Origin of the sequence: Winogradskyella helgolandensis, assembly GCF_013404085.1 — a bacterium.
Classification (GTDB): domain Bacteria; phylum Bacteroidota; class Bacteroidia; order Flavobacteriales; family Flavobacteriaceae; genus Winogradskyella; species Winogradskyella helgolandensis.
This window is the reverse complement of the sequence record NZ_JABFHO010000001.1, coordinates 1326445-1441787: the sequence shown is the minus strand read 5'-3', so window position 1 is coordinate 1441787 and position 115343 is coordinate 1326445. Positions and strand designations below refer to the sequence as shown.

Annotated in this window: 86 protein-coding genes and 1 tRNA gene (2 of these 87 only partly in view); 31 read left to right on the top strand and 56 right to left on the bottom strand. The window is 34.3% G+C overall.

The genetic code is table 11. From position 1 onward, the window contains the following. Window positions 1-1426 carry the 5' portion of a tetratricopeptide repeat-containing sensor histidine kinase gene (locus HM992_RS05880; RefSeq protein WP_195806603.1) on the bottom strand. Its footprint begins 791 nt before the window's first position, so only the first 1426 of its 2217 coding nucleotides appear in the window; it begins with the start codon at window positions 1424-1426; its stop codon lies beyond the left edge, outside the window. A 165-nt stretch (window positions 1427-1591) separates the two neighbouring features. Here HM992_RS05880 and HM992_RS05875 point away from each other — a divergent pair, with 165 nt between their 5' ends. Together HM992_RS05875 and HM992_RS05870 are read left to right on the top strand one after the other, a co-directional pair. Continuing rightward, window positions 1592-2620 carry an SIMPL domain-containing protein gene (locus HM992_RS05875; protein WP_179319039.1) on the top strand — a complete coding sequence of 343 codons (1029 nt, stop codon included), beginning with the start codon at window positions 1592-1594 and terminating at the stop codon, window positions 2618-2620. A 196-nt stretch (window positions 2621-2816) separates the two neighbouring features. Next, entirely contained in the window at window positions 2817-3983 is a 1167-nt protein-coding gene (locus tag HM992_RS05870; protein ID WP_179319038.1) for a VWA domain-containing protein, read from the top strand. Window positions 3984-4048: 65 nt separating this feature from the next. Here the strand turns inward: HM992_RS05870 and HM992_RS05865 are convergent, their stop codons facing one another. The 7 genes from HM992_RS05865 to HM992_RS05840 form a co-directional block, all read right to left on the bottom strand. Continuing rightward, entirely contained in the window at window positions 4049-5062 is a 1014-nt protein-coding gene (locus HM992_RS05865; protein ID WP_178985943.1) for a PorP/SprF family type IX secretion system membrane protein, read from the bottom strand. A gap of 6 nt (window positions 5063-5068) precedes the next feature. Beyond that, window positions 5069-12238, bottom strand: a complete 7170-nt coding sequence (locus tag HM992_RS05860) for a choice-of-anchor L domain-containing protein (RefSeq protein WP_229720453.1) — start codon at window positions 12236-12238, stop codon at window positions 5069-5071. 203 nt (window positions 12239-12441) lie between these two features. Further along, the gene (locus tag HM992_RS19960; protein ID WP_394366258.1) at window positions 12442-12675 is read right to left on the bottom strand and encodes a hypothetical protein; all 234 of its coding nucleotides are present in this window, start codon (window positions 12673-12675) and stop codon (window positions 12442-12444) included. 111 nt (window positions 12676-12786) lie between these two features. Then, window positions 12787-14694: an OmpA family protein gene (locus tag HM992_RS05855; RefSeq protein WP_179319037.1), complete on the bottom strand. Its 1908-nt coding sequence runs from the start codon at window positions 14692-14694 to the stop codon at window positions 12787-12789. A 20-nt stretch (window positions 14695-14714) separates the two neighbouring features. Then, entirely contained in the window at window positions 14715-15623 is a 909-nt protein-coding gene (locus tag HM992_RS05850) for a PorP/SprF family type IX secretion system membrane protein (protein ID WP_178985945.1), read from the bottom strand. Window positions 15624-15650: 27 nt separating this feature from the next. Next, window positions 15651-19670: a choice-of-anchor L domain-containing protein gene (locus HM992_RS05845; protein ID WP_179319036.1), complete on the bottom strand. Its 4020-nt coding sequence runs from the start codon at window positions 19668-19670 to the stop codon at window positions 15651-15653. 127 nt (window positions 19671-19797) lie between these two features. Then, window positions 19798-22863 carry a T9SS-dependent choice-of-anchor J family protein gene (locus HM992_RS05840; RefSeq protein WP_179319035.1) on the bottom strand — a complete coding sequence of 1022 codons (3066 nt, stop codon included), beginning with the start codon at window positions 22861-22863 and terminating at the stop codon, window positions 19798-19800. Window positions 22864-23198: 335 nt separating this feature from the next. On the opposite strand from HM992_RS05840, the gene HM992_RS05835 reads away from it, so the two are divergent. The 5 genes from HM992_RS05835 to HM992_RS05815 all read left to right on the top strand — a co-directional run bounded on the left by HM992_RS05835 (window position 23199) and on the right by HM992_RS05815 (window position 28133). Beyond that, the gene (locus HM992_RS05835) at window positions 23199-24953 is read left to right on the top strand and encodes a hypothetical protein (RefSeq protein ID WP_179319034.1); all 1755 of its coding nucleotides are present in this window, start codon (window positions 23199-23201) and stop codon (window positions 24951-24953) included. Between the two features lie 129 nt (window positions 24954-25082). Beyond that, entirely contained in the window at window positions 25083-25985 is a 903-nt protein-coding gene (locus tag HM992_RS05830; RefSeq protein ID WP_178985949.1) for a NifU family protein, read from the top strand. 72 nt (window positions 25986-26057) lie between these two features. Then, window positions 26058-26780: a hypothetical protein gene (locus HM992_RS05825; RefSeq protein ID WP_179319033.1), complete on the top strand. Its 723-nt coding sequence runs from the start codon at window positions 26058-26060 to the stop codon at window positions 26778-26780. Window positions 26781-27035: 255 nt separating this feature from the next. Continuing rightward, the gene (locus HM992_RS05820; protein WP_020894643.1) at window positions 27036-27236 is read left to right on the top strand and encodes a dodecin family protein; all 201 of its coding nucleotides are present in this window, start codon (window positions 27036-27038) and stop codon (window positions 27234-27236) included. Window positions 27237-27320: 84 nt separating this feature from the next. After that, the gene (locus tag HM992_RS05815) at window positions 27321-28133 is read left to right on the top strand and encodes a mechanosensitive ion channel family protein (protein ID WP_178985951.1); all 813 of its coding nucleotides are present in this window, start codon (window positions 27321-27323) and stop codon (window positions 28131-28133) included. On the opposite strand, the gene tsaB is transcribed toward HM992_RS05815, so the two are convergent. The 15 genes from tsaB to cyoE form a co-directional block, all read right to left on the bottom strand. Beyond that, a complete protein-coding gene (gene tsaB / locus HM992_RS05810; RefSeq protein ID WP_178985952.1) occupies window positions 28130-28801 on the bottom strand; it encodes a tRNA (adenosine(37)-N6)-threonylcarbamoyltransferase complex dimerization subunit type 1 TsaB in 672 nt (223 codons plus the stop codon). The genes HM992_RS05815 and tsaB overlap by 4 nt on opposite strands. A gap of 15 nt (window positions 28802-28816) precedes the next feature. After that, window positions 28817-30127, bottom strand: coding sequence for an efflux RND transporter periplasmic adaptor subunit (locus HM992_RS05805; RefSeq protein WP_179319032.1), 1311 nt, complete (start codon window positions 30125-30127; stop codon window positions 28817-28819). 2 nt (window positions 30128-30129) lie between these two features. Further along, window positions 30130-31572, bottom strand: coding sequence for a TolC family protein (locus tag HM992_RS05800; protein WP_179319031.1), 1443 nt, complete (start codon window positions 31570-31572; stop codon window positions 30130-30132). A 50-nt stretch (window positions 31573-31622) separates the two neighbouring features. Beyond that, a complete protein-coding gene (locus tag HM992_RS05795; protein WP_179319030.1) occupies window positions 31623-32783 on the bottom strand; it encodes an efflux RND transporter periplasmic adaptor subunit in 1161 nt (386 codons plus the stop codon). Window positions 32784-32806: 23 nt separating this feature from the next. Next, window positions 32807-34066, bottom strand: coding sequence for an ABC transporter permease (locus HM992_RS05790; protein ID WP_179319029.1), 1260 nt, complete (start codon window positions 34064-34066; stop codon window positions 32807-32809). 1 nt (window position 34067) lies between these two features. Continuing rightward, a complete protein-coding gene (locus HM992_RS05785; protein ID WP_179319028.1) occupies window positions 34068-35312 on the bottom strand; it encodes an ABC transporter permease in 1245 nt (414 codons plus the stop codon). Further along, window positions 35305-36006, bottom strand: coding sequence for an ABC transporter ATP-binding protein (locus HM992_RS05780; RefSeq protein WP_178985958.1), 702 nt, complete (start codon window positions 36004-36006; stop codon window positions 35305-35307). The genes HM992_RS05785 and HM992_RS05780 overlap by 8 nt, the downstream gene beginning before the upstream one ends. A 156-nt stretch (window positions 36007-36162) precedes the next feature. After that, window positions 36163-36396, bottom strand: coding sequence for a hypothetical protein (locus tag HM992_RS05775; RefSeq protein WP_178985959.1), 234 nt, complete (start codon window positions 36394-36396; stop codon window positions 36163-36165). 2 nt (window positions 36397-36398) lie between these two features. Further along, a complete protein-coding gene (locus HM992_RS05770) occupies window positions 36399-36944 on the bottom strand; it encodes a DUF420 domain-containing protein (RefSeq protein WP_178985960.1) in 546 nt (181 codons plus the stop codon). A gap of 2 nt (window positions 36945-36946) precedes the next feature. Then, on the bottom strand, window positions 36947-37702 hold the full coding sequence (locus HM992_RS05765) for an SCO family protein (protein WP_179319027.1): 756 nt from the start codon (window positions 37700-37702) through the stop codon (window positions 36947-36949). Further along, window positions 37695-38414: a hypothetical protein gene (locus HM992_RS05760; RefSeq protein ID WP_179319026.1), complete on the bottom strand. Its 720-nt coding sequence runs from the start codon at window positions 38412-38414 to the stop codon at window positions 37695-37697. The genes HM992_RS05765 and HM992_RS05760 overlap by 8 nt, the downstream gene beginning before the upstream one ends. A 155-nt stretch (window positions 38415-38569) precedes the next feature. Next, a complete protein-coding gene (locus tag HM992_RS05755) occupies window positions 38570-39019 on the bottom strand; it encodes a cytochrome C oxidase subunit IV family protein (protein ID WP_178985963.1) in 450 nt (149 codons plus the stop codon). Window positions 39020-39129: 110 nt separating this feature from the next. Further along, on the bottom strand, window positions 39130-40131 hold the full coding sequence (locus tag HM992_RS05750) for a cytochrome c oxidase subunit 3 (RefSeq protein WP_179319025.1): 1002 nt from the start codon (window positions 40129-40131) through the stop codon (window positions 39130-39132). Window positions 40132-40168: 37 nt separating this feature from the next. Beyond that, window positions 40169-40768, bottom strand: coding sequence for a cytochrome c oxidase subunit 3 (locus HM992_RS05745; protein WP_179319024.1), 600 nt, complete (start codon window positions 40766-40768; stop codon window positions 40169-40171). 1 nt (window position 40769) lies between these two features. Continuing rightward, window positions 40770-41663, bottom strand: coding sequence for a heme o synthase (cyoE, locus tag HM992_RS05740; protein ID WP_178985966.1), 894 nt, complete (start codon window positions 41661-41663; stop codon window positions 40770-40772). A 260-nt stretch (window positions 41664-41923) separates the two neighbouring features. Between cyoE and HM992_RS05735 the strand changes: the two genes are divergently transcribed. The 6 genes from HM992_RS05735 to HM992_RS05710 all read left to right on the top strand — a co-directional run bounded on the left by HM992_RS05735 (window position 41924) and on the right by HM992_RS05710 (window position 46086). Continuing rightward, window positions 41924-42442, top strand: coding sequence for a hypothetical protein (locus HM992_RS05735; RefSeq protein WP_179319023.1), 519 nt, complete (start codon window positions 41924-41926; stop codon window positions 42440-42442). Window positions 42443-42587: 145 nt separating this feature from the next. Then, on the top strand, window positions 42588-42827 hold the full coding sequence (locus HM992_RS05730; protein ID WP_178985968.1) for a hypothetical protein: 240 nt from the start codon (window positions 42588-42590) through the stop codon (window positions 42825-42827). A 33-nt stretch (window positions 42828-42860) separates the two neighbouring features. Then, window positions 42861-43679: a hypothetical protein gene (locus tag HM992_RS05725; protein WP_179319022.1), complete on the top strand. Its 819-nt coding sequence runs from the start codon at window positions 42861-42863 to the stop codon at window positions 43677-43679. Window positions 43680-43751: 72 nt separating this feature from the next. Next, window positions 43752-44306, top strand: coding sequence for a hypothetical protein (locus HM992_RS05720; RefSeq protein ID WP_179319021.1), 555 nt, complete (start codon window positions 43752-43754; stop codon window positions 44304-44306). A gap of 927 nt (window positions 44307-45233) precedes the next feature. Continuing rightward, window positions 45234-45797 carry a helix-turn-helix domain-containing protein gene (locus tag HM992_RS05715; RefSeq protein WP_179319020.1) on the top strand — a complete coding sequence of 188 codons (564 nt, stop codon included), beginning with the start codon at window positions 45234-45236 and terminating at the stop codon, window positions 45795-45797. A 10-nt stretch (window positions 45798-45807) separates the two neighbouring features. Then, on the top strand, window positions 45808-46086 hold the full coding sequence (locus HM992_RS05710) for a PLDc N-terminal domain-containing protein (protein ID WP_179319019.1): 279 nt from the start codon (window positions 45808-45810) through the stop codon (window positions 46084-46086). A 70-nt stretch (window positions 46087-46156) separates the two neighbouring features. On the opposite strand, the gene HM992_RS05705 is transcribed toward HM992_RS05710, so the two are convergent. From HM992_RS05705 to HM992_RS05605, 21 genes are all read right to left on the bottom strand, one after another. Beyond that, complete coding sequence (locus HM992_RS05705; protein WP_179319018.1) at window positions 46157-48265, bottom strand: gliding motility protein RemB; 2109 nt, start codon at window positions 48263-48265, stop codon at window positions 46157-46159. Between the two features lie 126 nt (window positions 48266-48391). Continuing rightward, a complete protein-coding gene (locus tag HM992_RS05700; RefSeq protein WP_178985974.1) occupies window positions 48392-49189 on the bottom strand; it encodes an energy transducer TonB in 798 nt (265 codons plus the stop codon). A 118-nt stretch (window positions 49190-49307) separates the two neighbouring features. Continuing rightward, complete coding sequence (locus HM992_RS05695; RefSeq protein WP_178985975.1) at window positions 49308-50036, bottom strand: energy transducer TonB; 729 nt, start codon at window positions 50034-50036, stop codon at window positions 49308-49310. Window positions 50037-50102: 66 nt separating this feature from the next. After that, window positions 50103-50453, bottom strand: coding sequence for a VanZ family protein (locus HM992_RS05690; RefSeq protein ID WP_179319017.1), 351 nt, complete (start codon window positions 50451-50453; stop codon window positions 50103-50105). A gap of 4 nt (window positions 50454-50457) precedes the next feature. Continuing rightward, entirely contained in the window at window positions 50458-50838 is a 381-nt protein-coding gene (gene gcvH / locus HM992_RS05685; protein ID WP_178985977.1) for a glycine cleavage system protein GcvH, read from the bottom strand. Between the two features lie 59 nt (window positions 50839-50897). After that, window positions 50898-58211, bottom strand: coding sequence for a T9SS outer membrane translocon Sov/SprA (gene sov, locus HM992_RS05680; RefSeq protein WP_179319016.1), 7314 nt, complete (start codon window positions 58209-58211; stop codon window positions 50898-50900). Beyond that, window positions 58211-58792 (bottom strand): Holliday junction branch migration protein RuvA, encoded by a 582-nt coding sequence (gene ruvA, locus HM992_RS05675; protein WP_179319015.1) that lies wholly within the window; start codon window positions 58790-58792, stop codon window positions 58211-58213. The genes sov and ruvA overlap by 1 nt, the downstream gene beginning before the upstream one ends. 154 nt (window positions 58793-58946) lie before the next feature. Further along, entirely contained in the window at window positions 58947-61223 is a 2277-nt protein-coding gene (locus HM992_RS05670) for an NADP-dependent malic enzyme (protein ID WP_179319014.1), read from the bottom strand. A gap of 199 nt (window positions 61224-61422) precedes the next feature. Further along, a complete protein-coding gene (locus HM992_RS05665) occupies window positions 61423-62625 on the bottom strand; it encodes a sensor histidine kinase (RefSeq protein ID WP_179319013.1) in 1203 nt (400 codons plus the stop codon). 120 nt (window positions 62626-62745) lie between these two features. Beyond that, on the bottom strand, window positions 62746-63144 hold the full coding sequence (locus tag HM992_RS05660) for a TlpA family protein disulfide reductase (protein ID WP_179319012.1): 399 nt from the start codon (window positions 63142-63144) through the stop codon (window positions 62746-62748). A gap of 5 nt (window positions 63145-63149) precedes the next feature. Then, window positions 63150-64046, bottom strand: coding sequence for a tRNA epoxyqueuosine(34) reductase QueG (gene queG / locus HM992_RS05655; RefSeq protein WP_179319011.1), 897 nt, complete (start codon window positions 64044-64046; stop codon window positions 63150-63152). 32 nt (window positions 64047-64078) lie between these two features. Next, window positions 64079-65410 carry a cytochrome P450 gene (locus HM992_RS05650; protein WP_179319010.1) on the bottom strand — a complete coding sequence of 444 codons (1332 nt, stop codon included), beginning with the start codon at window positions 65408-65410 and terminating at the stop codon, window positions 64079-64081. Between the two features lie 63 nt (window positions 65411-65473). Beyond that, window positions 65474-66496, bottom strand: a complete 1023-nt coding sequence (ruvB, locus tag HM992_RS05645) for a Holliday junction branch migration DNA helicase RuvB (protein ID WP_179319009.1) — start codon at window positions 66494-66496, stop codon at window positions 65474-65476. Window positions 66497-66670: 174 nt separating this feature from the next. Then, window positions 66671-68467, bottom strand: a complete 1797-nt coding sequence (locus tag HM992_RS05640; RefSeq protein ID WP_178985985.1) for a cytochrome c oxidase subunit I — start codon at window positions 68465-68467, stop codon at window positions 66671-66673. A 30-nt stretch (window positions 68468-68497) separates the two neighbouring features. After that, window positions 68498-69556 carry a cytochrome c oxidase subunit II gene (locus tag HM992_RS05635; RefSeq protein ID WP_178985986.1) on the bottom strand — a complete coding sequence of 353 codons (1059 nt, stop codon included), beginning with the start codon at window positions 69554-69556 and terminating at the stop codon, window positions 68498-68500. A gap of 24 nt (window positions 69557-69580) precedes the next feature. Next, a complete protein-coding gene (locus HM992_RS05630) occupies window positions 69581-70936 on the bottom strand; it encodes a quinol:cytochrome C oxidoreductase (protein WP_179319008.1) in 1356 nt (451 codons plus the stop codon). Window positions 70937-70957: 21 nt separating this feature from the next. Beyond that, window positions 70958-71518, bottom strand: coding sequence for a c-type cytochrome (locus HM992_RS05625; RefSeq protein WP_229720452.1), 561 nt, complete (start codon window positions 71516-71518; stop codon window positions 70958-70960). Between the two features lies 1 nt (window position 71519). After that, entirely contained in the window at window positions 71520-72059 is a 540-nt protein-coding gene (locus HM992_RS05620) for a DUF3341 domain-containing protein (RefSeq protein WP_178985988.1), read from the bottom strand. Between the two features lie 8 nt (window positions 72060-72067). Next, window positions 72068-73816, bottom strand: a complete 1749-nt coding sequence (gene nrfD, locus HM992_RS05615) for an NrfD/PsrC family molybdoenzyme membrane anchor subunit (RefSeq protein ID WP_178985989.1) — start codon at window positions 73814-73816, stop codon at window positions 72068-72070. Between the two features lie 77 nt (window positions 73817-73893). Further along, entirely contained in the window at window positions 73894-77199 is a 3306-nt protein-coding gene (locus HM992_RS05610) for a TAT-variant-translocated molybdopterin oxidoreductase (RefSeq protein WP_179319007.1), read from the bottom strand. Window positions 77200-77351: 152 nt separating this feature from the next. Continuing rightward, complete coding sequence (locus HM992_RS05605; protein WP_179321038.1) at window positions 77352-78641, bottom strand: c-type cytochrome; 1290 nt, start codon at window positions 78639-78641, stop codon at window positions 77352-77354. A gap of 296 nt (window positions 78642-78937) precedes the next feature. On the opposite strand from HM992_RS05605, the gene HM992_RS05600 reads away from it, so the two are divergent. Beyond that, window positions 78938-79318, top strand: coding sequence for an SPOR domain-containing protein (locus tag HM992_RS05600; protein WP_178985991.1), 381 nt, complete (start codon window positions 78938-78940; stop codon window positions 79316-79318). Between the two features lie 73 nt (window positions 79319-79391). Here the strand turns inward: HM992_RS05600 and infB are convergent, their stop codons facing one another. The 3 genes from infB to rimP all read right to left on the bottom strand — a co-directional run bounded on the left by infB (window position 79392) and on the right by rimP (window position 84044). Further along, window positions 79392-82217, bottom strand: a complete 2826-nt coding sequence (gene infB, locus HM992_RS05595; protein WP_179319006.1) for a translation initiation factor IF-2 — start codon at window positions 82215-82217, stop codon at window positions 79392-79394. Window positions 82218-82333: 116 nt separating this feature from the next. Further along, window positions 82334-83566 carry a transcription termination factor NusA gene (nusA, locus tag HM992_RS05590; protein WP_178985993.1) on the bottom strand — a complete coding sequence of 411 codons (1233 nt, stop codon included), beginning with the start codon at window positions 83564-83566 and terminating at the stop codon, window positions 82334-82336. Window positions 83567-83579: 13 nt separating this feature from the next. Then, window positions 83580-84044, bottom strand: coding sequence for a ribosome assembly cofactor RimP (rimP, locus tag HM992_RS05585; protein WP_178985994.1), 465 nt, complete (start codon window positions 84042-84044; stop codon window positions 83580-83582). A 153-nt stretch (window positions 84045-84197) separates the two neighbouring features. Here rimP and HM992_RS05580 point away from each other — a divergent pair, with 153 nt between their 5' ends. Next, window positions 84198-85022, top strand: coding sequence for a universal stress protein (locus HM992_RS05580; RefSeq protein ID WP_179319005.1), 825 nt, complete (start codon window positions 84198-84200; stop codon window positions 85020-85022). A 333-nt stretch (window positions 85023-85355) separates the two neighbouring features. Here the strand turns inward: HM992_RS05580 and HM992_RS05575 are convergent. Then, a tRNA-Gln gene (locus HM992_RS05575) sits at window positions 85356-85432 on the bottom strand. A 151-nt stretch (window positions 85433-85583) separates the two neighbouring features. On the opposite strand from HM992_RS05575, the gene HM992_RS05570 reads away from it, so the two are divergent. Together HM992_RS05570 and HM992_RS05565 are read left to right on the top strand one after the other, a co-directional pair. Then, entirely contained in the window at window positions 85584-88979 is a 3396-nt protein-coding gene (locus tag HM992_RS05570; protein WP_179319004.1) for a glycosyltransferase family 117 protein, read from the top strand. A gap of 6 nt (window positions 88980-88985) precedes the next feature. After that, window positions 88986-89657, top strand: coding sequence for a polysaccharide deacetylase family protein (locus HM992_RS05565; protein ID WP_179319003.1), 672 nt, complete (start codon window positions 88986-88988; stop codon window positions 89655-89657). A gap of 122 nt (window positions 89658-89779) precedes the next feature. Here HM992_RS05565 and HM992_RS05560 read toward each other — a convergent pair whose 3' ends face one another. Next, a complete protein-coding gene (locus HM992_RS05560; protein ID WP_178985998.1) occupies window positions 89780-90076 on the bottom strand; it encodes a thioredoxin family protein in 297 nt (98 codons plus the stop codon). Window positions 90077-90186: 110 nt separating this feature from the next. After that, entirely contained in the window at window positions 90187-91416 is a 1230-nt protein-coding gene (locus HM992_RS05555; RefSeq protein ID WP_179319002.1) for a metallophosphoesterase, read from the bottom strand. A gap of 161 nt (window positions 91417-91577) precedes the next feature. Here HM992_RS05555 and HM992_RS05550 point away from each other — a divergent pair, with 161 nt between their 5' ends. Beyond that, window positions 91578-91802 (top strand): hypothetical protein, encoded by a 225-nt coding sequence (locus HM992_RS05550; protein WP_179319001.1) that lies wholly within the window; start codon window positions 91578-91580, stop codon window positions 91800-91802. A gap of 80 nt (window positions 91803-91882) precedes the next feature. Then, window positions 91883-92893 (top strand): N(4)-(beta-N-acetylglucosaminyl)-L-asparaginase, encoded by a 1011-nt coding sequence (locus HM992_RS05545; RefSeq protein ID WP_179319000.1) that lies wholly within the window; start codon window positions 91883-91885, stop codon window positions 92891-92893. On the opposite strand, the gene HM992_RS05540 is transcribed toward HM992_RS05545, so the two are convergent. Next, a complete protein-coding gene (locus tag HM992_RS05540) occupies window positions 92890-94302 on the bottom strand; it encodes an aldehyde dehydrogenase family protein (RefSeq protein ID WP_179318999.1) in 1413 nt (470 codons plus the stop codon). The genes HM992_RS05545 and HM992_RS05540 overlap by 4 nt on opposite strands. 277 nt (window positions 94303-94579) lie before the next feature. On the opposite strand from HM992_RS05540, the gene HM992_RS05535 reads away from it, so the two are divergent. Next, on the top strand, window positions 94580-94840 hold the full coding sequence (locus HM992_RS05535) for a hypothetical protein (protein WP_179318998.1): 261 nt from the start codon (window positions 94580-94582) through the stop codon (window positions 94838-94840). Window positions 94841-95517: 677 nt separating this feature from the next. After that, complete coding sequence (locus HM992_RS05530; protein ID WP_179318997.1) at window positions 95518-95778, top strand: hypothetical protein; 261 nt, start codon at window positions 95518-95520, stop codon at window positions 95776-95778. Between the two features lie 89 nt (window positions 95779-95867). Here HM992_RS05530 and cphA read toward each other — a convergent pair whose 3' ends face one another. Further along, a complete protein-coding gene (gene cphA, locus HM992_RS05525) occupies window positions 95868-98510 on the bottom strand; it encodes a cyanophycin synthetase (RefSeq protein WP_179318996.1) in 2643 nt (880 codons plus the stop codon). 97 nt (window positions 98511-98607) lie between these two features. Here cphA and HM992_RS05520 point away from each other — a divergent pair, with 97 nt between their 5' ends. After that, complete coding sequence (locus HM992_RS05520) at window positions 98608-99471, top strand: cyanophycinase (protein WP_179318995.1); 864 nt, start codon at window positions 98608-98610, stop codon at window positions 99469-99471. A gap of 279 nt (window positions 99472-99750) precedes the next feature. Here the strand turns inward: HM992_RS05520 and HM992_RS05515 are convergent, their stop codons facing one another. Then, window positions 99751-100680 (bottom strand): isoaspartyl peptidase/L-asparaginase family protein, encoded by a 930-nt coding sequence (locus HM992_RS05515; protein WP_179318994.1) that lies wholly within the window; start codon window positions 100678-100680, stop codon window positions 99751-99753. Window positions 100681-100780: 100 nt separating this feature from the next. Here HM992_RS05515 and HM992_RS05510 point away from each other — a divergent pair, with 100 nt between their 5' ends. Continuing rightward, the gene (locus tag HM992_RS05510; RefSeq protein WP_179318993.1) at window positions 100781-101395 is read left to right on the top strand and encodes a response regulator transcription factor; all 615 of its coding nucleotides are present in this window, start codon (window positions 100781-100783) and stop codon (window positions 101393-101395) included. Here HM992_RS05510 and HM992_RS05505 read toward each other — a convergent pair. Beyond that, a complete protein-coding gene (locus tag HM992_RS05505) occupies window positions 101392-103317 on the bottom strand; it encodes a histidine kinase dimerization/phosphoacceptor domain -containing protein (RefSeq protein WP_179318992.1) in 1926 nt (641 codons plus the stop codon). The genes HM992_RS05510 and HM992_RS05505 overlap by 4 nt on opposite strands. A 210-nt stretch (window positions 103318-103527) precedes the next feature. Here HM992_RS05505 and HM992_RS05500 point away from each other — a divergent pair, with 210 nt between their 5' ends. The 8 genes from HM992_RS05500 to HM992_RS05465 all read left to right on the top strand — a co-directional run bounded on the left by HM992_RS05500 (window position 103528) and on the right by HM992_RS05465 (window position 114816). Then, window positions 103528-104766, top strand: coding sequence for a T9SS type A sorting domain-containing protein (locus HM992_RS05500; RefSeq protein ID WP_179318991.1), 1239 nt, complete (start codon window positions 103528-103530; stop codon window positions 104764-104766). Between the two features lie 68 nt (window positions 104767-104834). Then, window positions 104835-106886, top strand: a complete 2052-nt coding sequence (locus tag HM992_RS05495) for a leucine-rich repeat domain-containing protein (protein ID WP_179318990.1) — start codon at window positions 104835-104837, stop codon at window positions 106884-106886. A 163-nt stretch (window positions 106887-107049) separates the two neighbouring features. Then, entirely contained in the window at window positions 107050-109593 is a 2544-nt protein-coding gene (locus HM992_RS05490) for a T9SS type A sorting domain-containing protein (protein WP_179318989.1), read from the top strand. Window positions 109594-109772: 179 nt separating this feature from the next. Continuing rightward, window positions 109773-112625: a DNA polymerase I gene (polA, locus tag HM992_RS05485; protein ID WP_179318988.1), complete on the top strand. Its 2853-nt coding sequence runs from the start codon at window positions 109773-109775 to the stop codon at window positions 112623-112625. Window positions 112626-112711: 86 nt separating this feature from the next. After that, window positions 112712-113032, top strand: a complete 321-nt coding sequence (locus HM992_RS05480; protein WP_179318987.1) for a helix-turn-helix domain-containing protein — start codon at window positions 112712-112714, stop codon at window positions 113030-113032. Between the two features lie 3 nt (window positions 113033-113035). After that, on the top strand, window positions 113036-113269 hold the full coding sequence (locus tag HM992_RS05475; protein ID WP_179318986.1) for a hypothetical protein: 234 nt from the start codon (window positions 113036-113038) through the stop codon (window positions 113267-113269). Beyond that, window positions 113266-113772, top strand: coding sequence for a hypothetical protein (locus HM992_RS05470; RefSeq protein ID WP_179318985.1), 507 nt, complete (start codon window positions 113266-113268; stop codon window positions 113770-113772). Before HM992_RS05475 ends, HM992_RS05470 begins: the two co-directional genes overlap by 4 nt. Window positions 113773-113868: 96 nt before the next feature. Then, complete coding sequence (locus HM992_RS05465; RefSeq protein ID WP_179321037.1) at window positions 113869-114816, top strand: HaeIII family restriction endonuclease; 948 nt, start codon at window positions 113869-113871, stop codon at window positions 114814-114816. Window positions 114817-115014: 198 nt separating this feature from the next. Here HM992_RS05465 and HM992_RS19925 read toward each other — a convergent pair whose 3' ends face one another. Together HM992_RS19925 and HM992_RS19920 are read right to left on the bottom strand one after the other, a co-directional pair. Next, window positions 115015-115245, bottom strand: coding sequence for an endonuclease domain-containing protein (locus HM992_RS19925; RefSeq protein WP_317167543.1), 231 nt, complete (start codon window positions 115243-115245; stop codon window positions 115015-115017). 18 nt (window positions 115246-115263) lie between these two features. Then, window positions 115264-115343 carry the 3' portion of a hypothetical protein gene (locus tag HM992_RS19920; RefSeq protein WP_317167542.1) on the bottom strand. Its footprint extends 151 nt past the window's final position, so 80 of the gene's 231 nt are visible here — the last part of the coding sequence; its start codon lies beyond the right edge, outside the window; it ends in the stop codon at window positions 115264-115266.

Below are 115343 nucleotides of genomic sequence, written 5' to 3'. Positions count from 1 at the left end.
CTAAAGTAGTTATTCTATTTTGCTGCTCTGCAATATTGCGACTAAAACGTGCCGCTTGAGAAATTTCTTGTCTTTTCCTAGCGTATAATTCATCTACAACATCCTTATATTCTTCATTATAAGCGATTGTTTTTTCTGTATTCCCTAACCGCGCATTAACTTCAGAAAGCTTCCGTGTGGCATCTAATTTTACATCTAAATCACCTCGTTCTCCTGCTTCTTCCATACTTTTCTCTAAGTACGGAATGGCATTGGTTAAATCATTACTTAATAAATAGGCATTACCAATTTTATAGTTTTGCTTTTGGGATGTAATTGGGCTATCATTACTAATTACAGAATCGGTTTCAATATCTTTAATCCCTTCAATGGCCAGTTTTCTTAATTCAATTTCACTTTCATATTCGGCATTTTCACTATTAAACTCAGCAACTTTCACTTGTTCTTCAACAGCACGTTTTTTATTTTCTTGCTTCGCTAAACTCAATGAATTGGTAAAGTAACTTTTAGCCTTAACGGTTTGCCCTTGCTTACTATAAACCTGTGCTATTTTAGAATTTAAGTCCGTAACCTTAGGCGCTATGAGATGTTGCTTTGCAACCTTCAACCCGTCTTCATAAGCTTGAATAGCTTTAGTAAAGTCTTTCGTTTTTAAATGAGCATCTCCAATACCTTCAAACCATATTGTTTTTTGATAATTAGATAAAGTCTTTTCATCAATCTGGTTGAAAGTACTAAGACTAGTTTCAAAATTTCCGTTGTTAAGGTACGCTTTGGCTAACTTCAATTTTGCAGATGCTGTTTCTGTATTTTGAAGGCTGATTCTATACGCTGAAATCGCCAAATCGAACTGTTTCCAAAACATATATATATCTCCTAATAATTCCTGGGCTTCAGCACTTTGTGTTACCGTTACATTGACATTTAAAGCATCTCCAATAAACTTGATACTTTTTTCGGCATCCTTTTTCAGATAAGCATCTGCCGAATCAATCATCTGGTTAAAACGCTCAAAATCTCCTTTACTTCTACCACGAAATTTAGATTGTTTAGCGTCAACAACCTCAATACTAATTCGTTCATTAGATTCTATAGTGTAGTAAATTGTCTCAAAATCGGGATGTTTTACAATAAGTTCATCACCAATTTTAGCCTTTATATCAAACGTTCCATCAAAACTTGTGGTTACATAGCTTCCACCATTTATTAAAATCTCAACATTCTTATAAGGTTTATGGGTTTCTTTTTCATACACAGAACCTCTAATGGTAAATACAGGTTTTTCATCTGCTCGCTTCACCTCCCTATTCTGCCCAAAGGTTACAAGACCTATAAGAAAAAATATTAGTAGTATATAATATGGTTTAGGAATTCTCACTTCACTTTTAATTAGTTGGACTAAACTACATACTTTATTTGGTTTCAAAAAATGAGGTATTCTAAATTTGACGTCTTTTCATGCCAAAAAAGGCACTTCTACTAAATTTATAGTGGACTTCACTCAGCCGAAGCAGCACTTTACTCATTGTCGATTTTAATCCCTGTTTTTATAACAGAGCTTTACGCCATAAATCAAAAAACAATTATGAAAATGAAATCAATTAATCTAACATTACTGCTATTCTTAATAAGCTGTTCATCTATAATAGCTCAACACCGAGGAAATTATAATGAAATCACCCAAGATATTTCTAGACAGAATATTTTAAGCTCTGGAAATGCACAAATCTATAATCCAACAGTTCAGCAGCAAATTCATCAAACACTCCATCCCAGTAATGTATTAACGGTAGATGTAAAAGCGCTTCAAAATGCAAGCGCTACGACTTACACAGCAATATTCAATGTCTCTCAAATGGGATCGTCTGCAGAGATGACTAGTCAATTAATGACAGCACGTATAGACAGTATTAAACAGCGTTTAAACGCTATTGGCATCTCTCAAAAAAATATGGCGATTGATGTGATTTCTTTTATTCCTATCTATGAAGTTGAAGTTACAAAGAAACTATTCAGCAAAACCTATACTGAAGTTCCTAAGGGATTTGAATTACAACAAAACATTCATATCCAATTTACAAAAACCAGTCAATTTGAAGCCATTTTATCAGCTTGTGCTCAAAGTGAAATTTATAATCTGGTAAAGGTTGATTATTATATAGACAATATTCAAGAGGTCTATAAAAATCTTCAAGATGAATTATTGAAACTTATTGATGAAAAGAAAGCGTATTACAAAGCTCTAGGGTTTGATATGTCTACTTATGATGTGTCTATTGCAGATGATAAATACTGTTATTTCCCAAAGGATTTCTACCAAAGCTATCAAGCTTATAATAGTACTTCTGTTGAAGCTTTAGATAAAAACAAAGGTGTTACAACGGTAAAAAAGCAGACCTCTTATTATTACCAACCTTTAACGTATGAAAATTATGATGTGGTGATTAATCCTTCAATTTTAGAACCCGTTGTTCAAATTGGCATGAATATAAAACTGGTTTTTACTCCGAAACCGAAAGAAGTCAAGGTAGCACCTGTAGTTGAAACAAAAATAGATCACAAATACTATGTGATTTCTCCGAATGGAACTATAGACGTAAAAGAATTAAATACTAAATAAAAAAGAATCAAGATCGCTTCGCTGTAAGAACATAAAATCAAGACTTTATTTGTTAAGCGAATATAATATAGGTTATGACTTTCAAATGATTCTTACGATAAAGCTGTCCTCTAAAAAGGACTTAAAGGGGGTCTTTTTTAAATGGATTGAGATATCAATCCTGAAAGATAAATAATAATTAAGCAAAATAAAAAACATGAAAACACAATTTAAAACCTTAATATTTGCATTATGCTTAGCATCGTTAACTGCTTGTAATGCAAATTCGAAAAATAGAACTCAAGATTTAGCCATCTCTGAAACCGTGATTAATACCACTTCAAAAGCTAAAAATCCTGAAATTAAAGTCGCGTTGCTTTTAGACACCAGTAATAGTATGGATGGCTTAATTGACCAAGCCAAAGCGCAACTTTGGAAAATTGTAAATGAATTGTCTTACGCCAAATGCGAAGACCAAAGTCCTAATCTTAAAATTGCACTTTACGAATACGGAAATGATAATCTTAATGCAGATGAAGGCTATTTAAGACAAGTCATTGCGTTTAGTGATGATTTGGATGAAATTTCAAAATCATTATTCTCACTAACCACAAATGGCGGCAATGAATATTGCGGTAAAGTAATTAACACGGCTTTAAGCCAATTAGAATGGGGAGATAGCAAAGAGGATTTAAAACTTGTTTTCATCGCAGGAAACGAACCTTACACACAAGGAAACGTCAGTTACAAAGACGCCTCTAAATTAGCACATCAAAATGACGTTACCGTGAATACTATTTTTTGTGGTGATTACAATCAAGGGATCTCAACCAAATGGAAAGATGGAGCCGATTTAACCCATGGGAATTATATGGCTATCAATCATAACGAAGCAACCGTACACGTGGCATCTCCTTACGATGACAAAATTTTAGAGCTCAATGAAAAACTAAATACCACCTATGTTGCTTATGGAAGTACAGGTAGAGCTAAAATGGAAATGCAAGCAGAACAAGATTCCAATGCTAGAAGTTATAATAAAGCCAATGCAGTAAGTAGAACAGTGAGCAAAAGTTCACGTTTATACAAAAACAGTTCTTGGGATTTGGTAGATGCAGAAAAAGAAGCTGACTTTTCTTATGATGAAATAAAAGATAGCGAATTACCTGAAGAATTAAAGGGGAAATCTAAATCTGAAATCAAATCTTATGTCGAAGAAAAAGCCCAATTGCGTAAAAAACTTCAAGATGAAATAGCCACATTAAATCTCAACCGACGCGATTATATTGCTAAGCAAACTAAAGACTCTAATAACGGCTTAGAAAGTGCGATGATTAAAGCACTAAAGTCACAAGCTGAACAGAAAAACTATAAATGGGAATAAAACGTAATTATGAAAACAAAAAAAGGCTCAATTTAAATTGAGCCTTTTTTTATGTGTTATTTATATTAGTTAATTGCAGGACAATTACACTCATATTTCTCTCGTCTACAGTTAAAGTTGAATCCAAGAGTTAATTGATGAAAACCACCAGTATTAAAATTCACTGTATTTGCTTGGTATGAATATGTATATGCAAACACAAAATTATTATAATCTACACCTAAAAATGGAGTGATGTATTGTAATTTTTGACTGCTAACACCAGATCCATCTTGGAACTCGGCACCATCTAAACTACGTCTGTAAGATAATCCACCCCAAACTTTACCAAAATCCATTTCCTTATAAACTTTAGCATTTATATCTATTGAAGATTCTGCTGTTGCATCTCTATACATATACATTATAGAAGGCTCATAACTCCATTCGCTACCATACTGACTAAACGTATAACCAGAAGACACCAAATAAGTTCTTAAGTTTTTAAATTCAAATTCACCATTTTGGTTATAATTTACACCATCATTATCTAAAATATTCTTAGCCGTGAAATGTGCATAGAAATCTACAAAATGATAAGAAAGACCAACATCGACGTTAAAATTTGTAGCACTTTGTTCAATTCCTGCAACTGCCGCATCATATTCACCAGGCGCTAACCAACTTGTCTCATCAAGTTTATACTGTAAAAAACCAGCACTTAAACCAAATGACAACATATTTAAATCAATTTCATTTCTAGAAAACATTAAATGGTAAGCGAATGTTGCATAACCACCAACTGTAGAATGATACCCATTAGAGTCATTAAAAAGAACACCACCAATGGCTACAGGAGAATCTCCTATTCTTCCATTCATACTTAAGGTTTGTAAGCTCGGAGCATCATCTACCCCAAACCATTGTTGTCTTGCTGTTAATCTAACTTTAGCACAGTTAGCAACACCTGCCATTGAAGGGTGAATTAAATAATAATTATCTGTTAAATAATCAGAATAAATAGGAATACCTTCTTGGGCAAAGCTAAAATTCGCCATAAAAGCTATAAATGCTACTAAACAATACTTTTTTAATCTCATAATTTCTTATCGTTTCAAGGTAAAATGGGCTCTAAATTCTTTACGTACTCCATTGCTCGGCTCGTCGTATTCCACTGTAAACCAGTAGTCACTCGTTGGCATTACTTCATTACTAAACGTTCCATCCCAACCATTTCCATCAGGACTCAACTGCTTTAATAATTTTCCGTACCGGTCAAATATATAAATTTTTGCATTACTTCCAACACCTTCAATGTTCCAAGTTTCATTATTTCCATCTCCGTTGGGCGTAAAATACAGCGGATAATCGATTATAAACTTCGATACCGTGATTAATCCACAGCCATTTTTATCTCTTGCCGTAATCTCATGCTCTCCTGCAGATAGGTTTATAAAGGTCCCTTCATCTTGCCATGGTCCTCCGTCTAAGCTGTATTCATAAACTCCTATTCCGGTCGCTAAGGCTTCTAAAATGTGATTATCTGCAAAGGCTTGGGTCAATAATTCTATGGTTAAACTTGGTGGTTCACTTTCTATAACGTCAGTTGTATCAACATTAGTACAATTAGTCTCTGTAGATGTGCTCATATCGGTTACTAAAACACTATAGCTACCTCCTTGGGTGGGCATTATACTTGGACCTGTAGCTCCTGGAATTACAACGGTATTATAACTCCACTCAAAACTATAGTCTAATGCCGATAAGCCTGTATCAATAACTAAAGGTTCTAAAACTTCCGTTCCATTGGTGTTTAAACATAGAATATAACTGTCTTCTAAATTAAACTCGGGTAACGGATTCACTTGTAAAGTGATTTCTGCTACAGCATAACAGATGGATGTGTCATTACCTGTGGTACCATCTGGTGTGTCATTATCAACACGTGCATATATAACTTGTGGGTTCGTTATGTTTTCATACAATGTTGGTAATGGATTGACATTTAAATCAGCATCGTCTTGCGTTTCATAATAGCTCACAATATAATTCAGTGGATCTTGACCGTCTAAAACTTCTGCGTCTCTTGTCGTTAAATCAAACTGTGCACTGTCATTGGTTGGATCTCCATCAGTTTCCATCTCATCATCACAGGTTTCATAAACTATGGCTTCCATATTTGGGTTGGCCTGTGCGGCTTCTTGCACTTCTATATTGAAGCTTTGTGTACTAATCGAACAACCTGTTATATTGTTGGTGATTGTCACAAAGATTTGCTGTGGGTTACTCAAGTTCGTGTATGAACTTACTAGGCCGTTGGTACCTGCTTCGGCATCGGCTAAACTGCTATGGTAACTTACTATAAACTGTGTTGGATCTTGACCGTTTAAAACTTCTTCGTCTTTTGTAGTCAAATCAAAACTATCAACACCATCAGTGAATAATTCACATTGTATAAAATCTGTTACAGCCACAACTTCTGGTAATGGATGCACTATGATTGTAAAATCAACTAAAGCATAACAGCCTGTAGCATCATTGGTCACACGCACATAAATCTCTTGTTCTGGTGTTTCTGTATTCGTATACTGCGTTGGGTCTACTATAGCATTACTTGCTGAATTGGCATCATCTAGACTTTCATAGTAGCTTGCCGTAACTCCTGCTTCTCCATTTAATATCAGAATTTCATTTTCCGTAAGGTCAAACACTTCGACTCCATCTCCTGTGTTTACATCATCACACAACTCTAAACTTGGTAATTGATCGCTTGGTGTTGGGGTTGGGTTTGGTAAGACACGGATTGTTAAGGTAGTAAAGTCTACACAGCCTGTATTGGTATCGGTAACCACCACATAAAGGGTTTGTGGGTTTGCATTTAAGCCGTTAACTGAAGTATTGGTATACTGTGTTGGATCTGGAATCACATTGGTTTGAGATTGTGCATCCGCATCGGTCTCATAATAATCTACGGAATAACTGCTATTCCCTCCAGTGATTTCATTGTTTTTTACCGTTAAATCAAATGTTGTAAATTCATCTCCTGGTGTTTCTCCTAAATCATCACATTCACTTAATTGTGTTGGTTGTACCACTACTGGTGGTAAATTAACCTCTAACTCAAATTCTCCGGTATCGTCACAGCCTGTTGTTGGATTGTATAAACGTACATAAATAACTTGTGGGTTTACAGTGTTGGTGTAGTTACCTACATTAATAATTGGATTATTGCCTGTTGCGGCATCTAATGCACTAACATGGTAAGTCAGTAGTACCTCTAGTGGGTCTTGTCCGTTTAAAATTTCTTCATCTTTGGTGGTCAAATCAAATTGGGTAATACCATTGTCATTGGTGTCACATATAGTGTAAGACTCTATACTTGTTGGCACTTCTGGCGAAGGCAACACAATAAGCTCCATCGTATTTGTGGTTAAACTAAAGCAGCCTGTTACCGTGTTTTCCGAACGTACAAAAATCATTTGATTGTTGGCCACAATGTTAGTGTACAGTCCTATGATTGGATTATCACCATTCTCTGCATCGGTCTGTGTCTCGTGATAAGTAATCGCTACATTAGGTTCTCCATTAATAACTTCTATAGTACGTTGTGTTAAATCGAATTCTGCAAATCCATCATTGTCATCATCACAGACTTCTATTGCTGTTGGATTCGGTTCTGGTGATGGTATTGGATCTACTCTTAGCGTTACGGTTACCGTATTGTAACAGCCTGTGACATCATTTTCTGCTCTTACAAATATCGTTTGAGCATTGCTAGTGTTTACATATGGACTTGTTATTGGATTTGTTGCATTGTCGGCATCCATTTGTGTTTCATAGTACGTTAGCGATAGGCCTGTTTGACCATTTAGGATTTCTTCGTTAGCCTCTTCTAATATAAAGCCTTCTTGCTCATCTCCTGGGTTGTTTACATCACAGAGCTCTAAGGGTGCTGGTGTAATTAAAACTGGTAACGGGTTCACTATCAGTTCTAAACTTGTGATTTTATAACAGCCTTCTACCGTGGTGCTATCCTCTACACGTATCCAAATAATTTGATTAAAATCGTCGGTGTTGGTATAAGCGAGTGGATTAGCTATAGGGTTGTTGTCCGCTTCTGCATTAGCCTCACTCTCGTAATAGCTAACGATGTACTGTAACGGATCTTGACCGTTTAGTAATTCTGCTGCTTTGCTCGTTAGATCAAACGTCGCAAAACCATCGGCTGAGATATCATCACATGCTTCTAATGGTGTTGGATCTAGCAACTGTGGTGTTGGCTCTACGATTAACCTTAACACTACAACAGTCGCACAGTCTGTCGCTATCGTTGGACTTTCTATTCTTGCATATAAAATTTGTTCACCTTGTACGATGTTGTTATAGTTCACTGTGGTGTCTATAGCATCAACTCCATTAATAGCATTGGTTTCTGTCTCATGATAGGTAACCTCTAGTCCTGAGGCGCCTCCCGTGATCTCATTATCTACATCCGTAAGCGTGAACACCCCAAAGCCGTCATTGTCTGGATCACAGTATCTCAGTGGCTGTGGTGTAAAAGCTATTGGTGCTTGTTGCACAACCAATTCTAATTCTGTGGTATCGTAACATCCGGTAGTAGTATTTTCTACGCGTACAAAAATAATTTGTCCATTACTCGTATTGGTATATAATATTGGTAAAGGATCAGTTTCTGTTTCAGCGTCTGCCAAAGTCTCATAGTAATTGATCGAATAGGCTGGATTGTTGCCTGTGATTTCCATGCTCTTTAGACTTAAATCCATTTCTGTTAAACCGTCTGGTGTACCATCATCACAAACCTCTAAGGCTGTTGGTGCAACCACTACCGGTAATGGATTAACTATTAAGTCAAATTCTAAATCTGAAGTACAACCTGTTAGTGTATTGGTCAGTACAGCTGTTATCGTTTGGGGGTTGCTAATGTTTGTATACGATCCTAATATAGGATTGGTTTCAGTACTTGCATCTGTTGGATTAGCATAGTAACTTACCGTGACATTAACCTGTGTTCCTAAAATCTCTGGAGTCTTTGTTAATAAATCGAAGGCTTCTTCTTCGTCGCCTAGTGTAGTCTCATCACACAACTCATAGTTAGAAACTTCTAGGACTAATGGTTTTGGATTGACAATCAACTGAAGTGCTGTGGTAGCATAACAGCCTGTTGCCCCATTTTCTATACGTGCTATAATCTCTTGGGCTCCCGCTTGCGTATTTGTGTAATTGGTTGATAATGGACTGCCTCCTGCTTCTGCATCGGCTTGGTTCTCATAATAGCGAACGATCATCCCTGCTTGCGTCCCTACAACTTCTGTATCTTTTATACTCAAATCAAAGACCGCTATACCATCGACATTATCATCACAAACTTCTAATGGTGTGGTGCTATTGGCTATTGGATTTTCTAAAACCTCCAAGGTAAGGCTACCAATGTTGTAACAGTTGGTTGTTGTATTTTCTAAACGTACGAATATGATTTGATTGGTCATCGATGTGTTAACATAGCCATCAAATATTTCTGAGTTATCCATTTCTGCTCCTAATAGGTTTTCATGAAATGATACAGCTACTCCACTTTGCCCGTTTAATAACTCAGCTTCTTTATCGCTTAATGGGAAGCCTACAAATCCATCTGTGTCATCATCACAAACTTGCAATGGTGTTACAGCGGTTACTACTGGTAGCGCATTTACTATTAAATTAAAACTTGTGGTACTATAACAGCTCGGATATAATGGGTCTTCGACTCTGACATAGATGGTCTCTAAATTTGCGGTAGTATTAGTGTAACTTGTTGCTAAAGCTCCTACATTATCATCTGCGTCGTCTGGGCTACTATAAAATAATACGTTATAAACGGTTGGGTCTTGTCCGTTCAAAATTACAGCTTCTTGACTGCTTAAATCGAAGGTAGCAAAACCATCGTTACTCACATCGTCACAAACTTCCATGTCATCCGGGGTTGTGGCTAATGCTCTAGGATTAACTACCAAATTGAAAAGTGCCGTCGCTGAGGCATTATAACAACTGGAATCCCCTGAACTTGCTACTCTTACAAATATTGGCTGGTTATTGACCGTATTGGTGTAATCTGAAGGTAAGGCATTATCTCCTGCGTCTGCATCTGCAAAGCTTAAATAGTAAGTTACCGTGAAATCTGTTGCCGATTGTGACCCTAAAATCGCTAAAGTTTGTGAACTTAAATCAAAGGTCTCAAATCCATCGTTACTATCATCATCACATAACTCTAAATCTGAAACTGGGTTGATGGTGGGTGCAAGTGGAGAAGATATTGAGAATGAGGTTATATCAACACAAATTTGAGAAGCATCTGCTAACCTCGCCCAAATCGTTTGAGGACTCGTTACGTTCGTATAAAGAGTAGGTAATGCGTTAACATTATCTAAAGCATCCTGTTCTGTAAGATAATAATTTATTGAAAAAACAGTTGGATCTTGGTCGCCCAATATATCATCATCGTTTACTGACAAATCAAATTCCTCAGCCCCAGAAGTACTACAAACAACTAGATTAGGAGCCAAATTAGCCGTTGCACCTGCTCTAAATTCTACTATAATAGGATCTGCAGAACCTGTACAAACACTCTCTAATTCAAAGTCTGCATAATAAACTCCTGGTTCTGTAACTGTAATTGTCGAGGACTCTTCACCTGGAATAACCACATCATCTTTATACCAAATATGGGTTGCTAGCTCAAGTCTAGTATCTAAAACAACACCTGATCCATCACATGCTGCAGTACCTGCTTCAATAGTAATATCATCACCTAAATCTCCTCCTAAATTAAAACTACCTGCTTTTATGAAAACACCAGAATCATATTGGTTATCCCTATCATCTGCAATAACCAATTTTATGGTATAAGTTTCACCCGGAACTACTGCTGATTCTGCAGTAAAAACATTTGTTCGTCCATCAAATGCTATTGGCGATCCATTATTAGGAGTGTAACCACTAAAGTAGCGTTCATTAACAGCTTCACAAGAACCATTATCGGGGTGAATATTAGTCACCAAAATAGGTGTCGTTGAACCAGGTAATACAGCTAAATTAGACACATTACCAGCTGCATCTGTTAGTAAAAAAGCAAAAGCATCCGAATAGATACATTCAAAACTACCCATATCATATTCTTCAGAAGCCATTAAAAACTCAAAACTTATACTATCAGCCCTCGGAATAAAATCAAATTGAATATATGTCGCATTATGAGAATCAACCCCTAATTCAGTATCTAATTCTTCATCTCCTGGCCAAACACTAGATCCATCGCTTAAAGTTCCATTATTATTAGGTCCTCTGGCCTCACTAGCATCTCCACTTGTGAGTAACAAGCCATCTTCAAAAGGAAAATCAATTCCATTACTAACAAAATATCCAATTCCATTTGGTTCAGTAAAAGTATAGGTACTACCAGTTACAGCGACAATATTAGAGACAGAAGCACATGGGCTATCTATTAAAACGTCTTCAATTAATTGTTCGGGAGTAAATGTATCTTGATCTATTACAACATTCTGCCCCAAAACAAAAACAGTAACTGTTGCTGTCCCTGAGCATCCTTGCGGATTCGTATCTGTAACCGTTAATGTAACCGTGTATGTTCCTGGTGCACCAAATATATTAGTAACATTGGCTCCTGTTGCTGTATTATTGTCTCCAAAATCCCATTCATAAGTAGCATCTGTTCCATCTATTGAAAACAGTGCACTAGCAGAAAAATCAACAGATTCAAAAGGTACTATTCCAATAACACCTGCGGAATTAGCCGCAGGTGTTGTACTATCTATCGATGCAATAATATCTTGACATGGCGTTGCACATAAAATTTCAGCTTCCCAACCATTAATATTTCCACTACTATTACTTGTGAACACAAAAGTTAAACATCCAGAACTATTACTATCTGATGCGGATACAAATCCTGGTGAAGAAGCACCGGAATATGTACCAATTACAGCTGCGGTTATGTCATCACCATCGTAAATAGTTAACACATCTTGACTAAGCTGTGTTGTAAATTGAGTAAAATTAATGATGATAAAATCATCATCATTTTGAGGACATATGGTAGTCGTGTAATTGTCATCGTCACCATAATTACCAAATTCCCCTCCTGAATCATAAAAAATATCTGGTGCACACCTATTGAATGTGCCGTTTTGCATAGATAAATCTTGAGCAAAACCAATTGTAGTTATTAAAAAGGAAATTATAATTGTAATTTTTCTTACCATAAGCTTATTTTAACCCAACAGTTAATTATTTAGACAATAACTACTATAATTTATTATTAAAATTGAAATTTAACCAATTCATATGAATCATCATGAAATTTTTGAACGAGAAGTTGCTTTTAACAGTTTAAATACAAAAAAATACGACATAAAGAAATCAAGACATATTTGACTTATACTTATCTTAAAGAATAAAAAGATATTTATATAACTTTCTTTATCACTCTACGTTTATTTTTAAGGGAATAACTCTTGATATTCTTTTTTGATTTTTTATTTAAAAAGTTTTCGATTCTCTCTCTTATTTTTACCTTACTTCCTTGGGTAGATAAATCATTTTCTTTACAAAATTCGATTAGTTCAAATTTTAAACAACGACGAAAATCAATATCAGAATTTAGGCTTTTTTTACTAGTCCGTTCTGAATTATAAAACATAACTTTTTAAACTTAAGAATTAATTAAATCACAGACTGAGTAACCTGTCAATTTTATCAAAATAAAAATGACTCAGATTGCTTATTAACGTGTTAAAAATTAGACACTATATCATAAGCGCATCCCACTAACAACAATAAACTCTGAGCGTCTATTTTCTGCATGTTGTGCTTTTGTACAACCACCTGAACAATCTACTTTTGGTTCTGTTTCACCTTTACCTGTTCCAGAAATACGAGCTTCATCAATACCTTTAGAAATTACATACTGAACCGTCGTTTTAGCTCTGCGATCAGAAAGTCCGTTATTATAAGTATCGGTTCCTCTATTATCTGTATGTGATGTTGCTTCAATAACCATTTCAGGATATTTATTCATTATCTGAACTAATTTGTCTAATTCAAAAGCCGCTTGTGCTGTAATATTTGACTCATCAAATTCGAAGAAAATTGGTGCTAAATTAATTGATTCATCTACGATTAACTTTTCAATAGGGTCTAAAGAAATTTGAACATTATTTTCTTCGTCATTAGAACCTTTAACTTGCACTTTTTTACTATCAAAGCCATCCATTACAACTTCAAGTTCTGAATCTTCTTCACATTCCACGATAAATTCAGCAACACCTTCTTCATTAGTTGTTTTTGAAACGACTTTGTTTCCTTCTGCATCAAATAATGAAACTGCTGCTCCACTAATAGGTTCACGTGTTTTATCATCTAAAACAGTAGCACTAATTAGTACATCACAAAGTGGTTGTAGTTTTTTAAATGCGTAAATATCGTCGCTACCTTTTCCACCAGTTCTGTTGGAAGATACAAACCCTTCATCATTCTCTTCATCAATAGAGAAAGCAAAATCATCAGCATTACTGTTAATAGGAATACCTACATTACGTACAGGCGCTATTTTACCGTCAATTACTTTTGTATAAAAGACGTCTAATCCACCAAGTCCTAAATGTCCGTTTGAAGAGAAATATAAAGTGTTGTTACTACTAATGTATGGGAACATTTCTTGACCTTCAGTATTTACTTTTTGACCTAAGTTTTCAGCTTCACCTAATGTACCATCATCGTTTATTGGTGCTTTATAAATATCAAATCCACCAAAACCTTCTGGCATATTCGAAGAAAAATATAAGGTTTTCCCATCAGTACTTACAGAAGGATTTTTAACTGAGTAATTTTCACTATTAACAGCTAATGCTTCTATAGTATCCCAATCATCACCTAATTTAGTCGCTTTAAATAAATAAAGTTGACTGAATTTTGTACTGCTTAAAGAATCCTTTTGAAAATCTTTTTCGTAATAACTTTCTCTAGAAAAATACATGGTTTTACCATCTGGAGAAAACGATACTAAACCTTCGTGGTATCTCGTATTGATTTTATTATTTGCTAAAGTTGCTTCTTGGTATGTTCCGTCAGTATTTTTAGTAATTGTATAAATATCTAAAAACGGCTGATCGTTCCATCCATAAGTTTTACGACTATCGTTACGACCCGATGTGATGTATAATTTACCTTCACTCATAGTACCACCAAAATCAGATTGTTCAGAATTGAAATCTGCATTTTGAACATTAAACTTTTTACCTTGTTCTAAAATCTTAGGAAGGTAATCAGGGTTTTTTCTATAAGCTGTAGCTCTGTCATCTGAAGGACGTAGCGTTGCAAATTTATCCATCTGTTTGTTAGATTCGTCATACTTACCATTTGCTTTTAGCATTTGTGAGTACTTGTACACCATTTCTGGGTTATCAGATGTTTCTAATGCTTTAGCATACCAACGTTCAGCTGCCTCAGTATTAAAAATGTTATAATAACTTTCAGCAAGTTGTCCGTATACATAAGCATCAGCTTTACCATTGTCTACGAGCTTGTTGTAGCTTTCTGCGGCTTTTACAAATTCGTATTGTGCAAATTGCTTGTCTGCTTTTTTAGTGTCTTTATTTTGAGCAGTTAGGCAAAAACCACTCATCAACGTAATTAATAATAATGTTTTATAGTTTTTCATAATTGATTTAGCTTAACTGATTAAAAGTATCTAGGTGAACGAGAAACACGTTTTGCAAAATTAAGATCAAATAATAACATGATCTCATGAGATGCAGGTGCATATGCTTTAATATCTGAAGAGATGGCATCATATGCATATCCTACTCTTATAGACGGTGATAAAGCAAAATTAACTAAACCAGAAAATGAATCATCTAATCGATATGACGCTCCAATTTCGAATTTTTTGTAGAATCTCGCATTGACGTTAACATCGAATGATGTTGGTGCATCAAATGCAGACTTCACCATTACTGATGGCTTCAACTCTGTATTTGGTGATAAATCGAACACGTAACCACCAGTTAAGAAATAGTGTTGCGTTTCAGATCCTATTTTATAACCATCAGCATCTAAATGTACTGATGACAATAAATTTGGTACAGATAAGGAAACATAATATTTATCAGTATAGTAAAAGAACCCTGCTCCGATATTAGGTGTTGTCGTATTAATGTCTTGTGCAAAAAATGGGTCCGTATTATCCACCACATCTACACCAGAGTTTAAACCTATATCATGAAATGTAGCTCCCGCTTTTACGCCAAATGCTAAACGGTGTTCACCACCTAATTGCAATGTGTACGACAAATCTATATAAGCATTGGTTTCTTTAACCGGACCAATTTGATCTGAAATAAGAGACACCCCTAAGCCAAGCTTATCACTAATAGGTGCATGACCGAAAAATGTTCCTGTTTCTGGTCCGCCATCAATCTTTGTCCATTGATTTCTGTATAATAATCCAAAAGAAAGATTTTCTTTTGAGCCTGCATACGCAGGATTAATGATATTCATATTATACATGTACTGCGTGTACTGTGGGTCTTGTTGCCCATGCATCTGAAATGCTAAAAGCAAAACCGCTATAATAGAGAGTTTTTTCATTATAATAAGTTAATTTTTTATAGTTGATTATTTGTTAATATAGACCCAAGCACTTTTTGTTTTTGCACCACCTTCGTAAACAACCGTATAGAAATACGTACCTACTGGTAGCTCATCACCACCATTGGTTTGTCCATGCCATTCATTGGTATAATTATTTTTTGAATACACTAGGGCTCCATATCTATTAAATATCTCTAGCTTAGTAACGCTAAAACTGCTTAAGTCAAACGTATCGTTCTGACCTGGTGAAACACCTGGTGAAATACCTTGAGGAAATACACATGAAGCCAACTCTACAACTGTAAATTCGCTATAACCTATACAACCTGTATCGTTAAACACAACTTCAATTTCATATGATCCGGCTTCTAAAACAGGTAAAGTCAAACTATTTTCACCAGCAATTATACCACCATCACGATACCAGTTAATTGAAACCTCCGACAACGCATAATTACCTGGAATGGCCTCAATATCTATTGGAGAAGAAGCGTTAGGACAAACTTCAAAATTAACATCAGAAACAAAACTCGCAACAGGCTCAATTCCAATTACTAAATTAAAATCATTGGTGACATAACAACCTGAAAAATCTACAGACTCTACTCTGACATACAAGGTTTCTCCCGAACTCTCATACAAACCAGAAAGCGCTCCTGTAGCAGACATAGCATCAGATTCAGATGTATAATAAGACACATTATATTGTGATGCATCCTGACCATTTAAAATTTCAAAATTGTGACTCTCCAAATCAAAACTAGCCACACCATCATTATCAAAATCACAACCTATTAAATCTGTGCTAAAAGCGGTATGTGACGGTGCGGATAACGTTAAAAAGAACGTAGTTGTAGCAAAACAACCTGTATTATTGTTTTCGATTCTCGCATAAATGATTTGAGGACTAGAAATATTAGAATAAATGGAAGATAACGGACTTAATCCATCAATCGCATCTTGTTCAGCACTATGATATGTAATTGTAAAATCTGCAGCGTTTTGGTCACCTAAAATAGCCTCATCATTTTCTGTAAGATCGAAGAATGCCTGATTTGTTGCTGAGCATTCTACTAAATCAGGAGCAAAATTTGCGATTGGTAATTCTAAGAATTCAACCAGAATATTACTAGTAAGTATACAATCATTTGAAAAAATAACTTGAGCAGTATAAAAATTTGGCTCAGTTACTATTAACGTAGAAGACGTTTCTCCTTCAATAACAAAACCGTCCTTATACCATACATGCTCTAGATCTGATGCTAAGGTATTTAACACAACAGGCTCATTTAAACATGTTGCTGTACCAGCTTCTATAGTAATATCATCACCTAAGTCTAACTCTCCAATATCAAAACTACCAGATTTTAGAAAAATACCAGTATCATATTGTGCATCTGAATCATCTGCAACGACCAATTTTATATGATAGGACTGTCCAACAATTACAGGAGCTTGCGCAGTAAACACAACTGTTCTACCATTGAAATTCATTGGAGGTAAATTTTCAGTTATGTATTCCCCAAAATACTCCTCATTGATTGCCGGACAAGATTCATTTTCTGGATGAATATTTGTTGTTAAAATTGGCGTTGTAGTACCAGGAATAACAGCTAAATTAGTAGTATTGTCTTCAGCATCCGTTAAGAGAAAAGCAAAAGCATCTGAATACGTACACTCATCTGTTCCTCCTGTTGCTCCTGTATACTCTTCTGAAGCCATTAAAAAGTCGAAACTTATAGATTGTGATAAGGGTATAAAATCAAATTCAATTATTGTTGCATTTCTAGATGACACTCCCAAAAGATCATCTAAATCAGAATCTCCTGGCCACGATGCCCCTCCCGAATTTATTAATTCGTCATTTGGTCCTGCTGCCTCCACAACATGCCCCGTACTTAACAATATTCCTTGTTCAAAAGGGAATCCTTCACCATCCATAGAAAAATAACCAATGCCATTTGGCTGATTATCACTAAAGTTTACCCCTGTGGAATACGTAATATTTGATACTTGTGCACATGGACTATTAAACAAGATATCTCGCACCAATTCGTCTATAGTATAGATAGTGTCGCTTACTTCTATACTATTAAAACCTTTTCTAATACATAAATCAAAAGTCACGTTTTCATCTTCTGAACCTTCTGAGAATACTCTAATATAGTACGTATCACCAATAGTCAATTGAGGTGTAACACTAGAGTTTGAATCTGAACAATACAATTCATTAAGACTTCCACAAACACCTTCATAAACAGCATGATTAAGACCTGAAGAGATGTCATTTTCTACAATATTTATAAACTCTATTATTTGAATGTCATTTATAGCGGTAAACTGAAACCACACATCATCATCAGGATCTCCTTCACAAGATGTTCCAGGTACGTTAGATGGTGTTGCAGATAATATAGTCCCATAATTTAATTGCTCACAATTATCGCCTGTATTTACTACTGCAACCTCAGCATTTAAACACTCGTCATTTTCTGGAATACAAGCTCTTACTACTATTGGCAAACTATCATATACACAATTAATATCTTGATCATTATTTAAGGTATATATTACATTAGTAAAGAAAGGGAATGGTCCAATTTGATAAGTCCCAACGGCATCTACGGTCGTCGTATCTAAATCGATGTTATTAGCTAAAGTTAATGATGTAGCACTACCTAAAGATAAAACATTAACATTGACAAAGAATTGATCTTCATTACCACAATCATCTACAATTGTATAGGTTGACTCTGAGTTTGTACATGTATCACAAGCTACTTTATAAGTAATACCTCCTCTTAAAGGATCATCACCGTTAGCACAACTCGATGGTAGAAAATCATCTGAAGCAACATAAAATGATATTCTATTGCCGGTAGATGTATAAGTTACACCTGCAAGATCTCCTTCATTACCAAAGAAATAATCAGTGTATGGAACAATAGGTGAACCATTATAGTCGAGAACGACCAATGGATCCCATCCTTCTTGAATATAACCCGATAGAAACGTTATAGTTAAAGGCGTACCATCTGTACTTGTAAAAGTAAACACTTCGGGATCAACTACTCCGTTATCACCATAGCATAAAGACCCAGTTAAAGGCCCTGCAGTACAGTCAATTGTAAATCTTGTCTGTATTGGAGTTGTAAAAGTTAAAGGTCCAGCCCAAATACTATTACCATTTGTACAATTTGCTCTGACATATACGTCATACTCCGTATCAAACAATAAATCATTTTCAATAACAGTTGTAATTGAAGATGAAGTACCCGATGATGGAATGCTAGATCCTGAAGGTAATACCACATACTCCCAAGACGTTTCGCTATCATTAGCTTGCCAAGAAAAACTAGCGAAAGCATTCGTATCATTAGAGTTTACATAATTAAGGGAAAGCGTCGGAGAAATACAAAATGTCCCACAAGTTTCTACACGCAACAAATCAATAGACATATCTGCTCTACTACTATAACCTGCTCGTGTATTCTTAAATTTTAAATATATAGATTGTCCGAGATAAGCATCTAAATTTACACCTACTGGCACCCAAGCTTCAGAACTATAAGTTTGCAATTGACCTGTCCATGTAAATAGATTTGTAAATGGTCCGGAAACTGAATTAGAAACCTCAACTTCTAATTCTCCCATATTATCACCATAGGCATGGAGATAAAAAGATAATTCAGCTCCATCTGTGGCTGTAGTCAAATCAATAACAGGACTAATTATTGAAGCTGATTGTTGATTAGCATTACCTGAAGCTTCAAAATTCATATAATGAGAACCACTAAAAGCAGAACTAGGCCCTGTTTCACTACTGTCTGAATTACCTGGTATTTCCCAATTACCGCCAATATTATTGGTTGTAATATCCCCTATCCATCCATCAGAATCATCAAATTCTTCTACAAATACAAACGTGGAGTTGTTAGAAGGACAAGACACTCCTACTGGTGGAGTTATTGTTTGAGATAAGGCTATTGAACTCCCGAGCAAACAAAAAGCTAAAAAGGTCAGTTTGAAGATATTCTTATTCATTTCAATTTTTATTTAATTTGGTAAAGAAATTAGTCCATTATTAAACAGACACCCTGTTAAATCTTACATTAGAAAACAACAAAAGCCACAAAGTAAAATTAAGTGGCTTCTGTGTTTTAAAATAAATTTATTGCTTAATTACTCGTATCGCTTGTGTAACATTTTCAATAGTTACTTTAACAAAATAAGTTCCTGTATTTAAGCTAGACATATCTAACTCATTTGCAACACTATTAGGTGCTGTTCTTAATACTTCTTGACCTAACATATTATACACAGTTACAGCTTCAATATTTTTTTGAGCATTTAATGTTAATGTGTTTTTAACTGGATTAGGATAATAAGTGAAAGCAGCTTCGTCAACCACATCATCAACACCTAAAACAGCACATGTTACTGATGCCTCCCAACCAGTTAAGCTAGTATAAGGATCAGACCTAAACTCAATAGTTAAAGCTCCTGATGGATCTGTAGATGAATAAGAATCACCAATATGAAGCTCGCTACTTGCAACTAAAGTATTATCTCCATTACTGCTGTCTTGCCCACACAATGTTTGTGCTAAAACAGGATACGTATTATCTGGCCCATTATAAATAGTTAAGTAATCGAAACAGCCATCTTGCTGCCCAGAACCAAACGTATCTACCTCTATATCAACGTATGTAAACGTAATAGTCACTGCTTCTCCAGCTGAATCTGGAAGAATCGTTGTAGTCGAAAATTCAGAAGCTGGATAATTACCGTTACTACCACCACCATCTACAAATATACCACCACAAGCCGGAGGAATAATTGCAGTTGCAAATATATATGGACCTACCCATAAAGAAACACCGTCTACATCACAATCAGCTTGCACATAAACTTCGTAATGGCTATCATCTTCTAAACCTGTAAGTGTATACGGATTTGTAGCCCCAAATACAGTTGCTAATCCTGTAGCTGTTTCACCTGCAGTTAAATTAACAACTTCAATATTCCAAGTGGTACCATTACCATTTGCTGTCCAAGCGACGTCTGCTGTAGTCAATGTAATATTTGATACAGATAGATCTGTAGGTGTCATACAAGCAGGCGCCTCATCAAAAGTAACATCATCAATAGCGATATCATCGTCAACATCACCAGGGGCAATAACTTCTGAAAATGTAAAACGCGCTTGTGCTGGTCCGGTAAACGTTAAACTACTAATATCTAAAGTCTTCAATTCCCAACCTACTGTATTTGTATTATAAGTTGCCATTAGATTCCAAGCAGCACCATCCCAAACTTCTACATCGAGTTGTGCATTTTCTGAATCCTCAGAATTACTTATTTCATAAAAACTTAATGCTGGTGCTGTTAACGTACTAACATCTACAAAAGGAGTTAACAAATATCTAGGTCCATGATCACTAGAAGCATCTGCTGCGGCATAGAAACCACCTGTAGCTGTAGTTCCTGTTATTAGGCCATGATCACCAACATGACTTAATCCTGAATCTTGAAAAAACCATTCTTCTTCTCCTGAATCACTATACATTCTCCAACAATCTGGTATGGCACCACCATTATCAAAACCTTCTGTATAGGGCGCTGTCAAAGCTTCACAATCAGTTATAATAGACACTGGTCCTATCCAAGACGAATTTCCATCGGTTGTACCACAATTTGATTGAACATAGAATTCATAAACGGTATTAGATAATAAACCTGTTACTGTATAAGGGTTAGTAACTCCAGTTAGTGTTGCAGTACCTGTTACAGTTTCTTCCGCAGTTAAATTTACAATTTCAATATTCCAAGCTGTAGCACTACCCGTTTCTGTCCATGCCAAATCTGCTGTTGTAGCAGTAACATTTGCTACTGATAAATCTGCAGGAAATATACAAGGTATAGGGTTATCAAAAATTACATCATCAATAGCAATATCATCATCACTACCACCATTAGGTTCAGAAAAGGTAAAGCGAGCTTGTGCTGGCCCTGTATATGTTAATGTACTTATATCTATTATTTTTAACTCCCAACCATCTGTATTTGTATCAAATGTAGCCATAAGATTCCAGGCTACACCATCCCAAATTTCTACATCTAATTGTGCGTTACTTGAATCTTCAGCATTACTTATTTCATAAAAACGTAGTTCAGGTGTCGCTAAAGTACTAACATCTACAAAAGGACTCATTAAATATCTTAAACCATGATCACTCGATGCATCACAAACAGCATAATAACCATCTGATAATGTACTACCTGAGAGGTCGCCACCATCGCCAACATGACTTGGACCAGAATCTCTAAAAAACCAATCTTCTTGTCCTGAATCGCTAGACATTGTCCAACAAGCAGGAATATCACCTGCATTCTCAAAATTTTGTGTGTAAGGAGCAGTAAAAGTATCACAAACCGTCGTAAACGACATTGGACCTACCCAAATAGAAGAACCATCAACTACACCACAATCGGCTTGCACATAAAATTCATATTGGGTACCAGACGCTAAACTAGTTGCCGTATAAGGATTAGTAACTCCACTAGAAGTTGGAATACCAGTTATAGTTCCACCTGCAGTGATATCTACAATTTCTATATTCCAAGCTGAAGCAGTACCATTTTCTGTCCAAGCTAAATCTGCTGTTGTAGTACTAATATTATCTACGGTTAATTCTGTAGGCTCCATACAAGCAGGAAATGTGTCATTCACAAAATTATCTACATACAACTCCCAATTATCATCTGACGTTGATCGAACAGCAACGTAAATTGATTGCCCATTATAAGTAGATAGATCTAAAGTCACTTTAGTCCATTCATCAGGAGCTTCGCTTTGTGCCTGCAGCACTACAGTAAAATCCGCAGCAGTAGCTGTGGCTGTAGACAATAATACCTCATAAGGTTCTAAATACAAACCACTTCTAGATTTCACATAAAATATCAATCTATCGTTTAAACCAGAAGTCACTGAAATTTGAGGGGTAACTAAGTAATCATCGTTAGCGTCAGGATAGCCAGATTCAATCTTTGCAACAGCAGAACCATCTTGTGCCCCATTTTCTGGTGAATCATCCCACACCCACGTAGATGAACTAGTAAGATCTAAAACAGTCCATGTCGCAGGTATTTCTGTTTCAAAGCTCTCTGTGAATTGCGCATTTGATTGCCAACAAAAAGCAATCATTAGAATAAATAGAAAAGTAATTTTTTTCATAAAGTTTGGATTAAATAGTTAGTGTTTTTTTTTTATAGTTAAAAAACTTAATCCTCTTAAAGAGCGTTAAATCTTTTAAACTTATGAAGCTCAAGTTGAACATTATGTTTTATATTTCAATTTTTTAAGGGTTATCAAAAGGTAATCACACTAAAATAAAATCACTAAAGCACTCATAATAAGCACTTAACGATATAGTTAAAATTAAATGAATTTGACCATGATTTTCTTCTAAAATTGAATTATTATCAATAGACAGCAAGAAACTTTAAGAAAAAAGAGCTGAAAATAGCTCAACTTAAAAGAATAAAACAACAACTTATAGAAAATAAAACATGTCCTTAACACAGTTAAGAAAGTTAATTACCACTTTGATCGTTTTACTATTTTGCAACCAGTATTTCGCTCAAAATAATGAGATTTTAATCGACTTACGAAAAGTAGATAGCCTAAATAATGTTTATTACGGTAAACATTCTAAAGACGCCTATTCAGCTCATCATAAAAACTTGAGAGAATCCTTAAAGATGCAATACGATAAAGGTATTGCTTATGCCTATAAATCATTAATGTGGTATCATGGTGCAAACGAAAATTCCAATTTAGATAGTGTTTTGTACTATGCTAATTTGTTTGAATCTAAAGTAGCTACATTTAATGCAAAGGATGACTCTTTATTAATTAAGTCTATTGAACTTCCTCAATATTACCTAAACAAGGGCCAACTATTATCTAATGCTTTCGGTTTGCCTGAACAAGGGTTAGAAAGTTATTTTAAAGTTTACCCATTAATCCCAGAAGGAAACATAAAGTTATCTATGGCATATAACATCGCCATCTCTGAAATCTATTATCACAAATTCCAATACGACAAAGCACTTGAAGTACTCACACCCCTATTAAAAGATACTACTGATATTGGATCTTTTACAAAAAAGAGATTATTAAAAAATATTTCGGCAAATTATGTCCAAAAAGAGATGCCAGAAAAAAGCCATCCCTTACATAAAGCAATATTAGATTTAGCGACAAAAGATAATGACATTTACGAAATCTGGTGGACCAAAAACGCCATGGCCAATGATTATTTTAGGTTAGGTGATTACCAAAAAGCCATAGACTCCGCATTAGTTGTGAGAAAATATTGCTTAGACAATAATAATTGGCATCAACTTCTTTTTAATAACACGGCTTATTTAAGCACATTTTATCATGCTGCTGGAGATCTTAATAAAGCAATTGCTTATAGAAAAGAAGCCATTAAACTATCTTCTGGCCCTGAATCTAAGAAGGATTCTTATGACAGACTAGCAGAGTATTATACAGAAAAAAAGCAATACTTAAATGCCGTAGAAATATATCAAAAGAAAGATGCGTTAGTTGATAGTTTAAGATCTAATGAAAAAAAAGCACTTTCAAATTATATTGACTCTAAAATAAAACTTCTTAAGGAAAGACAAAAAAGTCAACAAATACTCTTTGACATGGAGTTGTTAGAAATTAAAAACAAAAAACAAGAGCTCTATTATTTAAGTATTAGTGCCATACTTGCGAGTATCATTCTATTATTAGGAAGCATGCTTTTATTTAGAAAATACAAAAAAGGTGAAAAAGTTATTGAGATTTTAAAAAGTAACGAAAAAAAATTACTTGAGGAACAAATCGTTCTGCGCGAAAATGAATTAGAAGCCTCAGCCATAGCACTTTCTCAACGCCTAGAAACCTTAACTGTTATAAAAAATGAGCTCGATGAAATTAAAAAACCACAAATACCCAAATTAGACGAAGTAAAACTTAAAATAAATAACCTTATTAGATCTGCTTCGGACATGTCTATTATAACTAAAAGAATAGAATCCGAATACCCTACCATGGCCGCCAAATTATTAGAAAAATACCCCAATTTATCGGATACACAAATTCGGTATTGCTTGTTAACAAAGTTAAACTTATCCATAAAAGAAACAGCGACAATCTTAAATGTAACACCAGATACCGTAAAAGTTGCTAGAAGTCGTTTGAAAAAGAAATTAGGAATCCCAACAGAAATATCAATTAAACAGTTCTTAGATCAACTGTCTTTAGACTAGGACGCGCTCAGTTTGTTTAACGTCAAACACATAAATGACATAAAAAAGAAATTGATTACAACACATTAAAACTTAGTTAAAAGTCTGAATGTTTAACCATGATATTCCCTATTTTTGCAAATAAAAAAGATGGCCCAGACCAAGATTTCCATAGTCAATACTTCTAACGACGCTATAAAAAAGTTTGAAGCAGATCGATTTTTAACCAATCATAATAGTTTCGAATTCAACAACATAGATGACGCTAAACATTCTCCTTTAGCACAGCAATTATTCTATCTTCCTTTTGTAAAAAAAGTATATATCGCTTCAAACTTTATAGCCATTGAGCGTTATAATATAGTGGAATGGAAAGATGTAGAAAATGAAGTTGCACAACAAATTGAAGAGTATTTATCTAAAGATGGCGTTATAGTAAGTGAAGACGCTATTAAACCCAAGGCAGCCGTTACTGTTTATGCAGAAAGCACACCTAATCCAGGTGTATTAAAGTTTGTTTGCAATAAAGTTATAGCGCCTGCTATATTTGAATTTAAGTCTATTGAAGATGCTAAACCATCACCTTTAGCCACTGAACTTTTTCAATTCCCATTTATTAAAAATGTGTACATGGAAAAGAATTTTATTTCCATTACTAAGTTTGATATTGTTGAATGGGAAGAGATCACGCTTCAATTACGAGAGTTTTTAAAATCTTATATTGAAGACGGAAAAACCATATTAAATGATGATGCACCTAAACAATTAGAAAAAACTGAAGAAGCTATTGAGCAAAAATTTGAAGCCTTAGATGACACTTCAAAAAACATTATCAATATTCTTGAAGAATATATTAAACCGGCTGTAGAAAGTGATGGTGGTAATATAGAATTCAAATCTTATGACGCAGCAACTAAAAAAGTTGAAGTCTTATTACAAGGTGCTTGTAGTGGTTGCCCTTCTTCAACATTCACTTTAAAAAACGGAATTGAGAGCATGCTTAAAGAAATGTTGAAAGACAATTCTATTACTGTAAATGCTATAAATGGCTAAATAAATTATCTTTTTATGTGGCATAATAATTGAGTCTAAGTTTTAATTACTATTAATTAAAACTTATAAGATATGATACGCAGAATACACCTTTTTTCTTTGTTTTTAATTTTTTTAGGAGCCACTAAAAGTAGTTATGCACAACAGCAAAACACGTCCACAAATCAAATAAATTCCACAACAAACAATATCTCGCAAGACTATATGGATCGTATCACACGAGCTGTAAATCTTAATAAAAGTGAGTTAGATAATATAAATGGTTCTCAATATATGGATGAATCATTCAAAGGTGTTAAATTTAAAAGGTTTGGTAATAAAGTATTTTCTGGCAGATACAATGCTTTCCAAGGTGAAATGGAAGTTATATTTGATAAGGATACCATTGCCCTAAATGTGTCTGAAGAATTTGAATTAACATTCTTAGACAATAGGGTTTATAAAACCACTAATTACACAAACAAAGAAGGTATATTAAAAAGAGGGTTCCTTATCGTTTTATTTGAGTCTGATTCAATGGCAATTTTAAAACAAGAAGTCATAAAACTTCATGAAGAAACAGCAGCTACTAATGGTTATGGCAACGGCAAGCCTGCAGAGTTCAAAAAAGCTAATAGTAATTATTTCTATAGTATAGATGGTAAAGTTTCTATATTGCCTCAAAAAAGAAAAGATTTTTTAACATTATTTCCTGAGCATTCAAGTAAATTGAAGGCATTCATAAAGGAAAACAAAATCAACCTTAAAGAGGATGAGGATTTAATTACCTTATTCAAATATTTAGAAACCTTATAGCTTCTATATCTAAAACGGGTTTAGAAGATTTATCTCAATAATTAAGCGTGAATCTGCATTCATTTTAGCTTTCTGTTCTTTAATCCTAAGTTAATCTGTAAACATCTCATATTCTTATTTCAATAGCTTTACTATAGCGTGCCGAATGATAATCCCCTCGTAACTTCTATAAATGGTCAAAATTTAGTACCTTTATTAGTGACTTTTTATTTTTTTTAGTGTCTATATAATATAACCCTAAAAACATAAAATATTATGGCAGTATTAAAAGTTATTGAAGTATTATCTAACTCAGATAAAAGTTGGGAAGACGCAACAAAAAAAGCAGTTAAAGAAGCTTCCAAAACTGTAAAAAACATAAAATCTGTATATGTAAATGAACAGAGCGCTATTGTTAATGGTGACGATGTTACAGAATTCAGAGTGAATTTAAAATTGACTTTCGAAGTTAAATAAATTCTATTATCGCTAGTATTAACATCTAACTCGGTCTAAAAATTAGTCGAGTTTTTCTTTAAATTAAAAATTATAAAAATCAACATGGACACACAAAAATGGATTGACGCAGGTTACAATTTTATTATAGAGTTTGGCCCTAAAGTATTAGGTGCTATTGTTATATGGATTATTGGTAGTTGGGTAATTAAGATGCTACTTAAAGGCATTACAAAAGCAATGAACAAAGGCAACTATGACGAGAGCCTAAAAAAATTCTTATCTAATCTTCTAAATTGGATTTTAAAAATTATTTTAATCATTGTAGTATTAGGTACTGTTGGTGTAGAAACAACATCTTTTGCCGCCATTCTAGCTGCTGCTGGTTTAGCTATTGGTTTAGCTTTACAAGGCTCATTAGCTAACTTTGCCGGTGGGGTTTTAATTATGATTTTTAAACCTATTAAGATTGGAGATTTAATAGAAGCTCAAGGTGAGATTGGAGTGGTGAAAGAAATTGAAATCTTCACTACTAAATTAATTGGTCTTTCTAATAAAGAAATTATTATTCCAAATGGATCACTTTCTAACGGAAACATCGTTAACTATACGACACAAGGAACACGTCGAGTAGATTTAGTATTTGGTGTGAGCTACGATGCCGACATTAAACAAACTAAAGACGTATTCAGTAAAGTATTAGCGGCACATCCTTTAATATTAAAAGATCCTGCACCAACAATTGCATTGTCTGAACTAGCTGACAGTTCAATTAACTTTGTGGTTAGACCTTGGTGTAAAACTGAAGATTACTGGACAGTCTTTTTTGATATCACTGAACAAGTAAAAGAAGCACTAGATGTAGCTGGTATTGAAATACCTTACCCACATCAAGTAGAAATACATAAAGAAGGTTAAGCTTTCTTTTTTAAAGCTACAAAATCCTTTAAATAATAAGGTTCAAAATAAGCGACATCTTCGGTGTCGCTTTTTTTGTACTTGTTTTCTGCTAAAAGCGCCATGTTATTTGCCGAAGGTAGTTTCCCTTCTATAAAAACAGCATTAGGATGCTGAATTAAGCTTTTAGTCTTTTCAACACCATTTCCTATAAAATAAATCTTATGGTCTTTTAGAAGGTCACTGTAACTCTCTTCTGTGAGGATTTCGGCTTGGATTTCTCTATGCAATTCTAACTTAGAATTATAAATAGCCGAATACACTTCCATACGTCTAGCATCTAACATCGGAATTATAAATCCATCTCTAAATGTAACCTGATGCGCTAAACTTTCTAATGTAGACACTGCAATTAAAGGTTTGTCTAAAGCAAAACATAAGCCCTTTGCTGAAGATACTCCAATGCGTAAACCCGTATAAGAACCAGGTCCTTTACTTACGGCTATAGCATCAATTTCAGAAGGTTTAATTTTTGAAACCTTAATGACTTCATCAATAAAAAGATGTAGTGTTTCTGCATGAGAAAAACCTAAACTATTATCTTCTTTTAAAACTAAAATCTCTCCATCCTTAGACAGAGAGACTGAACAATTTGTAGTTGCTGTTTCTATATTTAGCACTAATGCCATTGGCTAGTTGTATTTTTATTCCTCGCTTTCAGTGTTAGAAGCTTCTAAGGAACTTTTATTTGTTACTTCTAATAAATCTCCAGGACTTAAGTTTTTAGAGACCATAATATACGGTCCTGTAATGATTTCGTCTTCATTAGTTAATCCCGAAATGATCTCGATATTGGTATCATCTTGAATTCCCGTTTTAACCACTCTTAATTTTGCCTTACCGTTTTCGTTGACAAATACACATTCAAATTTTTGTTCTTCAGTATTATAATCTCCTGAATCTATACGTGTCATTTTCTCGTAAGATTTCTTTGTTGAGCTCGTATCCGTTTTAATCACAATAGCACTAATAGGTACAGAAATAGCGTGTTTTCTAGTTTTTGTAATAATATCTACTGTTGCTGTCATTCCTGGTCTGAAAGGAGAATAGGTTTCAGGCCTTCCCTCTGTTAGGTCTTTATAGGAATCTTCAATAATTCTAACCTTAACTTTAAAATTGGTTACTTGATCTGCTGCTAAAGTTCCTGCTGCAGAATTTGCAATCGCAGTAACAACACCCTTAAACTGCTTCTTTAAATAGGCATCTACTTCAACAATTGTAGAATCCCCAATGTTCACTTTTACGATATCATTCTCATTCACGTCAACTTCAACTTCCATATTCTTTAGGTTAGCCACACTCAAAATTGGCGTACCTGCCATTTGCTGTGTACCTACAACACGTTCACCTAACTCTACACTTAAGAGTGAAATGGTTCCTGTCATTGGAGAATAAATCGTTGTTCTACTCAAATTGTCTTTTGCTTCGTTCACCGTTGCAGCAGCACTCTGCACACTGTAATATGCAGAGCTTTTCCCTGCAACCGCAGTTTCATAAGTTGCAATAGAACGATCCCAATCGGCCTTAGAAATAACTCCTTTATTAAAAAGAATTTGATTTCTATCGTAATCGGCTTTTGCTTGTTTTAAATTGGCTTCCGCTTGTTCTAAACCTGCTCTCACATTTTGATAAGATGCTTGGGTTCTACTCACTGCAGACTGAATTAAATCTGGATTCACACGAACCAACAAATCACCTTTTTTAACCTCTTCACCTTCCTTGAAGGGTAACTCTAAAATTTCACCTGAAACTTCTGAAGATATTTTTACCTCAATTTCTGGTTGAATTTTTCCTGTTGCAGATACGGTTTCAACAATATCTTTTAAAGTCACCTCTTTTACAGTGACTTCTTTAAAATCACCTTTTTCACCAAACCATCCCATTTTAGATCCTGCAAGTACTAATAATAGTACAGCAACAAAAAGTATGATAATAATTTTTACTGTTTTGCTCATAATTAAAACTTTAATTCTGTTGCCGGTATTCCAAAATATAATTCTAGAACCTTCAACTTAAAAATATAATCGTATTTAGCTTGATTAAGCTGAATCTTCGCATTATCAAATCGTTGCTTAGACTGACTAAAATCGAAGGCATTGGTTAACCCTACATCATAGCGTTCTTTAGCATAATCATAAGCTAATTCTTGCGATTCTAATGCTAGTTTTGCGGCTTCATAAGACTTCATGGCTCCTTTAGCATCAACATGAGCTTGATACACTGAGGATTCTAAATCTAATTCTGCTTGTTCTAATAAAAATTTTGAACGTTCTAAATTAATTTTATTTCTCTGAACATTTCCTTTGACGCTAAATCCATTTAAAATAGGAATATTTAGAGACAACCCATAAGAAATACCATCATTGAGATACAATTGATCAAAAAATGGATCTGCACCAACTACGGTGGTTAGTGTGTTTGGAAATTCACCTACGACAACCTCTCCAGTACCTTGCACAGTACCTATTTGTTGTGTTACTATAGGATTATCAGGATCTATTTCTGAAATAAAAGATTTTGTATTTGAATATCTCGTATTGTAACCAAAAAATGCTGAAAGCGTTGGAAGGTAACTCCCTTTTGCAATCTGAAGGTCTTTTTCCGCTAATTCCACATTAGATTGTGCAATCTTAATTTCGGATCTATTTTCTATGGCTCCTTCAATTATTTCATCTGCAGATTTGCTAGAAATACCATCATCAATTATATCATAACCTTCATCCTCAATATCAAAGTTTTCATAATCTTTAATCAACAATAACTGAGCTAAACTAATTAATGAAATTTGAACTGTGTTTTCAGCGTTTACTATAGACTGCTTCTCATTGGCATCTGTAGCACGTATTTCTAATAAATCACCTCTTGGTAATGAACCTGCATCAACTAATTGTTGTGTTCTTTCCATCTGTTCTTGCGTCACTGCATTCTGAGACTTTAAAACTTCGAGGTTCGCTTTGTTTAAAATAACCTGTAAATAACCATTAGCAACAAAAAGAGAAATATCATCTTTCATCTTATCTAATCGGTATAGACTAGCTAGTTTAGAAATCTCTGCACGTTGAACAGTTCTAATATTTCTAAGTCCATCAAATAGTGTATAACCAACATTAATATTTCCACTCGCAGATAAAAACGTTGTGGTTTCTGCATTATTGGTAATTGGGTTAAAACTAAGTCCGGTATTTTCAGAAAGACCTACTCCTAAGTTTACACTTGGAAGAAAATTACCCACAGCTGTTAGCTTATCTATATCTGCAGACTCTACATCTAACTCACTTTGTTTAACAGAAATATTATTTTGTAAGGCATATTCTACACACTCTTTTAGCGTCCATTTTTTATTTTGCCCTTGTACTAAAACTCCAAAAAGAAGTAATGCTACTATGATTGTTTTCTTCATGATACTTGTTTGTCTATATAAAACTTAAAGTGTTACAGTAATTTTGAAATTTATTGTTGTGCGTATTGAGGTACGCCTTGTACTTGATTCCAAACTTTAATCTTATCGGATTTTGAAATGCCATTTTTTACTTCTACAAAAATACCATCACTAATCCCTAATTCTACATCTTTTCTTTCAAATTCCTGATCTCCAATCTCAATCTCTACATAGGGCTTTTTTGTTTCCTTATCGTATTGCACTAAGGCTTCTTTAATCGCTAATACGCTTTCTACTTTTTCTAAAATAATAGACGCATTGGCACTTAAACCTGCTCTAATAAATATTGAATCCATTTTTTTCAACGATCCTTTTATTTCAAATTGAATGGCTCCATTTTCTGCAACTCCTTTTGGAGCAATGTAATCTAATACAGCATCAAATGTTTTATCTTCAATAGCACCAACTGTAATTTCTAATGGTAAGCCTTCTTTAATTTTACCCACTTCACTTTCATCTACTTTGCCTTCAAAAATCATTTGTTTTACATCTGCTAAAGACGCAATTGAAGTACCTTCATTAAAATTATTAGCTTCAATAACTTGGTTCCCTGCTTTTACAGGAACATCTAAAACCATCCCTGAAACGGTTGCTCTTACCTGTGTCTGTGCTATATTTCCTAAACCAGATGTGGTACCTGTTTTAATAATATCATAATTTTGATTGGCGGAGTTTACATTAATTTTAGCTTGTTCTACACTTTGTTTAGCTTGTAAATATGAATTATTTATACCTTCAAAATCATTGGCTGAAATAACCCCCTTATCAAACAAAGCTTTTTGTCTATCGTAGTTAGACTGTTGGGTTTGTAAATTTATTTGTGCCGTTTGCAGTGCAGTTTGATTCGTTGCTATATTATTTTTTGCACTTGTTAAACTTGACGCATTTGGTATCACTTTAATTTGAGCAATAAGATCTCCTTGCTCAACATACTCACCAGCTTCTATAAAAATCTGTTCGATAACTCCTGAAATATTTGGCTTAATTAATATTTCTTCCTTTGGCACAATACTTCCCGTGGCCACCGTTTTAACGATTATAGTTTCTTCAGTTGGTGATTCTGAAGTGTAAGTAATGGGATCTTCTTGTCCTTTTATCCAAAAGAAATAAAGAGCTCCTAAAAAGCCAAAGACGATTAATAATAAAACGATAATAGTTGTTGTTCTTTTCATTAGTTAAATTGATTATATAATACTTATTCTATCCTTAGGGCGTCAACCGGTTTCATTTTAGTTGCACTATTTGCTGGTATTAATCCTGCTAATAATCCAGATACAACTAGTATAATTAAAGCTATTACTATAACTGATATATCAACGCTGGGATTTGCAAAATTTTGAACAGGCCCCACACTATCTAATATGGCATTCATCACCCAAACTACAAATGCTGAAAAAGAAATACCAACCATTCCAGAAAGAATCGTTAAAACGAGACTTTCTTGTAAAATTTGCGATTTTATACTCCATGGACTAGCTCCTAAAGCGCGTCTTACTCCAATTTCTTTAGTTCGCTCTTTAACGACAATAAGCATAATATTACTGATACCAATAATACCAGACATTAACACTAATGCTCCAACAAAATAGCCCACTAAACTTAAAATTGAAAACAAACCATTAACGCGTCCAAATTGTTCTGATAAATCAAAATGACCAATAGCACGATCGTCCGTCGGATCTACTTTATGTCTAAATTTCATTAAATCGAAAACTTGCTGTTTTAATGATGTGATACTGACATCATCAACCGCTGTGATCGCCATCCACCCCACATTTTCACCTCTATTAAAGGCCTGACCAAAGGTTGTAAAAGGCATATAAATGGTACTTGCATCTTGCTCATCATCTCCTTGACTATTACTCATTTTAAAGGTTCCAACAACCAAAAAATTGACACCATTCACTTTAATGTAGGTTCCTAATACGGCTTCACCTTTATCGTAAAGTCCTTTTTCAACACCTGTACCGATGACACATACTTTTCGTTTGGCATCGATATCTGAATAACTTATGAAGCGACCTTGAAGAATATCCATCGGTTGCTGATTTATATATTCTGGATAATCACCATATATTTCAAAAGCACCTGTTTTTGTTCCTCTTGTTACGTTATTTGCTCCATTATAACCACCTAACTGATTTCTAGGAGACACATATTTTAAATTAGGAATCTCTGATTTAATAGCAGCAATGTCATCTATTTTATAATTAAAATAACGTCCTTTTGGCAAACCTTTATAGGGCTTTGATGTGCCTTGCGTCCACATAAACATAGAATTGGTGGCAAAATCTCCAAAATCTGCTGTCACTCCATTTTTCAGACCATTAGTTAAGGCCAATAACAAGACTAAGATTGTAATACCCCAAAAAACACCAAACGCAGTTAAAAACGTTCTAAATTTATTAGCACTTAGCGCTTCTAGTATTTCATCCCAACGGTCTCTACTAAACATATTATTCGTCTCTTAATGCGTCAATTGGTTTAATCATTGCTGCTCTATATGCAGGAATAAAACCTGCTAAAGCACCTGCAAACACTAACAAAAACACTGTAGTTAGTGCAATATTAAAATCTACTTGTGGATATTTTATAAAGTCACTCTCTATTAATGGTCCTACAAGTTCTAATAGCCCGAGCCCAAAAATTAACCCAAATAAACCAGAGAACATGGTTACAAAAACAGCTTCTTGTAAAATCATACCTACAATAGACATTGGCAGTGCGCCTAAGGCTTTCCGAATTCCGATTTCTTTAGTACGTTCTTTTACGATGATGAGCATAATATTACCTACACCTACAATACCTGCAATGATAGTTCCTATTCCTACAAACCAAAATACAGCTCTGATAGTCGCAATTAATGAATAGATTTTCTGAGCTTGTTCCAATGTATTATTTACTCTTACAGCACTTATATCGTCTGGCGCAACCGTATGAATTTCTTTAACTTTTTGTTCTATTCCTAAAGCAATGGCATTAGACATAGCTACGGCTTCATCAAAATTATCTGCCATTTTCACCGTGAATGCCATGTTTCTAATATTTTCTCCAGCATTAAACACTTTTTGAGCTGTAGTCAGCGGAATATAAACTTGACCTTCTTCACGGTCTCCACCTGGATCATAAAAAACCCCAACCACCTTAAAGTTCATTCCGAAGACTTGAATATTTTGATTTATGGGGTCTTCACCTTTAAAAAGATCTGTTTTTATTTTATTACCTATGACGGCTACTTTTTTACTTTCATTAATATCCGATTGACTAATAAAGCGACCAGAACCCATATCGGCATTCTCAATAAACTGATTATCTGGCATGGTTCCTCTAACACGATAGTTTCCAGATTCATTGTTATAAGTAACAGTTCCTCCCCAAATCATATAATCTTTGGTGCGATATTCAAAATAATCATCATATTCATTTTCAATAGCGTCGAAGCTAGAATTTTTAAGTTGAATATAGCGACCTGGATTTAATCCTTTATAGCCTTTTGTAGTGACTCCTGTCCATACTGAAATTTTATTGGCTGCATCTTGTTCAAACTGCGATTTTACACCATTAGCGATACCTTCACTAAATCCGAGAAGTATGACCAAAATAAAGATTCCTGATGCTACAGATAAACCTGTTAAAAACGTTCGCAATTTATTTTTGCTTAACGTTTCAAAGATCTCTTGCCAACGTTCTAGATCAAACATGTGCTGATGCTCTTATTTGTTCTACTGGACTATCATCTATAATTAAACCGTCTTTTAGATTAACAATACGCTTAGTCATGTGTGCAATATCATCTTCGTGAGTAACCACTAAGATCGTTTTCCCTTCATCATTAATACCCTGAATAAGTTCCATAACTTCATAAGAGGTTTTGGTATCTAAAGCTCCTGTCGGCTCATCTGCTAACAATACTTTTGGGTCACTTGCTAAGGCTCGAGCAATGGCTACACGTTGTTTTTGACCACCAGAAAGTTCACTAGGTAAATGATGTGACCATTGTGCCAAACCTACTTTTTCGAGATAATGCATGGCTCTTTCGGTACGCTCTTTTCGTTTTACACCTTTGTAGTATAAAGGCATAGACACATTATCTAAAGCACTTTTGTAATTGATTAAATTAAACGACTGAAAAATGAAACCAAGAAATTCATTTCTATATTTTGCCGCAATTTTTTCGTTAAGATTTTTAATAGGAACACCATCTAGAATATACTGACCTGAATCAGCTTCATCTAACATCCCTAAAATATTTAATAATGTAGATTTTCCGGAACCCGAAGACCCCATAATTGAGACTAACTCACCTTCTTTTACATCAAAGTTAATACCTTTTAAGACGTGTAGAGAATTGCTTCCCATGTGGTAAGATTTGTGTAAATCCTTTATATGAATCATAATGTGGTTAGTTAGGTTGTACAATTTTAAGAAAATTCGTGAGGTTTTCGTCCCAACGAATTGTTAATACCTTGTCTACCAATAATTATTAGCACGGACCAGTTCTTAAATGAGCACTATATATTAGACTCTGAAAAGACTAAAATGTTACAGCTTTTACTCTGTTTCTTTAATCTTATCTGGTTTATTAAATTTTCGGTAAATAATAAAGCCTATAGTTCCAATCAAAATATAAGGTACTGCCATTAAGAAAACAATACCATCATTAATCCCTTCAGCCATAGATTGATCGTCACCACTTTCTAAAACAGCCCTACACATAGCGCATTGTGCATTCGATTTTATAAAAAAGAGAAAAGATAAAAGAAGAAAAACGATTTTTTTATTCATAATTAAACGTAATAAGGAGAAATCATAATATAAACTATAACACCAGTTATCGCAACATACAACCACATAGGGAATGTAATTTTAGCAATCTTTTTATGACGTTCTACATCATTAGTTATTGCCCTTACGTAGGTAATTAACACAAACGGAATAATTATAACAGATAATATAATATGACTAATTAAAATAAAGTAATACACATAGGCTATCACTCCTTCACCGCCAAATTTTGTTGAATCGCTCGTCATATGATAGGCCACATAAAGTACCAAAAACACCACCGAACAATATATTGCGGTTGTCATTAAATTTTCGTGTAAAACAACATTCTTATTTTTTATCGCCATTACGGCGCCAATTAAAAGCACAGCCGTAAATCCGTTAATTGTGGCATAAACTGGAGGCAAAATGGTTAAAGGTTCTACATCAAAACCTAAACTACGGAGGTTAACACCAAACAGCGCTGCGACAGCTAAAGGGATTACAATAGATAATACAACAACCCATTTATTGTATTTTTTTGCTTTTTCGTGGTCAACTATATTCATGGTTACTCCTTTAAAAGTTTAGCAATATCCTCTTTTAGTATGGTGATTTCTTGAGACATACCTTCATCATCAACACCATCAGCCTCTGGGATTAATCCGTTATAAAAAATCTTTGGATTTCCAAAATCATCAGTTCTAGATCTAATAAAGCCTTCTTTGTCTATTAATGCAAAATTCCCGGAATGCTCAAAACCACCTTCAGCACTATCATCTTTAGCGGTATATAAATTAAAGCCTTCATTTGCTAGTTTGTAGATGGCTGTTTCATCTCCTGTCATTAAGTGCCAATTAGGATTTGTAATCCCATACTTCTCTGCATAAGCTTTTAAAACTTCTGGTGTATCAATCTCTGGAGAAATGGTGAATGAGGCAACTCCAAAATTCTCCAAACCATTAAATTGATTTTGAACCTCTACTAAATTTCTATTCATTATGGGACAAATCGTTGGGCATGTCGTAAAGAAAAACTCTACAACATAAACTTTGCCCATATAATCCTCATTTGAAATAGTTTCACCATCCTGATTTGTAAAACTAAATGCTGGAACTTTTTTAGGCTCACCATTAATTTCTAAATAGCTCAAATCACTTTTCTGTGAATTTCCTGAAGTAATCTTAGAAACACCTTCACTTCGGCTCTCATCTCTTATGATATCACCATCACTTACCCGATCTATAATTTTTGGAATGAATATAATCCCAAACACTAGAATTATAAATGTAATTCCAACATACGAATAATTTGTTTTCTTACTCATTATCTTGCTTTAATTCTCTATTTCTTCTTGCATCAGAATTCTCAAACTTACCTTCACGCTTTTGACGGTATTCTGTAAATAGGATCCTAACATCATCACTCATCATATTCTTAATTTCATCGACTTCAATAGTATTATAAGAATAGACACTAAATACTGGTTTTTGGTCTTCAACTTCTCTTTCCGTTCTTCCATCTAACCTTCCTCGTTGGCTTAAATCCTTATCGATAATATAAACATGATCTGTTGAAAGATCTTCGGCCAGACTTACCTTAGATTTTAAGGTGCTAAAGAGGGTTTTAATTTCTCCTTCAGTACCATAAACGTAATGCCAATACTTTAAGTCTTCGTAAGTGTTAATTTCTGTTTTTAGTAATTTTATGTCTTCTTCAGTGCCTTCTGGAACAACAATTACTATTTGAAACTTTTTAAAGCCTTTAAATTTATCATAGACCAATTCTTTTAAATTTAAAGCCTCAATATTTTTATCCAAAGGTGTTTTTCCTAAGAACCCTAAAACAGTAATATGATCTTTTAAAAGAATAGAATCTGTATGCTCTGAAACAAAATAGTCTAAATCAGATACATTTTCATTAACCACATTTAATGGTTCGTAATTGTGTTGAGCAGGATAAAGCATCAATAAAAAAGCAACTGGTAAAAAGAATAAAATACCGAGAACGATATAACGTTTTGTTTTGTCTGCGTTCATCTTTTCAAAAATAAAACCTGTTAGGTAGCGGCTAAAATATAAGTTTTAAAGCCTTTAACAATTGGATTGCAAAAATAGAAAAGGTGGTTTAGAAAAACCACCTTTTAATTGTATTTAACACTTTGACTAAGCGAAGTGTAAAGTATATATTTTACTTAAAAATTATGCTTAATTAAAGCATCTTTTCCGTTGTATACATTAAAAACGTAGCCACCTTCTTGAAGTAAGATAAACATCAAATAGCATATTAGAAAAACACCAGTCCATACCACCATTTTTCTCATACTACCAGTTTCATCTCTTAAGTGCATAAAATCCCATGCAATATAATAAGCCTTTATAATGGTCAATACAATAAAAATGAGGTTTAAAGGCTTCATGTAAACTATTGGTGACAATATAATATTACCTAAAGTTGAAAAGAATCCTCCTCCTTCAATCGGATCCATAAAAGTATGCATAAACACATCTGGTTTATAGATACCTAAAACAACTTCTATAACTGTTATAAACGTTAAGAAAGCTAGAACTCCCCAAATCTTTTCAGTATTGGATTTAAATTTCCAACGTCCTCTAAATATTTCTAATTTATGTTCGTGTGCCATAATCTAATCTTAATTTCATGTAAATCTATTTTTTACTTTAAATAGAACACATGGTGTTCGCTAATAACTATTTTCTTGAGCGACAAAATTTTATATATGCTCGTTTCTTTTTATACTAAGTAGAAGAAGGTGAATACAAATACCCACACTAAATCGACAAAGTGCCAATATAGACCAACTTTCTCTACCATTTCATAACTTCCTCGACGTTCGTAAGTGCCAAGGACAACATTAAAAAATATGATAATATTAATCACAACTCCAGACAAAACGTGGAAACCGTGAAAACCAGTAATGAAGAAAAAGAAATCGGCAAACAATGTCGTACCGTATTCATTCACTTCAAGGTTAGCACCTTTTACAACCAGTTTACCATTCTCTTTAATTTGCTTTAAAGATTCTGCTCTAGACAATACAGTTTTATGACCATTTCCATCTAACATCTGATTTCTAACACGAACATTTTCGTTAGCCTCTAAACCAGCATATATTTCAGCTACTGAAAATAGTGGTAATGTCCCTTCATCTTCAAACCAAAGACCATTTTTACGCTCATGATCTACACGATCACTTTCCTGCGCTATAGCTAAATCTTCAATAGATACGCGTTTAAATTTCTCTACACCATCAACGGTAACATACTCACCAAACTGTAAAATGTTTCCACCTTTAGTTTGAACAGCACCATAATCTCCTTGAATAAATGTTGCCCATTCCCAAGCTTGAGACCCAACAAATATAGCTCCACCAATAATGGTTAAGAACATATATATGGTTACTTTGGCCTTATTCATGTGATGGCCAGCATCTACTGCTAATACCATTGTTACTGACGACATAATAAGTACAAACGTCATAAATGCCACGTAAATCATTGGCAACTCCTGACCATGTAAAAACGGTACGTGTGTAAACACTTCGTCCGCAATAGGCCATTCGTTTACAAACTTAAATCTTGAAAAACCATAAGCGGCCAAGAAAGCTGAAAATGTTAATGCATCAGATACAATGAAAAACCACATCATCAATTTTCCGTAACTTGCTCTAAGAGGATTATTACCTCCACCCCAAGTTTTTTCTTCTGTACCAGTACTAGCTACTGTAGAATCCATAGAATTTATTTAAATTTTTAAGATTGGACAAAAATAATCAAATTATATATCTAAAAAAATATAAAAACAAAAAGAGCACAAGCCAAAGCATATCTACGAAATGCCAAAAATTGGCTGCTAGTTCAAAACCCAACATATTGTTGGAGTTATACTTTTGTTTAAAATGATTATAAATTACAACAATCAAACATACCAAGCCAGCAATAACGTGCGTTATGTGCAATACGGCTATAACATATATGTAAGACATTGTAATATTACTTGTGGGTCCTGTAAAATTATAACCGTCTATTATTATTTGACCAAAACCTACAAACTGACTGTAAACAAAGCCAATACCCAAGCCTAGAGTTGCTAATAACCAGACAGTTACCATTTGCATTTTGTTTTGTTGTAAGGCTCGCTTCCCTAGCATAAAAGTCAAACTACTTAACAAAATAAGGACTAAACTTGTAAAAAATGCACTTGGTAATTGAAAATCTACCAACCAATCCACATTCATACGTTGTTTACTACTTACAATAAAAGCACTGATTAATCCTGCGAAGGACATAATTAGCCCACCAATACCAAACCAAAGCATCATCTTTTTAGCCCGTGAATTTTTAACTTGCTGTGTTCCTTGTGTTAAATCCATATTATCTTAAAAATTTATCTACAACATATATAATTTGTAATAACGTAATATAAAACACACTAGAAAGCATGAGTTGTTTTGCCGCCTTTATAGAACGCTCTTTAAATAACCTCACGGCATATACTAACATAACTAAACCAAGTATCAAAACTAAAATAGCCCCTACAATGGATAATTTTAAATCGCCTGTAAATCCTAATACCGGAATTATAGAGACAATTATCGTCCACACACTATACATTATAATTTGTACAGCCGTTCCTTTATCCGGATTTCCGGTGGGCAACATGTGAAATCCCCCTTTTTTATAGTCCTCGTGTAAAAACCAACCTATAGACCAAAAATGCGGAAATTGCCAAAAAAACTGAATGGCAAATAATGTTCCTGCCTCAATACCAAAACTATTTCGAGCCGCAACCCAGCCTAGCATAAACGGTATAGCACCTGGCAACGCACCAACAAACACAGATAAAGATGTTTTAGTTTTTAAAGGAGTATAAACACTGGTATATAAAAAAATGGAAATCGCCGCATACATTGCCGTTTTAGGGTTAATAATATACAAGGTGATTATTCCTAAAATTGTAAATGTGGTGGCTATAATAAACGCAGTATTCACCGACATGCGAGCTGCAGGAATTGGTCTATTTTTTGTTCTGTCCATTAGCGCATCTAAGTCGCGCTCAATGATTTGGTTATAAGCATTAGATGCACCAACCATAAAATAGCCACCAAAAGCCAATAATACTAGTGTTGTTAAACTTATCGTTTCTGCACCAAGAAGATAACCAGCAATAGAAGAAAACACCACACTTAAGGATAATCCCATTTTGGTAATTTCCTTAAAATCTGTTATCACAGAAGCTGTTGATACCGAAGATTTTGAATAACTCAAACTATACGATTTTGATTTTTTTTAAAGCGAGTGCAAAGATAGTTTGAAAAATGAATATGAGCAACGTAATACAATCTTTTAATACAATACATCACTAAGCGAGATGTTTAATGGCCTATAAACCACCCTTAGGATACTACTCTAAAAAAAATTATCTTTACGAGATAACAGTAACAATAATCTTACTATAACCTAATTGGTTTACAGGATATCGGTAATAAAAGTTATGATATAACCAGTTGTAACACATTTAGAATAGAATGGAGCCTTCAATTTATATTGCATTTTTAGTTTTTATTTTATTTTTTCTATCTGTTTGGTTTTTAATTTCAAAATTCTTGTTCTACCCAATTTTCTTTAAACCAAAACTAAATTCTTCCGACACTTTTAAATTTCTTGAAAGCATTAATTGCTCCTTAATAGCTTATGTCGATTTAAGTAAAAGAGAAAAGAAAGAAATTAGATCAAAAGGGTTTAGAGAAAGGACATTATTTGACAAATTAATTTCTTTACAATCTGAATACAAAGTAATTGCATACGCTATTGACGAAAAGAAATACAAGTTGTTTTGGGTTGAGATTTTTCAATACTATGTCCCATTTTATTTTGGAAGGCGACAACTTAATTTTATTGAAGAGACAAATTCGGAATTATTAAATGAATTAAGCAAGAATTATGATAAAAACATTATTATAGTTAAAACTGAATGCCCAGCCTGTAATAACAAGGTTAATATAGAAGACTTAGAATGCAACAGTTGCGGATTAATATTTAAGTAAAGCGTGCTACAACACCGGGTATAATTAATTGCTCGAGTTTCTACCCGCTAATCGGAAAATTCTCTGAATTCCCCTCAGTTTCGTCCCCTTTTGCTATATTAGTTCCCAGCGCAACTAACCTTATACAAACTCGTTCCCACCAATTATGAAACGAACTTTCTGCATTACATTTTTCATATTGTTTTTAGCTAATTCTGTGATCTCTCAAACAGAATCAATAAAGTTGTTGATAGAAAAAACGAATGAATTAAATCTTGACATCTGGGATTTAACAACTTATGCAGAGGAAAACCTAAAAGACAAAGAAGAGTTAGCTAAATTTTTTTACTATTGGATAGGTGCAAATATCCAATATGACAAAGAAACATTCTCAAAAGCAAACTGAGCACAACGATGTCATTAACTTTAAAATTTAAAAATGAATAGAACAATACTAATATTACTGACTTTAACAATAATTCTATCTTGTAAAAAAGAAAAAACAACTGAAATAATTGTTATCGGAACACTACATAAACCAGAGCCTAATTTTAATCCAGAAATCCTCTTTGATATATTAGAAGATATACAACCCGATTTTATATTAGAAGAACTAGACTCTTCTTTCTTCACTTCAGATTTTAGACACAAAAATGTTTCAAATAGTAATGAGCGCATGGCATCGGAAAAATATATTGAAAAATACCCGACAACTAAATTGAGACCATATGAATTTGAAGGTAGAAATGAATATAGGATAAATACTGGCTCACGACCTACAGATGGATTAACAACAAAACTTATAGACAGTTTAAATAAAGCTTCTTTATTATCTACTTCAGAATCTAAAATTTACAATAAATACAAAGCGCTCATCGAACCGTTAATAGTATTGGCTTCTAAATCACCCGAAAACTTCAACAATTCCACAACCGATAGTATTTGCGCAGAAAGACAATATTATCAATATAAAATGTTGACAAAAATAACAAGTAAAAGAGATGAATTTGAAACTCGTTTTCATACCAAACCAAATGGAGAAAAAATAAGTTACCGAGATGGGTTTAAGTTGGCAAGTGAGTTTTGGGATTTAAGAAATCAAACAATGGCAAAAAATATAATGCGAATTTCTGAACAGAATCAAGGTAAACGAATTGTTGTACTCTGTGGATTTATGCACAGATATTATATTTTAAGTGAATTGAAAAAATTAACAAAGGATAAAAACATAATCTTAAAAGAATATTACGAGAAATAAAAACTATGGCCAACGCCGTATAAAATAATTGCGGTGTAGTGCTTAATCAAAGATCGGTACGTATTAACTTAAATGATAGAATCGAAATTAGAAAAAATAGCTTCAGATGAAAATGGTACATATACCATTGAAGACTATAAATTGAGCTTTACTGACGGTTCTAGAAGTCCAGAAACCTATCATATAGTCACATTTGAATATCGTGAGTCGGAAATAAGAATCGTAGTCCAAAATGGGTTTATTGAAACCGCTAGAGTCATTGTAACGCTATCCACCTATACGCGACCAATAGAATTTGAAATCGACTGTATAAGTCCATTTGAAAATTTCTTTTTAAGAAGAAAAACAAGGTTTAAGGTTAAATGCAAAAACAAGAACTTTAAGCATTTTCTAGAAAACAAAGCATTATCGATTTTTGACAACGTTATGGAATCGGAAAATTATAATCCTCGCTTTTACACACAGGAAGAAAATTCGAACAATCAAATAGTTATTGAATTCCATCTAGGTTTTGAAAACTGGACAGACATCTTTAATGAAATAACTAGATTCTTGAAATTAATAATTGACGAATTGAATTCTGATAACAGATTTACCTCTAACAAAATTTATAAAGAAACAAACTAAGGCAATACGGGTAGCACCTGCCACAAAGCCAATCTGCTCATTATCAAAATCAGACAGTATCAAAGCCCAATCCGTGGTAGAAGCACAAAACTCAAAAGGTAAAACCTGTCGTACAACGCATTGTGGCGTATAGCGAAACTGCTCTAATAAGTGTAGACCTTGCGTAAGCCCCATCCCAACTGCAACAGTACGTTTACCACGCTTGCCGGTCGCATCTAAAGCCTTAATAGGTGTAAACAAGCCCATCAAACGACTATAAAAATAGGTCAGCAGCCCTTATAAAAAGGAGCCAAAGCAGATCTAATCGCTTTATTTACCGCTGCATAATACCCAAACTCATGGGCATTTTCACGCACACCCTGCATACTAGCCTTATTCTTTATCGCTTTTCTAGTAAACCACCACCCGCTTTTCGCGCAATCGGCTTACCATTCAAATAATAAAAATTAATACCATTTAGCCTCCCTACTAAAGAGATAATTCCGGTCTGTTGTGCCATAAAACCACCATATAAGCTAAACGACTATAATACAGCAATATACAAAAATTATAATACAGGTTATAGCGTGGTTATAGCATGCTTATAGAGAGCTTAAAACAAGCTTATAGCATATTAGAAGACATTAAGTAAAAATTAAAATGACTAAACAGATAAATAATGAAGACCTGTGACCTTAAGCCGTGTATAATTAATTACTTAGTCTCTAACGACTTACCAACAATCCTGCGGAATTTTTACAGGTTCATAAAAGTTTGCTAACTTAGTTGTTAAACCACATATCTAACCATACAACAAGTACGTTAGCACTAATTAAAACCAACAAAACCAGCTATTTGACAGAAATGTCGTAAAAATGTCGCAATCAAACCGCTATCAATCACATCATTTCCGAATTAGATTTGTGATATATTATAAAAAGACAAACTATGAATGAAATTGGTATAAAAATCAAAGAAGCGAGAAAGATGAAAGGTCTTTCCCAAGAAGAGTTAGCGGATTTAGCAAAAATTAACCTGAGAACTATTCAAAGAATAGAAACTAACCAAAATGAACCTCGTGGAAAAACACTTAACTTAATTTGTAAAGTATTAGAAATAAATACTGAGGATATACTTGATTATGGTAAACAAATCGATAAAAATTATTTAATATATTTTCATCTTTCAGTTCTCACATTTTTATTTATTCCGATAGGTAACATTATATTACCATTAATTTTATGGTTAACCAAAAAGGATAAAATTATTGGATTAGAAAATATGGGTGCGAACCTTTTAAATTTTCAAATTATTTGGACGTTTGTGACATCGATAATCGTTATTGGATACGCATTAACAAAAATAATGCATTATAAAACATTTAGTTTCTTAGGATATATTTTTATAGGATTATACCTTTTAAACATCATAATACCAATCATATCTGTAATCGAAATAAGAAATAACAACTTTCATAAGTCTTATCCTAAATTAATTCAAATCATTAAATAATATTCAATAAATGAAAAATAAAAAATTTATCCACTCAAGCTTTATAGGCTCTTTATTATTTTCAATAATTGGTAGCATTCTAAAATTGAATTACCATTCGAGTTTTGCTAATTCTTTTTTATTTATCGGTGTTATTTTAACTTTGATTTTTTTAATCCTTGGAGTTATTGAAATAAATAAATCAACAAGATTAAGCAAACATCAAAAAACATTATGGACAATAGGTTTAATTGCCTTTTTTAATATTGGCTCGATAATCTATTATTTTATAGGTAGAAAACGAGTATAAACTGCTACCAACATCCGTATATAACAAATAGAGTTTACCACTACCCTAACCAACAACGATTACTTAACAACTAAAAATCGTTATACCAGTTAAATAAATCTGTACGTACACCAATACTAAACCAAAACGTATTAGAATCCGTAGTAGACGCTGTTATCGCATCTGGATTAAAATCTCTATAAATAATATTAGTAAATAGTTTTAAATTGGTCGCAGGATTTAAAAGATAACCCGCTTGTATTTCGGTCATAAAACTATTGGTTTTATTCCCTTGTCCAATGGTAATACCTGTATCGGCATTACGATCATTATAATCTCTATAAATATCGCCTCCATAAGAAAAGTTATCCTCATCGGTATTGTAATCAAAGCCACGTTGACCAATAATAAATTTTGCATCGGCAAACCAACGCTTATAATTGTAACGCCCAATTAACACCAATTCTTTAAAATTAGCTCCCCAAAGGTGTGCCATTGGCTCATTAAAATTAGCATAATTAAGAATTTGCGTATTATGTGAATAGGTATAAGGTCTCACTCTGTTATACTCTGCTTGTAGCAATAAATTATCAACCTCAAAGGCATTAAAATACTTCGCCCCTAACTGATAACCGAATTTATTTTTCCAACTCTTTTCTCCTGCTTTAACATCACTTAATGAAAACTCATCTAATATAAATTGGCCGTAAATATTCACTTTATTATTCCACTTGTATTTAGAAGATAGACCAAGAATAGCATTTCCGGCACCTTGCCCTGTTTGAAACTCTATAGCTCTGAAAAATACAATTGGATTTAAATAATTAATATCAAAACCTCTTCCATTGGTATCTGACCAAATTACAGATTCAAAGAAGCCAATATTTAAGCGTTTTGAGACATTCCAACTTAAATAATGATTGGCCATATATTTAGTTAAAAAAGCATCATCCACTACAACTTCAGGTCTCACATCTTTTAACCACATCCACGTACTGGTGTATTTTATTTTCCAGAAGGTCGCATTCAACTTTAAATATGGATAGGGGCTTGACACATCACTTTGTAATAAGGAACGGTAACCATCACCTATAAAATTTTTCCCATGTCCAAATTGGATATTTAAAAAATCGGCTGGAGTATAGGACATATAGGCTTCTGCTACTGGATAATCATACGAATTCTCTTTGAAACGTTTTCCTATTCCTCGACCTGGAATAATAGCAGGATCTGGACCAAAAGCTTTCAAGCTTTCTGCATATTGATTATAATAATCAGCAAAACGACCTTGACTCTCATAAACAGATGCCGTTAGATTAAAACGTTTCCCTAAACCAGCTTGTATATTAATCCCTCGTGTATTATTCCATGTAGAACTAAATTCAGCTTCTGTATCTTTACCCACTTGTAAATCTAAAATAGGATCTACGGTAAACCAATAATCTTTGCCTTGGACTTCTACCAAATGTTCGTTAAAAACTTTTCTACCCAACCAAGAGTCGGTTTCCTTTGCTAGGCTTTCTTTTTCCCCTTTAATATCATAATACCTTGCCACATCACTATATACAAAAGGTTTAGCTGCTGTATGACTATTAGCGCCAATGGCATTCATCTCGTCATCAAAATGTGCATAATAGGCATGTGTAAATGGTATGTTTAGCTCACTATCATATTCTAATTTTTCGTAAGCTTTTAAACCTTTAGCGATATCATCAAACTCATTAGACAAGGTCGCATTTAAACTGTCCTTTTCGGTGAGTTGAACCTCATCAGTTGGTAGCTCAGTCTTTTCAACAGGTTCTACTAAAGGTATAGCAATACTAATGCTATATTGAACAAATGTAGGGTTACCATTATAGGTAGCAGGTTGTATTTTTGGAAGTGAATCAAAAACACGTTTGCTTTCTTCTTTTAATTCTTCATAAATCGCATCTGTATAGATGGCCTTGAATTCACCTTCTTTGTTAACTTCAAACAATACTTGAACGTCACCTACGTAAGACTCGTCTGTAACTATTTGAGGTACTTTAAAATTTTCGTAAATAAACGTATTTAGCGTAAAATTGAAACACGATTTCATTTGCTCTACAGCAACGGAATCACATGCCTTAAAAACAGGTGATTTCTCGTAAGACAATAAGGTTTGTGTATAACCAAAGCTGGTCGTTAACAGAATAGCAAATAGCACAATGCGCTTCATAAAGGACTAAATTTTAATGTGCGAAAGATACTTAATTTTTTTAGTAACCTTGAAATCAAATGGAGTATAAAAAAACCGTTACTCAAAGAATAACGGTTATATATATTTAACTAGTAACATGTAGGACTAATTTCTAGCATCAAAAATTATAGGTAAGGTATAAATAACACCTACAGGAACTTGTCGTTGTAAGCCTGGTTCCATTTTAGGAATTTTATTTATAACCCGATTCGCTTCTTTTTCCAGAGCAGGATGTGGTCCTCTAATCTTAATATCGCTAACATTACCAAATTTATCAATAGTAAACTGTGTAGAAATTTTTTGTCTTCCCGAAATACCATATTCAGATCCAATGTCTACATTAAATTTATTACCAATTAGTTTTGTGATTTTGTCCGACATACATTTTCCACGCTCATCATTATTTGTGTATTTCTCGCATCCTGGATATACTGGAACTTTTTCAATTAACGTGAAGGGCACAAAAACATCGTCATCTTCAGGATCTACTTCTTCAGGTAAACTACTTGGCACAAAGGGTTGTGTCTCTGGTTTCTGCTCTTCTGGAGTGATAAGTTTCTTTTCTACAATGTCCTTTTCATTATCAACCGCTTCATAATCATCAATTAACTTTGTGCTCCTTTCTACTTCAGGCTCCGTTTTTTCAGGTTGAATAATCTCAGCTCTAAAAGTTGGCGTAACATCTATAATTGCCAATTCATTGTCTTCTAAAGGATCATAAGTAATAACCTTCTCTTGAAACTTCATTTCAAAAAGTGCATACGTACCTAATAAACAAAGAATGAGCCCAATTTGAAAATATAGGCTTGAGTTTTTTTGTAAATTTGCATCATGCTTTTGTGATTTCTTTGCTTCAGTAGCGCTCTGACCAGCGACACTGAAGTCTTTGTTAGATTTTTTCATAATATCTATGATTTAAATGTTAATATTATGTCAAAGTCACAATAAGTATACCAAAACGAAAATCCCGCTCAATTAATTTTGAACGGGATTTTTATATAAAAAATAGTATTATTATACCTTAGTCTTGTACTTGGAATACAATTGGAATTGAGAATGGCATTACCACTGATTTCCCTCTTTGTTTACCTGGTTGCATTTTAGGCAATTGGCCAATAACACGTTTTGCTTCTTTCTCTAACCCTGGATGAGGACCACGAGCTACAATATTTGTTACGTTACCAGATTTATCAACTTTAAACTGAACAAAGATTCTTTTTTTACCAGGAGGTAATCCTAAATCGCCAGCTAAATCTGTATTAAATTTTCTACCGATAAATTTATTAACCTTTTCGTTCATACAGTCTTTTTTAGCTGCATTTCCCTTTTTATTTTCACAACCAGGAAAAACCGCAACATTTTCAATCACTGAGAATGGTACCTCTAAATCTTCTTCTACTTCTTCTACAACAACATCTTCAACTTCAACAATTTCTGTTTCCATTTCAGTTTCTGTAGATTCTATAATTGTTTCCTCAACCTCTTCCTCATCTTCAACAACCTCAATAATTTCTGGAGCTGCAGGTGGTGGTGGTGGTGGTGGTGGTGGTGTTACAATTTGTTCTGTAATTGGCACTTCTTCGTCTAATTCATCATCAAGATTCAACGAGTCCGCAATAACATCAACTTTATCGTAAGTTTTATAATTGATTGCCAAGTAGGTAATACCCATCATTAGGGTAAGACCAACAGCAAAAAACAGCGAACTGTTTCTACTCACATCTGATTTCAGATTCTTTTTAGGTTCCATAATATGATTTTTTAATACAACTTCGCTAATTTAACTAAATAATAGTAAAATAAACAAGGCTTTAGGTTAATTTAATTTTTCTATATTTATTTTACTCGCAATTAGCGTACCAAAAATAGCACCAATACTATTTGCAATTAAATCATAGGTATCATAGGTTCTATTAGGATTAACAAAATACTGTAACAACTCTAATATAAAACCGAGAAAAATAGCTGCAAAGCAAACTATAAAAAGTAATCGTCTCTTTTGACCACGATTAACATATAATACCCACAGTAATGTTAATCCAGAATAAGCTACGATATGAAATATTTTATCATCAAATGAAGTTCCAATGCTTGGCACTCCTTGCAACGTAATTAGGCTCGCAATAACCAGTGCCAACGTATAAGCTATTGACACTAGTAAAAGCATTTTTCTAACCACTGATAAGTGCTTTATAAGCGTCTGAAGATAATAACCCTTCTATTTGAGAAGCGTCTGAAAACTTTAATTTAATCATCCAACCCTCACCATAAGGATCAGAATTCACCTTTTCTGGTTCGTCTTCTAAATTTTCGTTGAATTCTACAATTTCACCAGATAAAGGTAAAATTAAATCTGAAACTGTTTTAACAGCTTCAACAGTACCAAATACTTCTTCAGCATCTAAAGTTTCATCTAAAGTATCTACTTCTACATATACAATATCACCAAGTTCGCCTTGAGCAAAATCTGTAATTCCGATAATAGCTGTATCTCCTTCAATTTTTACCCACTCGTGGTCTTTAGTATACTTTAATTCTGATGGTGCATTCATTTTAATAGGATATAAATTGTTTTGTGCAAATGTAATTTTTTAATAGATTCAATTCAAACTTAATTCCCAAAATTATAACGCAATGTAATTCCTGACCTTACGGATGTTTGTGGGAATGACGTGGAAATTGCAAATTCAGAGAAGGAATAGTCAAAATAGAAAATTGCCGTTAAGTTTTTACTAAAGGCATAATCTGCATTGTATTCAAGTCCCCAAATAGTCTGACCTGCGGTAATTTGATTGTTCTCTAAATCTAAATATCGGATAATCGTTTTATTGTCTCTAACAGTAACATCTAAACTCATGTTTAAATCTGCTACAATAATTTGCTTTGGTCCTGCAAGTTGCGATCTAATTCTTAAATCTTTAAAGCGATATCCCAATCCAAGTGTATATTCTTTACCTTGAATTTCAGTCATTAAATTATTATCAAAACTTAAGGATAATGTTCTATCTGTTTTAACCTCAGCCAATACTTTAACCGAGTTTTTCATTTCAAAATCTAAACGCACTAAAGGACTAAACTGCTCTTCTAAGTTAATATTACTGAACAATGTTTCATTTTTAAAATTCCCAGATTGGTCTAATGCGTTTTCATTAGCAGGTGCTATAAAGCCCAAATCTTTATCGTATTCTTGGTAATCTAAATTAGTCACAAATTGATTTATCGTGTAATTAGAACGGTAACCATGTTGAACTGAAAAACGTTTAAAGGTTTTCTTAAACCAAGGCAATTTCATTAAACCTGTATATTTTAAAGTCCAATTTGGAATAGGAACATCTCGGAAGGCACTGGTATTTACTTTTTCTGGATCAGCTCCTTGGTATGCGGATAAAAATGCAGGCAACAGTACGCGTTGGCTATTTTTACCAAAACCTTCCGGGTAACCTTCAGCATCTACACCATACGGTGTATCTCCATAAAATTCTTTTGCCAATCTGTTGGCTACAATTAATCTGTTAGCCCTAAAATCATTAAAAGCAACAGATTGATTTTCGTCACTCTTACTAAATGCCGTTTTAATTAGCGCTGTCGAAATGCTAAAGTTTCCGTAAGAATTAGTGATTAAATCGTTATATGTATCACTTAAACCATCGCCATCAATATCCAACGTATTAAAACTTTCGGTAATGGTTTCAGCATATATTCTATTTCCTGTCAAATCGATTTTCAAATCTGACAAAGGCTCTAAGTTTATAGAATAATCTAAAGATTTATTTGTAATCTCTGTATACTGATCATTAAAGTCTTCATAGGTTGTTAACCAACCATTTCTAGCCGCCAAAGTTCTAATATCACTCTGACTTCCAAAAGTAAAACCAACTGTAGGTTTTAATGTCCCAATAAATCCTGGTGTTTGCAAATAACCTGGTAGATAGATTCCATTGTTTTCGTTGTAATTAAATTGCATACGTTTCACCATGGTGATAACATTAATAAATGTATTATATGCCTTTTCGCCTGAACTAGGCTTGTTTACATCCTCTTCCTTATCCTTTTTATCATCTGCACCTGGTGTACTTCTTCTAACAGCAGTACTTCTAGTTCTTCCTTTACTTTTGGTCTGCCCTTTTTTAACTAACCCTAAGGTTTTGTATAAAGTTTCCATATTTAGAGAAGAGTTTAGATTATGTGTATTAGAATTCTGAATAGAGTTTCCTAAATTCACCGTTTCGTAAAGACCCGTATCTTCATCTAGCACCTCTAAATCTGAATATAAATCTGAACCCTTTTGCCATTGAAAAGCTCCACTATAAGCATAAGTAGACCTTAAAAAACTTAAAATAGGAATTTTATATATTGGCAGTTCATAATTAACCTGTATCTGTTGAGTCTGGTAATTAGGATCTCCAAAATCAAAGAAACCGTCCCAAACATCTAACTCAGGATCTTGCAATCCATCTAATTGGTTATCTATAAAATAATTACGCACAATATTCGTATTTGCCGCTGAGAAATTTACGCTTAATGCATCTGTAAGATTATAATTTATAGCATATTGAAAATCGAAAGTGTAATTTCTTCTAAACAATTCTTCTAGACCTATATTATCTTCTGTTAAGTCTACCTCTCTAAACTTTTGCTTAGTAAATTGTCTATTAATATCTGTATTTACAGAAATATTAGATGGCAATAAATTGAGATTAAAATCCTTCAATATTTTCCAATTTTTACCAGTAAATAATGAATCATTCTTTTTAAAAGGCTCATATTTCAACGGCTCAAAAGCATAGTTATAGTTAGCTCCTGCCCTAACCGTTTGATTTAAAGAACTCTCAATTTCAAAATCACGATGTTCAACCTTATTATCAGAATAATTTAAAGTTAGGTTTTCTACATCATAAATGTGTTTTTTACCATCACCTGTTTTCTGTTTTCTTACCCCTATAAAATTTATACTTTGACGTTTGGTATAATCTTCAGATTGTTCACGAATGCGGTCTTCCTCAGTACTAGAGGTGGCTGCATCTAATCTAGACGCTAAAGTAAGGTCGTTATAATATTGATCGAACTTAGGAGTAATCAGCTCTTCACTCTGAGCATAGTTAAATGGAAGTTGAACACCCCATTTTTTTGGTAATAACTGTCCTAATTGAATATTAGTTACAACATCGTATTGTACCACATCTTCTAAACTTCGTTCGCTTGGACCTTGATCAATACTTCCAAAACCTATAGTACTACGGCTACCTGTTGCACTAATATTTGCAAAGTCTGCTATTTTAGTATCCATACTTAAAACCGCTGCCCAACCTCCTTCGTTATCCATATCAGACATACGCAACTCATTAAACCATACTTCAGAACAGGAATTCATTGCTGTTATTCCAGTATTTTTTACACCAACCATTAAAACTCTAATATCTCCAAAATTAGGATTCCCTTTAATTGCGATACGTTGTTGGCTTTGAGTGCCTTCAATATTATCATAAAATACATTTCCGGATGCTAGAGCTGTCTCATCAAGTTCACCATCAGTAACATTGTAAAATGTAGCATCTTCATTAGATAAAGTTCCTGCAGAAATACCAAGTGCCTTAATCTTTTGTAAATACTCTAATGGCATTTCAATTTCATTCTGTTCCGGCCAAACTTGCTCTCTTAAGCTGCCTTCTGCATCACTAGATGGCAGTAATGGGACTTCTATTTGATAGTAATTTTCAGTAAAATCATTACCCATTCTAATAAAACCGACCATTTCCCCTGGCTCTAAAAGGTTCCCAGCTTGTGCTTCAGCATGAATAAACATTCGCAGCTTTTTATACTGACGCATGTCAATATCAATATTTTTATAAACTCCTTTAGAATCTGTAGGTCTTAAATCACAGGTTTGAAGTACTAATGATTGTTCGTTTTGTCTTATTATGGTGTTATTATTATTAAGCTCTTCTTGCTCAACTCCAGGAGGTCGTAAGTAATCTGGATTATCTTGTACACCAGCAACACCAACATTAAACTCTACATTTGGACTATCATTGGCACTGTCATTATCTAGATCCAATGAATATTTTCTCCAATCACTTCTTACCAAATCTAACGTTGCAAAACGCAATACTGTATTCTGAGTGAAATCTGACACAAATAAACGAGCAAAACGGATAGATCGTATATCTGAAATACCACCTACTGCTTCACGAATATCACTTTCTCCAATAGGAATTCTAAATTGATACCAAGACACCTCTCTTGTATCCCCATTTTCTAGAGTTACAGAAGCTTCTTTAATATCATTAATTATTGGGTTATTTAGGTTTAACGATGAACTGTTAATATCAACCTCATACTGATAATAACTATTTATAGTATTCATCGTATTATCTCTATTGATATCCTCAACATCTGGTTGCGTAGTTGAGCCTCTATTGGTATCTGTAAAGGTTTCTGGAGAATTCCCTTGTGTACTGTTGTACTTTTTATAACGGTTATAAATATCACCGTCCGTATTTAAGTAATACACGTAGTTATCATTGGATGGATCTGGCCCAAATTCTGCCCCAAATTCTGCAAGCTCTTCTGAATCATCAAAACCATCAAATCCTACATCTTGATTGGTACGTTCTGTACCTGTAGTTCCAAACGTATAAACCAAAGATTGGTTTTGTGGTACAACACTTCCAAATTCGGTTCGTCCTAAAATTGAAACATCACCATCTTCTGGTAAACCATTTTCAAATTGTTTTTTGCCATCTTTTAAAATATCTTCTGAAATATTACCTAGGTTAATATATAATTTACCTCCAGGATTTGATGGATTATCTAGAAAAGGATCTTGAACCCAAAATTCAATATATTCTACATTGGCTTGTTCAAAATCAGTAGATGTAATTTGTCTTGTAATACCACCCCAACTATTAGAAGGGTTTAACGCTGCACCATTTGCTGCCGTTGGGTCAAAGTTATACGGACCACGTTCCGTTGGATAATAAGCTAAATCTAACGTGTTTATAACAGAGGTTTGTCCTTGAACAATATCTTGGTCAAAAATCTCTTCTATAAAAACACGACGTGTATATAAGTCTGAAACATCATCATCAGTGATACCATCTGGTCGTTGCGTACTATAAAAAATAGGATCGATAGTATACCAATTTAAAAGGGCTCTACCAAAACCGTTTTCTATTCCATTAACGTCGTTGCCTGGAATGTTGCTTGGCAAATTTAATGGACGACTAGCTAGAGTCCATGATGTAGGACTCAGCAAATTAATAGAGCCTTGTGTGCCTTCAAAATCGTCAATATATGCTGTAGCTTCATCATCAAAATCAGCTCCACTTGAAGCACCAGGTAATAAGTATGCAAACTCACCTCTTAAAGAAAGGCTAGAGGGTACATCGGTATCGATATTAGGTAATTTATTAACCATTCTTGTTAAAAACGGAACTTCTGTTGAGTAGTTCCCATTAAAACCAAAAATGGTATTATTTATAGGTTCAGAGTTATAATTGGCTTTTTGGGTGATTGGGCGTTCATTAAGATTTAATAATGTGGTTCCTAAAACAAAATTATCATTGAATTGATGTTCTACATTAATCCCTGTAAATCGTTTTGTTTGTTGACCAAAAACGGCATTATTTTCTACAGAAATATTTATTGGAGTGTTTGATGCTTTTAAAGCTTCGTCTAAAATTTCTACACGCCCTAATTGATAATTCACAGTATAATCTACTCCTTCTACAAGTGTTCGTCCACCCGCCGTAACAGTAACAGAACCTCTAGGCACATTAAATGCTCCTATTGAAATTCCACTATCACTTCCACTACTTGTATAACGTCCTTTTATTTGAAACTTATTTTTCTCTGCTTCATCTAAAGCAGCTGTTTTTGTGGATTTATAAAGTATATCGTAAACATATTTTTTTTGATTTTCATTATAACCCGCTTGAGTGTCTGTTATGTCATCATAATCAGTAGCGTTGTTATTTGAGTTGCCGTCATTATCTAAAACATCAAATAAATAACGTCCGAAAGGTTCAGATTTTGTAAAAATGATTTTTCCGTTTTGCGACAAGATTGTAACGCCTTCAACATAATCAAAGAAACCATCCCCTTGCGTTTGAGCATCTCCATTATAATTTAACTTATCTAAATGAAAAAGTCGTATTAAAGGGGTTTCACGAATTTCAGAATCATCACTAGTAACATTGGGTGTATTATTATCAAACGTAGGAAATTCAACTTCAACTCCACCAACCGTTACTGGAGTAATATAGTTTAATGCAGAAGATTCAGTATAAAATATATTTAATGTAAAATCCTCTTGATTCAGTTGATAAGCACCTGTATCATAAATATTCTTCATCATTAAATCCCAAATAGGCTGATCTACAGACGTTACAGCACTTTTCAGCATTTTTACGATTAAGCTTTGATTACTCACCACATCAGTTCCTGAAGTGTTATCTACTGTTGTGGCATCTACACCATCATTAGCAAATTCCCCTACCTGAAATACTTGTCCTCCTAACGTATATTGAAACGCTACAGCTAAAACTTCATCATTTAACAAACGCTGACTTAATGATATATAACCTAAATCGGCATTTAAAACATAATCCTGCCCTTCAATTAATTTGCTAGCAGATTCAAGTTTTCCATAATCAAAACCTTCTTGAATGCTAACATTTACACCACCTTGTATATTTGTAATGTTTCTAACCGATTCTGTTAATAAGGAACCTGCTCCTCCAATATTAGTTGGATCGAAATCATTATTTTCATTACTTGGTTTTGCACCCAAGTTATTAATAAAACCAGCAGGTATAGGATCAATACCAATATTGTCTGCAGTAGACTCTCCTAAATCTTGAAATGCCACGATATTTCTAACATTCTCGGTTTCGTTAGTTCTATTTGTTACCCAAACTTCTGCTCTAGTGATCTGCAAACCTTGGTTATCAATAAACGGATATTGTTGTAAAGCTTTATCATAGGTTTCTTGAAAATATTGTGCTAAAAAGAAATGTCTGTTTTCATCATAATCTTGAGCATAAAACTCGAACTCTTCAACGGTTCCTCCTCCTTCTGCTACGACTGATTTAGACTGCGACTGTTGTTCTGAAAACACCGCTGTAACTCTAGTTTTACCAAATTGTAATTCTGTTTTTACACCAAAAAGACTTTGCGCACCTGTAATCAAAGAACTGTTAAGTGGCATACTTACATTACCAACTTCAATCTTCCGGATAATATCGTCTTCGGTTGGAGTATATTCTAATTTTACAACTTGCTGAAAATCAAAGGTAGCTTCGGTATCATAATTTGCAGTAACTTGAAGTCGTGTTCCCACTTTACCCAATAAACTTAAACTAATTCTCTGATCAAAGTCAAAAGTGAAATTCGTTCTATTTTGCGGAGAAAACGACGGATTATCTTGTTTTGAAAAAAGAATACCTAAATCTACCTCTACAGAACCTTGTGGTATAACATTTATGGTGTTGCCGCCAAATATGGTTTCAAATAAGCCTGAATTTACATAAAACTCTGGTAATAAATTTTTCTGATCTTCCTCTGAACCCTCTTTTTGTCCAGCTTGAGCATCAGCCATTTTCTTATAATACGCTTTTAACTTTTCTTGAAGTACCAGTTCTTGGAATTCGTCTGGAGTTAAAATTAAAGGGTAATTGATATTGAAATTTCCAATTTTTTCAGAATAGACATAGCGGTCTAGAATAGGATCGTAAGTATATTTTGATACAATACTATTTGGATTTGGCATGTTCAATTTCCCAAATGCAAACGTGGTTTTTGTAGAATCTTGTTCGGTTTCAGTTTCTTGAGCAAAAGCAGCATTCCCAATTAGCATGGTAAAAGCTAATATGCAGAAATATCTATAGGATAAGTTTTGCTTATGTAGAGGTCTATTCAATTGCATTATAAGTTTTTTAGAGCTTCTTTAATAATTTGCTCCACTTGGGCATCTGGTTGGGCTTGTAAAATTTTATCGACAACTTTTTCGGATTGTTTTTTATTAAATCCTAAAACATCTAAAGCAGATAACGCTTCTTCTTTGTGTGTATTGTTTGGTATTGTAGAAAGTTCGTCTAGTCCATAGACTTTTAACACTTTATCCTTTAAATCAATTATTACACGTTGTGCCGTTTTTAAACCAATGCCTTTTACACTCTGAATTAATGCGACATCTCCACCAGCAATACCTTCTTTTACTTGATCCGGAGATAGTGACGACAGCATTGTACGTGCTGTATTTGTGCCGATACCACTGACAGAAATTAATAATTTAAAAATTTCGCGTTCAACGTTAGAAGAAAACCCGTATAAACTATGTGAATCTTCTCGTACTTGAAGATACGTATAAAGTCTCAAGTGTTCTTTATCTGGAATCTGAGAATACGTATGTAATGATATATTAATAAAATAGCCGACACCATTGCAATCTATAACAACGTCTGTCGGATTTTTTTCTACAAGTTTACCCTCTATGTGTGTAATCATTTATAACGAAATGTTGAAAAACCAAATGTAATAAAATTATTTTCATTAGAACACATCACGGCATACTATGAACACTAGATATGATTATATCTTGTTTTCAAGAATTTACACATTATTCAAATGAGTGATGTGAACCTAAATTTTAAATTAATACCTAACGTCTTCTATCTCGTTCTTGGGCATCAACAACAGCAATTGCGGTCATATTTACCATTTCGTCTACACTAGCCCCTAATTGTAAAATATGAACAGGTTTGCGCATTCCCATCATAATTGGACCAATAGATTCAGCATGATTGAGTTCCTTGAGTAATTTATACGTAATATTTGCCGCATCTAAATTTGGAAAAATAAGCGTGTTTACTTTACGACCTGCTAATTTTGAAAACGGAAATATATCTTGAAGTAGTTTTGGGTTTAAAGCAAAATCACTTTGAATTTCACCATCAACCACCATTTCAGGATAGGCTTTATGCAAATAAGCTACAGCTTCTCTTACTTTTTCTGCTCTTGGATTCTCTGAAGACCCAAAGTTAGAATACGAAATCATAGCGGTTACGGCCTCTATTCCGAACATTTTTGATACACGCGATGTCATTCGTGCAATTTTAGCCAAATCTTTAGCTGAAGGATCTATATTTATAGAGGTATCACTTAAAAACATTGGTCCTCTTTGTGTCATCATTACGTTAGTAGTTGCCACTCTAGTAACTCCATCTACCATCCCAATTAGCTCTAACATAGGTCTAACAACAGACGGGTAATTACGAGAATAACCTGTAACAAGCGCATCAGCATCTCCTTCATTTACCATCATGGCAGCAAAATAATTACGCTCGCGCATTTTTTTCTCAGAAGAATAGATGGTAACGCCTTGACGTTTTCGTTTTTTCCAGTACGCTTTTGCATAGAGGTTTTTACGCTCGGTCTCTTCATCCGATTTAGGATCTATAATTGGAACATCCGCATCAAATTCAATTTCTTTCATCAACTCCAAAATGGTTTCCTTTCTTCCTAAAAGAATAGGATGCGCAATACCTTCTTCGTAAGCAATCTGAGCTGCTTTTAAAACATCTAATTGATCTGCTTCTGCAAAAACCACACGTTTAGGATTCGTTTTCGCTCTACCCAATAACATACGAACTAGCTTATTGTCTGAACCTAAACGTTCTAATAATGAAATTTTATACCGTTCCCAATCTTCAATTGGTTCTTTAGCAACACCGCTTTCCATTGCAGCTTTGGCTACAGCTGGTGGCACCACTGCGATAAGTCTAGGATCAAAAGGTTTTGGAATGATATAATCTCTTCCGAAGGTTAATTTTGTTTCTGCATAAGCAATATTTACTTGTTCAGGTACCGATTCTTTAGCCAAATTAGACAAGGCTTTAACGGCTGCCATTTTCATAGCTTCATTAATTTTAGTGGCTCTTACATCTAAGGCTCCTCTAAAAATAAATGGAAATCCAAGCACATTATTTACTTGATTAGGATAATCACTGCGACCTGTTGCCATTATAACATCATCTCTAGTGTCCTTAGCGAGTTGATAATCTATTTCGGCCACAGGATTTGCCATGGCAAACACAATAGGATTTTCCGACATTGATATAAGCATATCTGGCGTAACAATATTAGGTTGCGATAAGCCTATGAATACGTCCGCATTCTCCATCGCTTCACTTAAAGTATTTATTTTACGATCGGTTGCGAACTCAGCTTTTTGAGACGTTAAATTATCTCTATCCGTTCTAATCACACCTTTGCTATCTAACATTACAATATTCTCACGGATCGCACCACAGGCTTGATATAATCGTGTACAAGAAATTGCAGCTGCTCCAGCTCCACTAACGACTATTTTAACATCTTCAATATTCTTTTCTGCTATTTCTAAGGCATTTATTAAAGCGGCTGCAGAAATTATTGCTGTGCCATGCTGATCATCGTGCATTACAGGAATATCTAATTCTTCCTTTAAGCGACGCTCTATTTCAAAAGCTTCAGGTGCTTTTATATCTTCTAAGTTAATCCCTCCAAATGTTGGTGCTATATTTTTTACTGTGGCTATAAAAGCTTCGATATCTTCGGTATCAACTTCAATATCAAACACGTCAATATCGGCAAATATTTTAAAAAGTAAACCTTTTCCTTCCATCACTGGTTTAGAAGCTTCTGGTCCAATATTTCCCAATCCTAAAACTGCTGTTCCGTTGGAGATTACGGCAACAAGATTTCCTTTTGCTGTGTATTTATAGACATTTTCTACATCTTTAGCTATTTCTAAACACGGCTCTGCTACACCTGGAGAATACGCTAAAGATAAATCGCGTTGTGTCGCATATTTCTTAGTTGGTACCACTTTTATTTTACCTGGAGTTGGCTTAGCATGATATACTAATGCTTCTAAACGTTTGCTTTGTTTGCTCATTTTGGATTAATCTTTAGGATATTCAAATTTAACAATCCTTACAATGAAATAGCTCATCTTTTGAAAAATAATACTAATTCCTATTTAAACTTAGATTAGTTTTTTATTCTTCTGTTTATCAGAATTGTTAGAGTTGATTTTTAATTTCTATTAAGTAACAGTCACTTATTTTATCGTATCTGTTTAAACGTAGGGATACTTATTTTTTCAAAGTAAAAATGAACTTAGCTCCATGGTTAAACTCAGATTCTATTGTAATTTTGCCATCAGACTTTTCAACAATTTTTTTCACTGTCGCCAAACCAATACCATTTCCTACACGACCAAATCTATCTTGTTTAGCCACTTTTTCAAAAATATTAAATATTTTATTGTGATTTTTGGTGGCAATTCCGGGCCCATTATCCTTTACAAAAAACTCATAATGCGTTTGAGTTTCAGATACGCCGAATTCTATTTCAACATGAGGCTTATCATTATATTTTATAGCATTAGACACCAAATTCATTAAAATATGGTGGACTACTGTTTTGTTGGTTTCTATTTGAGTTAAAGATGAATTTAAAACCAGTTTAAGATTATGATCGAAATTAAATAGACCTTCGATTTCTGATTTTAATTTTTCTAAATTAATGTAGGTTTTCTTTTGCTTTAAAAAGGTGTCACTTCTACTATAATCTAGAAGTCCATTGATTAATTCTTTAAGGTTGTCTGAAGATTTAATTATCATTTCTAACAATTCAACACCATCATGGTCGATCTGTAATTTATAGTCTTCTAAGAATAATTCTGCTAAACTAGCAATATTTATCAATGGAGATTTAAGATCGTGTGCAGCGATATATGCAAATCGCTCTAATTCTTTATTTTTTTCTTCTAAATCTTTTAATGCAACGTCTAACAACGACTTGCTTTTGCGAAGTTCTAATAAATTCATTACCTGATTTGAGAGTGCAGACAAAGATTTTAGTTGACTCTGACTCAGTAAATTTGGCTTATCATCCAAAACGCATAAGGTCCCTAACGGAAGTCCATTTTCACTAGTAAGCGGAACGCCTGCATAAAATACAATTTTAGGATCTCCTGTCACTAATGGATTATTCTTAAAACGCTCATCTGTTCTAGCATCTTGAATAATAAATATGTTGCGTTCATCATTTATAGCATGAGCGCAAAACGCATACTCCTTAGGTGTCTCGCTTTCATCTGTTCCATAATGCGATTTAAACCATTGTCGTTTATCATCTAAAAGGCTAATGAGTGCAATGGGAGTATTGCAAATTTCTGCTGCAATGGCTGTAATATTATCGTAATCAATTTCTTGAATGGTATCTAAGATGTCATAGGATTCTAAATTCTTTAAGCGTTGTACTTCATTTATGTGTGGCTTTGGGGCGATCATAATAAATATTTATAATGTCCAAAGTTAAACATTACTCTTAAGCACATGTTATACAATTTTCATAAATTATTATTTAAAACCTTGTTAAAACACAAATTCACTATTTTAACTTGTTAAAATTTACCTTCTTAAACTAATATCATGAATGATTTTTTTAAAGTTGAGGGTGTCAGAAGGACGTGGTGCATTATCTAAAACAATGTCATTTTTTGTATTGAAAATGACATATCGTGGTATAAATTCAACTTTTAGGGCTTTACCTAAAGAGGTGTTCTTTCCTCCTAATATTAAATATTGATTTCTTACATTTAAAAACTCGCTTAATTCGCTTGACGGTTTTTTCCAACGCTCTACATCTTTATCAATTGAGAGGTAAATCCATTCTACGTTTTTTTCAATGGCTAATTTATCCTTAAAATCCTTTTCTTTTTTTATCTCATCAATGCAAGGTCTGCACCAACTTGCCCAAAAATCAAGAACTCTTACCCGTTTTAAAGACCTTTTAAAAAGATAGTCCAAAAATTCTAATCCTTCAAAAACTTGATATTCCGCTCTAAACCAGAAAACTTCGTCCGTTTAACAGCCGATTTCTGAAACACTTTTTTAAAGGTATCTTCTGTAATGTCCTCCCAATCCTTTTTGGTCATGTCTAATAATTCAGGATGCGGATTAAATAACGGTTCATTATGTGGTTTTGAAAACTTGTTCCATGGACAAACATCTTGGCAAATATCACAGCCAAACATCCAGTCATCAAATTTGCCTTTAAATTCTGAGGGTAGATTTTCTTTAAGCTCTATAGTGAAGTAGGAAATACATTTACTACCATCAACGACATAAGGTTCTGTAATGGCTTCGGTTGGGCAAGCATCAATGCATTTAGTACAAGTACCACAATGATCTGTTGTTATGTGGTCGTATTCTAATTCTAAATCTATGATGAGTTCGGCTATAAAATAAAAAGAACCTACTTGTTGGGTTAATAAATTTGAATGTTTACCTATCCAACCCAAACCCGACTTTGCAGCCCAAGCTTTATCTAAAACTGGTGCGGAATCAACAAAAGCACGTCCGCCAACCTCTCCTATTTCATCTTGAATAAAATACAATAATGACTTTAGCTTGTGTTTTATGACATGATGATAATCGTTTCCGTAAGCATATTTGGAAAGCTTATAAGAATCGTCCGTTTGAGTTTCTGACGGATAATAATTCAACAGTAAAGATACCACACTTTTTGAACCTTCAACAAGTAATGTTGGATCTAAACGTTTATCGAAATGATTTTCCATATAACGCATTTCACCATTCATATTCTTATTTAACCATGCTTCTAGTCGTGGAGCTTCGGTTTCTAGGAATTCAGCCTTACTAATGCCACAAGACAAAAAACCGAGGCGTTTGGCTTCGGCTTTAATCATCTCACTGTATTTAGCTTTATGGTGTAACACTACTATCGTTTTTCAAACTTTAAAAAAGCATTTTTAGGCTTTAGGGTAATTAATGGTGTGATATCAATAGCATCAAACTCTGGAATTATTTTAAAACTAGACACTAATTCTGAAACCGCAATAATCATTTCGAACATGGCAAAATTATTTCCAATACATTTCCGTGGACCTGCTCCAAAAGGAAAATAGTGAGATGAAAATTTACGACCACCTTCACTAAAACGTTCAGGTAAAAAGGCATCGGGTTGTTCCCATAATTTAGGATGACGATGCATTTCATAAACCGAGAATAAAAGATTACATCCAGCTTCTATATGCAAATCATTAAAAGTATCTGTTTCTTTATTTACACGGTCTATAAAGTATACTGGTGGATACAATCGCATGCCTTCTTCTATAACTTGCTGACAAATTTTAGATTGGGTTACCAAGTCCATTAAATCATCGCTATTTGAAAGAATTGTATCCCGTTCTTTTAGTATTTTTTCTTGCCACTCAGGATGTAATGCTAAGAGTTGTGTTATAAAAGTGAGCGCGTTAGACGTGGTTTCATGACCTGCCGTAAACAAAATTAAGATTTCATCAATGAGCTGCTCTTCTTCCATTGGATTACCATCGTCATATCTCGCCTCTAACAGCATGTCTAATAAATCATTTTCCTTTACTTCAGAAGCTCTTCGTTCGTTGACAATACGTTTTAGTATTTGTCGTGCCTCGCCGGTTAAATCAATGTGTTTTTGAATTTCTCCACTCACATTAAACCACCATCCCAAATACGGTTGGCGTAACTCTTTAACTAACATTTTTTGTGCAGCTTCTGTAATATATTGCAACCGATTAATATCGTCTTGGTTAGCCGCACTACTAAACAATGATTTTACAACGGCTTGAAATGCCAAGTCATTAAGAATTGGAAATATGTCTATAGTAGCATTCGTAGTAATCTTGCTATATTCGGAAAGAATAGCATTTTTAATACTATCTAAAAGATTTGCTAATTGTTTTTTATGAAAGGCTGGTTGAATGAGTTTGCGTTGTTTCTTCCAATGCTCTCCTTCTGCAGTTAACAATCCGGTACCAACATATTTTACTAAATCTTCTGTTTGGATTTTAGATTTGGTATAATTTTTCTGATTCTTCTGAAGTACATATTCTGCAAAGGCCGCATCTCTAACAAAGACAACACTATTTTTAAATCCGATCTTTAATCTAAAAACATCACCTTGCGCTTCAAAATTTTGATGATGAAAAGGCAGTGGGTTTTTAAGAATCTCTAAAGAGTGTTTAAAAAATCGACTTAAAGGAACCGTAGGTATGTTGCTTTCTGATTTCAATATATAATTAATGGTATTTAAATTAAGTTTAAAACAAGTTAGCGCCTAAAAATCTATACGATTTTAAAACAATCCTCCTTGCGTCGGTCCTTTTATTTTACCCAAATGTTTATATGCCTGTTCCGTGACTTCACGCCCACGAGGTGTTCGCATTATAAAGCCTTGTTGAATTAGGAATGGTTCATACACTTCCTCAATGGTTTCTGTACTTTCGCTAACTGCCGTGGCAATAGTGCTAATACCAACTGGTCCACCTTTAAATTTATCGATTATGGTCGTTAGAATCTTGTTATCCATTTCATCCAATCCATAAGCATCAACATTCAATGCTTTTAAAGCAAATTTTGCAATGGCGATATCAATTTTTCCATTGCCTTTTATTTGAGCAAAATCTCTAACACGTCTTAATAATGCATTGGCAATACGAGGTGTACCTCTACTTCTACCAGCGATTTCTATAGCGGCTTCCATAGAAATTGGCATATTTAAGATTGTAGCACTACGCTGAACAATTGTGGTTAGTAATTCGGTATTATAATATTGAAGTCTACTTTGAATTCCAAACCTAGCACGCATTGGAGCAGTCAATAACCCAGAACGTGTAGTTGCTCCTATTAAGGTAAATGGATTTAAACTCAATTGGACGGTTCTGGCATTTGGACCAGATTCAATCATGATATCAATTTTATAATCTTCCATAGCAGAATACAAATATTCTTCTACAATTGGACTCAACCTATGGATTTCATCAATAAAAAGCACATCACGCTCATCAAGGTTTGTTAATAAACCTGCTAAGTCTCCTGGCTTGTCTAAAACAGGTCCTGACGTTACTTTAATACCAACATCTAACTCGTTGGCTAAAATATGAGCTAAAGTCGTTTTTCCAAGTCCTGGAGGACCATGAAATAAGGTGTGATCTAATGCTTCTTCTCTGAGATTTGCAGCTTGCACAAAAACCAATAAATTTTCCAAAACCTGATCCTGACCAGTAAAGTCTTCAAACGTTAAGGGTCTTAATTTCTTTTCAACATCTAGTTCTTCTGGACTGAAATTATCGGTGTTTGGATTTAGATTTTCGTTCATCTTTAGTTCCCACGACAGTGGGAATCTCATTTAGGTTATAAAAAAAGATTCTGAACCATGTTCAGAATAATCAAATGTGTTAAACAAATATAAAGAAAAAGACCTTTGGAAACTATAAGCTTTCCAAAGGTCTTTTTTAATTTATTATGAGAATCCTGACTTCGCAGGAATTTACTAATGTTGTAATTCCTCTTCCCCTTCCATTAAAGGAACATTCTGAGGTACAAAATCTACATCATGTCCTGGTTTACTATAATCATAAGACCAACGGTAAACATGAGGAATAGCTCCTGGCCAGTTTCCATGAACATGTTCTACTGGTGTTGTCCATTCTAAAGTTGTAGATCTCCATGGATTTTGCACCGCTTTTTTACCATAGAACATACTAGTAAAGAAGTTATATAAATAAATAATTTGTGCAAGACCACCAATTATAGCAAAAATGGTAATGATGACATTAGTATTTGCTAAATCATCAAATAATGGGAAACTAGAATTAGTATAATAACGTCTTGGTAAACCTGCCATTCCAATAAAGTGCATTGGGAAGAATACTCCATAAGCACAAACTGCCGTTATCCAAAAGTGTAGATATCCTAGATTTTTGTTTAACATACGACCAAACATTTTTGGATACCAATGATAGATACCTGCAAACATTCCATAAAGAGCAGAAATACCCATTACTAAGTGAAAGTGAGCAATAACAAAATACGTATCGTGTACGTTAATATCTAATGCGCTATCACCTAGAATAATCCCTGTTAACCCACCAGTTATAAATGTTGAAACAAATCCAATACTAAACAGCATGGCTGGATTCATTTGTAGATTCCCTTTCCACAGTGTCGTAATCCAGTTAAACGCTTTTACTGCAGAAGGAATAGCAATCAATAATGTTGTAAATGTAAATACAGAACCTAAGAAAGGATTCATACCTGAAACAAACATATGGTGACCCCAAACTATTGTTGACAAAAATGCAATTGCTAAAATTGATGTAATCATAGCACGATACCCAAATATAGGCTTACGAGAACTTGATGCCATAATTTCAGACACTAATCCCATTGCTGGAAGAATAACGATATATACCTCAGGGTGTCCTAAGAACCAAAATAAATGCTCAAACAATACTGGAGAACCACCTTGATAATGTAACACTTCACCTTGTATAAATATATCTGATAAGAAGAATGAAGTTCCAAAACTTCTATCCATTATTAATAGTAGTGCCGCAGAAAGTAAAACTGGGAATGAAACAACACCAATAACAGCTGTAACAAAGAACGCCCAAATTGTTAAAGGTAATCTTGTCATAGACATTCCTTTTGTACGAAGGTTAATGACTGTAACAATATAATTTAATGATCCTAACAACGACGAGGCAATAAAAATAGCCATCGATATAAGCCATAGCGTCATACCCAAACCAGAACCACCAGAAGCCATAGGCAATGCCGATAATGGAGGATAAATTGTCCAACCTGCAGCAGCTGGACCAGCTTCTACAAATAAAGAACTTAGCATGATAACACATGATAAGAAGAACAACCAATAAGACACCATGTTAAGAAAACCAGACGCCATATCTCGCGCTCCAATTTGCAACGGTATTAATAGGTTACTAAACGTACCACTTAAACCAGCTGTTAATACAAAGAATACCATAATGGTACCATGTATTGTTACCAATGCCAAATAAACATCCGCATCCATAACTCCATCAGGAGCCCATTTACCTAATAACGCTTCAAATAATACATTTGGCTCTTCTGGCCAAGCAATTTGCATACGAAACATAATAGACATTAAAACACCAATAACACCCATTATCGTACCAGTAATTAAATACTGTTTAGCAATCATTTTATGATCAATACTAAAGATGTACTTAGTTACAAATGTTTCTTTGTGATGATGTACGTCGTGGTCATCGTCGTGACCGTGTGTATCTACTGTTGCTGACATAATCTGTTTATCTTTTTCTTAAAAGCTTAGTTAGTTTAATGAATTTGGGAATGTTTTTTGTTCTTTCATCCATGCATCAAATTCTTCTTGAGTTTCTACAATAATCTTCATTTGCATATTGTAGTGCGATTTTCCACAAATTTTATTACATAATAAAAGGTAATCAAATTCGTAAAGTAATTCTTGACCAGATTCTTCAATCTCAACTATTCTTTCTTTTCGAAGGTCATTAATATTTTTAACTTTCTCAACCATATCAGGATTCTGACGCATGTCAGCTGTAGTCACCGTTGGAGTAAAAGCAAATTGAGTTACCATACCTGGTACACAGTTCATTTGAGCTCTAAAATGAGGCATATAAGCTGAGTGCAACACATCTTGAGAACGCATTTTAAATACGACTTGTTGACCAACTGGTAAATGCAACTCGGAAACAACAACGTCATCCTGAGCATTTGGATCATCTTCGTCTACCCCTAATGTATTAGCACGATCAATGTCAATTAATCTTACGTTTGCTTTTCCTAAAACATTGTCGTTACCACTATATCTAGCCGTCCATTTGAATTGCTGTGCATATAACTCAATAACCATTGGGTCTTCATCTTCGTCCACATTCATAATATCATTCCAAGTGAATAAACCATAAATGATTAAACCAGCTAAAACAATAACAGGAATTACCGTCCAAATAAACTCTAATGTATTATTATCGGCATAGAACAATGCCTTTCTTCCTTTCTCACCTTTATACTTATAAGCAAAATAGTGTAATAAAAATTGTGTGATTGTTTGCACTATAAAGATAACCACCATTGAGATAATCATAAGATTATCTACTTCTACACCGTGTTCAGATGCCGCGTTAGACATAAGAGGTAAATCTCCGATATACCAAAAACACAAGATGGTAATTACGTAGATAAACACTAAGAAACCTATCATTAAGTAACCATTAATCTTGTTGTCGTGATCATCCGCAATTTGCGTGTTAATCGTTCCAACCTGGGCTAGGTCAAATATTTTTACCATTTGCCACAAGGCAACAGCTACAAAGAGTACAATTATAATTGTTAATAAAGCAGTCATTATCGTTTCTGTTCTTATTTAAAATTAATAATGGAAATTTTCACTTTCCTTAACAAATGGATTTCCTTTTGCTAACAATGGATATTTACCAAGTGATGTAAATACTAAAAATATAAATAAGCCAGCAAAGAATAATATTGAGCTTATTTCTGGAATTCCAATAAACCATCTGTCACCAACTGTTGCAGGCATAATCATATTGAAAATATCTAAATAATGACCACCAAGAATAACGATTCCTGTCATTATTACAAACCAATTTACACGTTTAAAGTCACTATTCATTAATAATAATAGCGGGAAAATGAAATTCAACGCTACCATACCAAAGAATGGTAAATTATAGTCTTCAATACGTGTTATAAAGTATGTTACTTCTTCAGGTATGTTAGAATACCAAATTAACATAAATTGAGAGAACCATAAATACGTCCAGAATATACTAAAACCAAACATAAACTTCCCTAAATCGTGAATATGGCTATCATTTACATGCTCTAATAAACCTTTAGACTTAAGGTAGATTGTAACCATAGCGATAACCGTAATACCACAAACAAGCATACCAGATAATACATACCATCCAAATAAAGTACTAAACCAGTGTGGATCTACACTCATTATCCAATCCCAAGACATTACTGATTCGGTATAAATGAAGAATACTAAGAAACCAGCAGAAATTCTGAAATTCTTTTTAAAGTTACTATTGTCATTTATATCCGCATTGTCTTGTGCTAATGAGAATTTTCTTGAGAAGTATTGATATGCCGACCATCCTGCTAAGAAGATAATACCTCTTATAAAGAATCCTGGTTTATTTAACCAACCAGATTTACCTGCTACAAGCGCGTCATATTTTTCGTGCCCTTCAGTAGTAATTCCATCTGTTAACCAAATAAACACATGACTATCGGCAAAAAAGGCAATCAATAAAACTATTATTCCACCTGGTAAAACATAAGATGTAATACCTTCCATAACTCTAAATAATACTGGCGACCAACCTGCCTGAGCTGCATGCTGTATAGCATAAAATGCTAATACACCTAAAGCAATCATAAAGAAAAAGAAACCTGCAACATATAATGCAGACCAAGGTCTATTATGCACTTGGTGCAATACGTGCTCAACATGTTTTTTATGCTCATCAACATGATCACCCTCTGAATGATCATCTTCAGCATGTGAAGCACCATGAGCTTCCTCAACAGTAGCTACTTCCGAAACCTCACCATGATGAGTTTCTTCGCTTAGCATCGTTTCGATATCCTCAAAAGACTTATGAGAATCAATGAAGCCATAACCAACACCTAATGCGCCTAAAATCATTAAAATGATTGCTCCTATTCTTAATCGATTTGAAATTTTATATTCCATTATATAATCTTTATCTAAATCTTATTTTTCTAAATCTGCCTTCAGTTTCTCAACATAAGCAACAACTTGCCAACGTTCTTCTTCATTCAATTGGTTAGCGTAAGAACCCATTGTATTTTTACCATAATATAAAGTATGATAAATACTTCCGGTTGTAATGGCTCTACCAACATCGGCATAACTAGGTACACCTAGAATCTTTTCACGAGATACTAATTTACCTTTACCATCACCTTTATTTCCGTGGCAGATACCACAATAAATCCCGTATAATTCTCCACCTCTGTCATAATCGATATCAGAAGCATCAATTGGATTCGTTAAATTTGCTTTAGCAAACATAAACCCTTCAACTGTATTTTCAATCTCAAAAGGCATAAAATCTCCTCTTGGTATTGAACCTTCAGCTGGTAACTGAGCTTGTCTACCGTTCTCAAAAGCGTCTGATTCTTGATAAGTTTCATAACCAATCGGTTCATACATATTTGGCATGTATTGATAGTTTGGCCTAGAATTCTCTTGGCAAGATACAAGACTTACCAATAATCCTAATACTACGATATATTTTGTGGCTATCTTCATATTAATGTGCATCTTCATCTTTATCAATAATGTTTATCTCAACAGCACCTGTTGATTTCAACAAATTAGTTAATGATTCTTCGTTATTATGAACTGCGATTTCCATTAAAAAATGGTCATCTGTAGTTCTTGGGTCAGGATTCTCAGCGTCTTTAAATGGCCACATTCTACTTCTTAAGTAAAATGTTATTACCATTAAGTGGGCAGCGAAAAATACCGTTAGCTCAAACATAATAGGAACAAATGCAGGCATATTTTCTAAATAACTAAAGCTTGGTTTACCACCTATATCTTGTGGCCAATCTTTAATCATTATAAAATTCATCATAGCAAAAGCGACCGATAAACCAATACAGCCATATATAAATGCTGTAATTGCTAAACGTGTAGGTGCTAATCCCATTGCTTTGTCTAGTCCGTGAACCGGAAAAGGTGTATATACCTCTTCGATATGATGTTTTTCTGCTTTCACCGTTTTAACGGCAGACATTAATACATCATCATCTGTATAAATAGCATGAATTACTTTCGAAGCTTCCATAAACTATATTAGTTGTTTAATAAATTTTTAGCTTGTCCTGACCAATCATCACGTTCTGCTCTTCCTGGGAAGGTTCCTGTGATTGAGTCTAACAAGTCGTATTCTTTTTTCGTCATCTTACTTACCTGAAGGAAAGTATAAATACCTATACTGTTAAGTACTTCTTCCATTTTTGGTCCAATACCATTAACGGTTTGTAAATTATCAGCTGTTTGTGTTGTAGCATCAAATTTACCAATACCTTCAAATAAACTATTCAACTTTTCTTCATTACTACTTGGTAATTCTGTTACTGATTGTTCTATTGAAGCTGTAGATTTAAAAGCAATAGGATTAGATGTTCTTGAATCTGCACCAGTACCTACCAAACTATCACCACGATCTCTAATAATCTTATAACTTTCACCAGAAGATTTTAATATGGTTTTAACTTCGGCTTGTGCTATTACTGGGAATGTACGTGCGTACAACAAGAATAATACAAAGAAGAATCCAATTGTTCCGATAAAAATACCAATATCCACAAATGTTGGAGAGAACATGGTCCAAGATGATGGTAAATAATCTCTGTGTAATGAGGTTACAATAATTACAAAACGCTCAAACCACATTCCGATGTTTACAATAATTGAGATAAAGAACGAGAACATAATACTTGTTCTAAGTTTCTTAAACCACATAAACTGCGGAGAGAATACGTTAAAAGTCATCATACACCAATAAGCCCACCAGTATGGTCCCGTTGCTCTGTTTAAGAATGCAAACTGTTCGTATTCTACACCAGAATACCATGCAATAAATAACTCTGTAATATAAGCTACACCAACAATAGAACCTGTAATCATAATTACAATGTTCATTAATTCGATGTGTTGTACTGTAATATAATCTTCAAGGTTACATACTTTTCTCATAATAATAAGAAGTGTATTTACCATGGCGAATCCTGAGAATACCGCACCTGCAACGAAGTAAGGTGGAAAAATCGTTGTATGCCAACCTGGAATTACCGACGTAGCAAAATCAAATGATACAATGGTATGTACAGAAAGTACTAAAGGTGTTGCTAAACCAGCAAGTACCAAAGATACTTCTTCAAAACGTTGCCAATCTTTTGCTCTTCCAGACCAACCGAAACTTACTAAAGCGTAAATTTTCTTTTGAAAAGGTTTAACAGCTCTATCTCTTAACATCGCAAAATCTGGTAATAAACCTGTCCACCAGAAAACTAATGATACAGATAAATAGGTAGAAATTGCAAATACATCCCAAAGTAAAGGTGAGTTAAAATTCACCCATAACGAACCAAATTGATTAGGAATTGGTAATACCCAATAAGCCAACCAAGGACGACCCATGTGAATAATTGGGAACAATCCTGCTTGAAAAACTGCAAAGATGGTCATTGCTTCTGCAGAACGGTTAATTGCCATTCTCCATTTTTGACGGAATAATAATAGTACTGCAGAAATTAATGTTCCTGCATGACCAATACCAACCCACCAAACGAAGTTAGTAATATCCCAAGCCCAGTTTACGGTCTTATTAAGACCCCAAACTCCAATACCTGTAGATACGGTATAAATAATACAACCTATTCCCCAAAGAAATGCGACTAAAGCAATGCTGAAAACAATCCACCATGCTCTGTTGGCTTTGCCTTCCACTGGTCCTGCTACATCTAATGTAACATCGTGATACGATTTCTCGCCAGTGACTAAAGGTCTTCTAATAGGTGCTTCGTAATGAGACGCCATAATTATATACTTGTTTCTTTAATTATTTTATTCATTTGAAATTGAAACTTAACTTCCAACTTCGGACTTACTACTTTCTATATGTTTCTAACCTTTGTTTGATAAATTACGTTAGGTTTTGTGCCTACGTATTCTAACATGTGATACATACGGTCATCTGCTTTTAATGCTGATATCTTACTAGCTTCATCATTAACATCACCAAACATCATTGCACCATTTCCACAAGCTGCTGAACAGGCTGTTTCAAATTCACCATCTTTAATTTCTCTACCATCACGTTTCGCGTCTAAAATTGTTTTTTGTGTTTTTTGAATACACATAGAACATTTTTCCATAACTCCACGAGATCTTACAACAACATCTGGATTTAAGACCATGCGACCTAAATCATCGTTCATGTAATAATCAAACTCATCATTCTTGTTATATAAGAACCAGTTGAAACGACGTACTTTATATGGGCAGTTGTTCGCACAATAACGAGTACCTACACAACGATTATAAGCCATTTGGTTTTGACCTTGACGACCATGAACTGTTGCTGCAACAGGACAAACCGTTTCACAAGGCGCATGATTACAATGCTGACACATTACAGGTTGAAAAACAACTTGAGGGTTATCTGCAGGATCTTCTAATCTACCAAATGTTGATAACGAACCGTCACCTTCTCTATCTCCAAATACATAGTCTCCGAAACCTAAACCATCAGTTGCATGCTTTTCTGCTTGATCATTATCAAAAGTATCATTAGACGAATAATAACGGTCAATACGCAACCAATGCATATCTCTACTACGTCTCATTTCAGACTTTCCTACAACAGGCACATTGTTTTCGGCATGACAGGCAATTACACATGCTCCACAACCCGTACAAGCATTTAAGTCTATAGATAAGTTAAAGTGATGACCAACTGAACGATCAAACTCATCCCATAAATCAACATCAGGAGATGTTACAGGAGTTTCAATATGATTAAGAGACACTTTAGGAATTTTATTCCAACCGTGCTCTTCGTGTTCTTTACCGTAAGTATTGAAAATTTCTAATCGCGTTTCTTTAATAATGTCACCGCGACCCATCAACGTATTATGCAACTGTACACACGCAAACTCATGTTCACCAGCAGCTTTTTCAATAGTAATATTTTGTACAGAATTAAAACCTTGGTATAACGGATAAGCGTTAACACCGGTTTTCATTTCATCTTTTAAAGCTTTTGAAGTTCTACCGAAACCTAAAGCTAATCCAGCAGAACCTTTTGCTTGTCCTGGTTGAATTATAACAGGTAATGTAACAGCTTCAGCTCCATTAACCGAAACTTTAGCATAACTACCATTTAATCCACCATTAGCAACATTCCAGTTTTTTATCTCTAATCTATCAGCATCCGCTTGAGAAATCGTTAAATAGTTATCCCATGTTGTTCTTGTGATAGGATCTGGAAACTCTTGTAACCAAGGGTTATTAGCTTGTTGACCATCACCCATACCTGTTTTAGTATAAAGTGACAACTCCATACCATCGGTAGGTTTCGTTTGTGCTAATGCTCTCGCTGCAGCACCACCAGTTAATACTGATGCGACACCCACAGTATCAGATGTATTATTTACAGTCGTTGATGTTGTAGACGTAGTGTATTCGTCTTTATCTTCTTCTTTGATGCCTACACCTACAGCAACATCATGAATGACACCACCTAAAAATGTTCTATCTTTTTTATCTTTTAATTCAGTTGTAGTCGATTCAGTTGTCGTTGAAGATCCTGTTGAGCCGCTTCCATTTCCAGAAGTACCTACAACAAAAATACCATCTTGAACGGCTTTATTAAATGAAGCCCCATTTAATATACTTTGTGACCAAACTGATTTTAAATAATCTCTATAAGTTCCAGACGTTTCTGTCCAACTCATTAATACTTCTTGAAACTGCTTAGTATCAAATAAAGGACGAATTGTTGGCTGCATCATTGAATAATGACCAGCTTTTAACTCAACATCTCCCCAAGATTCTAAATAATGAGGTGCAGCTGCTATGTATTGACAATTTGTTGACGTCTCATCTTGTTTCATTGAGAATGCAACAGATAAATCTGTTTTCGCAAGACCTTCAGCAAAATCTGAAGCATTTGGCAACGTATACATTGGATTAACGCCATTCATAATGATGGCACCAACTTTACCAGCTTTCATATCAGCAACTAATTGCATTACTGCTTTATTACTTCCCTGTCTTGTTTTAATTGTTGTTTTAGGATCAAAAGCTTTGCTTCTTAAATGCTCATTGATTTCTAAAACTGTTGATTGAGCATTCACATCTTGAATACCTGATACAACAACAGCATTACTTCCTGCTTTACTTAATTCGTTAGCCGCAGCTTGAACAGCTTTGTCTAATGCTTCAGGAAGATTAACACTTCCTACAGAATTTCCAGTAATACTACTATATAATTTAGCTAAAGCTAATTTTTGTTGACTTGGTGTTAATGGCACACGCTTATCTGCGTTAGCACCAGATAATGACATATTAGATTCAAACTGAATATGTCTAGACATTTTACCATTTTCTGGAATACGCTTTTTAGCATAAGCAGAGTCAAAACCTCCACCTTGCCAATCTCCTAAGAAATCCGCACCAACAGAAACAATAGTCATTGCTTTAGAGAAATCGTAATTAGCCATTCCTCTTGAGCCATACTTTGCTTGGTAGGCATCTAAAGTTGCAGATTCTGAAACCGCATCATAAGCAACGTGATTTACGTTACCATATTTAGCTTTGAATTCTGCAATTAATTTATTTGTAGATGGACTTGGCATAGATTGCGTTAACAACACAATTTGTTTACCATTAAGTCCCTTTAATTTTGAAGTTGTTTCCGATAAAAAAGTATCCCAAGAAATTTTAGACTCACCTTTCATTGGTGATTTAACCCTAAGATTATCATACAATCCTAAAACTGAAGCATTCACTCTAGCATTTGCTGTTCCGTTTGTTGCAGCATCCGTGTTATTTTCAATTTTAATAGGTCTTCCTTCTCTTGTCTTCACTAAAACACTAGCGAAATCAAAACCATCTGCAATCGTAGTTGCATAATAGTTAGCAACACCCGGAATTATCTCAGTAGGTTGTACTATATAAGGAATGGATTTAATAACAGGTCCTTCACAGGCCGCCAAAGAAGCAGCTGCTGTACTAAAACCAACGTATTTTAAGAAATCACGACGCGACGTAGATGAAGATTCTAAAGACTCTTTATCTCCCAAAAAATCGTCTGTAGGAATCTCTTCCACAAATTCATTCTGTTGAAGCGCCTCAACAATAGAGCTATTTTCGTTTAGCTCTTCAACACTTTTCCAGTATTTCTTGTTTGATGACATAGTGTTTATTTATAATTTTCGATTTTCGAACCTAAAATTAAAGTCTTTTATAACTTCAATAAATTCAATCTAAATATTTAACTCTTTTAATTTTATGTTTTTTTTCTCTTTTAAGTGCTTACTGACGTATCAGAAATTACAAAAAGCGAGTTTTAGTAATGACACTTACCACATTCTAAACCACCCATCTGTGCTACTGTCAATTCCTCAACACCATACTTTTTAGATAATTCTTCATGAATTTTAGTGTAATATTCGTTATCCTTAACTTTTACGTTAGTTTCTCTGTGACAGTTAATACACCATCCCATAGTTAAAGGAGCATGCTGATACATGATTTCCATTTCTTCAACAGGACCATGACAAGTTTGACATTCAATACCTCCAACTTCAACATGTTGAGAGTGATTAAAATAAGCAAAGTCAGGTAAGTTGTGGATACGTATCCATTTTACAGGGTGTGATTCACCAGTATAACCAGTTCCATCCCAACCTACAGCATCATATAATTTTTGAATTTCAGCGTTGTAGTCTACACTATGTTCACCCATCCCTTCTGCAAAGGTATCCTCAGATACTTCTGAAATTGATTTATGACAATTCATACACACATTTAACGAAGGAATACCAGATGTTTTACTCACTCTTGCAGAAGAGTGACAATATTTACAATCGATTCCATTATCTCCAGCGTGTATTCTATGCGAATAATGAATTGGCTGCACTGGTTCGTAACCTTTATCTACACCAACTTGCATAAAGTAACCATATACAAAATAACCACTAGCTAACAAAAAGACCACAGCTGTAACCAATACTAAAAATTGATTTTGAGCGAAAGCTTTCCACAATGGTGTTCTTTTATTCTCAGCAATAACATCGATTCCTTTAGCTTCAGCAAAACGATTCAATGTTTTATTCACTAAAAATAAAGCCATTGCTAATAACGCAAATAATAATGCTAGTGCACCAAGAATTAAATCGTTAGATATTCCACTTCCTTGCACAGGAACTCCCTCAACAGCACCTGCTGTCACAGGAGGTTCTGGTTTCGGTGCAGCCGTATAAGCTAAGATATCAGCAATATCCTGATCACCTAACTGCGGAAAAGGAGTCATAGGCACATTGTTCCACTCAGCTAATAATTTATTTGCATAAGCATCACCAGATTTAATAACTGACGCGCTATTTCTAATCCAAGCACTAATCCATGCTCTATCTAAACCTTGTTCATCCCCTAATCTAGCTTCTACGTTACGCAAAGCTGGACCCGTCATTGGCTTATCTAGCTTATGACATGCTGCACAATTAGAATTAAAGAGCGATTTTCCATTTACTGGATCACCGTCTTGAGCTATAAGGGAGGTTGAAAAAGAAAGCAATAGAACAAGACAAAGACTAAAAATCTTTGAGGTTAAACTACAGTAAATCACCTGTTTCATATTATAAGTTGGATTATCTTCTAAACTTTGGTACGATTTTTTCATTCAAAAAGTGAAAAAAGATGTTATAAAAACTCTGGCAAAAGTAACATTTAAAGTCGATTTTGAAAATCTTAGAGAAGTGTTAATAGATAATTTATACCAATTCTAAATAACTTTTTTAAAATTTAATATGCGAATATTCGTTACCCATTTATCGACCGCTTGAAGAGCAATTGATTACAATAGAAATGTCCCTTAAAAAATTTGGTACATGTTAAATTGAATGTTTTACCTTTGTCTAATAATTTGAACTTATGAAAATAAAAAATAGAACTTTTGCACTTTTAATCATTGGCTTTGGTCTTACTGCCACATTAAACGCACAACAAGGTGTTGTTAATGTTAGTCAGGATAGTGATATTGATAAATTACTAGAATATAAAAAGGATATTAAAACCACAAAGGTTTATAAAATACAAGTATATCAAAGTATCGATATTGATAATGCCCAGCGTGAAAAAGAAAATTTCTTAAACACCTATGACGAATGGCCTACAGAGATTATTTGGAATACGCCCAATTACAAGGTTTGGGTTGGCAATTTTTCTACTAGACTTGAAGCTGACCGCGCTTTAGTTAAGATTAAGGAAAACTATATGTACGCTAATATACTTCAACCAAAAATAGAACAATAAGACTTCATTTTATCCCATAAAAAAAACCGACAATCACTTGTCGGTTTTTTTATTTCTATAAATGTTATAGTTGTTATTTCAACTTTTTCTTCACTTCTACTTCTTGGAATGCTTCAATTACATCACCTTCTTTAATGTCGTTATAGCCTTTAATTTGCATACCACAGTCATAACCCTTAGCAACTTCTCTCACGTCATCTTTAAATCGTTTTAAAGCTTCTAATGTACCTGTATGAACAACAACACCGTCTCTAATAATTCTGATTCCAGAATTTCTAAAGATCTTACCATTCATTACCATACACCCTGCAATGTTTCCAATTTTAGAAACTTTAAAGATTTCTCTAATTTCGGCAGTACCTGTAACTTCTTCTTTAACTTCTGGAGATAACATACCTTCCATAGCATCTTTAAGATCGTTAATGGCCGCATAGATAATTGAGTAAGTTCTGATATCAATTTCTTCCTTATCAGCAATCATTCTTGCATTTCCAACAGGACGCACATTAAATCCAACGATAATAGCATCAGACGCTGTTGCTAATAATACATCACTTTCTGTAATGGCACCAACACCTTTATGTATAATATTTACTTGAATCTCTTCAGTAGATAATTTTTGGAAAGAATCTGTTAATGCTTCTACAGAACCATCCACATCACCTTTAAGGATAATATTCAATTCTTGGAAATCACCAAGAGCTATACGTCTTCCGATTTCATCAAGAGTAATATGACGTTGTGTTCTAACAGATTGTTCACGCTGCAACTGTGCACGCTTAGTTGCAATTTGTTTTGCTTCACGCTCATCTGCAAAGACATTAAACTTGTCACCTGCTTGTGGAGCACCATCTAAACCTAGAATAGACACCGGAGTTGCGGGACCAGCTTCTTTAACATCTTGTCCTCGCTCATCTTGCATGGCTTTTACTTTACCACTATTCTTACCTGCTAAAACGTAATCACCAACTTTTAATGTACCTGCTTGTACCAATATGGTTGATACATAACCTCTACCTTTATCTAAATAAGCTTCTACTACTGTTCCACTTGCTGCTTTATTAGGGTTTGCTTTTAATTCTAAAAGTTCAGCTTCTAATAATACTTTTTCTAATAATTCTTTAACACCTGTACCTTGTTTAGCAGAAATATCGTGAGATTGAATTTTACCTCCCCAATCTTCTACTAAAAGATTCATTTGTGCTAATCCTTCTTTTACTTTTTCAGGATTTGCATCTGGCTTATCAATTTTGTTAATCGCAAATACGATTGGTACTCCTGCAGCTTGTGCATGAGAAATCGCTTCTTTCGTTTGAGGCATTATAGCATCATCCGCAGCAACAACAATAATCGCTATATCTGTTACTTGAGCACCACGAGCACGCATCGCTGTAAAGGCTTCGTGACCTGGTGTATCTAAGAATGCTATTTTTTGTCCGTTTTCTAGTTGTACTCCATAGGCACCAATGTGCTGTGTAATACCACCAGATTCACCTGCAATTACATTTTCTTTACGTATATAATCTAATAGTGATGTTTTACCATGATCTACGTGACCCATTACGGTAACGATTGGCGCTCTTTCTACTAAATCTTTTGGGTCATCTTCAACAACCACAATAGATTCTTCGATATCTGCTTTGATAAATTCAACATCAAAACCAAATTCTTCTGCAACAATAGTTAAGGTTTCCGCATCTAATCTTTGGTTCATGGTTACCATCATACCTAAAGACATACATGCTGAAATAACTTGCGTTACACCAACTTCCATCATCGTCGCCATCTCACTTACAGTAACAAACTCAGTAACCTTAATAGTTTTACTTTCTGCTGCTGCAATTTCTTGATCGATTTCCGTTTGTTGACGGTGTTGATCTCTTTTATCTCGTCGGTATTTTGCTCCTTTACCTTTATTAGATTTACCCTGAAGCTTTTCTAAAGTTTCACGGATTTGTTTTTGAACATCTTCTTCACTTGGCTCTTCTTTAACAACTTTTGGCCTTGCAGCATTACCGCCACGACCTCTTGGTGCACCTCTTTTATTATCGAAGTTTGGCTTACCAGGTGTATCACCCGTTTTGCTAATTCTACGTCTTTTACGTTTATTAGCATCACCAGGTTTAGCTGTTTCTACTTTTTTCTTCTTAGGCTTATTAAATTGAGATAAATCAATTTTTTTACCTGTAGTAACCGGTCCAGTAAGTTTTTTGTATTGTGTCTTAAGCGTTTCTTCTACTGGCGCACTTGGAGTTGCAGGAGTTTCTTCTTTTTTAGTCTCTTCTTTCGATTTGGTCTTTTCAGTTTGTTCAGCCTTTTCAACCTTCTCTACTTTTTCAACCTTCTCTACTTTTTCAACTTTGTCTACCGCCTCTGTTTTTTCAACTTTTTCAAGCTTTTCTACCTTTTCAACTTTTTCAGTCTCCTTTGGTTTTTCAGCTTTAGGCGCTTCCTTAGGTATTTCAGACGTTACCTCTGGTTTTTCAGCTTTAGGTTCTTCCTTAACTTCTGGAGTTTTAGGGTCTTCCTTCTTTTCAGCTTTAGGTTTGTTATCTAAGTCAATTTTACCAACTTGTTTTGGTCCACTTAACTCAGCTTTAGCCTTAACCACAGATTCCCTTTCGGCTTTCTGCTTTTGCTTCTCTTCAATTTCGCGTTCTCTTTGTTCGCGAAGCTCTTCTTTTTCTTTAAGTTTTGCTTCACTTACTTCTTGAGCTTTTTCACGCTTAGATGCATCTGTCTGAAATTCATCAGAAAGCGTGTTGTAAACCTCTTCCGAAATTTTAGTATTAGGGCTTTTCTCAATTTCCACACCTTTGGATTCTAAAAAATCCACAGCACGATCTATTGAGATATTTAATTCCCTTAATACTTTGTTTAATCTTGTCATTTGAGCCATAAACTGCCTGTAAAATACTTAAATATATTATATATTAATTTTAAATAAAAATTAATATGATACCAATTAAATCTAAAAATGAAATATTACAAATCATTTTTAATATTTTTTTGGTATTATTCTTCAAATTCCTCTCTTAGAATTCTAATAACATCTAAGATTGTTTCTTCTTCTAAATCTGTACGCTTCACTAAATCAACAATATCTTGCTCTAAAATACTTTTTGCAGTATCTAAGCCAGCTTTGCTAAATTCAGAAATTACCCAACCCTCTATTTCATCAGAGAATTCTTTTAATTCTACATCTTCTTCTGCACCTTCTCTAAATACATCAATCTCGTAACCTGTTAACTGACCAGCTAGACGAATATTGTGACCACCTCTACCAATGGCTTTAGAAACTTCTTCTGGTTTCAATAACACCTCAGCTCGCATTGTTTCTTCGTTTAATTTCAAAGAAGTTACTCGGGCTGGACTTAATGCTCTTGTTACAAAAAGTTGAACATTATTAGTGTAGTTAATAACGTCAATATTCTCGTTTCCTAACTCACGTACAATACCGTGAATTCTAGAACCTTTCATACCAACACAAGCTCCAACAGGATCAATTCTATCATCATAAGAATCTACTGCTACTTTCGCCTTTTCACCAGGAATACGTACTACTTTTTTAACCGTAATTAAGCCATCAAAAACTTCTGGTATTTCTTGTTCGAATAATTTCTCAAGAAATACAGGAGATGTTCTAGACATTACAATTGCTGGCTTGCTTCCTTTTAATTCAACACTTTCAATAATTCCTCTTACATTTTCTCCTTTTCTGAAAAAATCCGAAGGAATTTGTTTGTCTTTTGGAAGTATAATTTCATTTCCATCGTCATCTAACAAAATAATTGCTCTGTGACGAATGTGATGAACTTCTGCCGTATAAATTTCACCTTCAAGCTCTTTAAAATGCTTGTAGATGTTAGTGTTATCGTGTTCGTGAATCTTAGAAATTAAGTTTTGTCTTAACGCTAAAATTGAACGTCTTCCAAGATTAATTAATTTTACTTCTTCTGCAACATCTTCTCCAACTTCAAAATCTGGCTCTATTTTCTGAGCTTCAGATAATTCAATTTCTTGATTAGGCTCTTCAACCTCACCATCTGCAACAACGATACGATTTCTCCAGATTTCTAAATCTCCTTTATCTGGATTTATAATAATATCAAAATTATCGTCATCACCATACTTCTTCTTTAAAGCATTACGTAATACATCCTCAAGAATCGCCATTAGCGTAACTCTATCTATTAATTTGTCGTCTTTAAACTCTGAAAATGACTCAATTAACGCTATATTTTCCATATATTGATATGAATTAAAATTTTATTTTAACTTTCGCTTCTTTAATATTATCAAAAGTAATAGTTGCTGTTTTGGCCACTGTTACTTTTCCTTTCCCAACGGGTTTAGGCTCTCTAGCTTTCCAACTTAAAACCACGTCAGCTTCGTTCACTTCTGTGAGCTCTCCCTCTATTTCTTGATTATCTAAAGTCTTTACTTCTAAATTTCTACCAATATGCTTGTTGTACTGTCTTGGTAAAATTAACGGAGTTGCTGCACCAGATGATAAAACTTCTAGAGAAAAATCGTGCTCTTCTCTGTCAATATTGTGTTCAATGGCTCTACTTATAAACATACAGTCTTCTACTAAGACACCATTATCACCATCTATTACAATCTTTATGGCGTTATCTCCAGACAAAGAAAAATCTATTAAGAACAAATCTTGTCTTTCTGCTAATGCCGTTTGTAATAAGTCTTCTACTATTTTCTTAATCATTTCTTGATATAAAAAGAGAGGACTTTTCGTCCTCTCGCTTATTCATTTTTAGTAAATAACGGTGCAAATATACGACTTTTATATTAAATTACCCAAGCTATGTCATATGGATTTATTTTCTTAAATTTAGAAAGACTAACTAAACAAATAAACATGAATAAAATATTAGTTCCAACAGATTTTTCAGAGCAAGCAGAAAATGCTTTAAAAGTAGCAGCGATGATTGCTAAGACTCACAACGCAGAGATATATTTATTGCATATGATAGAAATTCCCATGCAACAAACAGATCCTGGACATGCCCAAAGTGATATTCCTGAAACTTTATTTTTCATGAATTTAGCAAGAAAAAGGTTTGAAGATCTCATGGCACAAGACTATTTACAAAACATTACCGTCCATGAAACCGTAAAGGCAGATATAACTTTTAATGAAATTAAAAATTCTTGTATAGAGTTCAATATTGACTTGATTGTTATGGGTTCTCATGGTGCGACAGGCATAAAAGAAATGTTCGTGGGTTCTAATGCAGAAAAAGTGGTTCGCTCTTCCGAAGTACCTGTACTAGTTATAAAAAATGAGCATCACAACTTCAAAGTATCTAATTTTGTATTTGCTTCAGATTTTAAAAATGACAATAAAGAAACTTATAAACAAGCTGTAAAATTTGCAAAAGCATTTGGATCAAAAATTCATTTATTGCTGGTAATTACGTCTAGCAATTTTATGACGTCGTATGAAGCGAAGTCAAGAGTCAATGATTTTATTTGCGGACAAGATTTTGATAATTATACGATTACAATACACAACGACAATACCGTTGAACAAGGTGTTTTAAATTTCTCCAAAGACATAGATGCAGACCTTATTGGAATTAGTACACATGGCAGACAAGGTATAGCTCACTTCTTTAATGGCAGTATCAGTGAAGATTTAGTTAATCATGCAAATAGACCTGTGATTACTTTCAAGATTTAAATTGCTTCAATTTATAGAGTAAAGAATCAAGACTTAATTTATTAAGTTTTGAAAATAAGTTTTAGATTTTCACACTAAACAAAAGAGGATGTTTCAAAAGCAATCCTCTTTTTCATTTTTAAGACAGTCTAAAAACCTAAAACTTTTAGTAAAAATGTATTTCGAGTGCACTTAGTAAAACAAGATAATAAAAATTAGACTATTCAATGTATCTCTTCCTTTAGGGTTTTAGATTTTACTTCAACTCCTCTCAGCATAATCTACACAACTCACTACACATACGACTTAAACAAAAAAAATCCTAACTCGAATAACGAATTAGGATTTAAACTTTGGTTGGCCTACTAGGTTTCGAACCTAGACTCTTCTGTACCAAAAACAGATGTGTTAGCCAGTTACACCATAGGCCAATCTCTCATTTTGAGGGTGCAAATTTAATACAAAGTTTTACTTTGACAAAAAAAAAGAAGAAAATTTTTTAAAATACTTAACGTTAACTTAAAAATGTAGGCTTTTAGGGATTAATTAGTAAATTCGCCAGCATTAATAAGCAACGTTTTCATGAAAGATTTTAACTTTAAAAAGTGGAACAACATCTTAGGATGGTCTGTTTTTACAGTAGCAGTTGTAGTTTACGGACTAACTATAGAACCAACCGTTAGTTTTTGGGATGCTGGAGAGTATATTTTAACCTCTTCCAAATTACAAGTCGGCCATCCACCAGGAGCTCCTCTTTTTCAAATGTTAGGAGCGTTCTTCTCAATGTTTGCTTTAGAACCTTCACAGATTGGTGCCATAATGAACATGATGAGTGGTGTTGCAAGTGCATTTACCATTCTTTTTATGTTTTGGACGATTACTTTACTGCTTGTAAAACTCACCAAATACAATGAAGATAAAGACACGAGTAAAGCCTATGCTATTTTAGGAAGTGCTTTAGTGGGTAGTTTAGCCTTTACATTTACGGATTCATTTTGGTTTAATGCCGTTGAAACGGAAGTCTACGCTATGGCTACGTTAATTATGGCGGTCTTATTTTATTTAGGTTTACGTTGGGAACGCGACATGAACGAACCACGAGGTAACCGCTGGTTAATTCTTATTGCTTTTGTTATTGGACTATCTTTTGGAGTTCACTTTATGGGGCTATTAACCATTCCTGCGATTGGTCTGCTCTATTATTTTAAGAATCACAAAACCATTACGGTTAAAAACTTCATCATTGCCAATATAGCTTCAGCTGCCATTTTACTTTTTATATTCAAATTATTATTGCCTTCAACCTTAAAACTCTTTGGTTATTTAGAAGTGTTTTTCGTAAACTCCATTGGTTTACCATTTAATTCAGGAACTATCATCACAGGTATAATGGTTATTGCGTTATTTTATTTTGGTTTGAACTACACGCAAAAAAAAGGCTTAAAACATATTAACACACTAGTCCTGTGCTTAATGTTTATTTTTATCGGATTTTCGTCTTGGATGATGCTTCCTATTCGTGCGAATGCACAAGTGGTAATTAACGAAAATAACCCTTCGGATGCGAGAGAACTATTAGCGTATTATAACTTAGAACAATATCCCGAAACACATTTATTCTATGGTCCATTTTTTACAGAAGTATATTCTGGTGCCGATAAAGATGAACCGTTTATTGATGATAAAAAGAATTATGAACGCGATGATGAAGCAGGAAAATACGTTATTATAAATGATTGGGAAAAAAGTAAGCAAAACTACAACCACGAACACGCTTCAATTTTACCTAGAATGTGGAGTTCAGAGCATGCTGAAAACTACATGATGTTTACAGGCTTAATTGACTTTAAAGTTGATCCAAGCTTGCAAACCCGTGCCTACAATGAAGCTATGAACGCTGGCTTAACTGAAGAGCAATCGGCACAATATGCCCTTGGAGAAAAACAACAATTTGATCAACTCGTCAATGACTTCAGAATGCGTGTGGCCAATGGAGAAATAGATTACGAAGGTTATAATCAGTTTTTAAAACGTTACGGTCAACAGTATTTGATTATTGAAAAACCATCCTTCATGGACAATATTATGTACATGTTTCAATACCAATTTGGTTACATGTATTGGCGTTATTTTATGTGGAATTTCACAGGACGACAAGATGATATCCAAGGACGATACACCCATAAAAACGGTAATTGGATTTCGGGTATAAACTTTATTGACTCGATGCACATCGGTATGTCTCAAGATAATTTACCAACTGATGTTTTGGAAAACAAAGCGAGAAACACCTATTATTTCTTACCATTAATATTAGGCCTTATTGGTTTCTTTTTCTTGATGTATTCCGATTTAAAACGTTTCTGGGTACTTTTAGTGTTCTTTTTACTAACAGGCTTAGCTATTCAGTTTTACACCAATGTAAGACCTTTTGAACCTAGAGAACGTGATTATTCTGTAGTAGGTTCATTCTATGTCTTTGCAATCTTTATTGGTTTTGGTGTTTATGCTATTTATGACCTATTAAAATCTAAATTAAACACGAAACTTTTAGCTCCTGTCGTAACATTGGCTTGTCTTGTTATCGTACCTGGAGTTTTAGCAGCAAATAATTGGGATGATCACGATCGTTCAGGAAAATACACAACCAATTCTATGGCTCGAAAGTATTTAGAATCGTGTGCGCCAAACGCAATTCTTTTTACCATAGGAGACAACGACACATTCCCGTTGTGGTATTTACAAGAGATTGAAGGGGTACGTACAGACGTGCGCGTGGTGAATACCAGTTTATTCCAAACGGATTGGTACATCGATCAAATGAAACGTAAGGCTTACGACAGTGACCCTATTCCTTCACAACTTACTCACAACCAATATCGCGGTGGCACAAGAGATGTAATTATTAGAAGGGAGATTACTAAAGACACTATAGATATTAAACGATTTATGGACTTTATTTCAAGTGAACGCCCTGATACTAAGTTTAAACATGTAGTTGAAATGCAAGGTGAAGATCCTAGCCAGTATCCAAAGCATTTATTAAACTCTAATTATTTCCCAACACGTAATATTAGTATTACTGTAAATAAGGAAATGGTACTAAAAAATGGAGTGGTTAAGCAAAAAGATGCCGATAAAATAGAAGATAACTTATACACGCAAATTGAAGGTAGTTATTTATATAAAAATCGTCTTTTAATGTTAGATATCATTGCGAACAATAATTGGGAGCGCCCTATATATTTTACAGGAGGTGCCTTTGGAGCTGAAGACTATATTTGGCTAAAAGACTATTTACAGCTTGATGGTATGTGCTATAAACTCGTGCCAATTAAAACACCAGTAGATAAAGCTAATCCTTATGACATGGGACGTGTAGATCCAAACCTTATGTACAATATGGTGAAGAACTGGAAATGGGGAGGCAGTGGTGATGATATCTACTACGACATCGAAACTAGAAGAAACGGCATTACCTACAGAGGAAACTTAGCGCGTTTAATTGAGCAACTTATTAATGATAAGGAATTAGATAAAGCTGAAGAAATAGCCGACATCGCTATGGAAAAAATGCCTGTAGACAAATTTGGTTTTTATTCATTATTAGAACCGTATGTGAGTGCATATTATGAAATAGGAAACCTTGAAAAAGGACGTGCACTCTACAAAGATGTGGCTAAAAAATATCAAGAAAACTTAGTGTATTACAGTAGTCTTTCTTTAGAAAACCAAGAACGATTGGTTGGTGAAGATATTTACTTAGACATACAACGCTACAGAGCTTTGATAGATATTTTAGTAATTTACAACGATAAAGAATTTGCCTTACAGGAGACCAAAACCTTTAATAGTTATTTGAGTTTATTTGATGAACTTATGAATCGCTATAGTGAAGATGCGTTACCAGAAATACCAAATGATATAGATATAGAAGCCATTAAGGATACCATAGACTTAATAGCGCCAGAGGATTAATAAGGTATGCAGATTATTCCAGCTAAAACGCCAGGGTTTGTAAAATTAGTGTTCCCAAATTTTATCTGGAATATCAATACCAAAAACAAAGAACTCTATTTAACCTTTGATGATGGTCCAACTCCTGAAATTACGGATTGGGTACTTTCAAAATTAGAAGGTCATAATGCTAAAGCCACTTTCTTTTGTATTGGAAATAATATTGAAAAATATCCTGAGATTTTCAAAAATATTATTTCAAAAGGTCATACCATCGGAAACCATACTTACAATCATTTAAAAGGTTGGAAGCACAAAACAGCGGATTATCTTGATGATGTTGAGAAAACACAATCATTAATACATTCTAAAATCCAAACATTAAACACCAATACACTAAACGATCAACAATGGAATTTGAGTTTATTCCGTCCTCCATACGGTAAGTTTAACTCTAAACAGAGCAAACAACTCCAAAAACTAGGCTATAAAATTGTTTTATGGGATGTTTTATCTTATGATTGGGATGCATCAGTATCTGAATCTGCTTGTCTTAAAAATGTAACTTCAACAGCCAAAGAAGGAAGTATTATTGTGTTTCACGATAGCGTGAAAGCTTCGCCTAATTTAAAACATGTACTCCCTAAAGTTTTAGAATATTTTAGCGAAAGAGGGTTTGTTTTTAAAGGTTTGAATTAATACACAAAAAGGTTTTAAAAATCTTACAAGGTAGATACATTTATTAAAAACCAGCGCCAAAAGAAATTTAGTAAAAATTGAACGTTGTCTTCATAAGATGAAACACCTACTTTCGTTGGTGTTTATATGTATTCTTGGATAATACCAATCAACGTATCAGCATCTTGTTCTCCACTATGACGCCATTTCATTTCACCTCCTTTGTAGATGATTAAGGTTGGCAAACCTTTAACACGCAATGCTTCTGCAAGATCTTTATTTTTATCTACATCAATCTTAATCACTTTGGCTTTATCGCCTAATGCTGCTGCAACATCCCTTAGAATAGGATGCATAGCTATAGATTGATTATTAGATTCTGTGTAGAAATCTAGAAGTACTGGTATTTCAACATCTATTAATTCTCCAAATTTTGACATACGTTATAGTTTTAGTCAAAGATATAAGCACTTCAAATTTGCATACAATTCAAAAAGTAATCCATTACAAATTAGATACTCATTTCATAAAAATAAGCAATTCTTTACAATTATGCACTTTTAGACCCTTTTTTGAGCTCAATCACTGTGATTTCTGGCCAAATACCAACTCGTCCTGGATAGCCTAGGTAACCAAAACCTCTATTAACATTGATATGCTGGTTTAATTCAGTATAGATTCCTGCCCATTGTTTGTATCTCCATTTTGCAGGACTCCATTTTATCCAACCTGGAATTTCAATCCCAAATTGCATGCCGTGCGTATGTCCACTTAACGTTAAATGATAGTGATATGGATCATTAATCACCTGTGCTTCCCAATGACTTGGATCGTGCGACATTAATATTTTAAAATCATCGGCCTTAATTTGTGATGAGGCCTTTTCTAAGTCACCTGCTTTTTTAAAACCTCCTTTGCCCCAATTCTCTACTCCAATTAAGGCTAATCGTTGACCGTCCTTTTCAAGATATCGACTTTCGTTTAATAATAAATCGAAACCGATATCTTTTTGTATTGTTTTTAAATCCTCAAGGTTTTGGGCTTTTTCTTTAGGTGAATTCCAATCTACATAATCTCCATAATCATGATTTCCTAAAACCGAAAATTTACCATCTTTCGCTTTCAGCCTTCCAAAGGTATCCATCCAAGGCAACATTTCTGAAGCCTTATTATTAACCATATCGCCTGTAAATAATAACACATCAGATTCTTGTTCGTTAATTAAATCTACAGCGTATTCTATTTTTTCGCGATTATCAAAACTACCCGAATGAATATCACTAATTTGAGTGAGTCTATACCCATCAAAAGCCTCTGGTAAATCTTCAAAATGAAGGGTGTATTTTAGAACTCTAAAATCATACTTCCCCTTAAACATACCATACAATAAAGAAGAAAATGGGATTGCCGCCAATCCTAAAGCGACTTGACTCACAAATTTTCGGCGCGATGGCACATAAAATGTATCGGTTTTAGTAACAAATTTATCGTACAACCCAATAATCCCTCTAATAATATCTTCACCAATTAAAAAGGGTAACAATACTAAATTGAATGCCATAAATGCCAATAAAAACCCGAAGGCGAAACTTTTAGAGGTTGTTAAAACACGACCTTCATTGGCTGCGGCGAACTGATAGATAAAATTACCTGCAACAATGAGGGCTACAATAAAAAACAAATAATACACCCAAGTCTGCTTGGTTACTGTTCTTACAGCTTGAAAGCCATAAATCGTAATTATTATAAATAAAATGGCAAATAGTATCCAGCGAATCATGTTATGTTTTTGAGTTTACAAATTTAAGGATATGACGAACGACTTATCTTATGAAAGTGTTAAAGGTTTTGAGCTCACTATTTTAAGTTTTTTTCTATTACATTGTCTTAATAGCACGTTATGAAGTATCAAAAAAGCAACACATCAAAGACGTTCTTGAAATGCATTTGACTATATTAGATGCATTGATTTTAGATTTAAAACTTAAAGCATCAGGTATCTTATGTACAGCGATTGTTGGTGGTGCAATTATCCCTCTACTTTATGGTTATTTCACGGATATTATTAATTTTAAATCAGCTTTTGTTTTTGTTAAAGTCTGGTATGGTTATATCCTTTGGTATGGTTATAGAAATTCCCGTAAAAACCTTGAACCTGCCAATTAAATAATGACAGGCATATAACATTCTTGAGATTTAAATAGCACTAAAAGTAAAATGACATTACCAATACAATACAGCACATCATGAAACGCAGAAAATTTATAAAGACAGCATCTTTAACCGGAGTTGGTTTAGCCATGGGCAGTTCTTTAGTTAATTGTGAAGAAATAGCTTCTCAAAAAACGACCGGACAAAATAATGAAGCTATCAATAATTTGCATGACCTACCATTAGTTGTTGCAACTTGGCATGTTAAAAACGCAACCGCCAAAGCGATGGATATTTTACAGGCCGGCGGAAATGCGTTAGATGCGGTAGAACAAGGTTGTCGCATTGAAGAAGCCAACGCTAAAGGACAGACCGTTGGCAAAGGTGGTTTGCCCGATCGCGAAGGCCATGTAACACTAGACGCTAGTATAATGGATAAAAATGGCAATTGTGGTTCTGTGGTTTACCTTCAAAATATAACGCATGCGGTTTCAGTCGCTAGAAAAGTGATGGAAGACACACCACATGTTATGCTCGCCGGAGAAGGCGCCAAACAATTTGCCATTTCTAAAGGTTTTAAACCCGAAGATTTATTAACAGAATCCTCAAAAGATGCATGGGAGAAATGGAAGGTTGAGGCCAAATACCAACCCATTATTAATATTGAAAATCACGATACTATTGGCATGTTGGCCATTGATAAAAACGGTGACATTTCTGGTGCTTGTACTACAAGTGGTTTAGCTTATAAACTAGGCGGACGCGTTGGAGATTCGTCTATTATTGGATCCGGATTATTTATAGATAATGAAATTGGTGGTTGTGTGGCAACAGGTTTAGGAGAAGAAGTTATAAAAACAGTGGGTAGTTTTTTAGTCGTTGAATTAATGCGTCAAGGGAGATCACCTCAACAAGCATGCGAAGAAGCGATTGGCCGAATTGTGAATAAACCCAATAGTAATTATAAGAATTTTCAGGTCGGTTATGTTGCCGTTAATAAAAAAGGCGAAACAGGATGCTACTCAATTCATCAATGGTTTAGTATAACTAAATATCAGGATGGGATAAATGCGCAAATTCAATCGGATTATTTTAATAAAGCTTAAAACCACTTAATAGTCAATCGTGCCAGCTTCTCTTTAAAACCACTATAAGGTGGAAACAACAACTCCGTAACAGCAAACGTATGTTGTTTCATTACAGAGCGCTCATTACTAAAAGCCTTAAAACCAAAAAAACCATGACTCTTACCAATACCACTATTATTAACCCCTCCAAAAGGTAAATTATGATTCGTGTAATGGAGCACACTATTGTTAATACACGTCCCTCCTGCCCTAGTGTTATTTAAAATCGTAGTCGTATTCGCTTTACTTTTACTGTAGATATAAAGCGCCAATGGTCGTGGTTTCGAATTAATATAGGCCATGGCCATATCTAGACTATCATACGTTACAATCGGTAAAATTGGTCCGAAAATTTCATCTTCTAGTAATTTAGCTTCTGGTTTTAAATCAGAAATGATAGTAGGTTCTATATATTTAGAAGCACTATCGGTGTCTCCACCCACTTCAAATTTAGCATCTAGTGTTTTTGCATTGTCGAGATAAGAACTTAAACGTTCAAAATGTTTATCTGTTACTATTCTACCATAAGAATCTGATGCTTTTGGATTATCGTTATAAAACGTTTGAAGCCATTTTTTACAAGCGTCTATAAATTGTGCTTTTACGCTAGCATCAATTAAAACATAATCTGGAGACACACATATCTGTCCACAGTTCAAAAATTTTGCCCACATTATTTTCTTCGCTGCTTTATCTATATTTGCCGTTTTATCAATTAGTGTTGGAGACTTACCTCCCAATTCTAAGGTAACAGATGCTAAATGTTCCGATGCAGCTTTCATAACAATCTTCCCCACTTGTGGAGACCCTGTAAAAAAGATATGATTAAAAGGTAGCTTTAATAATTGTGTAGAGACTTCCACTTCACCTTGTAATACGGCAACTTCATCTTCAGAAAAAACATCTGCTACAATCTTAGCCATTAATGCTGATGAGTTTGGTGTCATCTCAGAGGGTTTAATAATAACCGTATTACCAGCTGCAATTGCAGAGACTAAAGGTCCAAAGGTGAGATTGAAAGGAAAATTCCATGGAGATATAATTAAACACACTCCTTTAGGTTCATACTTTATATAAGAACTAGAACCCAATAAAGATATAGGTGTTTCTACATCTTGCTTTCGCATCCATTGACGCAGATTCTTTTTAGTATATTTTATATCACCAATTATAGCATAGATTTCGGTGAGCTCTGTTTCTACAACTGGTTTCCCTAAATCGTTTTGCAAGGCCTCTTGAATTTGAGTCCTATAGGTAACTTCAATAGCGTGCTGAAGTTTGTTTAAGGTTTTAAGCCTTTCCTTATAACTACGATTCCCTACGGCATACTGATTGATGTGTTGTTTAGAAAACAATTCATAATAGGGGTTACTGCTAAAATCATCCATAATTAAATCTCTATTTTCAAGTGTTTCAAACTGATATTATGTATTTCGTCGATATAATCTATTCGGAAGTGTTTTTCAACTAACAAATTGTAACGTTTAACTTTAAAGGTAACGCTTTTAAAGGGCTACAAGCGCATATTATGCATTTCATCGGTGCTTTTTGTTAGCGTTTACCACTTAACCGTTTATCGACATATTTCATCTAAAAATTTCAGCTACACTAGATATCTTACGTTTCTTTGACCCGAAGTTAAAACAAATATAGCTTCTTACGATTATGAAAAAAGGTTTATTCATCATATTATTCTTAACAATGTCTTTAGCAAGTTTCGCACAACAAGACGTCATAGTTAACAATGAAACTGAAGTTGTTGAAACCTCTAAAACCGTAAAATCTGAATCTAGCGAAGCTGCTATTTCTTCTGAAATTAAAGCTAAGGTTTTAAGAATGAATCGTAAAAAAAATACAGAAATTATTAGTATCAAAACTTTTAGAAAAAGTCTTCAAATTAGAGTTAAGACTGTAAAGCTTTGTTAATCACATATCAAAAATGCTATTAACCATATATAATGCTATTAACCATATATTGTTAAAAAAAGCCGAAACTCACGTTTCGGCTTTTTGTTTTCCAGATATTTCAAATTGATTGCTGATCGTAGTCGAAATATCAAAACCTGAAAGATCTCTATCTAATCTGACGAATTCTATTTACCATTAGCTTCTTGCGCTTTAATTTCCTAAAACATTAGGAATCATATCCCGACACAAAACAAAATCCTTATCACGTGCTTTTCGAATTTGAGTTTTATAAGTCACTTCAATAATATGCTGTAACTAGTTTAAGGTTTTAAGTCTTACTTTATAACTACGATTGCATATTGATTATTGATTCGTTTTCAAAACAATTCATAATAAGGGTTATTGCTAAATTCAGTCATAATAATTAGGTGTTCATAGATACTTCAAGCATATTTTACGCACTTCATCGGTATTTTTTATCCAGAAGTATTTTTCAACTAACAATTTGTAACGTTTAACCTAAAATGTAACGTATTTAAAGGGCTACAAGCGCAAATAGTGTATTTCATCGGTGCTTTTTGTTAGCACTTACCACTTAACCGTTTATCGACATGCTTCATCTAAAAATTTCATCTACACTAGATATCTTGCGTTTCTTTGACCCGAAGTTAAAACAAACATAGCTTCTTACGATTATGAAAAAAGGTTTATTCATCATATTATTCTTAACAATGTCTTTAGCAAGTTTCGCACAACAAGACGTCATAGTTAACAATGAAACTGAAGTTGTTGAAACCTCTGAAACCGTAAAATCTGAATCTAGCGAAGCTGCTATTTCTTCTGAAATTAAAGCTAAGGTTTTAAGAATGAATCGTAAAAAGAATAACGAAATCATCAGTATCAAAACGTTTAGAAAAAGTCTTCAAATTAGAGTTAAGACTGTAAAGCTTTGTTAAGCCAATAAAAAGATTACCCGCTATTAACCATATATTAAAAAAGCCGAAACTCACGTTTCGGCTTTTTGTTTTATAGAATTACTAGAGTATTAATCCGCATAATTCAATTCACCATTAGCTTCTTGCTCTTTAAATTTCTTAACCAATTCTAAAGCATCCGGAATCACGTCACTACACAAAATAATAAGTGAGCCTTTTACAGCATTTTTTACCGCAAATTTAATCGCTTCTTTTTCTGATGGAATTATAGTCGTCTTCTTATTAGGATCTCGTTTCTTAATCCCATCATCGAGCATCTTAATTAATTCCTGCTCTGTCTTACCTCTTAAACGTTTGTCTTGTCTAATAATAATTTCATCAAACATATCGGCTGCAATAGCTCCCATTTCATTATTATCTTCTACACGTCTATCGCCAATTCCTGCAATAATACCAACTTTTACAGTCGCTTCAAGTTCATTCGTAAACGCTTGCAAGGCTCGCATTCCTGCTGGATTATGTGCATAATCTAATAAAATAGTAAAGTCTTTAAATTCAAATAAATTTAAGCGTCCAGGTGTTTGTGATGCCGAAGGGATAAACGTTTCCAAGCCAGCTTTCATATCTTCAATACTTATACCTTGTACATGCGCTCCTAAAACTGCAGCTAGTACATTCTGAATCATGAATTTTGCTTTTCCACCATAAGTCAACGGAATATTTTCAGCCTTCATTAAACGCATTTTCCATTCTCCTCTACAAATAGTTACGTAACCATTCTCATAAACCGCGGTAATACCATTTAAGCGTTGTAAAGCTTTAATATGTGGATTGTTTTCATCCATTGAAAATAACGCGACATTACAATCTAAACTACGACGCATATCATACACCAAAGGATCATCTGCATTTAAAATAGCATAGCCATCTGGCAGCACCGTTTCTGGCACGACTCCTTTTACTTTTGCTAATTGCTCTATGGTATGAATGCCTTTTAAACCTAAATGATCTGCTGCAACATTGGTTACAATAGCGACATCACATTTTTTAAACCCTAAACCAGCTCTCAGTAATCCACCTCGTGCACATTCTAAAACCGCAAAATTCACAGTCGGATCTTTCAATACAAATTCTGCACTTGCAGGACCAGTACAATCGCCCGTCATTAATAAGCGATTCTGAATATAAACACCATCACTCGTAGTATAACCAACACGATAGCCATTCATTTTGGCAATGTGAGCCATTAATCTCGACGTTGTTGTTTTTCCGTTGGTTCCGGTAATCGCTATAATTGGAATACGACCAGTATCTCCTTTGTTCGGAAATAATTTATCAATCACTGGAGCCGCTACATTTCTTGGCAAGCCAGAAGTTGGAGCCAAGTGCATTCTAAATCCAGGACCAGCATTTACTTCTAACACAGCACCTCCTGTTTCGGATAAGGGCTGTGAAATATCAGTAGTCATAATATCAATCCCACAGATATCTAAATCAATAATTTTAGAAATACGCTCTGCCATACTTACGTTTGCAGGATGTATAATGTCTGTAATATCTTCAGCGGTGCCGCCCGTACTTAAATTGGCGGTGTCTTTTAATATTAAACGTTCACCTTCAGCAATAACAGAGTCTAAAGTATAACCTGCATCTTTAATAATGGTCTGTGTTAATTCGTTTGTGGTGATTTTTGTCAATACATTTTCATGACCAAAACCACGACGTGGATCGCTATTCACTTTATCTATTAATTCTTGAACTGTAGATGTGCCATCTCCAATCACATGGGCAGGAGTTCTAATGGCTCCAGCGACTAACTTATTATTAATAACTAGTAATCTATAATCTTGACCGACAATAAACTTTTCGACAATGATTGCTCCACTCTTAGAACTCTCTTTCGCATGGTGAAAAGCCGCTAAGGCATCGTCATAATTTTGAATATCTACAGTAATACCGCGACCATGATTACCATCAATAGGCTTAATCACCAAAGGGTAACCAACATAACGGCAAGCCTCCTCTAAACTGCGTTCTCTTCTAATAATATCTCCACGGGGCACTTCAACCTCAGCTTGTTCTAATAAATACTTGGTATCTTCTTTATCACAAGCCAATTCAACACCAATACTACTTGTTTCTGAAGTCACGGTGGCTTGAATCCGTTTTTGATTGGCTCCATAACCCAACTGACACAATGAATATTTATTAAGACGAATCCAAGGAATTCCTCGTGCTTCAGCTTCTTCAACAATAGATCCGGTACTTGGTCCTAAACGATCGGCTTCACGCAGTTCCCGCATTTCCTGAATATCGTCAGACATATCATAGTCTTCACCTGCAATTAAGGCTTCACAAATTCTTACAGCAGATTTGGCTGCAAAACGCCCAACGGATTCTTCCATATATGAAAACACCACACTGTAAACTCCATGCTCGCCATAACCTCTGGTTCTTCCAAAGCCTGTGTCCATACCTGCAAGCGTCTGGATTTCTAAAGCAATATGCTCAATAATATGACCCATCCAAGTCCCTTCATCAACACGCATAAAAAATCCACCTTCACAACCTTCAGAACAACGATGTGAGTACATACTTGGAAACATAGCTTTTAATCGTTCTGGGAATCCTTCAATTTTATTAGAAGGCAACTCCTCCATCTCTTCGAGATCGAGAACCATTACTATTAATTTATGTCGTCTTACAGACCAATAATTAGGTCCTCTCATCGCATTGATTTCGCGTATTTTCATGTTGGTTGGTTTGTTTTAGTTATTGAAAGATTCTAAATATAGTATTTTTCACTAAAAAAATTGGCTTATTTTTGCCCTATATTTTTAGATGAAAATTATGCAGAAGATTAAAGGAACTCTAATACCAATTGGAGGAAATGAAGATAAAGGTATTGAAGAAAGTGAAATCTACACCTTAGAATTTATTGATGAGGGGATTTTATACCATGTGGTAAAAGAAGCTGGTGGTGTTGATGCTCAAATTGTTGTGGTGCCAACAGCCTCTAGTATTCCGGTTGAAGTTGGTGAAAATTACTTAACCGCATTCGATACTTTAGGCTGCAAAAATGTGGACGTTTTAGACATTCGTTCTAAAGAAGATTCTGAAACTGAACATGCCATTCAGCTGATTAAAAATGCGGATTGTGTGATGTTTTCTGGTGGTGACCAATCTAAGATTACCGATAAAATTGGAGGGACTATCATCCACACCATTTTAGCGGAACGCTTCGTTAATGAAGCTGGTTTTGTTATCGCAGGCACAAGTGCAGGTGCTATGGCCATGGCCAACGAAATGATTGCAGGCGGAAGTGCTTCGGAATCCTTTATTAAAGGTGCTGTTAATATGTATAAAGGCTTAGGCTTGATTCCTGAATTAATCATAGACACCCATTTTATACGTCGTGGTCGCTTTGGAAGACAGAGTGAAGCGGTGGCAAAATTCCCGAATCTAATAGGATTTGGATTGGCAGAAGATACAGGCATGATTATTAAAAACGGAAACGATTGTACGGTTATTGGTTCTGGAATGGTTATTATTTTTGATGGAAGTACCCTAACCCATAACAACGAAAAAATTCTTGAAGAAGGCACTCCAATGACGATGGCAAATCTTACCATCCATGTTTTATCTAATGGTGATGAATACAATATTAAAACTCGAAAAGTAAAGGTGTTACCTATTGAAGCTCCTTTCATCTAAATTCCTGCGAACGCAGGAATCTCATGACTATATACTAGATCTTACGGATTGATAAAAACGTTTCGCATAATTACACTTTGCGCCTTTGCGCCTTTGCGTGAAATTATCATACAAAGAAACACAGAGGTTGCACGGTGATAAACAGAGAGAAAGATCTCAAGAACAAGCTACCACACTTCGCGCCTTAGCGCCTTTGCGAGAAAATCACACAGATTTCTACAGAGAAAAGGTTTAAGTGGAAAACAGCTTTACAACAAACAACTTAACAACACTTCACTATTAACCATAAATAGCAACTTCGTCAATCCCATCCGAAGTTTTCTGTCCACGATACATCCCTTCCGTATTAAAAGGCATCGCAATATTTCCTTGAGTATCCACAGCAATTAAGCCACCATCACCACCAATGTCTAGGATTCTTTTATGGATGACTTCACTTGAAGCGTCTTTTACAGACATGCCTTTATGTTCCATTAAACAAGCCACATCGTAAGCTACCACTCCGCGTATAAAAAACTCACCACTTCCAGTACAACTGATCGCACAAGTTTTATTGTTGGCATAATTCCCAGCACCAATCATAGGGGAATCTCCTACCCGTCCCCATTTCTTATTCGTCATACCACCAGTAGATGTTGCCGCTGCAATGTTACCATCTTGGTCACAAGCCACTGCACCAACGGTTCCGAATTTGGAATCTTTTTTTGTAGAATGATCCAACTGAAAACTGTCGGTATCTTTAATGTCTAACCATTGTTGATGTCTGAATTCATCATAAAAATAGCTTGCATCTTCTAGCTTATAATCCAATTCCTTCGCAAACTGCATGGCTCCGTCTCCTGCTAAAAACACATGTTCACTTTTTTCCATGACATCACGAGCCAAAGACACCGGGTTTTTAATTCCTGTAATTAAACTCACACCACCAGCATTTAAGGTTTTACCATCCATAATACTCGCATCCATTTCGTGCGTTTCGGTGGCTGTAAATACAGAGCCTTTTCCTGCATTAAATAATGGGGAATTTTCTAAAATTTGAACAGCAACCTCAACAGCATCAGTCGCTGATCCGCCTTCAGCTAAAACGGCATAGCCTTTATCTAGTGCTGCTTTTAAATCACGTCTGTATTTAGATTCCAGTTCTGGTGTCATCATACCTTTCACTAAGGTTCCTGCTCCACCATGTATGGCTATTGAAAATGTGTTCATTTCATTTTTATTTTGGATTTGAAAATTACACATAGTATTTTAAATAAATTCTATGAAGTGATAAGTTTTTGTAAATTTGAGTATCAACTAAAACCTACTCATGTCTGAAATTCAAATTTTGATTGTAGAAGATGATCCTATTATTTGTGAAGATATTAGAAATATGCTGTCTAATGTTAATTACAAAACTGTTGGTGTGGCATATGATAAGAAGGATGCTATTGAAGCCATTGACACATTAAAACCAGATTTAGTGTTGCTGGATATTAATTTAGAAGGCAATTATGAAGGTTTTCAAGTCGCAGAACATATTAATAATACTAAAAAAATACCTTTTATTTATCTCACATCATACTCTGGAAAACAAATTTTAGATCAAGCAAAAAAAACCCTACCAATGGGTTATGTTGTTAAACCTTTTAACGAAAAGGAACTATATTCAACCATTGAAATAGCCTTGTATAGTTTTTCAAAATTCATATTACCTATAACTTTAAATCGCGAAGTCATTAATTCATTAATTCAAACGCCTTTAACACGAAAAGAGTTTGAAACCTTAAAAGGCTTGCATGAAGGAAAAACGAACCAAATATTAGCAGAAGATCAATTTGTAAGTGTTAACACCATAAAATCTCATATAAAAAACATTTACGAAAAAATGAATACCCACACGCGGTTGGAAACAATTACGTTACTTAACGAATTGTTGCGCTAATTTCTTCTTGGAAATATAATAGAAATTTCAGTTCCATCGCTAGTATTGGTAGTAACTGTAGCTTTTAACTTGTTTGTAAACAAGCTTATTAAACGTTGGCCAAAAGATTCTGTTTTATGTTGAATGGTCTCATCTATACCTATACCATTATCTTTAACCGTTAACACATGGTCCCTTTCCAATTCTACCATTATTAAACTTATTGCTGGCAATTCAATGGTTGCTGGAGGAAACGCATGCTTTAGAGAATTAGTCACTAATTCGTTTACAATTAACCCAATAGGCACTACAGATTCAATATCCATAATGATATTTTTTGCTTTGATCTCAAACTTAATATCTCCTGCCGTTTTATTGTAAGAATTGAGGATGTTTTCAGCCAAACCTTCAAAATAGTTTTGAATATTGACCATATTTAGATCTTCACCAACATATAAGTTTTTATGCAATATAGCCATAGATTGCACACGATTTCTCCCATTTTGTAAAATCTCGTGTACTCGTTCATCTTTTACATACTTGGATTGAAGATTAAGTAAACTAGATATCATTTGTAAATTATTCTTAACACGATGATGTGTTTCATGCAATAAAAGCTCTCTATCTTTTAAAGCTTTATTAATAATTCGATTTTTTTGAGTAATTTTTAAGTATAATTTATACAACGCAATAGCCAAAATAAGTAGCAATAATAACCATATCGTTGTTATTATTGCAATGGTTTTAGACTGTGATATTTCTTTATCTAAAAGCTGCTTTTCCTTATTTAACAGAGCAATCTCTGCATCTTTCTTTTCCTTATTGTACTGTGCCTCTTTTTCAGCGATAATCTCTAAAGACTCTTTTGAGTAGATAGAATCGCTAATGATTTTAAACGACTCATAATTCTCTAAAGCATCGATATAATTTCCGCTTTTTTTATTAGCATCTGCTAGTAGTTCATAAGCCCGTTGTTGTTGATGTAAAGACTGATGTTCATCATAATTAAATACATCTTTTAAATACGGTTTTGCCTCAGCATATCTATTCAATTTAATTAAAACCTCTCCCATGTTTAGATTAGACTCGCATAAATTATAGGTGCTACTCAACTTTTTTCTAATATTAAATGCTTTAAGATGTTCTTGGTAGGCATCTTCTAGCCGACCTTCTTCCTGTCTTAAAACTCCTAAAAAATCGTAATGAAACCCCATTTCTCTTAAGGTTGGAAAGACGACATTTAACGCTTTTTGGGTCATTAAATGCGTTTCTGCTTTTTTGAACTCACCCAATTCGATATACACCAACCCTAAATTAGCATTGACGCTAGCCATCCCTGAACTATCTTTTAAAATTTCAAACTGTCTCAGCGCTTTTAAATATTGATCTTTTCCTTTTTCTAGTTGATCCATATTAAGATAAAAACTAGCTAAGCTATTATTAATTTTAGCTTTTTCTGTTGGGCTTCCTATTTGGTTATAAATTTCTGCAGCTTCAATAAGACGTTTTTGGGAAACTACATTTTTACCTAAAAACATAGAAATAGAACCTATAAAATGGGCACTCTTGGCAATATCAAGGGAATCGTTATGTCTTTTTGAGTACTTGTGAATAGCTTCATAATAATCTAAAGCCGTACTATAATCCCCATGCCATCTGTGGCTGGCTGCAAAAATATAATTATTACGTCTTATCCCTATACTATCATCTTTACTTATATAATTAGTTTCTAAATTTTTCGCTGTTGTTTCTGCCAAATCAGGATTGCGTTGCACTATATATTCCCCCAATAAAAACAACGCTTCTTTCTTTTCACTAATTACGGAACTAGTCTTAATAATGTTCTGTAAACTATCTTGATACTTATCCAATTTCGCATCCTGTGCAACTAAAACATTGCAGAATACTAAAATAACGATACAACTTTTTAAAATTTTATACAATGGTCTATTTCTTAGGTTACAAAGGTAGTAAACACAAATTCTAAAAAAACCACCCATTAGTATGAAAAAAACCTTCGAATAATTTAAGAATTTTACACCATCAATAATTAAAACCAACCTTATGAACCATCCATAACTAAATTTTGATACTTAAGACAATGGTTATATGGATGTACCATGTGATCTTAAAAAAACAATAAACACACACACATGAAAACAGTACTACTTTTTACCATATGCTTATGCTTTAGCGCTATATGTCTATCTCAGACAACCGCTATTCCAGATCCTAACTTTGAGCAGGCCTTGATTGATTTAGGACATGATTCTGGGACTATAGATGGCTCTGTACCTACAGCGAATATTAATACTATAACGGATTTATCAATAAATAGTAAAAACATAGCAGATCTCACAGGCATTGAAGATTTTACAGCTTTAGAAATACTTTGGTGCGTTAACAATGATATTTCTAGTATAGATGTTAGCAACTTAACAGTACTTAGTGTTTTAAATTGTGATAGAAATGATATAACAAGCATAGACCTATCTAACAATACAGCACTTACTTCATTGAAAATTCTTGCAAATGATTTAACGAGTTTAGACGTTACAAATAATACGTTATTAGAATATTTAAGCTGTAGTGCAAATAATTTAACGAGCTTAAATGTTTCAAATAATACAGCACTAGCTTATCTGGCTCTTCATAATAATGACGTAGCGTCTATAGATGTTTCAAATAATTCATTATTGTATTTTTTAGGATGCAGTTTTACGGGAGTAACGGCTTTAGATATCAGTAACAACCTTAATCTTACAGATTTACAATGTAATGACTCATCACTATCTCACTTAGACATCAGTAACAATAGTTTACTAGAAGTAATAAGTTGCAGAAACAATCAACTTACAACTTTAAATATTGATAATAATGTGCTTTTAGAAGAACTTCACTGTGAAGGAAATAATATTATTGACTTAGACCTAAGCAATAATGCCGCAATCTTAGTACTAAATTGTCAAGCTAACCAACTTACGAGCTTAAATCTTAAAAACGGCAACAATACCAGCATTTCAGAGTTTGGTGCTAGTGATAACGCAAACCTATTGTGTATTGAGGTAGATGCTGCTACTTATTCCACAGCAAATTGGACAGATATCGATTCTCAAACCGGTTTTAGCGAAGATTGCAGTGCACTTTCTACAAACGAGTTTGATTTAAACAGTTCTATTACTGTATATCCAAACCCTGTAACTACGGAGTTAAACATAGCTCTTAAAAATAATCAAGCCATAACTTCTATTGAATTATTTGACATGCTGGGAAAGAAAATAGCAACAACAAAAGCATTAAACTTGGATGTTAGTCCATATCAAACTGGTATTTATATGCTTAAAGTTTCAACCAAAAAAGGTCAAATTTCAAAACGAATTATAATAGAATAAGACCAACCTCTAAATACGAGGCGTTAGAAGCGAGATTATCCGCATTAGAAAACAATAAAAACACACACATGAAAACAGTACTACTTTTTACCTTATGCTTATGCTTTAGCACTATCTGTCTATCTCAGACAACCGCTATTCCAGACCCTAATTTTGAACAAGCTTTAATTGATTTAGGTCACGATTCTGGACCTATAGACGGCTCTGTACCTACAGCAAATATTAATACTATAACATCTTTAGATGTGTACATTTTAGATATAGGAGACCTTACTGGTATTGAAGATTTCACAGCTTTAGAATCACTAAATTGTTTATCCAATAATATCTCTAGTTTAGATGTTAGCAACTTAACAGCACTTAGAGAATTAAATTGTGCTTATAATAATTTAACAAGTTTAGATGTTTCCAATAATACCGCACTTACTGTATTCCATTTTTTGGGAAATGATATTTCTACCATAGATGTCTCAAACAATACACTATTAGAAAATTTAAGTTGCGGCAGTAATCAACTTACTTCCATAGATGTCTCAAACAATACACTATTAAAATATTTAGGTTGTAGTAACAACCCACTTACTTCCTTAAATGTTTCAAACAATACACTATTAGAAAATTTAAATTGTGGCGGCAATCCACTGACTACCTTAGATATTACCAATAATCCTAACCTAAAAGTATTAATTAGTGGCAATACATCATTATCTAGTTTAGACCTTAATAATAATACCCAACTTGAGGAGCTAACTTGCACTAACAATCAGCTTACAAATTTAAACCTAACTACCAATATAGCTCTAACTTTTTTAGAATGTTCAAGCAATCAACTTACAAGCCTAAATATTAAAAACGGTAATAATATAAATCTTAATGTGTTAGATGCTACAAACAACCCAAACCTATTTTGCATTGAGGTAGATGATGTTGCCTCTACAGTAAATTGGATAGATGATTTTGCAAGTATTGATCCTCAAACCAGTTTTAGCGAAGATTGTAGTTTGAGTCTAACCTACGTACCAGACGATAATTTTGAGCAAGCACTCATAGATTTAGGTTATGACACGGGAAGTTTGGATGATTATGTACCTACCGCAAGTATTATTGCTATAACAACATTAAATTTAGCATCTTTAGGTATAGCAGATCTTACAGGTATTGAAGATTTTATAGCTTTAGAAGAACTATCATGCTTTTTCAATAACATTTCAACTTTAGATGTTAGTAATTTAACAGCACTTAGAGAGTTAAGATGCTATAATAACAACTTAACAAGCATAGATGTTTCTAACAATACTCAACTTAGCTTATTGCATTTTTATCATAACGATATTACCATGATAGATGTATCAAATAACATACTATTAGAAGATTTACGTTGTAGTAATACGCAATTAACGACTTTAGATGTTGCTAATAATCCTAACCTTATAAGTTTAGTTTGCAGCAACTTAACACTTTCAAATTTAGACCTCAGCAATAATACCTTACTACAATTGTTACGTTGCGAATACAATGACCTTACAAGTCTAAATCTCAATAACAACACTGCGCTAACCACTTTATATTGTGGCGTAAATGATATTACAAGTTTAAATCTTGATAATAATATTAATTTAGAATTGCTTGATTGTACAGGGAATGATATTGTTGACCTTGATTTAACCAATAATACAGCAATTACAACCTTAAGATGTCAGAGTAATAATCTTAATAGCCTTAATATTAAAAATGGGAATAACATAAATATCGTTTCAATTAGAACTACTAACAATCATCAACTAGAGTGTATAGAAGTTGACGACGCAAATTACAGCACTGAAAATTGGACTATAATAGACACCGAAACCAGCTTTAGCGAAGATTGTAGTGTGCTTTCTACAAACGAATTTGATTTAAACAATTCTATTGCTGTATATCCAAACCCTACAGATGCCAACATAACAATTACTTTATCAAACACCTTAAAACAAATAGAACTATTTACTGTTGGTGGTCGTAAAATTCATACAACTGTCAGTACCACTATTAATTTGTCACATTTACCATCGGGTTTATATTTAGCAAAAATCACAACACAAAATGGAGAAATTGCCGTGAAGAAAATAATTAAAAATTAGATTTATCTTAATATAGTAATTCTAAAAGGTCGGAGTATAATACGTCTGCCATCTTTTACAAATCAAATGACAACACCCGCTCAATAATATTAATCTGTTAACATAAAAACCATCGTACAAATCATATAAAATACTTACATTTAACACCTTAACCACATCAATTATGAAAAAACTTTACTTTTTATTGACTACAGTTTTGTTAACTCAAATTGCATTGGCACAACCAGCTAATGACGATTGCGCTACCGCAGAAACCATTGCAGTGACAACAACAGCGTCTACTGTTAATTTTGAAATTGCTGAAGCGACTATTACTAATGAAATAGGCTGTGCCGAAAGCACTAGCGACTATGCCGATATCTGGTACAATATCACCATGCCGGTTAACGGAAATCTTTACGTCGATGGCACCATTGGCTGGAACAATTTCGCTTTATACGATACCTGCGGAGGTACACAATTACAATGTGGATCCGGCAATCAGTTATTTACAGACCTAACCGCAACAACCAATTACAAATTGCGTCTTTTTAGAACGGAAGCAAATGCAGATAATAACGGTTACAGAACGTTCACCATTCAAGCGTTCGAAGCAGTTACTAATGACGATTGTGCTTCTGCGGAAAACATTGCAGTGACAACAGAAGTATCTACTGTTAATTTTGACATTGGTGGTGCTGCTATTAATAATGAAATAGGCTGTGCTGAAACCACAAATAATTACGCCGATATCTGGTACGATTTTACCATGCCGGTAAACGGAAATCTTTACGTCGATGGCACCATTGGCTGGAACAATTTCGCTTTATACGATACCTGTGGAGGTACACAATTACAATGCGGATCCGACAATCAGTTATTTACAAACCTTACCGCAACAACCAATTACAAACTACGTCTTTTTAGAACGGAAGCAAATGCAGATAATAACGGTTACAGAACCTTCACCATTCAAGCGTTCGAAGCGGTTTCTAATGACGATTGTGCTTCCGCAGAAAACATTGCAGTGACAACAGAAGCGTCTACTATAGATTTTGACATTGCTGGTGCTGCTATCAACAATGAAATAGGCTGTGCTGAAACCACCAACGATTACGCCGATATCTGGTACGATCTTACCATGCCTGTAAACGGAAATCTTTACGTCGATGGCACCATTGGCTGGAACAACTTTGCCTTATACGATGCCTGTGGCGGTACACAATTACAATGCGGATCCGACAATCAGTTATTTACAGATCTTACCGCAACAACCAATTACAAATTGCGTCTATTTAGAACTTTAGCAAATGCTGATAATAACGGTTACAGAACCTTCACTATTCAAGCGTTCGAAGCGGTTTCTAATGACGATTGTGCTTCTTCAGAAAACATTACAGTGACAACAACAGCGTCTACTGTAGATTTTGACATTGCAGGAGCTGCTATTAATAATGAAATAGGCTGTGCTGAAACCACCAACGACTATGCCGATATCTGGTACGATTTTACCATGCCTGTAAACGGAAACCTTTACGTCGATGGCACCATTGGTTGGAACAACTTTGCTTTATATGACGCCTGTGGCGGTACACAATTACAATGCGGATCCGACAATCAGTTATTTACAGACCTTACCGCAACAACCAATTACAAATTACGTGTCTTTAGAACTTTAGCAAATGCCGATATTGACAATTATAAAACGTTCACCATTCAAGCGTTCGAAGCAGTTTCTAATGACGATTGTGCTTCCGCAGAAAACATTACGGTCATAACATCGGAGTCTATTGTAAATTTTGACATTGCAGGAGCTGCTATCAACAATGAAATAGGTTGTGCTGAAACCACCAACGACTATGCTGATATCTGGTACGATTTCACCATGCCTGTTAACGGAAATCTTTACGTCGATGGCACTATTGGTTGGAACAACTTTGCTTTATATGACGCCTGTGGAGGTACACAATTACAATGTGGATCCGGCAATCAGTTATTTACAGACCTAACCGCAACAACCAATTACAAATTGCGTCTTTTTAGAACTTTAGCAAATGCAGACAATGATACTTATAGAACCTTCACCATTCAAGCTTTTGAAATCATAACGAATGACGATTGTGATACGGCCGAAACCATCACCATTTCAGACACACCAACAACTGTAAACTTCGGTATTGCAGGTGCCACTATCAATAACGAAGTGGGCTGCTCAGAGTCAGAAGCAGAAGACTACGCAGATGTTTGGTACAGCTTCACCATGCCTACAGACGACAACGTAGTCATTACTGGAATCATAGCTTGGAATAATTTTGCACTCTATGATGCTTGCAACGGAAATCAAATAGACTGTTTTTCTGACCAAGGCACTATTACAGGCTTAACCAGTGGAACAACCTATAAACTTCGCGTATTTAGAACTTTAGTAAATGTAGATAATGATGCGTACAAAAGTTTTACCATTCAAACTGAAGAAACATTAAGTACAGACGTCAATACCTTAGAAGACAGTATTAGGGTGTATCCAAATCCAGCAAACACAATAATCAATATTGCTATGGCAAACAATCAATCCATAGCGTCTATTGAACTGTTTAACATGCTTGGAAAAAGAGTATTAACAACAAAAGCATTAAACGTAGATGTAAGTAAGTATGCCGCTGGAATATATATGCTTAAAGTTTCAACTAATGAAGGACAAGTCACTAAACGAATTGTAATCGAATAAGGCAACATAACATATAGAAACAACTTTTATTTTAATCAAGAAAGTCGCTTTAACTAGCGGCTTTCTTTTGTTTATTATTTAATAAATCATTCTTTCATATCAAGGTTTAAGTTTTGTAATTTTGAAACTATTGTCTGTTCGAGTTGAGTCGAGCATTATTTTCATTTATATAATTCACTATGTCAGATCAAAAACGCCTATTTCTCGTTGATGCCTATGCCCTTATTTTCCGTGGCTACTACGCTTTTATAAAAAACCCAAGAATCAATTCTAAAGGCGAAGATACCTCAGCCATTATGGGTTTTATGAATTCCCTTTTAGATGTGATTAAACGAGAACGACCAGATCATTTAGCCGTTTGTTTTGATAAAGGAGGTAGTGCAGACCGTGTAGAAATGTTCGAAGCTTACAAAGCCAACAGAGATGAAACTCCAGAAGGCATCAAAACAGCTGTCCCTTACATCTACGAAATCTTAAAAGCCATGCACATTCCAATCATGGTCAAAGAAGGTTTTGAAGCAGATGATGTCATTGGAACACTGGCTAAAAAAGCCGAAAAAGAAGGCTACAAAACCTTTATGGTGACTCCAGATAAGGATTTTGCACAGCTCGTTTCAGAAAACATATTTATGTACCGACCAGTTTTTGGAGGCGGATACGAAACTTGGGGCATTCCAGAAGTACAAAAGAAATTTGAAGTTACCGATCCTTTACAAGTCATTGACTTTTTAGGAATGATGGGAGATGCTTCTGATAATATTCCAGGGTTACCTGGTGTGGGTGAAAAAACAGCTAAGAAATTTTTAGCGGCTTACGGCAGCATGGAAAACCTATTTGCGAATTCACATGAGCTAAAAGGCAAAATGAAAGAGAAGATTGAAGCCAATCAAGAACTCGGTCTATTATCTAAAAAATTAGCCACCATTATGCTCGATGTCCCTGTAGAGTTTAATGCCGAAGATTTTGAAATGTCAGAACCAGATATTCCAAAAGTCACCGAAATTTTTCAAGAATTAGAATTTAGACGTTTAATTGATAATTTTAATAAAACCTTTGCAGCTGAAGCTATGCAGTCTGCTGGAACTTCAACTCCTACTTCAGATAAAAAGGAAGCTCCTAAAACGACTCCAACCGAAGAAAAATCAGCAGGAGCAGGTCAATTCTCATTATTTGGAGGTGGCGAACCTTCAGCAACCGAAGCCGTTTCAGCAAACACCAGAAAAACAGCCGCAACCTATTCACATTTTTACCAAAGCGTCGCATCTGGTATGGCCACCAAACTATTTGTCAATAATCTAATGAGCCAAACCTCAGTGTGTTTCGATACCGAAACTACAGGACTAAATCCATTAACCGCAGAACTCGTTGGTATTGCCTTTTCATGGGAAGTCGGTAAAGGCTTTTATGTGCCATTTCCAGAAGATAAAACGGAAGCACAAGAACTCATAGAAACGTTTAGACCATTTTTTGAAAGCGAAACCATCGAAAAAATAGGTCAGAATTTAAAATACGACATCAAAGTATTAGCCAAATACAATGTTGAGGTAAAAGGTAAATTATTCGATACCATGTTAGCGCATTATTTAATTAATGCAGACATGCGTCACAATATGGATGTCTTAGCTGAAACGTATTTAAACTACACACCTATTTCTATCACAGAACTCATTGGTAAAAAAGGAAAGAATCAGTTGTCTATGCGCGATGTGCCCTTAGAAAAGCTCACCGAATACGCCGTAGAAGATGCAGATATCACCTTACAACTAAAAGAACATTTCACCACCGAATTAGGCGAAGCCAACACCCAAAAATTATTCGATGAGATAGAAATTCCACTACTACGTGTCTTAGCAGCTATGGAATTAGAAGGGATTAATCTCGATAAAGCATTTCTAAATTCCCTCTCCGAAGATTTGAATAACGACATTGCAACGCTTGAACAAGAAATTTACGCAGCTGCAGGCGAGGAATTCAACATCGCCTCTCCAAAACAGTTAGGTATTGTGTTGTTCGAAAACATGAAATTGGTAGATAAACCAAAGAAAACCAAAACCGGACAATATGCTACCGGTGAAGATATCTTATCCTATTTAGCAAAAGACCATGAGATTATTCAGAAGATTTTAGACTTTAGAGGCCTTTCAAAATTAAAGAGCACTTATGTAGATGCTTTGCCTTTACAAGTAGAACCGTCTACAGACAGAGTACATACCGATTACATGCAAACCGTTGCCGCAACAGGGCGTTTAAGTAGTAACAATCCTAATTTACAGAACATCCCAATCCGTACCGAACGTGGTCGCCAAGTGCGAAAAGCCTTTGTACCAAGAAACGAAGACTACACCTTACTCGCTGCCGATTATTCGCAAATAGAATTACGAATTATTGCCGCCTTAAGTGAAGAAGAAACCATGATTGAAGCCTTTAAAAATGGCGAAGATATTCATGCCTCAACCGCATCCAAAGTATTTGGTGTGCCATTGGCTGAAGTCACCAGAGAACAACGTAGCAATGCCAAAACCGTTAATTTCGGAATCATCTATGGAGTGTCTGCCTTTGGCTTAAGTAACCAAACCGATTTATCGCGTGGTGAAGCCAAAGAACTCATTGACACCTATTACGAAACCTATCCAAAATTAAAAGCCTACATGAGTAAGCAAGTCGATTTTGCAAGAGATCATGGCTATGTCTCAACCGTTTTAGGGCGGCGTCGGTATTTAAAAGACATCAACTCGCGTAACGCTGTGGTGAGAGGTGCTGCAGAACGAAATGCCGTTAACGCACCCATACAAGGAAGCGCTGCCGATATCATTAAAATAGCGATGATTAATATTTTCAACAAGCTAGAAGCCGGGCATTATAAATCGAAGATGCTCTTACAAGTACATGATGAATTGGTCTTCGACATCTACAAACCAGAACTCGAAGAATTAACCACATTGATTAAAACGGAAATGGAAGGTGCTTTTAAATTGGATGTGCCTTTAGATGTTGAGGTTGATACTGGGCTGAATTGGTTGGAGGCGCATTAGGTGTAATTCTAAAATATAAGTTTTAGTAAATCTTCATTGCATGTTCAAAGAATAAAACATAAATTTGTCAAAAAATGACAAGTCTTATGAATACCACTTTTGGAGAATACATCCGACTTTTACGAAATAACAACGAATTAACGTTAACCCAACTTGCTGCAAAACTGAACTTAGACTCTGCAAATTTGAGTAAAATCGAAAATGGAAAAAGAGATTTTGACGAAAAACGCTTACTAATACTTGCTAAAATCTTTAAGCTTAACCCTAAAGAATTACGAAATGAATATGTGACTGACCAAATTGGAAAACATATTTATGAAACAAATTGTACTAAACAACTCCTTCAAATTGCAGAGAAAAAAGCAGAATACCGAAGAACACTTAATAAATCACTTCAAACACAATAAAGTATGACTGTAGTTCAATTTAACGGTCATGAGTATCCAATTAGAAAAGTACAAATGCCCTTTGGAGAGAGGGTTATCAGTGTTACAGATCTTAATGATGCTTTAATGAATGCAGATGGTAGTTATTTTTCAAATGAAGCTCGATTTGTTGATGAATCAATATTCTTCTTTTTAGAAAAAGAGAATTTTGACTTATCCGAAAATAAAGTAAAAGAAATAATTCTTGAATCAATATGATCAGATACCAATTTTTTCCTCGCTCACATGGCATCACTAAAGATGTAGAAGCTGTTATCAATTGTTTTAAAATTGTGGACAACGATATTAGTTCCGACCACCTTCAACTAAACAGTAATGATGTTCTTGAAAAGTTAAGACCACATTTAGAAGCTATCGATTATGATGTCGAAACTGGGAAATCTAAAAATGAAAAAATCCCTGTTCCAGTTCTTTTTGGAAATAATAATGAAATAGATAAAAGTTTTAATGCTGACGCCCTCAGTAAGGACGGAAAAATTGTCATCGAAGTAGAAGCTGGACGAGCGGTTGATAATAATCAATTTTTAAAAGATATATTTCAAGCCTGCATGATGTTTGAAGTACAATACTTAGTTATTGCTGTACGGAACGACTATCGAGGTGGAGACGATTTCAAAAAAATATATACTTTTCTTGAAACCTTATACATTTCTAGTAGACTACATCTTCCGTTAAACGGAATTTTACTCATTGGTTACTAATGCGTGAGGGATAGAAGAGGAAAGCCCACAGCGAGGTACGAGCGAGGACTTGTAACGAATAGCCCGACCCTTGCAGTCACGCCCGAATTCTAAACAATTAATGGTAAAGCTTTTGAGTATGCTCTACTATTCGAATTTTATGAACGCCTAAGAACAATTACAAGTGTTTCAATTACAAAAAACGATCCTTACAAAACTGCCAAAAGCTTTTTCGATAGTTTCAGTGAACCAGAACAGGATACTTTTAGATTAACAGCAAGTGCCTCAATTAATTTCTTGATTGATATTGAACCTAGATTGTCAAACGGCATTAATAAAGGCGATATTCTAGTATTAGAATTAGTTAGTGACCAAGCAGGTCAAACTGGAGATGTGAGAGATGTATTGATGATTCTTTCTTTACAAAAGTGGGAGATTGGAATCTCTGCAAAAAATAACCACAGAGCCGTTAAACATTCAAGGTTATCAAATAAAATTAATTTTGGTGAAAAGTGGTTAGGGGTTTCATGTTCCGACAATTACTTTCACGAAATCAATTCTGTATTTGATATGCTTTCAGATCTGAGAGCAAAAGTCAAATTAACAAAGTGGACTTCAATTAAAAATATGCATCAAGTAGTGTATTTACCAGTTTTAGACGCTTTCAGAAAAGAACTACTTCGTTTAGATAAAGAAAATCCAAATATTGTAGCGGAAAATTTAGTACAATATTTAATAGGAAATCAAGATTTTTATAAAGTTATAAAAGGCAATAAAAAAGTTGAGATCCAGGCTTACAATTTACATGGAACTTTGAATTTACCATTTGAAAAAATAAAACCTAAGGCAAAAATTCCTAGATTGAAATTACCATCTAGATTAATTGAAATTGTTTATCAAGAAAACTCAACAACAACATTATTAGTTTCTTTAAACCAAGGTTGGCAAATTTCTTTCAGAATTCATAATGCTAGCTCGAGAATTGAGCCCTCTTTGAAGTTTGACATTAATTTAGTTAGTGCACCACATACCTTGTTTACGAATCACATATTTATTAATAACTAGATTCTAAATATTAAAACTATAGAATAATCAAGAGTGTTTTAAATACCAATTCTCTTTCACACCCCTAAAGTCCCCTCAAGGGGACATTTGATTGAGAAAAATAGAATATTCATAGGATATCAGATTGGGTAATGGTAAAATCAATTTTAATTTTTAAAACTTTTGCTTGTTGGTTAGGATTGTCCCCTTGAGGGGACTTTAGGGGTGTTTTTCTAACAATTCCCTAACCTTCTCTTCTATAACCAACAACACACTAAACATATTCTTTTTAACCTCCTCATTAGAAAACCTTAAAAAGGTAACATCATAAGCCTCTAGTGCACTTTGCCGTTTGGTATCATATAAAAAACGATGCTCATGACTATCACCATCAATTTCAATAGCTAAGCCTATTTCATGGCAATAAAAATCTACAATATAATTTAGCATTGGTACTTGTCTATGAAACTAAACACCATAAGCACGCTGTTTTATATGTTGCCACAGCAAGACTTCAGGCAAAGTGCTATGTTTCCGGAGTTGTCTAG

What these genes read in the sequence shown, in the direction of transcription:
- HM992_RS05875 (WP_179319039.1), top strand. Translation starts at nt 1,592, where the DNA reads ATGAAATCAATTAATCTAACATTACTGCTATTCTTAATAAGCTGTTCA.
- HM992_RS05870 (WP_179319038.1), top strand. Translation starts at nt 2,817, where the DNA reads ATGAAAACACAATTTAAAACCTTAATATTTGCATTATGCTTAGCATCG.
- HM992_RS05865 (WP_178985943.1), bottom strand. Translation starts at nt 5,062, where the DNA reads ATGAGATTAAAAAAGTATTGTTTAGTAGCATTTATAGCTTTTATGGCG.
- HM992_RS05860 (WP_229720453.1), bottom strand. Translation starts at nt 12,238, where the DNA reads ATGGTAAGAAAAATTACAATTATAATTTCCTTTTTAATAACTACAATT.
- HM992_RS19960 (WP_394366258.1), bottom strand. Translation starts at nt 12,675, where the DNA reads ATGTTTTATAATTCAGAACGGACTAGTAAAAAAAGCCTAAATTCTGAT.
- HM992_RS05855 (WP_179319037.1), bottom strand. Translation starts at nt 14,694, where the DNA reads ATGAAAAACTATAAAACATTATTATTAATTACGTTGATGAGTGGTTTT.
- HM992_RS05850 (WP_178985945.1), bottom strand. Translation starts at nt 15,623, where the DNA reads ATGAAAAAACTCTCTATTATAGCGGTTTTGCTTTTAGCATTTCAGATG.
- HM992_RS05845 (WP_179319036.1), bottom strand. Translation starts at nt 19,670, where the DNA reads ATGAATAAGAATATCTTCAAACTGACCTTTTTAGCTTTTTGTTTGCTC.
- HM992_RS05840 (WP_179319035.1), bottom strand. Translation starts at nt 22,863, where the DNA reads ATGAAAAAAATTACTTTTCTATTTATTCTAATGATTGCTTTTTGTTGG.
- HM992_RS05835 (WP_179319034.1), top strand. Translation starts at nt 23,199, where the DNA reads ATGTCCTTAACACAGTTAAGAAAGTTAATTACCACTTTGATCGTTTTA.
- HM992_RS05830 (WP_178985949.1), top strand. Translation starts at nt 25,083, where the DNA reads ATGGCCCAGACCAAGATTTCCATAGTCAATACTTCTAACGACGCTATA.
- HM992_RS05825 (WP_179319033.1), top strand. Translation starts at nt 26,058, where the DNA reads ATGATACGCAGAATACACCTTTTTTCTTTGTTTTTAATTTTTTTAGGA.
- HM992_RS05820 (WP_020894643.1), top strand. Translation starts at nt 27,036, where the DNA reads ATGGCAGTATTAAAAGTTATTGAAGTATTATCTAACTCAGATAAAAGT.
- HM992_RS05815 (WP_178985951.1), top strand. Translation starts at nt 27,321, where the DNA reads ATGGACACACAAAAATGGATTGACGCAGGTTACAATTTTATTATAGAG.
- tsaB (WP_178985952.1), bottom strand. Translation starts at nt 28,801, where the DNA reads ATGGCATTAGTGCTAAATATAGAAACAGCAACTACAAATTGTTCAGTC.
- HM992_RS05805 (WP_179319032.1), bottom strand. Translation starts at nt 30,127, where the DNA reads ATGAGCAAAACAGTAAAAATTATTATCATACTTTTTGTTGCTGTACTA.
- HM992_RS05800 (WP_179319031.1), bottom strand. Translation starts at nt 31,572, where the DNA reads ATGAAGAAAACAATCATAGTAGCATTACTTCTTTTTGGAGTTTTAGTA.
- HM992_RS05795 (WP_179319030.1), bottom strand. Translation starts at nt 32,783, where the DNA reads ATGAAAAGAACAACAACTATTATCGTTTTATTATTAATCGTCTTTGGC.
- HM992_RS05790 (WP_179319029.1), bottom strand. Translation starts at nt 34,066, where the DNA reads ATGTTTAGTAGAGACCGTTGGGATGAAATACTAGAAGCGCTAAGTGCT.
- HM992_RS05785 (WP_179319028.1), bottom strand. Translation starts at nt 35,312, where the DNA reads ATGTTTGATCTAGAACGTTGGCAAGAGATCTTTGAAACGTTAAGCAAA.
- HM992_RS05780 (WP_178985958.1), bottom strand. Translation starts at nt 36,006, where the DNA reads ATGATTCATATAAAGGATTTACACAAATCTTACCACATGGGAAGCAAT.
- HM992_RS05775 (WP_178985959.1), bottom strand. Translation starts at nt 36,396, where the DNA reads ATGAATAAAAAAATCGTTTTTCTTCTTTTATCTTTTCTCTTTTTTATA.
- HM992_RS05770 (WP_178985960.1), bottom strand. Translation starts at nt 36,944, where the DNA reads ATGAATATAGTTGACCACGAAAAAGCAAAAAAATACAATAAATGGGTT.
- HM992_RS05765 (WP_179319027.1), bottom strand. Translation starts at nt 37,702, where the DNA reads ATGAGTAAGAAAACAAATTATTCGTATGTTGGAATTACATTTATAATT.
- HM992_RS05760 (WP_179319026.1), bottom strand. Translation starts at nt 38,414, where the DNA reads ATGAACGCAGACAAAACAAAACGTTATATCGTTCTCGGTATTTTATTC.
- HM992_RS05755 (WP_178985963.1), bottom strand. Translation starts at nt 39,019, where the DNA reads ATGGCACACGAACATAAATTAGAAATATTTAGAGGACGTTGGAAATTT.
- HM992_RS05750 (WP_179319025.1), bottom strand. Translation starts at nt 40,131, where the DNA reads ATGGATTCTACAGTAGCTAGTACTGGTACAGAAGAAAAAACTTGGGGT.
- HM992_RS05745 (WP_179319024.1), bottom strand. Translation starts at nt 40,768, where the DNA reads ATGGATTTAACACAAGGAACACAGCAAGTTAAAAATTCACGGGCTAAA.
- HM992_RS05735 (WP_179319023.1), top strand. Translation starts at nt 41,924, where the DNA reads ATGGAGCCTTCAATTTATATTGCATTTTTAGTTTTTATTTTATTTTTT.
- HM992_RS05730 (WP_178985968.1), top strand. Translation starts at nt 42,588, where the DNA reads ATGAAACGAACTTTCTGCATTACATTTTTCATATTGTTTTTAGCTAAT.
- HM992_RS05725 (WP_179319022.1), top strand. Translation starts at nt 42,861, where the DNA reads ATGAATAGAACAATACTAATATTACTGACTTTAACAATAATTCTATCT.
- HM992_RS05720 (WP_179319021.1), top strand. Translation starts at nt 43,752, where the DNA reads ATGATAGAATCGAAATTAGAAAAAATAGCTTCAGATGAAAATGGTACA.
- HM992_RS05715 (WP_179319020.1), top strand. Translation starts at nt 45,234, where the DNA reads ATGAATGAAATTGGTATAAAAATCAAAGAAGCGAGAAAGATGAAAGGT.
- HM992_RS05710 (WP_179319019.1), top strand. Translation starts at nt 45,808, where the DNA reads ATGAAAAATAAAAAATTTATCCACTCAAGCTTTATAGGCTCTTTATTA.
- HM992_RS05705 (WP_179319018.1), bottom strand. Translation starts at nt 48,265, where the DNA reads ATGAAGCGCATTGTGCTATTTGCTATTCTGTTAACGACCAGCTTTGGT.
- HM992_RS05700 (WP_178985974.1), bottom strand. Translation starts at nt 49,189, where the DNA reads ATGAAAAAATCTAACAAAGACTTCAGTGTCGCTGGTCAGAGCGCTACT.
- HM992_RS05695 (WP_178985975.1), bottom strand. Translation starts at nt 50,036, where the DNA reads ATGGAACCTAAAAAGAATCTGAAATCAGATGTGAGTAGAAACAGTTCG.
- HM992_RS05690 (WP_179319017.1), bottom strand. Translation starts at nt 50,453, where the DNA reads ATGCTTTTACTAGTGTCAATAGCTTATACGTTGGCACTGGTTATTGCG.
- gcvH (WP_178985977.1), bottom strand. Translation starts at nt 50,838, where the DNA reads ATGAATGCACCATCAGAATTAAAGTATACTAAAGACCACGAGTGGGTA.
- sov (WP_179319016.1), bottom strand. Translation starts at nt 58,211, where the DNA reads ATGCAATTGAATAGACCTCTACATAAGCAAAACTTATCCTATAGATAT.
- ruvA (WP_179319015.1), bottom strand. Translation starts at nt 58,792, where the DNA reads ATGATTACACACATAGAGGGTAAACTTGTAGAAAAAAATCCGACAGAC.
- HM992_RS05670 (WP_179319014.1), bottom strand. Translation starts at nt 61,223, where the DNA reads ATGAGCAAACAAAGCAAACGTTTAGAAGCATTAGTATATCATGCTAAG.
- HM992_RS05665 (WP_179319013.1), bottom strand. Translation starts at nt 62,625, where the DNA reads ATGATCGCCCCAAAGCCACACATAAATGAAGTACAACGCTTAAAGAAT.
- queG (WP_179319011.1), bottom strand. Translation starts at nt 64,046, where the DNA reads ATGATTAAAGCCGAAGCCAAACGCCTCGGTTTTTTGTCTTGTGGCATT.
- ruvB (WP_179319009.1), bottom strand. Translation starts at nt 66,496, where the DNA reads ATGAACGAAAATCTAAATCCAAACACCGATAATTTCAGTCCAGAAGAA.
- HM992_RS05640 (WP_178985985.1), bottom strand. Translation starts at nt 68,467, where the DNA reads ATGTCAGCAACAGTAGATACACACGGTCACGACGATGACCACGACGTA.
- HM992_RS05635 (WP_178985986.1), bottom strand. Translation starts at nt 69,556, where the DNA reads ATGACTGCTTTATTAACAATTATAATTGTACTCTTTGTAGCTGTTGCC.
- HM992_RS05630 (WP_179319008.1), bottom strand. Translation starts at nt 70,936, where the DNA reads ATGGAATATAAAATTTCAAATCGATTAAGAATAGGAGCAATCATTTTA.
- HM992_RS05625 (WP_229720452.1), bottom strand. Translation starts at nt 71,518, where the DNA reads ATGAAGATAGCCACAAAATATATCGTAGTATTAGGATTATTGGTAAGT.
- HM992_RS05620 (WP_178985988.1), bottom strand. Translation starts at nt 72,059, where the DNA reads ATGGAAGCTTCGAAAGTAATTCATGCTATTTATACAGATGATGATGTA.
- nrfD (WP_178985989.1), bottom strand. Translation starts at nt 73,816, where the DNA reads ATGGCGTCTCATTACGAAGCACCTATTAGAAGACCTTTAGTCACTGGC.
- HM992_RS05610 (WP_179319007.1), bottom strand. Translation starts at nt 77,199, where the DNA reads ATGTCATCAAACAAGAAATACTGGAAAAGTGTTGAAGAGCTAAACGAA.
- HM992_RS05605 (WP_179321038.1), bottom strand. Translation starts at nt 78,641, where the DNA reads ATGAAACAGGTGATTTACTGTAGTTTAACCTCAAAGATTTTTAGTCTT.
- HM992_RS05600 (WP_178985991.1), top strand. Translation starts at nt 78,938, where the DNA reads ATGAAAATAAAAAATAGAACTTTTGCACTTTTAATCATTGGCTTTGGT.
- infB (WP_179319006.1), bottom strand. Translation starts at nt 82,217, where the DNA reads ATGGCTCAAATGACAAGATTAAACAAAGTATTAAGGGAATTAAATATC.
- nusA (WP_178985993.1), bottom strand. Translation starts at nt 83,566, where the DNA reads ATGGAAAATATAGCGTTAATTGAGTCATTTTCAGAGTTTAAAGACGAC.
- rimP (WP_178985994.1), bottom strand. Translation starts at nt 84,044, where the DNA reads ATGATTAAGAAAATAGTAGAAGACTTATTACAAACGGCATTAGCAGAA.
- HM992_RS05580 (WP_179319005.1), top strand. Translation starts at nt 84,198, where the DNA reads ATGAATAAAATATTAGTTCCAACAGATTTTTCAGAGCAAGCAGAAAAT.
- HM992_RS05570 (WP_179319004.1), top strand. Translation starts at nt 85,584, where the DNA reads ATGAAAGATTTTAACTTTAAAAAGTGGAACAACATCTTAGGATGGTCT.
- HM992_RS05565 (WP_179319003.1), top strand. Translation starts at nt 88,986, where the DNA reads ATGCAGATTATTCCAGCTAAAACGCCAGGGTTTGTAAAATTAGTGTTC.
- HM992_RS05560 (WP_178985998.1), bottom strand. Translation starts at nt 90,076, where the DNA reads ATGTCAAAATTTGGAGAATTAATAGATGTTGAAATACCAGTACTTCTA.
- HM992_RS05555 (WP_179319002.1), bottom strand. Translation starts at nt 91,416, where the DNA reads ATGATTCGCTGGATACTATTTGCCATTTTATTTATAATAATTACGATT.
- HM992_RS05550 (WP_179319001.1), top strand. Translation starts at nt 91,578, where the DNA reads ATGCATTTGACTATATTAGATGCATTGATTTTAGATTTAAAACTTAAA.
- HM992_RS05545 (WP_179319000.1), top strand. Translation starts at nt 91,883, where the DNA reads ATGAAACGCAGAAAATTTATAAAGACAGCATCTTTAACCGGAGTTGGT.
- HM992_RS05540 (WP_179318999.1), bottom strand. Translation starts at nt 94,302, where the DNA reads ATGGATGATTTTAGCAGTAACCCCTATTATGAATTGTTTTCTAAACAA.
- HM992_RS05535 (WP_179318998.1), top strand. Translation starts at nt 94,580, where the DNA reads ATGAAAAAAGGTTTATTCATCATATTATTCTTAACAATGTCTTTAGCA.
- HM992_RS05530 (WP_179318997.1), top strand. Translation starts at nt 95,518, where the DNA reads ATGAAAAAAGGTTTATTCATCATATTATTCTTAACAATGTCTTTAGCA.
- cphA (WP_179318996.1), bottom strand. Translation starts at nt 98,510, where the DNA reads ATGAAAATACGCGAAATCAATGCGATGAGAGGACCTAATTATTGGTCT.
- HM992_RS05520 (WP_179318995.1), top strand. Translation starts at nt 98,608, where the DNA reads ATGCAGAAGATTAAAGGAACTCTAATACCAATTGGAGGAAATGAAGAT.
- HM992_RS05515 (WP_179318994.1), bottom strand. Translation starts at nt 100,680, where the DNA reads ATGAACACATTTTCAATAGCCATACATGGTGGAGCAGGAACCTTAGTG.
- HM992_RS05510 (WP_179318993.1), top strand. Translation starts at nt 100,781, where the DNA reads ATGTCTGAAATTCAAATTTTGATTGTAGAAGATGATCCTATTATTTGT.
- HM992_RS05500 (WP_179318991.1), top strand. Translation starts at nt 103,528, where the DNA reads ATGAAAACAGTACTACTTTTTACCATATGCTTATGCTTTAGCGCTATA.
- HM992_RS05495 (WP_179318990.1), top strand. Translation starts at nt 104,835, where the DNA reads ATGAAAACAGTACTACTTTTTACCTTATGCTTATGCTTTAGCACTATC.
- HM992_RS05490 (WP_179318989.1), top strand. Translation starts at nt 107,050, where the DNA reads ATGAAAAAACTTTACTTTTTATTGACTACAGTTTTGTTAACTCAAATT.
- polA (WP_179318988.1), top strand. Translation starts at nt 109,773, where the DNA reads ATGTCAGATCAAAAACGCCTATTTCTCGTTGATGCCTATGCCCTTATT.
- HM992_RS05480 (WP_179318987.1), top strand. Translation starts at nt 112,712, where the DNA reads ATGAATACCACTTTTGGAGAATACATCCGACTTTTACGAAATAACAAC.
- HM992_RS05475 (WP_179318986.1), top strand. Translation starts at nt 113,036, where the DNA reads ATGACTGTAGTTCAATTTAACGGTCATGAGTATCCAATTAGAAAAGTA.
- HM992_RS05470 (WP_179318985.1), top strand. Translation starts at nt 113,266, where the DNA reads ATGATCAGATACCAATTTTTTCCTCGCTCACATGGCATCACTAAAGAT.
- HM992_RS19925 (WP_317167543.1), bottom strand. Translation starts at nt 115,245, where the DNA reads ATGCTAAATTATATTGTAGATTTTTATTGCCATGAAATAGGCTTAGCT.